Source organism: Quadrisphaera setariae, from assembly GCF_008041935.1.
Classification (GTDB): Bacteria; Actinomycetota; Actinomycetes; order Actinomycetales; family Quadrisphaeraceae; genus Quadrisphaera; species Quadrisphaera setariae.
In genome coordinates, this window is the sequence record NZ_VKAC01000001.1 from 1 (window position 1) to 111,227 (window position 111,227).

A 111,227-nucleotide genomic window follows, 5' to 3' on the forward strand; every position below is an offset into this window, starting at 1 on the left:
CCGTGTGAGTGCTCACAATCCCAGTGGCCGCCGGCGTCCGCGCTGGACCGATGTGCGCGCGACGAGGAGCACCCCGCACCCATGAGCACCACCCCCAGCAGCACCCCGAGCAGCGGGACCGCCAGGTCCGACCGGGGCACCCACCGCCGCCTGCGCGAGGAGGTGGCCGCGCTGCACGGGCACCTCGTCCGCTACCAGCTGGTGACCTGGACCGCCGGCAACGTCTCGGCCCGCGTGCCCGGTGAGGACCTGTTCGTCATCAAGGCCTCCGGGGTCGACTACGAGTCCCTCGACTGGCGCGGCGTGGTGGTGTGCGACCTCGACGGCAACCTCGTCGACGGCGAGCACGCCCCCAGCTCCGACACCGCGGCGCACGCCTTCGTCTACCGCTCCCGCTCCGACGTCGGCGGCCAGGTCCACACCCACAGCCCCTACGCCACGGCGTGGGCGGCCCGGGGCGAGTCCATCCCCTGCGTGCTCACCGCCATGGCTGACGAGTTCGGCGGCCCGATCCCCGTGGGTCCGTTCGCGATCATCGGCGACGACTCCATCGGCCGCGGCGTGGTGGCCACCCTGGCGGAGTCGCGCAGTCCCGCGGTCCTCATGCAGAACCACGGCGTCTTCACCATCGGGAAGGACGCCCGCTCGGCGGTCAAGGCCGCCGTGATGACCGAGGACGTCGCCCGCACCGTCCACCTGTCCCGCCAGCACGGCGAGCCGCTGCCCATCCCCCAGGACGCGGTCGACCGGCTCTTCAACCGCTACCAGAACGTCTACGGCCAGCGCTGACCGCGACGACGCGGACCCAGAACCCGCAGCGCCACCCCCACCCCGGAAGGCTGAGCACACCCATGTCCCGTACGTCACCCCTGCTCGACCCGTTCTCCACCCGCGAGGTCTGGTTCCTCACGGGCAGCCAGGACCTCTACGGCGAGGAGACCCTCGCCCAGGTGGCCGAGCAGAGCCAGCGCGTCGCCGCGCTGCTCGACGGCGCCGACGCGGTCCCCGTCCGCGTGGTGTGGAAGCCCGTGGTGAAGAGCTCCGACGCCATCCGCCGCGTCATGCTCGAGGCCAGCGCCGACGACTCGGTGGCCGGCGTCATCACCTGGATGCACACGTTCAGCCCGGCCCGGATGTGGATCGCCGGCCTGTCGGTGCTGTCCAAGCCGCTGCTGCACCTGCACACCCAGGCCGACCCGGCCCTGCCGTGGGCGACCATCGACATGGACTTCATGAACCTCAACCAGGCCGCCCACGGCGACCGGGAGTTCGGGTACGTCCTGTCGCGCCTGCGCTCGTCGCGCACCACGGTGGCCGGCTACGCCGGTGACGCGGGCGTGCAGCAGCGCGTGGGGGAGTGGGCCCGCGCCGCCGTGGCCGCGTCCGTGGCGCGCTCGCTCAAGCTGGTCCGCTTCGGCGACACCATGCGCAACGTCGCCGTGACCGAGGGCGACAAGGTCGAGGCCCAGATCCGCTGGGGCGTCGACGTCGAGGCGCTGGGCGTCAACGCCCTCGCCGACGTCGTCCTGCAGGTCTCCGACGCCGAGGCCGACGCCGTGGTGGCCGAGTACGCCGACCGCTACGAGGTGGCCCCCGAGCTGCTCCCCGGCGCCGAGCGCGCCGAGTCGCTGCACTACGGCGCCAAGATCGAGGTGGCGCTGCGCCGCGTGCTCGAGGCCAACGGCGCCGAGGCGTTCACCACCAACTTCGAGGACCTCGGCACCCTGCGCCAGCTGCCGGGCCTGGCCGTGCAGCGCCTCCTGGGAGACGGTTACGGCTTCGCCGGCGAGGGCGACTGGAAGACCGCCGCCCTCACGCGCGTCCTCAAGGCGGCCGGCGCCGGCCTGCCCGGCGGCACGGCGTTCATGGAGGACTACACCTACGACCTGGCCCCTGGGCAGCCGCAGCGGATCCTCGGGGCCCACATGCTCGAGGTCTGCCCGACCATCACCACCTCCACGCCGCGCATCGAGGTGCACCCCCTCGGCATCGGGGACCGCGAGGACCCGGTCCGCATGGTCCACACCGCCGACCCGGGCGACGCCGTCATCGTCGGCTGGTGCGACCTGGGCGAGCGCTTCCGCCTCGTGGCCAACGAGGTGCGCGTGGTGACCCCGCCGCAGGACCTGCCCAACCTGCCCGTGGCCCGCGCCGTCTGGGAGCCGCTGCCCGACTGGCGCACCTCCACCGAGTGCTGGCTCGAGGCCGGCGGTCCCCACCACACCGTCATGACCACCCAGTTCGGCCTCGAGGTCCTGGAGGACCTCGCCGACGTCGTGGGCACCGAGCTCGCGGTCGTCGGCGCCGGCACCACGACGCGCTCCTTCAAGCGCGAGCTGCGCTGGGAGAGCGCCTACCGCGTCCTGCAGCGCGGCGTCTGACGCTCGGGCGTCCGCAGCGCGCCGCCGCCACCCGCCGACCCGGGTGGCGGCGGCGAGGTGCGGACGACCTCCGCCAGGTGCCAGCGCGGCGCCGACCGTAGGGTGATCCGGTGGCTGTCGCGGTGACCCTGTCGACGGCGTCGGTGTACCCCCAGGGGGTCGCCGACGCGTTCGAGATGGCGGCCCGCGTCGGCTACGACGGGGTCGAGGTCATGGTGTGGACCGACCCGGTCAGCCAGGACGAGGACGCCATCGCCGAGCTGTCCGACCACTTCGGGGTGCCGGTGACGTCCGTGCACGCGCCGACGCTGCTGCTCACGCAGCGGGTGTGGGGCAAGGAGCCGTGGCCGAAGGTCGAGCGGGCGGCGCGGATGGCCAAGCGGCTGGGGGCGCGCACCGTGGTGGTGCACCCGCCGTTCCGCTGGCAGAAGGACTACGCCACCGGCTTCGAGGCCGGGGTCCGGCGCATCGCGCAGGCCGAGGGCGTCACCCTCGCCGTCGAGAACATGTACCCCTGGCGCGCCGGCGGGCGCGAGTTCGCCGCGTACCTGCCCGGGTGGGACCCCTGCGAGCTCGACTACGACGCGCTGCTGCTGGACGTCTCCCACGCCGCCACCTCCGGGCTCAGCTGCCTGGAGCTGGCGGAGCGCATGGGCGACCGCCTCAAGCACCTGCACCTCACCGACGGCAACGGCTCCCCCAAGGACGAGCACCTCCTGCCCGGCCAGGGCTCGCAGCCGGTGGCCGAGCTGCTCGCGCACCTGGCAGCGCGGGACTGGCAGGGCGACGCCTGCGTGGAGGTCACCACCCGCCGCAGCCGCGGCCCGGACGAGCGCCGCGCCGCGCTGGCGGCGGCGCTGGCGTTCGCCCGCGAGCACCTCCGGGTGGGCCCGCAGGGCTGACCGGCCCCGGCTGCGCGCCGGCCCGACCCGGCGGCCCGCTAGCGTGCAGGAGTGGCGGATCGCACGCTAGTGGTCTGGGACGACGCCCTCGCGGCGCACGACTTCGGCCCCGGCCACCCCATGGCGCCGCTGCGCCTCGAGCTCACCGCGCGCCTGGCGCGCGAGCTGGGCCTGCTCGAGGCGCCCGGTGTGCGGGTCACGGGCGCCCGCGTGGCGCCCGACGAGCTCATCACCACGGTCCACGACCCCCGCTACGTGGCGGCCGTCCGCCGCGTCTCGGCGGACCCCCGCCTGGTCGACTTCGCGCACGGCCTGGGCACCGACGACGACCCGGTCTTCGCGGGCATGCACGAGACGTCGGCGCGCGTGGTGGCCGCCACCGTCGACTGCGTCGACGCCGTCTGGTCCGGCGAGGCCGAGCACGCGGTGAACGTCAGCGGCGGCATGCACCACGCCATGCCCGACCGCGCCAGCGGCTTCTGCATCTACAACGACGTCGCGGTGGGCATCAACCGCCTCCTCGAGCGCGGAGCGCGCCGCGTGGCGTACGTCGACCTCGACGTCCACCACGGCGACGGCGTCGAGGCCGCCTTCTGGGACGACCCGCGCGTCATGACCGTCTCGCTGCACGAGTCGGGCCGCACGCTCTTCCCGGGCACGGGGTGGCCCGAGGAGACCGGCGGGCCGGGCGCCGAGGGCAGCGCCGTGAACGTCGCCCTGCCGGCGGGCACCGCCGACGCGGGGTGGCTGCGCGCGGTGCACGCCGTGGTGCACCCGCTCGTGCGCGCCTTCCGCCCCGACGTGCTGGTCACCCAGCACGGGGCCGACGCCCACGCGCAGGACCCGCTGGCCAACCTCGCCGTCAGCGTGGACGCGCAGCGCGCCGCTGCGCGGTCCCTGCACGACCTCGCCCACGAGGTCTGCGGGGGGCGGTGGGTGGCCACGGGCGGTGGCGGGTACGACGTCGTCGACGTCGTCCCGCGGGTCTGGGCCCACCTGCTGGGCATCGCCGCCCACGCGCCCGTCCCGCCCGCGACGCCGGTGCCCCCGGGGTGGCGCGACTTCGTCACGGCGCAGGGCTGGGACGCGCCGGAGGCCATGACCGACGGCGCGCAGGCCTGGTTCTCGCCCTGGGAGGCCGGTGCGGACCCCTCCGACCCGCTCGACAGGGCGGTCCTCGCGACCCGGCGCGCCGTCTTCCCCAACCACGGCCTCGACCCCTGGTTCGACTGAGCCGCCGGGCGTCCGCCGCCCAGCGCGGCGCGGCGGAGTCCGACACGCCGCGCGCCACCCACCTGCCCGGTGGATCTCCCGCGGCGGGCGCGGACCCGTAGCACGATGCCCGGGCAGCGGTCTGCCCCGGCGCGCCGACGCTGCCACCAGGGTGTCTCACACGCTTGTAACTTCCGCAACGACTTCCCCAGAAGTCACACGTGCCACTACTGTGAGTTGCATCAGGTCCCTGGAGCTCAGGGTCCAGGGACGACCGGGAGGAACCATGGCGATGGACCGCGACTTCAGCGGTGTGCGCTTCCTCACCGTGGCCGAGGTCGCCACGATGATGCGCGTGTCGAAGATGACGGTGTACCGCCTGGTGCACTCCGGTGAGATGCCCGCCGTGCGCGTGGGCCGCTCCTTCCGGGTGCCGGAGACGGCCGTCGACCAGTACCTCTCGCACTCCTTCGTGGAGACCGAGGCGATGTGACCTCCCCCTGAGCGTTCCGGGCGCACCGCGCGCAGTCGGTACGCTGGGGAGCAGGAGCATCCGCCGGCAGCGCACGCCGCTGCCCCGATCGATCTGAGGCACCGATGGGTTCGGTCATCAAGAAGCGCCGCAAGCGCATGGCGAAGAAGAAGCACCGCAAGCTGCTGCGCAAGACGCGCCACCAGCGCCGCAACAAGAAGTAGGCGCACCTGCTGCAGACCCGCACCGCCTCGCGCGGTGCGGGTCTCGTGCTGTCCGGGGGGCCGTTCGGGTGGTGGGGCGGTGGGTCCCTCGGGCGGAGGGGGTGCCCGGTAGCCTCGCCGCGTGGAGCAGGGGCTGGGTGGGCGCGCGGACGAGCGCGTGGTGCTCTACGGCCGGCGCGGCTGCCACCTGTGCGACGTGGCGCGCGAGCAGGTCGCGCGGGCCTGCGCCGTCGCGGGCGCCACCTGGCGGGAGGTCGACGTCGACGACGACGCCGAGCTGGTGGCGCGCTACAGCGACCTCGTGCCCGTGGTGACGGTGGACGGGCGGCACCACGCCCACTGGCGCGTCAGCGAGGAGGAGCTGCTGGCCGCCCTGGTCCCCCGCTGACGGCCGTCAGGGCGGCCCTCAGGGGCCGACGGCCCGCCGGCGCTGCGCGGGCGGCGCGCGCGGACTTTGTTCTGCCCTTCACAAGTGCCTAGTCTGGGCTGCCCGCGCCACCCGCGCCGGGCGCGGCCGAGGCCTGACCCGCAGGTCCCCGGTGACGCCAGCTGACTGCCAGCAGGAGCCCTGCAGCACCGTGACAGACCCGCACGCCACCCCGCCGCTGCGCGCCCAGCGCGACGGCGCCAGGGGCGTCCCCGACGCCACCGTGGCCCGGCTCCCGGTGTACCTGCGCGTCCTCACCGGCCTCGGTGAGCGCGGCGTCGCCACCGTCTCCAGCGAGGAGCTGGCGCTGGCGGCCGGCGTCGGCTCGGCCACGCTCCGCAAGGACCTCTCCCACCTCGGCAGCTACGGCGTGCGCGGGGTCGGCTACGAGGTCGCGCGGCTCGTGCAGCACGTGGGCCGCTGCCTCGGCCTGGCCGAGGAGTGGCGCGTCGTCATCGTGGGCATCGGCAGCCTCGGCCGGGCGCTGGCCAACTACAGCGGCTTCGCCCCGCTCGGCACGCGCGTGGTCGCCCTGCTCGACAGCGACCCCGCGGTGGTCGGCGAGCGCGTCGCCGGGCTGGAGGTGCTGCCGTCGGCGCGCACCGCCGAGGTGGTGGGCGAGCTGGGCGTGCGGATCGCCGTCCTGGCGGTGCCGGCGAGCGCCGCGCAGGCCGCCTGCGACGCCGTGGTGGCGGCGGGCATCACCAGCGTGCTGTCCTTCGCGCCCGTGGAGCTGCAGGTGCCCGCGGGGGTGGAGCTCCGCAGCGTCGACCTGTCCACCGAGCTGGGCATCCTGGCCTTCCGCGAGCGCCGCCGGGCGGCTGCCGCTGGCGAGCTGTCGCCGGGCCTGGTCGCTGCGGAGGAGCGCGTCACCACGAGCGCGGGGGCCACGCGATGAGCCTGCTGTTCGTGGGGATGTCGCACCGCACCGCCCCCATCGCCCTGCTGGAGCGCGCCGCGCTCGACGCCGACGCGGCCCGCGAGCTGGCCCGCGACCTGTGCGGCGGCGCCGTCCAGGAGGCCGCGGTGCTGGCCACCTGCAACCGCGTCGAGGTCTACGCGGTGGTGCCCGCCTTCCACCTCGGCGTCCAGGACCTGTCGGCGGCGCTCGCGCAGCGGGCGGGAGTCCCCCTGGGCGACCTGGCGGAGTCGCTGCTGTTCGCCTACGGCGAGCGCGCGGTCGAGCACCTGTTCTCGGTCTCCGCCGGCCTGGACTCCATGGCGCTGGGCGAGTCCCAGGTGCTCGGCCAGGTGCGCGCGTCGCTGCGCCGCGGCCAGGAGGACGGCACCGTCGGCAGGGTGCTCGACCAGCTGGTGCAGCGCGCCCTGCGCGTCGGCAAGCGCGTCCACAGCGAGACCGGGCTCGACCGCGCCGGCCGGTCGCTCGTGGAGGCCGCCCTCGAGGGCGCCGACGCGGTGGTCGGTCCCCTGGAGCAGGCGCGGGCCCTCGTCGTCGGTGCCGGCTCGATGAGCGCCCTGGCCGCCACCACGCTCCAGCGCCTGGGCGTCGGGTCGATCGCGGTGGCCAACCGCACCGCCGCGCGCGCCGAGCGCCTCGCCGCCGCCGTGGGCGGCACGTGGCTGCCCCTGGACGACCCCGCGGCCCTGCGCGCCGCCCTCGCCGAGGCCGACGTCGTGGTGTCCTGCACCGGCGCCGTCGGCACCGTGCTGGACGCCGCCGACGTCCAGGCGGCGCGGGCGCAGCGGCGCTCCGGCGCCGACGGCCTCGCCGCGCCGCAGCTCCTCGTCGACCTGGCCCTGCCCCACGACGTCGACCCGGCCGCCGGGGAGCTGCCGGGTGTCGAGCTGGTGGGGCTGGACGCCCTGCGCCGCCGTCTGGCGACCACCCCCGAGGACGACGAGGCGCTGGCCGGCGTGGCGGGCAGCGTCAGGTCCGCGCGCGCCGTGGTCGCCGAGGAGGTGGCCGGCTACCTCGCCGAGCAGCGCGCGGCCGCGGTGGCGCCGACGGTGGCCGCGCTGCGCTCCCTGGCCCGCGACGTGGTGGAGGCCGAGGTCTCCCGGCTGCGGGGGCGCCTGGGCGCCGACGCCGACCCGCGCGTGGTGGCCGAGGCCGAGCTGGCCGTCCACCGCGTCACCGAGAAGCTCCTCCACACGCCGACCGTGCGGGTCAAGGCCCTCGCGGCCGACGGCGCTGACGGCGCCGGCTACGCCGCGGTCCTGCGCGAGCTGTTCGACCTCGACGGCCCCGCCAGCGGCCTCGCCGGGCTGGGCGGTCTGGGTGCCGGCCCTGTCGCGCCGACGGTGTCCACCGCCGGCAGCGCCTCGACGGGCGGCGGCAGCGTGGCCGAGGTGCTGCGGGCCGTCGCCGCGCCGGCCACCGGGTCCGTCCCCGTGGTCGCCACCGAGGAGGGTGCGGCGTGAGCGGGGGGCCCGTGGCCGGTGAGCGCGCCCTGCGCCTCGGCACGCGTCGCAGCGCCCTGGCGCGCACCCAGTCCGAGCACGTCGCGCAGGCCCTGCGCGAGCGCACCGGCCGGGCGGTGGAGCTGGTCGAGGTCACCACCGAGGGCGACGTCTCCCGCGCCCCCCTGTCGAGCCTGGGCGGCACCGGCGTCTTCGCGACGGCGCTGCGCGAGGCGCTGCTCGCCGGGCGCGTGGACCTCGCCGTCCACTCCCTCAAGGACCTGCCGACCGCGCCCGCCCAGGGTCTGGTGGTGGCCGCCGTGCCGCCCCGCGAGGACCCCCGGGACGTGCTGGTCGCCTCCGGCGGCCGTCGCCTGGCGGACCTGCCCGCCGGTGCCCGCGTGGGCACCGGGTCGCCGCGCCGCGCCGCGCAGCTGCGCGCGCTGCGCCCCGACCTGGAGGTGGTGGACGTGCGCGGCAACGTCGACACCCGCCTGCGGATGGTCTCCGAGGGCCCGCTCGACGCCGTGGTCCTCGCCCGCGCGGGCCTGCTGCGCCTGGGCCGCGCCGACGAGGTCACCGAGGTGCTCGACACCGACCAGCTGCTGCCCGCCCCCGGGCAGGGAGCGCTGGCCGTGGAGTGCCGCGCCGACGACGAGGACGTGCGCGCCGCCTGCGCGCTCCTGGACGACGCCGCCAGCCGCGCCGCCACCACCGCCGAGCGCGCGCTCCTGGCCGCCCTGGAGGCCGGCTGCGCCGCCCCTGTCGGTGCCCTCGCCGTCGCCGACGACGACGGCGGGCTGCACCTGACGGGCCTGGTCGCCGCGCTGGACGGCTCGGCCACCGCCGCCCGCACCGGCGCCGGCACCGGCGCGGACGCCGCCGACCTCGGCCGCCGCGTGGCGGCCGAGCTGCTGGCCTCCGGCTCGCCGGCCCTGGCACCCCTGAGCCGCTCGTCCGTCCCGACGACCGCCGCGACCGATGGGCCGACCGGGCCGACCGGTGAGCACGCCCCGCAGACGCCTCAGGCAGCCCGCCTGACGACACCCCCCGACCCCGACCACCCCGACACCCCGCGCACCAGCAGCGCAGCACCGCAGCCAGCCTCGAACACTCACGACACGGCGGCCGACGCGCCGCCGGAGAGGGTGCACCCGTGACCCCGCCCACCTCCGCCCCGACGCTCACCGCCGCTGCGCCGCAGGCAGCGACCGACGCCGGCGCCACCACCGCTCCCAGCACCCCCGCGCCCGCGAGCGCTCCCAGCAGCACGGCCGGCAGCGGGGCGAGCGCCCAGGCCGTCCCCGCGCCCGTGCCGGCGGTCGCCTTCGTCGGTGCCGGCCCCGGTGACCCGGGCCTGCTCACCCTGAGGGCCGCCGAGCTCCTCGCCGCCGCCGACGTCGTCGTCGTCGACCGCGGAGCGGACGCCGAGACCACCGGGGCGCCCGAGGGCGCTGCGCTGGCCGCGGTGGCCCGCCACTGCGCCGACGGCGTCGAGGTCGTGGAGACCGCCTCGCCGGAGGGCAGCGCCCCCCTGACCGGGGCCGCCCGCGCCAAGCTGTCGCTGTCCGCGGCCCGCGCCGGCCGTGCGGTCGTGCGCCTGTTCAGCGGCGACGCCGCCAGCTCCCCGCAGCTGGCCGACGAGCTCGCCGCCGTCCGCCGCGCCGGCGTGGCCGTGGAGGTGGTGCCCGGCGTGTCCGTGGCCACCGCCGTGCCGCTGTACGCCGGCATCGCCACCGCCACCTCCCGCGCCAGCGACGTGCACGTGCTCGACGCCGCGCTCGGCGAGGCCGCGGTCGACGCCGTCAGCGGCGTCCCCGGCACGGTGGTCGTCACCGGTTCCATCGACGACGTCGTGGCGGCCGCCAAGGCCCTGCTGGCCTCCGGCCGCAGCGGGTCTGCGGAGGTCGTCGTGACCTCCGGCGGCACCACGACGGCCCAGCGCACGGTCTCCGCGACCCTCGCGACGCTGCCCGACGTGCTGGCCGCCGAGGGCGACCACCTGCCCCAGCCGCTCGTGGCCGTCCTCGGTCCCGGCGTCGCCAAGCGCGACAAGCTGGCGTGGTTCGAGTCCCGGCCGCTGTTCGGGTGGCGCGTGCTCGTGCCCCGCACGCAGGCGCAGTCGTCGACCACGGTCGAGCGCCTGGCCGCCGTCGGCGCGGTCAGCGAGGTGGTCCCCACCATCGCCGTGGAGCCGCCGCGCAGCCCCCACCAGATGGAGAAGGCCGTCCGCGGCCTGGTCACCGGCCGTTACGAGTGGGTCGGCTTCACCTCCGTCAACGCGGTCCGCGCCGTGAAGGACAAGTTCGCCGAGTACGGCCTGGACGCGCGGGCGTTCTCGGGCCTCAAGGTCGCGGCCGTGGGCGGCGTCACCGCCGCCGAGCTGCGCGCCTGGGGCATCGAGCCCGACCTCGTGCCCGAGGGGGAGCAGTCCGCCGCCGGGCTGCTCGCCGAGTGGCCGCCGTTCGACGAGGTGCTGGACCCCATCGACAGGGTCTTCCTGCCGCGCGCGGACATCGCCACGGACACCCTCGTCGAGGGCCTGCAGCAGATCGGCTGGCAGGTCGACGACGTGACCGCCTACCGCACCGTCCGGGCGGCCCCGCCGCCGGCGCCGGTGCGCGACGCCATCAAGACGGGCGCCTTCGACGCGGTCGTCTTCACCTCCTCCTCGACGGTGCGCAACCTCGTCGGCATCGCCGGCAAGCCGCACCCGAGCACGGTGGTGGCCTGCATCGGCCCTGCGACGTGCGCGACGGCCACCGAGCTGGGGCTGCGCGTCGACGTGCAGGCCGAGCACGCCAGCACGGCGTCGCTCGTCGACGCCCTCGCGGCCTACGGCGCGCAGCTGCGCGCCCAGGCCGAGGAGGCCGGCGAGCCGGTGCTGCGCCCGAGCGAGCGCCGGGCCGGCGCCCGGCGCCGTCGCTGACGAGCTGAGGAGAGTCCTCCGTGCCCTTCCCCGCTGAGCGGCCGCGGCGCCTGCGCGCCACCCCGGCGCTGCGGTCGCTCAGCGCCCAGGAGCACCTGGCGCCGCAGCGCCTGGTGCTGCCGGTGTTCGTCAAGGAGGGGCTGCGCGAACCCTCGCCGATGCAGTCGATGCCGGGCGTGGTGCAGCACACGATGACCTCGCTGGTGGACGCGGCGCAGGAGGCCGTGGCCGCTGGCGTCGGCGGGATCATGGTCTTCGGCGTCCCGGCCGTGCGCGACGCGCGCGGCTCGGGAGCCGACGACCCCGAGGGCGTCCTCAACACCGCCCTGCGCGTGCTCGACGAGGCCGTCGGCTCCGACTGCGTGGTCATGGCCGACCTGTGCCTGGACGAGTTCACCGACCACGGCCACTGCGGCGTCCTGGACGACGCGGGTCGGGTCGACAACGACGCGACGCTGGAGCGCTACGCCTCCATGGCGCTGGCGCAGGCCGAGGCCGGGGCCTCCCTGCTGGGCCTGTCCGGGATGATGGACGGCCAGACCGGGGTGGTGCGCTCCGCGCTGGACGCGGTCGGGCGGTCCGACGTCGTCCTGCTGGCCTACGCCGCCAAGTACGCGTCGGCGTTCTACGGGCCGTTCCGGGAGGCCGTCGAGTCGACCCTGCAGGGGGACCGCCGGGCGTACCAGATGGACCCGGGCAACCGCCGTGAGGCGCTGCGCGAGGTGCGCCTCGACGTCGCCGAGGGTGCGGACGTCGTCATGGTCAAGCCCGCACTGCCCTACCTCGACGTGCTCAGCGACGTCGCAGCCGCCGTGGACGTCCCGGTGTGGGCCTACCAGGTCTCCGGTGAGTACGCGATGGTCGAGGCCGCGGCGGCCGCCGGCATGATCGATCGCCAGCGCGCCATCCTCGAGTCGCTGGTGTCCGTCCAGCGGGCGGGGGCCACCGCCACCCTGACCTACTGGGCCACGGAGGTCGCAGACCTGCTCCGTCGGGGCTGACGAGGGTTGAGCGGGTCGGGCTCAGCTCTGGTTTGGGCCGCCCCCGTGCGGGGTAATCACCGGGTGGCACCGCAGAGGGTGCCCGCGGGCCGCGGCAGCGGGCCGCGTCCCGTGATCTCGTGATCCGGTGAGGAGGATCCCCGTGACCGTCATGCAGTTCGACCCCTTCGGCGACCCCTTCCGCCAGCTCGACCGCATGGCCCAGCAGCTGGTCAGCGGCGCCCGCACGCCGATGCGCATGCCGATGGACGTCTGGAAGGACGAGAGCGGCTACCACGTCGAGCTCGACCTGCCGGGCGTCGACCCGAGCAGCGTCGACGTGACCACCGAGCGCAACGTCATCACCGTCCGCGCCGAGCGCTCCACGCGCGCGGCGGGCTCCCGCGAGGTGCTCATCGCCGAGCGTCCGCACGGCTCGTTCGTCCGGCAGCTGCAGATCGGCGACGGCCTCGACGCGGGCGGCGTCAGCGCCGACTACCGCGACGGCGTGCTGCACCTGCTGGTGCCGGTCGCGCCCTCGGCCCAGCCGCGGCGCGTCGAAGTCTCGCGCAGCACCCGCCCGGACCACCACGAGGTGGTCGAGGGCAGCGGCGAGCAGCGCGAGGCCGTCGGTTCCGCGTGACGTTCCGCTGACGGGCTGGCTCGCCAGCCCGTCGCGCGAGGTGGGCGGCCCCGCTACCGCTGGTCCGGCACGGACGGTGCGGTCAGGCGTAGTCGGGGCCGCCACTCACGCCGAAGAACTGCTCCAGCGTGGGGGTCCCCGCGGCGACCATCGCCGCGACCAGCTCCGCCCCCACCCAGCGGAAGTGCCACGGCTCGGGGTTGTACCCGGTGACCGCCTGGTCGGTCTCCGTGTAGCGCAGGAGCCACCCGTGCTCACCGGCGTGCTCCGCGAGCCACAACCCCTCGTCGGTCTGGCCGAACCGGGGGCTCAGCGTCGCCCGGCCGTCCGCGGAGGAGAAGTCCACGGCGAGCCCGGTCTGGTGCTCGCTGTGGCCGGCGCGGGCGCTGTACCTGTCCGCTCCGGCCTGCCCGTTGCGGGCGACGGAACGGCGGTGCACCTGCTCCTGGTAGTCGAAGGTGCGGAAGCCGCTGACCAGCGTGAGCGCCACGCCGTCGTCCCTGCTGTGCGCGAGCAGCGCCTCGAGGTCGGGCGCTGCCGCGGCGCTCACCAGCTCACCCGCCACGCGCACCACCTGGGCGGGCTCGTAGTCCGAGGGCACGATGGGGTGCTGCTTGTTGACCACCACCCAGGGGCTGGCGGCCTCCGAGGTGGAGTGCGCCGACCTGTCGAAGGTCGCTGCGGTGGTGGCGGAGGTGGGCGACGGATCGGCGCCCGCGGTGGAGGGCGCAGGGCCGACGGGGGTGGGCGGTGCCTGTGCGGAGACGAGCGCCTCCGGCGGTGCGGCCGTCACGGGAGCACCCCTGCTCCAGCGGCCGCTGACCCCGGAGGAGGCCGCGAAGGCGCCCACCACCCAGGCCGCCCCCACCACCAGGGCTCCCCGGCGCGTGACGGAGGAAGGGGTGCGGTGCCGACTCACGAGCTGGCCCTTTCCGAGACGTGCTGGGCGACGGCCCGGTGCTGGGGCGGTCCGCCCGAGCCTAGGTGAGGTGCGGCCGCGGTGTGACCGCGCGTGACGGAACGCTACGTCGCCGTCACAGCCCGAGGTCACAGCCCGAGGTCGTCAGCGATGGCCTCGACCACGGCCTCGGAGAAGGCGTCGGCGGGGTCGAAGGTGTTCGCCAGCTGCCCGAAGAGCTCGCTGCTCACGAGGCCCAGCAGTGCGGTCCAGGCGCGAGCGCCGGCCACGACCACCTCGGGGGCCAGCCCCCGCAGGCGCTCGCCGCCCGCGGCGACCACCCGCCCGGCGTGCTCCTCGAGCAGCGGCGTCACGGGGCGGACGCGCAGCGCCCCGGCCCCGTCGTGGGAGCTCGTCGCACCCGGTGCCTCCGCACCGCTCGCGCGACCCGCAGCGGCGTCCGCGAGCACGGCCAGCAGCGCCAGGGGTGCGCGCGAGCCCGCCGCCGTGGTCCGTTCGTCACCGCGGTAGCCGGGCACCGGTGAGCCGTGCACCAGGGCGTACTCGTGGGGGTGGGCCAGGGCCCAGCCCCGCACGGCGCGGCAGCCGGAGGCGAACCGGTCCCGGGGCGTCCGGCCGGGTGCCGGGGCGCAGGCGCTCTCGACGGCGTCGGCGCAGCTGTCGTAGGCCTCGATGATGAGCGCCGTCAGCAGCTCGTCGCGGGTGGCGACGTAGCGGTAGACCGCCGAGGACGCCATGCCCAGTTCGCGGGCCACGGCGCGCACGGACAGCGCCGCCGCGCCGGACTCGGCCAGCTGGCGGCGCGCGGCACTGAGGATCTCCGCCGTCAGCTCTCGGCGAGCGCGCTCGCGGGCGGTGAGGGTGGCGTTCACCCCTCCTTCCTACCAGGCGTAGGAGCAGCGCTCACAAAAGAGAGCACTGCTCTTGCTTTCGTCGAGATGAGGGAGCATGCTCGAGCCATGTCGAGAAGAGCAGTGCTCTCTGGTGCGTCCGGTGCTCGTGAGGGCGGGGCCGGAGCGTCGGCCCGGTACCTGGCGCCGGGGTGGTTCACCGCCCGGGTCTTCAACCCCGCAGTCGCCCTCCTGACCCGCCGGGGCCTGCCGCTGGCGGGCTCGCGGGTGCTGGCGGTGCGCGGGCGCAGCTCGGGGGAGTGGCGCACGACGCCCGTCAACCCCCTGGAGGTGGGCGGCGTGCGCCACCTCGTGGCGCCCCGCGGCACCACCCAGTGGGTGCGCAACCTGCGCGCCGCGGAGCAGGGGGAGCTGCGCGTCGGCCGCCGCAGTGAGGCCTTCCGCGCCGTGGAGCTGCCCGATGCCGACAAGGTCCCCGTCCTGCGCGAGTACCTGCGCCGGTGGGCGTGGGAGGTGGGTGCCTTCTTCGACGGCGTCGGTGCTGGGGCGAGCGACGAGGAGCTGCTGGCCGCCGCCCCGAAGCACCCCGTCTTCCGCATCGAGCCGCTCCGCTGACGTCCGTCGTCGTCCTCCGGCTCGACCCCCACCTCCGCGCCACCGCCCCCCACCATCAAGCGCCTGCGTGCCACGTTCGACAGCTCGACGCGTCGGGGCGCTGGGCCCCCTGGGTGCGCGAGTGGCGGCGGGTGGTCGAGGGGCGGCGCCGCCCGCGGGGGCGAGGTGCCCTGGGGTGCTGGTCCCCGGTGGGGCCGCTGAGTCCCCGCGTCCGGACGCTCCACCCGGGACGCGGCGTCCCCACTGGGACTGGGCGTCCCGGCGTCAGCGCCGGTGCCGGGGTCTTGGTGGGCAGGCCGTGAGCTGCCTCTCGTGCGCTGGTGTGGCGCGCAGGTGCGCGATCGTGCGGGAGGGGGACGATCATGCAGAAGACCCGCACCCGGGAGGCCGGGATGCGGGTCTTCTGCATGATCGCCGGCGCGTCGGCCGGCGAGGGCTGGGACTCAGGCCTGCTTGATGGCCGAGATGTCCAGCGTGATCTTGATCTTCTCGCTGACGAGCACGCCGCCGGTCTCGAGGGCGGCGTTCCAGGTCAGCCCGAAGTCCTTGCGGTTGATCTCGGCCTCGGCGGAGAAGCCGGCGCGGGAGTTGCCGAACGGGTCGGTGGCGACGCCCTCGGCGGTCACCTCGAGCTGCACGGGCTTGGTCACGCCGTGCAGGGTGAGCTCGCCGTCCACGACGAAGCCGTCACCGGAGACCTGCACCGCGGTGGAGCGGTAGGTCATGGTGGGGAACTGCTCGACGTCGAAGAAGTCGGCGCTCTTGAGGTGGCCGTCGCGGTCGGCGGAGCGGGTGTCGACGCTGGCGACCTGGATGGTGGCCTCGACCGAGATGAGGGAGGCGTCGTCAGCGAGCACCACGGTGCCGGCGACGTCGGAGAAGCGGCCGCGCACCTTGGTGACCATCGCGTGGCGAGCGGTGAAGCCGACCTCGGAGTGCGACGGGTCGACGGTGTAGGTGCCAGCGACGAGACCGGCGGGCAGGGTGGTGGTCATGGAGTCCTCCAGGTGTGTCGACGAGCGGATCAGGCGCCGCGGAGGTGCGCTGCGCCTCCACTGTGACGCATAATGGTTCAACATTCAACTTTGTTCCCGTCGTGTCCACACCCGGAGGTGGCCCGCGTGCCCCAGACCACTGAGACCACCGCCGAGACGAGTGCCCGGACCCGCTGGCTGGACGCCGACGAGCAGCGCACCTGGCGCACCTACCTCGAGGCCACCCAGCTGCTGACCCGGCGCCTCAACCAGGAGCTGGACGAGTCCTCCCACGACCTGTCCCTGGCCGACTACGAGCTGCTCGTGCGGCTGTCGGAGTCGCCGGAGAGGTCGCTGCGCATGTCGGACCTCGCCGACGACCTCGTCCACTCCCGCAGCCGCCTCACGCACGCCATCTCCCGGCTGCAGGACCGCGGGCTCGTCGAGCGGCGCGCCTGCCCGGAGGACCGCCGCGGCGTGCTGGCCGTCATGACGCCCGCGGGCTCCGCCGCCCTCGAGGCGGCCGCGCCGCTGCACGTCACCGGGGTGCGCGAGCACCTCTTCGACCAGCTCACCGCCGAGGACGTCGAGGCGCTCGGCCGCATCTGCACGAAGCTGGCCGAGCACCTGCGCTGACCCGGTGGGGGCCGGCCGGTCCCTCAGCCGAGGGTCGTGCCGAACGCCAGCCCCAGCAGGTAGGTCACGGCCGCGGCGCCCAGGCCGATGGCCAGCTGCCGCAGCCCCCGCGGCAGCAGCGGCCCCCCGCTGAGCACCCCGACCACCGCGCCCGTGGACAGCAGCGCCAACGACACGAGCACCAGCGCGGTGGCCAGCGCGGCCACCTCCTCCAGCCCGACCAGGAAGGGCAGCACCGGCACCAGCGCGCCGCTGGCGAAGAACACGAACGAGGAGCCCGCGGCGGCCCAGGCGCTGCCGACGACGTCGTCGCCGTCATCCTCCGGGGGCACCCCCAGGCCGGGCGACGGGGACAGGGGCCGCGCCGCGGCAGCCCGCCCGTGCCCCGGCTGGCCGCCCTGCAGCGCGGCGAGCTGCTCGGCGGCGTGCCGCTCGGCCTCGGCCTCGGCCATCCCCCGGGCCCGGTAGACCAGCGCCAGCTCGTTGGCGTCGACGTCGAGCGCGCCCACCACCGACGGCGAGTGCGGTGCCGGCGCGGAGGCGGCGATGAGCTCGCGCTGGGAGCGCACCGAGACGTACTCGCCAGCGGCCATCGACAGCGCGCCCGCGAGCAGCCCCGAGATCCCCGTCAGCAGGATGGCCTGCGTGCCCGTGCCGGCGCCGGCCACGCCCAGCACGAGCGCGAGGTTGGACACCAGCCCGTCGTTGGCGCCGAAGACCGCGGCCCTGAAGGTGCCCGACACCCGGGCGCGCCCGCGCGCCGCCAGGCCGCGCACCACCTCGCCGTGCACCTGCTCGTCGGCGGCCATCGCGGCGGTGGCGTGCGGCTCGCTGCCGTAGCTGGACCGCGCCTCCGCCTGCTGCGCCAGGGCCAGCACGAACACGGACCCGAAGCGCTGCGCCAGCAGCGCCAGCAGCCGCAGCCCGGTGCTGGGGCGACCGGGGCGCGGGGGTGCGCCCGTGGCCTGCTCGATGAGCGCCGCCCAGTGCGCGGCGTGGCGGCCCTCAGCCTCCGCCAGGGCCAGCAGCACCTCGCGCTCCTCGCCGCCGCGCCGCTGCGCGAGGCGCCGGTAGACGGTGGCCTCGTACTGCTCGTCGGCGAGCAGCCGTCGCCACCGCCGGATGTCGCGCGAGGAGGTCGAGCGGGGGGTGCCGGGCACGGCGCTCATGATGGTCGCCCCGGCGCACGACCGCCCGAGGGCGGCCCAGGGGGACGGGCCGCGGCTCAGGGGCCGGGGTCGAGGACGAGGAACCGTCCCGTGGCGGCGTACCAGCCCGCGTCCAGCAGCAGGCCCGCGCCGAGCAGCGCGAGCGCCGCGGTGACCAGGTGGTGCACGGCCGGGCGCACCCGGTCCCACCAGCGGGCGAACAGCGCCGCCGCCCGCTCGTGGCCGCCGCGGGCCACGGCCACGAGCAGCAGCACCAGCGGCGCCTGGCTCACCACCGACCACACGAGGTGCGCCGCCACCACCCCCACCAGCGGCTCACCGCGACCGGCGAGGACCACGAGCCCGACGAAGGACGGGTCGAGCACCGCACCGGCGGTGAAGACGACGGCGGCGCCCGTCAGGCCCGCCCCTCCCGCCAGGCGCGCCCCCGACCGCCGTCCCGCGTCCGCGGCGGCCTCCTCGCGGACCGCGTCGGCACCCCGCCGCAGCCGACGCGCGGCCCACCCGAGCGCCAGCGCGCCGGCGAGCGCCTCGAGCGCGGCGGTGACCGGCCCGCCCGGCAGGGCGCCCGCCCAGTCGACGCCGGCCAGGGAGGCGCCGGCGGTCACCGACAGCACCACGCCCAGCCCGGCGGTGAGCACGAGCACCAGGGCGCCGAAGGCCAGCACCGCGCGGGGGCGCGCGCCGGCGGCGAGCGCCGCGACGGCCAGCAGCGCCCCGGTGGGGTCCAGACCGGCCACGCCCAGGCCGGCGGCCGCGAGCAGCAGGCCCGCCGCTCCCTCCAGCGCGCCGTCGGTCACACCCGCACGCTAGGCCCGCTCGTCGTCGCGGGGGTGCGCGGGGAGGATGGTCTGGTGACCTCCACCAGCCCGACCAGCCCCGCCCCGGGCTCCACGCCCGCTCCCGCCTCCCAGGCGCTGTTCGAGCGCGCGAGCGCCGTGCTGCCGGGAGGCGTCAACTCCCCGGTGCGGGCGTTCCGCGCGGTGGGCGGCACCCCGCGCTTCACCGCGTCGGCCGAGGGCCCGTGGCTCACCGACGCCGACGGCGTGCGCCGCGTGGACCTCATCGGCTCGTGGGGCCCCATGATCCTGGGCCACGGCCACCCCGGCGTCCGCGAGGCGGTGGTGGCCGCAGCGGCCAAGGGCTTCAGCTTCGGCACGCCCAGCGAGGGCGAGGTGCTGCTCGCCGAGGAGCTCGTAGCGCGCGTGGAGCCGCTGGAGAAGGTGCGCCTGGTCAGCTCCGGCACCGAGGCCACGATGAGCGCGATCCGCCTGGCCCGCGGCTTCACCGGCCGGCCCGTCGTGGTGAAGTTCGCCGGCTGCTACCACGGCCACGTCGACGCGCTGCTGGCCTCGGCCGGCTCCGGCCTGGCCACCTTCGCCCTGCCCGACACCCCCGGCGTCACCCCGGAGAGCGCCGCGGAGACGCTCGTGCTGCCCTTCAACGACGTCCCCGCGCTGGAGCAGGCCTTCGCCGCCCACGGAGACCGGATCGCGTGCGTCATCACCGAGGCCGCCGCGGGCAACATGGGCGTGGTGCCCCCCGCGCCGGGGTGGACCGCGGCGCTGCTGCGGGAGACCCGCCGCGCCGGCGCCCTGCTCATCAGCGACGAGGTGATGACCGGGTTCCGCCTCTCCCGCGCCGGCTGGTTCGGGCTGGAGGGCCGCCAGACCGCGGACCTCGGTGACGGCGCGGGGGAGCAGGCCCTGGCGCCGGACCTGTTCACCTTCGGCAAGGTCATGGGGGGCGGCTTCCCGGTGGCGGCCTTCGGCGGCCGCGCCGACGTCATGGCCCACCTGGCCCCGGCCGGTCCCGTCTACCAGGCGGGCACGCTCTCGGGGAACCCCGTGGCCTCCGCCGCGGGCCTCGCCACGCTCCAGCGCTGCACCGAGGAGGTCTACGCCCGCGTCGACGCCGTCGCCGCCACCCTCCGCGAGGCGGCCTCCGCGGCGCTCGCGGCCGAGGGCGTCCCCCACACCCTGGGGGTCGCGGGCAGCATGTTCAGCGTCTTCTTCACCGACACCCGAGTGGTCGACTACGACACCGCCCGCACCCAGGACGCCGGCGCCTTCGCCGCGTTCTTCCACGCCATGCTCGACGCCGGGGTGCACCTGCCGCCGTCCTGCTACGAGTCGTGGTTCTGCTCGGCGGCGCACGACGACGAGGCGGTCGGCGTCGTCCTCGACGCCCTCCCGGGGGCCGCCCGGGCTGCGGCCGCGGCGCAGCGGGGGTAGGCAGGACCCCACCCGGACGGCTCAAGCAGCGGGCCGCGTCGGCCGATCGAGGGAGAGCGCCGGTGCGGCGCAACACCGTGGAAACGGAAGACGTGCAGGATCCGTGCATGACGGCGATCACCGCTGTTGGCGGCTCTGCTGAAGGGGTCCCCTCGTGATGCTCGACGCGCTCAGCGCTCCCCTGCTCACCGCGCAGACCGCCGAGCTCGACGCCGCGGCCCGCGTGGTCTACCGGCTCGAGCAGACGTTCCGGTACACCTACGACGCGCCCGTCACGGACCTGCGGCAGCGCCTCGTGGTGCTGCCCCCGGCGGTGCACGGCGACGTCCACCGCCGCCTGGCAACCCTGAGCGTCACCGGCCTGGAGGACGGCGGCGTCCGGCGCAGCGACCGCCGCGACGCCTTCGGCAACACCGTCACCCGCGTCCGGGCCGACCGCGTGGCCGAGGGCGTCGAGTTCCGGCTGGCCGCCGTGCTGGAGCGCGTGGCGCCCTCCGCCCCCCACGCGGCGCACGCGACCGCCCCGCGCACGGCCCTGCGGGACCCGCGCCTGCTGGCGCCGACGCACCTCACCCGACCCGACGAGGCCGTCGTCGAGCTGGCCGAGTCGCTGCGCCGCCCCGAGAACCCCCTGGAGACCGCCGAGCGCGTCTGCTCCGCCGTGCACGCCCGGTTCCGCTACGAGTTCGGGACGACGACGACGCGCACCACCGCCGCACAGGCCCTCGCCGGAGGCGTCGGCGTCTGCCAGGACTACGCGCACGTGATGATCGCGGTGATGCGCCACCTGGGCATCCCCACCCGCTACGTGTCGGGGCACCTCATCGGGCAGGGCGGGACCCACGCGTGGGTCGACGTCGTCGTCCCCGGGCTCGTGGAGGGGCGTCCCGGCGCCGTGGCGGTGGCCTTCGACCCGTGCAACGACAAGCGGGCCGGTGGAGGCCACCTCACCGTCGCCGTCGGCCGCGACTACGCCGACGTGGCCCCCACCTCGGGCAGCTACAGCGGCGAGGGCGTGCGCGGCACCCTGAGCTCCACGCGCGACCTGGGCGTCGTCAGCATCCAGCCCTGAGGCGCTGGGCGGGGGTGACCCGTCCAGCCGGGGGCGCCGGGGGTCGGGTCGCCGCGCGGCGCGTGTGATGTCGCGCGCAGGCGTCCGGCGCGCGGCCCCGGCACCCAGGTGCGGGTGGGATGCTGTCGGCATGGCCCTGACCGCCGTCCACCTGCTGCGCCACGGGGAGGTCCACAACCCCGGGCGCGTGCTCTACGGCCGGCTCCCGGGCTACCGCCTCTCCGAGCGGGGCCAGGCCATGGCCGCGCTCGTGGCGAAGACCCTCGCCGAGGAGGGCGCCGACGTGGTCGAGGTGGTCGCGTCCCCGCTGCAGCGGGCCCAGGAGACCGCCGCACCCGTCGCCGAGGCCTTCGGCGTGCCCGTGGGCGCCGACGAGCGGCTCATCGAGGCCGCCAACCACTTCGAGGGCCTCACCTTCGGAGTCGGGGACGGCGCCCTCACCCGCCCTCGCCACTGGTGGGTGCTGCGCAACCCCCTGCGCCCCTCCTGGGGCGAGCCGTACGCCGAGCAGGCCGAGCGGGTGCTCGCCGTGGCCCGCGAGGCCGCCGCGCGCAACGCCGGTCACGAGACCGTGCTCGTCGCCCACCAGCTGCCCATCTACTCCGCCCGCCGCCGCGCCGAGGGCCGCCGCCTCTGGCACGACCCGCGCAAGCGCGAGTGCACCCTGGCCAGCCTGACCACCTTGCGCTTCGACGGCACGGCGCTGGTGGGGGTGGACTACCGCGAGCCCGCCGCCTCGCTGCTGCCCGGCGCCGTCGACACGGCGGGTGCCGCGTGAGCGGCCTCCCCGGCCGGCAGGGGCCCTCGCGCCGCGCGCTGCTGGCGGGCGCCCTCGCCCTGCCGGCCGCCGCGGCCCTCGCCGCCTGCCAGGGGCTCGGGCAGACCAGCGGTGACACCGGCAACCAGCAGGGCTACGTCTCCGGCAACGGCGACCTGACCATCCTGCCGGTGGCGGACCGCGGCCAGCCGGTGGTCCTGTCGGGGACGACGACGACGGGCGACACCGCTGACGTCGCCGCGTGGCGCGGGCAGGTCGTGGTGATCAACGTCTGGTACGCCGCCTGCGCCCCGTGCCGGGCGGAGGCACCCCACCTGGCGAAGGTCGCGGGCGACAACCCCGACGTGCGCTTCCTCGGTCTCAACACGCGCGACGGGCAGGCGCAGGCCCAGAACTTCGAGCGCGAGTTCGCCATCCCGTACCCGAGCATCCTCGACAAGGGCTCGGGGCAGGGGCTGCTCGCGCTGCGCGGGACCATCCCGCCGACCGCCGTGCCCTCCACGGTCGTCCTCGACACCGAGGGGCGGCCCGCGGCGTGCGTCGTGGGCAAGGTCGAGGAGAGCGTGCTGCGCGGAGTCATCGACGACGTGCGCAGCGGGCGGGCCGACAGCGGCGACGCGGGCGCTGGGACCAGCGCGTGAGCGCCGCAGAGCTCTTCCAGGGCGTCGCCGGGAGCGGCCCGCTGCTGCTCGCTGCGCTCGTCGCCGCGGTGGCCGGCCTGGTGAGCTTCGCCTCGCCGTGCGTCCTGCCGCTGGTGCCCGGCTACCTCGGCTACGTGACGGGGCTGACCGGTGTCGACCTCGAGCGCCAGCGCCGCGGACGGCTGCTGCTCGGTGCGGTGCTGTTCGTGCTGGGGTTCTCGGCGGTCTTCGTGGCTGCCGGCGCGGCCTTCGGGGCCCTCGGTGCCTTCCTCGTCGGGCACCAGCTCGAGCTGACCCGGTGGATGGGCGTCGTCGTCGTGCTCATGGGGCTGGCGTTCCTCGGCGTGGTGCCGGGGCTGCGCGGGGAGGCCAAGGTGCGCTGGCGACCGGCGGCCGGGCTCGTCGGTGCACCGCTGCTCGGCGCGACGTTCGGGTTGGGCTGGACGCCGTGCATCGGCCCGACGCTCGGCGTGGTGCTCACGCTCGCGACCAACTCCGGCACCGCCTCGCGGGGTGTGCTCCTGACGATCGCCTACTGCCTGGGGCTCGGTCTGCCGTTCGTGCTCGTCGCCCTCGGCCTCGGACGCTCGGCCCGTGCGCTCGACTGGCTGCGCCAGCGGCGGCTCGTCATCGCGCGGACCGGTGGCGTGGCCCTCGTCGTGGTCGGGGTGCTGCTCGTCAGCGGCCTGTGGGGCCAGTGGGTCGGCGCGCTGCAGGGCAGCCTCGCCAGCTGGGAGACCCCGGTCTGATGGTGGGAGCACACGCATGACGACCGTCGAGGAGCGGCGCACCGACGCCGAGCCGCCGGCCCCCGAGGGCCGGCCCGTCGGGCTCGGCCTGGTCGGGTGGGTCCGCTGGACGTGGCGCCAGCTGACGAGCATGCGCACGGCGCTGCTGCTGCTGATGCTGCTCGCCGTCCTCGCGGTGCCCGGCTCCCTGTTCCCGCAGCGCAACATCGACCAGGTCGCGGTCGCCCAGTACTACCAGGACCACCCCGACCTCGCGCCGTGGCTCAACCGCGTCAGCCTCTTCGACGTCTACTCCTCGCCGTGGTTCTCCGCCGTCTACCTGCTGCTGTTCATCAGCCTGGTCGGCTGCGTGCTGCCGCGCACCAAGGTGCACCTGGCCAACCTGCGCCAGGCGCCGCCGCGCACCCCGGCCCGCCTGTCACGGCTTCCCGAGCACCGCGCCGTCCCGGTGGACGCCGCTCCGGGCGACGTGCTGCGCGTGGCCCAGGAGGTGCTGCGCGCGCGTCGCTACCGCACGGCGGACTTCTCCGACGACCGCCGCGGCCCGTCGCTGGCCGGGCAGCGCGGAGAGCTGCGGGAGACCGGCAACCTGCTCTTCCACCTGGCCCTCGTCGGAGTGCTCATCGCCATCGCCGTCGGCGGGCTGTGGGGCTACCGCGCGCAGGTGATCGTCGAGCAGGGCGACGCCTACGCCAACTCGCAGGCCGCCTACGACAGCTGGGACCCGGGCGCCCTGGTCGACGGGAACTCCCTGCCGCCGTTCGCCTTCACCCTCGACGCGTTGCACGTGGCCTTCGACAGGGACTCCACCGGCAACCAGTTCGGCGCGCCGCGCAGCTTCTCCGCCGACGTCACCGTGACCGACGCCCCGGGAGACCCGGCGCGCAAGGAGCAGATCAAGGTCAACGAGCCGCTGCGGGCGGGCGGTGCGTCGGTCTACCTGGCGGGCAACGGCTACGCCCCGGTGATCACGGTGCGCGACGCCGCGGGGAACGTCGTCTTCGACCAGGGCACCCCCTTCCTCGTTCAGGACGCCAACTACACGTCCACCGGCGTGGTGAAGATCCCCGCCGCAGGGACCTACGGCGACCTGGGGCTGCAGGGCCTCTTCCTGCCGACGGCCTCGCCGAACTCGGACGGGGTGCCGGTCTCGACCTTCCCCGACCTCGAGAACCCCGAGCTGCTGCTCTTCGCCTACACGGGGGACCTCGGCATCAACGACGGCGTGCCGCAGAACGTGTACGAGCTCGACACCTCGCGCATGCAGCGCGTCACCAGCCCCGACGGGCAGCCGCTGCGCTTCGCCATGAAGCCCGGGGAGACCTACCAGCTGCCGAACGGCCTCGGGTCGGTGACGTTCGACCGCGTCGAGCGCTACGCCGGCTTCACCGTCCGGCACGACCCGGCCCGCGCCGCCGCGCTCGTCTTCTCCCTGCTGGCCATCGTCGGCCTCACCGCGTCGCTCTTCGTGCCGCGTCGCCGGTTGTGGGTCCGCGCGGCGTCGGCCAGCGGTGGGACGCTGCTCGAGGTCGGCGCGCTGGCCCGCAGCGAGGACCACGGCCTGGCCACCGAGGCCGACGCCGTGCTCGCCGCCGTGCTCGCGCGGCTGCCCGCCGCGCCGTCGGGAGGCGCCTCTCCGGACGACACCGCCACAGACACCGACAAGACCCAGCCACCCCCGCGACAGGAGGAGCCGTGAGCGTCGACGAGTCGCTGGCCTCGGCCAGCAACGCCCTCGTCTACTCGGCCATGGCCGTGTACACCCTGGCCCTCGGCGCCAGCGCCATGGACCTCGCCGCCCTCGGCGAGCGTGCCAGCGCGCGGATGCGCAAGAAGCAGCAGGGCAAGGGCCAGCAGCTGAGCGCCAGGAGCGCCGGCGGTGTGGGGACCGCGACCGTGGTCCGCACCTCGGCCTCCGAGGAGCCGGTCTCGCTCGCCGAGGACGGCGCGCCCCGCAAGGCCGCGGGCATCGCCACCTCGCTGACCGTGCTGGCGCTGCTGCTGCACGTCGGCGGGGTGGTCACGCGCGGGCTCTCGGCGCACCGGGCGCCCTGGGGCAACATGTACGAGTTCTCGGTGACGGGCACCTCCGTCGTCGTCCTCGTCTACCTGCTGGTCCTGACGCGGCGCGACGTGCGCTGGCTGTCCACCTTCGTGCTGGCGCCGGTGCTGCTGAGCCTGGGCCTCGCCGTCGCCGTCCTCTACACCGACTCCGCGCCGCTGGTGCCGGCGCTGCAGAGCTACTGGCTGATCATCCACGTGTCGGTGGCGTTCGTGAGCTCGGCGCTGTTCGTGCTGGCGTTCTCCACCACCGTGCTCCAGCTGGTGCAGGAGCGCCGCGAGGCGCAGCGGGCCGCCGGCAGCACCCCCGGCGCCGGCCGCTTCATGGAGGCCCTGCCCACCGCGGCGGACCTGGAGAAGCTGTCCTACCGGCTCATCGCCATCTCGTTCCCGCTGTGGGCGTTCACGCTGGTGGCCGGCGCCATCTGGGCCGAGGTCGCCTGGGGCCGGTACTGGAACTGGGACCCCAAGGAGGTGTGGACCTTCATCATCTGGGTGGTCTACGCCGCCTACCTCCACGCCCGCGCGACGGGTGGCTGGAACGGGCGCCGCGCGGCGTACCTGTCGATGGCCGGCTTCGCCTGCCTGATGATCAACTACGGCGTGGTCAACGTCTTCTTCCCCGGCAACCACTCCTACGCCGGGATCGGCTGACCGCCCCTGGCGCAGGAGCCGCCAGCGTGAGCGAAGAGCCCCGGGACCCAGCAGGGTCCCGGGGCTCTTCGCGTGAGGAGGGCTCGGTGGGGAGCAGGGGCTCAGACGTCGCCGCGGTGCTTGCGGTCGAGCGAGCGCAGGAAGTCCTCGTCGTCGTCGGGTCCCTTGGGGGCGGCGCCACGAGGGGCGCTGACCGGCGGGGCCGGGCGGTCCCCGTGGGTGCGGCCGGCGAGCAGCCAGGCCAGCGGCCCCACGACGGGGAGGAGGACGATGACCGCCACCCACACCGCCACGGGCAGCCCGCGCACCTGGGCCCCGGTGGTGCGCAGGCAGTCGACCAGCGCGTAGATCCCCAGCACGAGAGCCACGAGGGCGACCAGCATCGGCACCTGACGATGGTAAGCACGTCGTCCACCTACGCTCGTGCTGTGTCTCCCTTCATCCGCTACGCGCTCATGCGGATCCTGCTGTTCTTCCTCGTGGCCCTCCTGGGGTACGCCGCGGGCATGCGGGAGCTGCTGCTCGTGGTCTTCGCCCTCGTGGTCTCCGCGCTGCTGTCCTACCTCGTGCTCGGTGGTCCCCGCCGCGCGCTGGTGGAGCGGCTGGAGCAGCGCACCGCCCAGCGCCGCGAGAAGGTCGCCGCTCGTGACGCCGAGCGGCAGCGCTCGGGGCGCGTCTCCGCTGCTGAGCGCGACGCGGCCGCCGAGGACGCCGACGACGACGCCCAGCGCGAGTCCCTCTGACGCCGGCGCGGCGTTCACCGGCGCCGCGCCGGCGTCAGAGCAGCGGCGTGAGCGCCAGACCGAGGCCCAGCAGCAGCGCGTAGACCAGCTCCAGCCGGCCGGTGGCGCCCAGCACGGGCACCAGGGCGCGTCCGGCGGCGCCGCGCAGCACCGTCCGGGCGGCTCCGACGGCCAGCGGGACTGTGACGAGCGCCACCAGCGCCAGCGGAGCCCGCGGCGCTGTGAGCGCCGGCACGGCGAGGAGCGCGTAGGGCACCACGAGCAGCGCGGCGTACAGGGTGCGCGTGCGCGGCTCGCCCAGGCGCACCGCGAGGGTGCGCTTGCCGGCCACCGCGTCGGTGGGCACGTCGCGCAGGTTGTTGGCCACGAGGATCGCGCAGGCCAGCGACCCGACGGCCACGGCCCCGGCCCAGCTGGCCGCGCTCAGCGAGCCGGTCTGCGTGTAGGTGGTGCCCAGGGTGGCCACCAGCCCGAAGAAGAGGAAGACGAACACCTCGCCGAGCCCCGCGTAGCCGTAGGGGCGCGGCCCCCCGGTGTAGGTCCAGGCGGCGACGACGGCGAGGGCGCCGACCACCAGCAGCCACCACGCCCCCGACAGGGCGACGAGCGCCACGCCCGCGACCCCCGCGAGGGCGAAGGAGAGCAGCGCTGCCCGCAGCACGGCCTTCGGGGCGGCGACCCCGGACGCGGTGAGCCGCAGCGGCCCCACGCGGTCCTTGTCGGTGCCGCGGACGCCGTCGGAGTAGTCGTTGGAGTAGTTGACGCCCACCTGCAGCGCGAGGGCCACGAGCGCGGCCAGCAGGGCTCGCACGGGATGCGCGGAGCCGACCAGTGCTGCGGCTCCGGTGCCGACCAGCACGGGCGCCAGCGCTGCGGGGAGGGTCCTCGGACGCGCACCGGCCACCCACTGACCCGCGCTCGCCACCTGAGGACTGTAGGTGCCCGACCGCCCCTGACCGCGGTCGGGGTGGACGCCCTCGGCGGTGACCATCACGCGAGTCGGCGCCACTACCGGGCCAGGGGTCGGCGTGCCACGGGGGTCAGGGACGGCGGGCTCGCCAGCAGGTGGTCGTGTACGGCACGGGGATGCGCTCCAGACCGGCGGTCTCGGGGTGGGTGGCGAGCAGGTCGCGCACGCCGTCCAGCACCCGCTGCCGCTCCTCGGGTGCCGCGGTGAGCACGTAGCTGCGGCTGGCGGCGAGCCCCACGACGTCCTCCGGGGAGAGCTCGTGCGTCCATCGACCGGTGGTGTGCTGCTCGGCGTCGACCAGCGGCGCGCCGATCTGCGGGTCGGCGGCGCGCGCTGCCATGTGGGGGGCTGGGGCGAGCAGGTCGCCGAGGGCGGCCACCCAGGGCACGGTCTCGTCCCGCCGGTTCCACAGCAGCCCCAGCCGGCCGCCCGGGGCGAGCGCCCGGCCCACCTCGGCGCTGGCGGGCGCGGGGTCCACCCAGTGCCACGCCTGTCCCAGCACCACGAGGTCGACGGCGGCGTCAGGGAGGGGCAGATGCTCCGCGGTGCCCACGAAGGTGGGGACGCCGGGGACGTCCACGTGCAGCTGCGCGAGCATCTGCGGGTCGGGGTCGACCGCCACCACCTCCAGCCCGCGTTCGACGAGCCGGACCGTCAGCGCCCCGGCGCCCGCGCCGACGTCGGCGGCGCGCAGCCTGCGCTCCCCGAACCCGCCGGCGAGGCCGTCGAGCAGGAAGTCCAGCGCCTCGGCCGGGTAGGTGGGGCGGACCGCGGCGTACCCGGCCGCAGCCGCCCCGAAGGAGCGGGCGCGCTCGGGGAGGGGGGCGTCGTCGTCGTGAGGGTTCTGGGTGCTCACCCCTCCAGCCTGCCCCGCCGCGTGAGGCGGGTGCGAGTCACCCCTGCCCCCTCGTGGGGGACCGGTCAGGCGAGGCGGCCGGCCACGAGGAGGTGGGAGCCTGCGCCCAGCAAGGACGGTTCGCGCTCGGTGGTGGCCAGCAGGGCGAGCAGTCGCTCACCGGCCACAGGATCGTCCAGCACCGCGTCGACGTCGGGAGCCCAGGCCGCCAGTCCCTCCACGGCCACGGGACCGTCCACCGAGAAGCCGGCATCCGCCACCTCGGCGGCCAGGTCCTCCGGCCGGTGCAGGTAGGCGGCGGTGAACCAGTCGCGGCGGTGCTCGACGTGGCGGTGCTCCCCGGTCGCCACGTCGTGCAAGACCTCCTCGGCCACGAAGTCGTCGCGCAGGCGCGCCCGGTGCACCGCATCGGAGGCGGAGCCCCACCGGCTGATCGCCGCCGCCACCACCAGGCCGCCGGGGCGCAGCACGCGACGGGCCTCGCGCAGCGCCAGCAGCCTGTCGGGTCGGGCTGTCAGGTGGTAGAGCGGACCCAGCAGCAGCACGGCGTCGGCACAGCGGTCGGTCAGCGGCAGTGACCTCGCGTCGGCCGCGGTGACCGACGCCAGTGGCGAGGCGGCTGCCGCGCTCGCGTCCCGCGCCTGCCGCAGGTGCCTTGGCACCGGGTCGAGCAGGTGCACCTCGTACCCCTGCTCGGCCAGCGGTACCGCGTAGGCCCCGGCGGCGCCCCCGACGTCGACGACGACGGCGGGTGCCGGCGGAAGCCACTGCTGCAGCAGTCTGCGCGTGCGCAACCCCTCGAGGCGTCCCTGGCCGCGCGTCAGCCGTCCTGCCTCGTCGTAGCTCTCGTAGTGCTCGACCACGTGCGGCAGGGGGTCAGCAGGAGCCGTGGGCTCGTCCATCTCGCAACGCTAGGGCTGCACCCCGGAGGGTGTCATCGCCCTTCTTCTCCTGGACGACCGACGGTCAGTCACGGGACCTGCCCTTCCACGGCCGCGTGCTCATCCGGGACGAGGTCACCGACGACGCTCTGGTGAACGCGTTCGCCGCGATCCTGCGCGATCGCGGCGTCGAGCCCCCCGGCGCCGGTGGCGGTCTTCCTCGTGGCGGCGTGACGGAGCTCGTCGACGACGCCGTCCGCGCGGGTCGCCCGGACGCCGGGGCGCTGGCCTCGGTGGCGACCCAGGTGGCCCGCCGCAGCGTCGGGCTAGGAGCAGAGACGCCGTGACCCCGCGCTGTGCGCGCGGTCACGGAAGGGACGTCTTCAGCCACGACGCCGCGCTGAGGTGAGTGATCGCGACAGGGTCTGGCGCTCAGGTGCTCGATCGCCGTGGTGAGGGGGCCCGAGGTGGCGCGCAGGTGCTTGACCGTGGGGGAGGGGGAGGAGTCAGGACGGGGTGGCGAGCAGGCGGACGGCGAGGGCGGCGGCAGCCCGGCGGTCGGGCTTGCCGATGCCCCGCACCGGCACCGCTTCCACGACCAGCAGGTCGCGCGGCGCCGAGGCCGCCCCGAGGCGCTCGCGGACGGCGCCGCGCACGGCGTCCAGCGAGGGGACCGCGCTGCCGGCGGCGGGCACCACCAGCGCCACCACCCGCTGCCCCCACTCCGGGTCGGGCACGCCCACCACCAGCACGTCGGCGACGCCGGGCAGCTCGGCGACCACCCGCTCCACGGCCAGCGGCGCGACCTTGCGGCCCCCCGTCACGACGACGTCGTCGAGGCGGCCCAGCACCGACAGGCGCCCCGCCGCGTCGACGCGGCCGAGGTCGCTGGTCGCGTACCAGCGCCGCTCGTCGCGCTCCACGAACGCCTCGGCGGTCAGGTCCGGGCGGCCGCGGTAGCCGGTGGCGAGCACGGGACCGCTCAGCAGGACGCGGCCCTCGTCGTCGTCCTCATCACCCTGCCCGGTGGCCTCCAGGGCGACGGCGACGCCGTCGAGCGCCACCCCGTCGTAGACGCAGCCGCCGGAGGTCTCCGTGGACCCGTAGGTGCGCACCACGCGCACCCCCGCCCGCTCCGCGCGGGCGAGCAGGGGAGCGGGAGCCGCAGCGCCGCCCAGCAGCACGGCGTCCAGGCGCGCCAGCGCGTCCGCCGCCTCCGGCACCTCGAGGGCGCGGGCCAGCTGCGTCGGCACCAGGGAGGCGAAGTGCGGCGCGTCCGTGCCGTCCTCGAGGGCCGCGACAGCGCCGGGCAGCGCGGACGGGTCACCGGGCGGAGCGACGACGGGCCGCGTGCCCGCCACCGCGCTGCGCACGAGCACCTGCCAGGCGGCCACGTGCTCCAGCGGCAGCGCCAGCAGCCACCGGCCGTGGCCGCCCAGCCGCGCCGCGGTGGCGCGGGCGGAGGTCACCAGGGCGTCGGCGGACAGCTCCACGGCCTTCGCCTCGCCGGTGGAGCCGGATGTCGCCAGCACCAGCGCGGTCCCCTGCGCCAGCGTCAGGTCGGTGCGGGCTGCGGCCCGCAGGCGGTCTGCGGCGGCAGAGTCGGCGGGCAGCGGCAGCAGCGCCGGGCCTGCACCCTCGAGGGCGGCTCGCAGCGCGTCGAGCAGCTCCCGCACCCGGTGGGCCTGCTCCGCCGGGGGCACGACCACCTCGCGCAGGTCCCGACCGTCCACGCGCCCACCGTAGGACGCCGTCGCGGGGGAGCCAGGATGGAGGCGTGGCCGCAGCACTGGACGACGCCGCGGCCGCCAGCGCCGAGCACCCCCGCGACCGCCGCGCCAGCGGCACCGCCCTGGCCCTGGGGGCCAGCGCTTCGGGACAGACGGGGGCGGCCGTGGGTGCCCTGGCCTTCGCCGACCTGGGCGTGCCGGGGGTCGTCGCGGTGCGCCAGGTGGTGGCCGCCCTGGCCCTCAACACCGTGGTCCGCTGGTCACCGCGGTCGCTGGACCGGCGGACCTGGGTGCTGGTGGCCTCCCTGGCCGCGGTGATGGGGCTGATGAACCTCACCATCTACCTGGCTGTCGACAGGATCGGCCTGGGACTGGCGGTCACCGTCGAGTTCCTCGGGCCGCTGGCCGTGGCCGTCGGCACCTCGCGGCGCGTCGTCGACGTCCTGGCCGCCGTCGCCGCAGCGGTCGGTGTGCTCGTGCTCGTCGCGCCCGGTCCCTCCAGCGACGTGGCGGGGATCCTCCTGGCGCTGGCGGCCGCAGCCGCGTGGGCCACGTACATCCTGCTCAGCCGGGCCTTGGGCGCCCGCCTGCCGGGCCTGCAGGGCGCGGCGGCCGCCGCGACGGTGCTGGCGGTGGCGTGGGCGCTGCCCGTGCTCGTCGTCGTCCTGCTGGCCCGCCCGCCGTGGCAGGCGCTCGCCCTGGCCGCCGTCTGCGGGGTGATGTCCTCGGCGCTGCCCTACCCGGCCGACATGGCCGCGCTCCGGCGCCTGCCCGCCTCCACGTACTCGACCCTGCTCAGCGTCAACCCGGTGTGGGCGTTCCTCGCGGGCGTGGTGCTCCTCGGCGAGCGCGTGAGCGCCCACGAGGTGGTGGGAGGGGCGCTGGTGGTGCTCGCCAACGCCGTCATCACGGCGCTGCCGGGGCGCCGGCCGGGCACGAGCCCCGCCGGAGCCCCGCTGGCGGGACCGTCAGCCAGACCCTCAGGCGGGGACGACGACGGCGGCGCGCGAGCCTGACAGCGAGGCCACCACGTCGGTGAGCACGCGCTCGGAGTCTGCGTGGGGCACCTGGCAGGTGCCGGCGGCCTCGTGGCCCCCGCCGCCGTGGCGCAGGGCCACCGCGCCGATGTCGGCGGTGGAGGTCCGGTCCAGGATCGAGCGGCCCATCGCCAGCACGGTGTTCTGCTGGCCGCGGCCCCACATGACGTGCACCGACACCCGCGCGGCAGGGAACAGCGCGTAGACCAGGAAGCGGTTGCCGGCGTGGATGACGTCCTCGCCGCGCAGGTCCACCACCACGACGTCCTCGTGCAGGGTGCTCACCCGCAGCAGCTGCGCCGCGAACTGCTCCGCCTGCGCCTCGTACAGCGCCACCCGCTCGGCGACGTCCGGCAGCGCCAGGACCTCCTCCGCGGAGGCGTGCTCGATGCACGAGTCGATCATCTGCATCATGAGCTCGTAGTTGGAGATGCGGAACTCCCGGAACCGGCCCAGGCCCGTGCGGGAGTCCATGAGGAAGTTCAGCAGCGCCCAGCCGGTGGGGCGGAGCACCTCCTCCAGGGAGTACTGCGCCGAGTCCGCCTGGTCCACAGCGGTCATGAGCGAGGCCGGCACCTGCGGGAACGCCTCCGCGCCCCCGAAGTGGTCGAAGACCACGCGCGCCGCCGACGGCGCGTGCTCCACGATGACGTGGGCCGCCGCGCCCGGAGCCGGGGTGCCGTTGCGCAGCGCCTCGCTGTGGTGGTGGTCGAAGACCGCGTGGGCGCGCGGGTCGTACGGGAGGTTGGTGAGCAGGTCGCGGCCGGTGATCTCCACGGCGCCGTCCTGCACGTCCTTGGGGTGGACGAACGTGATCTCGTCGATGAGGTCGAGGTGCTTCAGCAGGACGGCGCAGACCAGCCCGTCGAAGTCGGAGCGCGTGACGAGGCGGTGGCGGGCGACGTGCGGCATGCAGTCGGTGTCGGCACGCGGGGGCCGGACCATGAGCCCCCGGGTGTCGTCGCCGCAGGAGGCGCATGAGGTCTGCGTGCCCGCGGGAGCGAAGGGTATGGAGTGCGTGTGGCGGACAGGCGGGGGAGCGCCGGGCAGGGACCCGGGTGGTGGGGCCGGGGCGGCCCCTCGTGGAGCGAGCAGCACGGAGGGCCGCCGGTCCGCAGCGCGCTGACCCTGAGGCTGGCGCTCGCGGTGTTCGGCGTGCTCCTGTGGGGAGGCGCCTCGCTGTGGGTCGCCGTCGCCCGCGGTCCCGCGTGGCTCCTCTACCTCACGGCCTTCGTGGCGGTCGGCTTCGTCGTCGACCTCGTGGTGGTCGCCCGCCGCAAGCGCCGCGGTGAGCCGGGCTGAGGCGTCAAGCCGGGACCGGGGCGACCATGGAGGGGTGAGCCAGCGCAAGCCGCCCGGCGTCAGCCGGGAGACCTGGGTGGACCGGCAGGTCCGTGAGGCGGTCGAGCGCGGCGCCTTCGACGGGCTGTCGGCGGCCGGCAAGCCCCTCGACGACGCCGTCCTCGGCCAGACCGCGGGGGAGTGGGCGGTGGAGTGGGCCCGCCGCGAGGGCGCCGACATGACCGCCGCGCTGCCCCCGGCGCTGGCCCTGCGCCGCGAGCGCGAGGAGCTGGTGGAGGCCGTCCCCGGCAAGACCACCGAGGACGCCGTCCGCGCTGCGGTGGAGCAGTTCAACGAGCGCCTGGACGCCGCCTACCGCCGCCCGCAGGAGGTGCCGCCGGTGGCGCTGGCGTTCGTGGACCTCGACCGGCAGCTGGCGCGCTGGCGGGAGGCCCACCCGCTGGGTGCGGTCGAGCCGGAGGAGCACCTCGTGGAGGAGCCTGCCGCCCGTCGGCCGTGGTGGGCCCGCGGCCGCCCGCGCCGCCGTCGTCGTCCTGAGGGTCGCTGACCAGCCCGTCGGCGCAGCAACGGGCATCATCGAGGGCGTGAGCGCCCGGGTCACCCTGTCCGACGTCGCCGCGCGCGCCGGCGTCTCCCGGGCCACCGCGTCCCTCGTCCTGCGGGGTGAGGGGCGCGTCTCGGGCGCCACGCGCGAGCGCGTCCACGCCGCCATGGCCGAGCTCGGCTACGTGTACGACCGGGTGGCCGCGGCGATGCGCTCCCAGCACGCGCCGGTGGTGGGCGTGGTGGTCAGCGACATCACCAACCCGTTCTTCGCGCAGGCCCTCGTGGGCGTGCAGGCGGCGCTGCGCGAGGAGGGGTACCTGCCCCTGCTCGCGAACGCCGCCCACGACCTGGCGCAGCAGGCCGAGCTGCTGGGGCTGCTGCGCGAGCACCGCGTGGCCGGCCTGGTGCTGGCACCGGTGGCGGGCACGCCGGCGTCCCTGGTGGACGAGCTGCGCGACTGGCGCCTCGAGCACGTGCTGCTCACCCAGCCCGTCGACGGGGCCAGCACGTGGACGGTCGCCCCCGACGACAGGCTCGGGGGCCGGCTGGCCGCCGAGCACCTGCTCCAGGCCCACGGCTGTCGGCGGCTGCTGCTGGTGGGGGCCTCCCGCGACGTCGCCAGCGCCCGGCTGCGCGAGGCCGGCGTGCACGACGCCGTGGCGGGCGTGCCCGGGGCGGAGGTCGTGGGGGCGCTGGGTTGGCTCCAGGAGGACCCGACCGGGCTGCTCCTCGGTCGCGACGCGGTGGCGGGACCGCTGTCCCGCGCCGCCGAGGGCCGTGCCCCCGACGGCGCCGTCTGCTTCAGCGACGTCCACGCGACGGGTCTGCTGCGGGCGCTGCGGGAGGCGGGCCGGGCCGGCGCGCTGCCGGTGACCGGCTACGACGACATCCCCGCGGCCGCGCTGTACGAGCCGCCGCTCACCACCGTCTCCACGCACGGCGAGCAGCTGGGCCGCACCGCCGCGGAGGGGCTGGTGCGACGGCTGCGGGAGCCGTCCGCCGGCGCGGCTCCGCTGGAGCTCGCGGTGCCACCGCGGCTGGTCGTCCGCCAGTCGTGCGGATGCGCGTGACACGCGGTGGTGGATCGATCTAGCATCGCTGGCGCACCACCCGGCGTCACCCCAGCCACACCCCCCGGCCCCGCACACCCACGTCACTCCCGGAGCACTCCGTGACCCTCACGGCCCCCGCCACCGGCGCGCAGCGCGCCGCCTCCCGCCTCGCCACCCCCTGGTGGCGCGAGGCGGTCGTCTACCAGGTCTACATCCGCTCCTTCGCCGACGGCGACGGTGACGGCACCGGAGACGTCACCGGCCTGCGGGCGCGTCTGCCCCACCTGGCCTCCCTCGGCGTCGATGCGATCTGGATCAACCCCTGGTACCCCTCGCCCCTGGCCGACTCCGGCTACGACGTGGCCGACTACCGCGCCGTCGAGCCGCTGTTCGGAGACCTGGAGCAGGCCACCGCGATGATCGCCGAGGCGCACGGCCTCGGGCTGCGCGTCATCCTCGACGTCGTCCCGAACCACCTCTCCGACGAGCACGCGTGGTTCCAGGCGGCCCTCGCCAGCGCCCCCGGCTCCCCCGAGCGGGCGCGCTTCATCTTCCGCGACGGACGCGGCGAGACCGGCGAGCTGCCCCCCAACGACTGGACCAGCCACTTCGGCGGGCCCGCGTGGACGCGCGTGGTGGAGGCCGTCGGTGACGACGCCCACCCGGCCGGGCAGCCCGGCCAGTGGTACCTGCACCTGTTCAACACCAAGCAGCCCGACGTCGACTGGACCAGCGAGGACGTCCGCGCGGAGTACGACGACGTCCTGCGGTTCTGGTTCGACCGCGGCGTCGACGGGTTCCGCATCGACGTGGCCCACGGCCTCACCAAGCACGCCGACCTGCCCGACACCGGGGTGCTCGAGAACCCCCACCGACCCTTCGGCGCGGGCGACCACCCCTTCCTCGACCGCGACGACGTCCACGAGGTGTACCGCCGCTGGCGCGCCATCGCCGACTCCTACGACGACCCGAGGGTCTTCGTGGCCGAGGCGTGGACCGGCGACCCGGTGCGCCTGGGCCTGTACCTGCGCCCCGACGAGCTGCACACCGCGTTCAACTTCGACTTCCTCGTCTCGGCGTGGCGCGAGCCGGAGCTGCGCGACGTCATCGACAGGACGCTCGCCGCGCACCGCGCCGTCGGCGCCCCGCCCACCTGGGTGCTGAGCAACCACGACGTCTACCGCGAGGTCTCCCGCTACGCCCGCGAGCAGGACCGCCCGCAGCTGGGCGGCGAGGAGGACTTCGCCGGCCGCCCGGCCGACCTCGAGCTGGGCCTGCGCCGCGCCCGCGCGGCCGCGCTGCTCATGCTGGCGCTGCCCGGTGGCGCGTACGTCTACCAGGGCGCCGAGCTGGGCCTTCCCGAGGTCGAGGACCTGCCCGAGGAGTCCCTGCAGGACCCGGTGTGGTTCCAGTCCGGCGGCGAGCGCCGCGGTCGCGACGGCTGCCGCGTGCCGCTGCCGTGGTCGGGCGCCGAGGCGCCCTTCGGGTTCAGCGAGCGCGCCGACGGCGCGGCGCCCACCGGCGCGCCGTGGCTGCCGCAGCCCGCGTCCTTCGCGGGGCTGACCGCGGCCGACCAGGACGGTGACCCGACCTCGACGCTCGAGCTCTACCGCTCGGCGCTGTCGCTGCGGCGCTCGCTGGAGGCCCTCGGCGACGGTGCGATGGCGTGGGTCGAGAGCGCTGACGGGTCCCTCGACGGCGTGCTCGCCTTCACCCGCGACCCCGGCTTCGCCTGCTGGGTGAACCTGTCCGAGCGGCCGGTGACCCTGCCGTGCGGCGCCGAGGTGCTGCTGGCCAGCGACGACCTGGAGGACGCCGCCGACGGCGGCCTCCTGCTGCCCGTCGACACCGCCGTCTGGGTGCGCCGCTGACCCACCCCTGCCCCTGACCGTGATCATGGGCGGTCGGCCACCCGGGTGGCCGACCGCCCATGATCACGAGAGGGGTCAGGCGGGGGCGGTCACGCCGTCGGCGTTGACCATCCACGGGGTGCCCCAGCGGTCCTTGCACTGGCCGAACCACGCGCCCCACGGTGCCTTCGCCAGCGGCACGTCCTCGTGCCCCGTGGCGGCCAGGGCCCGGTACCAGCCCAGGAGCGTGTCGCCGTCGTCGCCGGTGAGCGCCACCGCGAAGCCCTTGACCTCGTCGAAGGGCATCGAGGTGGGGGTGTCGGAGCCCATGAGCACCATGCCGTTGGGCAGGTCCAGCTGGCCGTGCATGACCCAGCCGTCCTCCTCGCCGCCCATCGGCATGCCGCCCTCGGTGAAGGTCATCAGCGAGAGCTTCCCGCCCAGGACCGAGGCGTAGAACTCCATCGCCTCCCGGGCCGTGCCGCGGAAGTTGAGGTACGGGTTGAGCGTGTAGGACACATCTGCCTCCAGGTGCGGTGCGTGACGGCTGACGCCGCCGGACGCACCCCAGACCGTGGACCGCGCCCGGACTCATCGCAAGGCTCACCGTCGGCGCGGGGCGGTCGGGCCGTGTCGTTGTCACACGGACGTCACCGGGGGTGCCTACCGTGGTGGGCGTGTGCAGGCTCCTCGGTTTCGCCGCCCCTTCTCCGCGCTCCCTGGTGGAGGCGCTCGGCAGCGCCCAGGTGGCGGCCTTCCGCTCGATGGCCCGCCTCCACGACGACGGCTGGGGCGCGGCCTGGCTCGACGACGACGCCCTGCGCACCCGGCGGAGCCCGCGCGGCGGCTACGGGGACCCCGCGCTGGAGCAGCTCACGGACGGCCTGCGCGCGCGAGCGGGGCTGCTGCACCTGCGCCTGGCCAGCTCCGGCATGCCGGTGCAGCCCGAGAACACGCACCCCTTCGTGGGGCGCGTCGAGGGTCTGGGGGACGTCGCCCTGGCCCACAACGGTGCCGTGAAGCCCGCCGTGCGCCTGGAGGAGCTGCTCGAGCCGGCGTCGCGGGCGGCGCTCGTCGGCGCCACCGACAGCGAGCGGTACGCGGCGCTCGTGCGCGAGCGCGCCGCCGCCACCGGGGACCTCGCGCAGGGCGCCGCCGCCGCGGCCGCGCAGCTGGCTCCCCTCTTCCCCTCCTCCAGCCTCAACGCCGTGCTGGTCTCCCCGCGCGAGCTCGTGGTGGTGCACGTCAGCGCCGGCGCCCGCATCCCCCACGAGGACTTCGACGCGAGCGGTCTCGCCGAGGAGGAGCTGCCCATCGGGCACCGCACCGGCTACTACCAGCTGTGGCGCCGCCGCGCCGAGGACGGCGCCGTCGTGGTCTCCTCCTCCGGCCTGCGCGTGGACGGCTGGGAGCCGCTCCCCGCCGACGTCGTCCTCCGGGTCGACCTGCGCACGCTCGAGGAGCAGCTGCTGCCGGTGCCCGTCACCCGCGGTGCGGACGCGTCGGTGGCCCCCGCTGCGCCGACGGTGCTCCCCGGAGCCCGCCACGAGTCGCCGCACGGCGCTGTTCGCGCCATGGTCTGAGGTGTGAGCACCCACGACGACGACGGCGGCACCGGCCAGGTGCAGCCCTCCGCGAACCCGGAGACCCTCTCGGCCATCGCCGACCGCAGCAACGGCACGGCCCGCGCCACCGGCGCCTCGGTGCCGCCGCCGGTGATGGACCAGCGCGGCGAGGGCAGCGCGGACGGCACGGCCGCCGGCGACCCGCTGGCCGGTGTGACGATCAGCGCCGAGGACGCCGAGCAGGCGGTCCCGGGGGACACCGGGCCGGAGCACCCCGGTGCCCGCCCGCACTCGTCCTACGACACCCCGGGCGGTGCCCGGTGAGCGAGCAGCCCGGGGCGGACCTGCCGGGCGCCCCCGACCACGAGCTCGAGGTCCTCGAGGACGACGAGACGGTCCCGCCGCGCCCCGAGGAGGAGCTCGCGGACGCGCTGCGCGCCGAGCCGTCGGACCCCGCCGACCCCCGCTGACCCGCCTCCGGCTCGACACGACCCGGAACGCGCAGGAGGCCCGCACCCCCGACGGGGGTGCGGGCCTCCTGCGCTGCGCCCCCGGGGGTCAGCGGTGGGCGTCCAGCGGGACGCGCCGGTCGGCGTGCCTGCCGAGGTGGTCGGCGTCACCGGTGACGGGCTCGACGGGCGCGGCGTGCTTGCCGTGGTGCGCGGCGTCGTCGTCCTGAGCGGTCCGGTCACCACCGGCGCTGCCCAGAGGGGCGGTGCCGAGCTGGGCCGTCGCGGTCTCGCCCTCGGCGGGCGCCGGGGCGGCGGCCGGACCGTTGGTGGTCCGCAGCGCGGTCTCCTTGAAGAAGAGCACGAACAGCAGCGACAGGAGGGCGAACGGGGCCGCCGTGAGGAAGATGTCGGCGATGCCGTCGCCGTAGGCGGCCTGCACGAGGGTGCGGACCGGCTGCGGGATCTGGGACAGCACCGGCACGCCACCGCTGCCGGCGGCGCCGAGCTGCGAGGGGTCGACGCCCGCCTCGGTGAGGCTGGACGTCAGGTACCCGGTCACGCGGTGGCCGAGCACCGCTCCCAGCACCGAGACGCCGATGGAGCCGCCGAGGGACCGGGTGAAGGCCACGAAGGAGCTGGCCGTTCCCATGTCCTGCGGCGCCGTGACGTTCTGCACCGCGAGCACGAGGTTCTGCATCATCATGCCGACGCCCAGGCCCACCAGCGCCATGTAGACGGCGACCACCCAGTAGTCGGTGTCCCAGGCGATGGTGCCCATGAGGCCGAGCCCCGCGGTGAGCAGCACGCCGCCGGTGACGATCCAGCGCTTCCAGCGGCCGGTGCGGGAGACCAGCTGCCCGATGACGGTGGAGGACAGGAACAGGCCGGCGATCATCGGCAGGGTGCGCAGGCCGGCGACCGTGGGCGAGTCGCCGCGGGCCAGCTGGAAGTACTGCGCCAGGAAGATCGTGGCGCCGAACATCGCGACGCCCACGAAGAGGCTGGCGACGGAGGCGAGCACGGTGGTCGAGGAGCGGAAGAGGTGCAGCGGGATGATCGCGTCCTTGACGCGGCGCTCCACGAGCACCAGCGCGACCAGCAGTGCGATGCCGCCGCCCACCAGGGCGAACGTCTGCCACGACACCCAGTCGAAGTTCTTGCCCGCCAGCGAGACCCAGATGAGCAGCGACGAGACGCCGGCCGCGAGCAGCGTGGCGCCCCAGTAGTCGATGTGCACCTCGCGCTTCACCACGGGCAGGTCGAGGGTCTTCTGGATGACGAAGAACGCCGCGACGGCGAAGGGGACGCCCACGAAGAACGTGTAGTGCCACGACAGGTGCTCGGTGATGACGCCGCCGATGAGGGGACCGCCGACGGTGGCCAGGGCGAACGTGGCGCCGAGGTAGCCGGAGTACCGGCCGCGCTCGCGCGGCGCGATCATCGTGGCCAGGACGATCTGCGCGAGCGCGGTGAGGCCGCCGGCGCCGAGGCCCTGGCCGACGCGGGCGGCGATGAGCATCGGGACGTTGACGGAGAGCCCGGCCACCACCGACGCGATGACGAAGATGACCAGCGAGCTCTGGACGAGCACCTTCTTGGAGAAGATGTCGGCGAGCTTGCCCCAGATGGGCGTGGACACGGTGGTGGCGAGCAGTGCCGCCACGACCACCCAGGTGTAGCCGGACTCGCCGCCGCCGAGCGCCGGCAGGATCACCGGGAGGGCGTTGGAGACGACGGTCGAGCTGAGGATGGCCACGAACATGCCCAGCAGGAGGCCCGAGAGCGCCTCGAGGATCTGCCGGTGGGTCATGTGGACCTGGGCGTCGCCACCGGCCGGTGCCGTCGGCGGGGATGCTGCTGCGGTGCTCGGGCGTGCTGCGGTGGTGGTCATGCGGTCCTCGCGGTGGTGGCGGTGGGGCGTGCGGTCTCGGGGTGGTGCTGCGGCGCTGCGCTGAGGTCGGCGGTGAGGCGGCCGATCAGCGCGGTGATCTCGGCCAGCTCGGCGTCGTCCCAGTCGACGAGGCGCTCGACGAGGCGGTCGACCATGCGGTGGCGCTCGTCGCGCAGCAGCGCCCTCCCGGCGTCCGTGACGGACAGCCGCTGCGAGCGGCCGTCGTCGGCGTCGGGGGTGGACTCCACCAGGCCGTCGCGCCGCAGGTGGGAGACCTGACGGCTGACGGTCGACAGGTCCAGGCCCATGAGCTCGGCGACCTCCGAGACGCGCACCGGCCCCGCCGCGGCGACCGCGGCGAGCGCGGACACCGGGGCGAGCCGCGTGTGGCCGACCACGGCGCGCTTGGAGCGCGCCAGCGCCGGGAAGGTGGCGATGAGCGCGGCGCAGGCGTGGGGACTGGCCACGGGACCTCCTCAAAGAAGTTTGCTGAAGCAACTGTATGTGTAGTGCTTGCAGCAGGCAACTTCATTCCCAGCAGAGTGGGGAACATGCGCCCAGGTCCACCACAGATCCAACGGGGTTCCGCATGTGCGGCTGGTGGGCGGCCCTCTGTCCGCATCTGCGGATACATTGGTCGGGTGCTCTACTCCGTCCGCGAGGCCGCCGCGCTCCTCGGCGTCAGCGACGACACGGTGCGCCGCTGGATCGAGTCCGGAGCGCTCACCGCGCGCTCAGGTCCGGCCGGCCGGGCCTCGGTGGACGGCGCGGAGCTGGCCGCCTTCGCCCGCGACCACGCCGGCCCCACCCCGGCCGACCCCTCGGGCGTCGCCAGGTCGGCCCGCAACCGCTTCGTGGGGCTCGTGACCTCCGTGGTCGCGGACGGCGTCATGGCCCAGGTCGAGATGCAGTGCGGGCCGCACCGCGTCACCTCGCTCATGAGCGCCGACGCCGCTCGCGAGCTGCACCTCGAGCCCGGTCGCACGGCCGTGGCGGTGGTCAAGGCGACCACCGTCATCGTCGAGACCCCCGGCGGCACCTCGTGAGGCGCGCCCAGCTCCTGGCCGCGGCCGTCGCGGGCGGCGCCGCCCTCCTGCTCGCCGGCTGCGCCTCCGGCACGCCGACCGGCTCGGCGTCGAGCACGACGACGAGCGCGGGGGCGGCGTCGTCCTCAGCACCCACGGGGACGCTCACCGTGTTCGCCGCCGCCTCGCTGAAGGGCACGTTCACCGAGATCGGGACGCAGTTCGAGGCGGAGCACCCCGGCGTGACGGTGGCGTTCAGCTTCGCCGGGTCGTCGGACCTCGTCACGCAGGTCCAGAACGGCGCCCCGGCAGACGTCTTCGCCTCCGCCGACCAGGCGAACATGACCAGGGTCGTCGACGCCGGCCTCACGGCGCAGCCGCCGGTGGCCTTCGCCACCAACGTGCTCACCATCGTCACGCCGCCGGGCAACCCGAAGGGCGTCGCCTCGTTCGCGGACCTCGCCGAGCCCGGCACCGCCGTGGTGGTCTGCGCCCCGCAGGTCCCGTGCGGCGCGGCCGCCGAGCGGGTCGAGAGGGCCACGGGGGTCGCGCTCGCGCCGGTGAGCGAGGAGAGCTCCGTCACCGACGTGCTCACCAAGGTCGAGTCCGGAGAGGCCGACGCCGGGCTCGTCTACGCCACCGACGCCCGCGGCGCGCAGGGGAAGGTCACGGACGTGCCCTTCCCCGAGAGCAGCGGTGTCGTCAACACCTACCCGGTCGCCCCGCTCACCGGCGCCGCCCAGCCGGAGCTGGCCGCGGAGTTCGCCCAGTACGTGGTCGGTGCGCAGGGGCGGGCCGTCCTGCGGGCCGCTGGGTTCGGGGCGCCCTGAGCCAGACCCGGCCGCGGCTCCGGCCCGGGGGCCGACCCCGGGCGCGGGTGGGTCTTCCGACCTGGGCGTTCGCCCCCGCGGCCCTCGGAGCGGCGTTCGTGGTGCTGCCGCTCGTCGCCGTCGTCACCAAGGTCGACTGGGCGGCCTTCCCGGCCCTGGTCACCTCCGAGGCGTCGCTGGCGGCGCTGCGGCTGTCCCTGCTGACGGCCACCTGCAGCACCGCCGTGTGCCTCCTCCTGGGCGTGCCCGTGGCGCTGGTGCTGGCGCGGTGCTCCTTCCCGGGGCTGCGGCTGCTGCGGTCCCTCGTGCTCGTCCCGCTGGTGCTGCCGCCCGTGGTCGGCGGCATCGCCCTGCTCTACACCTTCGGCCGGCAGGGACTGCTGGGCTCGTCGCTGGAGGTGCTCGGGCTGCGGATCGCGTTCTCCACGGCGGCGGTGGTCATCGCGCAGTCGTTCGTGGCGATGCCCTTCCTCGTGCTGTCGCTGGAGGGCGCCCTGCGGGCACGGGGGACCGGGTACGAGCAGGTGGCCGCGACGCTCGGCGCCTCCCCGTCCGCCGTGCTGGGCCGCGTCACGCTGCCACTGGTGCTGCCGGGTCTGGCGTCGGGGACGGTGCTCTCCTTTGCGCGCTCGCTGGGGGAGTTCGGCGCCACGCTGACCTTCGCCGGCAGCCTGCAGGGCGTCACCCGCACCCTGCCCCTGGAGGTCTACCTGCAGCGCGAGAGCGACGCACGCGCCGCCGTCGCGCTCTCCCTCGTGCTCGTCGTGGTGGCGGTGGTCGTCATCGTCGTGGCGCGCGGCCGCCGGGACGGGGGGCTGTGAGCGCCCCGGCCGCGGGGGCCGGCGGCGGGCTGCTGGTCGACGCCGTCGTCGCGGACCGCCGCGTCAGCGCACGGGTGCGCGTCCCCCCCGGCGAGGTGGTGGCGCTCCTGGGAGCCAACGGAGCCGGCAAGTCGACGCTGCTCGGCGTGGCCGCGGGCCTGCTGCGCCCCGACCGGGGGCGCGTGGAGCTGGACGGCCGGGTGCTGCTGTCGGTCGGTACGTCCGGTCCCGACGACACCTCCGCTGCAGCAGGCGCTCCCGGCGGGCCCGTCGACGTGCCACCCCACCGGCGGGGCGTCGCGCTGCTCGCCCAGGAGGCCCTGCTCTTCCCCCACCTGTCGGTGCTCGACAACGTCGCCTTCGGGCCCCGGGCCGCCGGAGCGGGCCGCCGCGCCGCCCGCCAGAGCGCACAGCGCTGGCTCGAGCGCGTCGACGTCGCGCACCTCGCCGACCGGCGTCCCGGCCAGCTGAGCGGCGGGCAGGCCCAGCGGGTGGCCGTGGCCCGGGCTCTCGCCGCTCAGCCCCGCGCGCTGCTGCTCGACGAGCCGATGGCGGCCCTGGACGTCGCCGCCGCGCCGGAGGTGCGGCAGCTGCTGCGCCGCGTGCTGTCAGCCCCTCCGACGGGTTCGGCGCCGCCGGTGCTCCTCGTGACCCACGACCCCCTCGACGCGCTCGCCCTCGCCGACCGCGCCGTGGTGCTGGACGCGGGCCGCGTGGTGGAGGAGGGGCCGGTCCGCGAGGTGCTCGCCCAGCCGCGCAGCGCCTTCGCCGCCCGCCTGGCGGGGCTGGACCTCCTCGCGGGCACGGCTGCCTCCGGCGGTCTGCTCACCGCGGCCGGGCACCCGGTCGCGGGTGTGCTCGACCCCGGGTGCCGTCCCGGCGAGCCCGCGGTGGCCGTGTTCTCGCCCGCCGCCGTGGCCGTGCACCGGGACCACCCCGCGCCGGGGGCCTCGAGCCCTCGCAACGCGCTGGCCGTGACGGTGACGGCCGTCGAGCCCCGCGGCGCGCTCGTGCGGGTGCGCGCCCGTCTGGAGGCGGGCGCGGCGGAAGCCCTCGAGGCGGGCCCGGTCCTCGCCGCCGACGTCACCGCCGCGTCCGCGGCCGACCTCGACCTCGTGCCGGGTGCGCGGGTGTGGTTCGCGGTGAAGGCGGCCGAGGTGGCCGTGCACGCGGCCCGTCGCTGACTCCGCTGACCGGTCAGGGGAGCGGCTCGCCGGCCCAGGCGTCGTCGAGGGGCCGGTAGCCGAGCACCCGCTGCGTGGTGGAGACGTCGGCCTTGCGGTAGCGCCCCGCCGATGTGCCGTTGACCACCACGAAGCCCGCCCCGTGTCCCACGGGCCCACCGTCGACCTCGCGCAGGTCCGACTCCACCGAGGCGCGCAGCAGCTCGGCGGCGTCGCGCACCGACAGCCACGCCGCCAGCTCGCGCGGGGTCGTCCCCGGCCACGGTGGGCGCTGCTCGTTGAAGTACCCGATCCGCAGGGCCACCACGGAGGTGCCGCTCGTGGCCGCCACCCACGAGCCCACCAGCTCGGCCCAGCCCTTGGTGGCGCCGTAGAGGTTCGCCGGTCGCGGCGGGTCCTCGCTGCGGACCTGGTGCTCGGCGACGGGCGCCGAGACCGCCTGCAGGCTGCTGCACACCACGAGCCGCCCCACTCCGGCGGCCACGGCCGCTGCGGCGACGGCGTGCGTCCCGATGACGTTGGCGGGCAGCAGCTGCTCCCACGTCGCCGCGGGATCGGGCACGCCGGCCAGGTGGATGACGGCGTCAGCGCCCTCGAAGGCCGCGGCGCACGCGGCCTCGTCGGTGACGTCCAGCGCCTCCACGGCCAGCCCGCTGCCGGGCAGCTGGCCGGCGCGCAGGTCCGTCAGCCGCAGCCGCCAGCCGGCGGGCAGCAGGGGAGCCGCCGACCTCCCGATGCGACCGGCGGCACCGGTGACGACGACGAGGGGAGCACCGCTGGCGGAAGGCACGTGCCGACGCTACCGACGGCCGCACACTGGGCGGCGTGGTGAGCACCCCCGCCCAGATCCACCAGCCCCGGGCGCGCCGGAGGCGCAGCGGGCGCGTCCACCCCGCGTGGGGCGTGGCGGCCGTCGCCTTCGTGGCGCTGGTCGGGGCCGCGGGGTTCCGGGCGGCCCCCGGCGTGCTCATGGTCCCGCTGCACGACGAGCTGGGCTGGTCCACCTCGCTGGTGTCGCTGGCCGTCAGCGTCAACCTCGTGCTCTTCGGGCTCACCGCACCCTTCGCTGCGGCGCTCATGGAGCGCTTCGGCATGCGCCGGGTCGTCGCGTGCGCGCTGCTGCTCATCGCGACCGGTGCCGCCCTGTCTTCGCGGGCGCAGGCCGCCTGGCAGCTGCTGCCCACGTGGGGCCTGCTCATCGGGCTGGGCACCGGGTCGATGGCGCTGGTGTTCGCGGCCACCGTGGCCGACCGGTGGTTCGTGCGGCGCCGGGGCCTCGTCATCGGGGTGCTCACCGCCGGCAGCGCCACCGGCCAGCTCTCCCTGCTGCCCGTCGTCGCCGTCACCTCCGACGCGCTGGGGTGGCGGACCGCCCTGCTCGTGGTGGCGGGCGCTGCGCTCGCCGTCGTCCCCCTGGTCCTGGCGCTCCTGCGCGACCGTCCGCTCGACCTCGGAGTGCTGCCCTACGGCGCCGAGCCGCGGCCGGACGAGGGGGCCGAGGCCTCCTCGCCGCTGGAGGCGGCCTCTCCCCGCGTCGCCCCGGCGCAGGCGCCCGCGGCCCGGGGAGGGGCGGCCGGCCGCGCTCTGGCGGCCCTGCGCACGGCGAGCCGGCGCCCGGCCTTCTGGGGCCTGGCGGGTGCCTTCGCCATCTGCGGCGCCACCACCAACGGGCTGGTGGGCGTGCACTTCGTGCCCTCAGCGCACGACCACGGCATGGCGACGACCACCGCCGCCGGGCTCCTCGCCGTCGTCGGGATCTTCGACATCGCCGGGACCATCGCGTCGGGCTACCTCACCGACCGGGTGGACCCGCGGCTGCTCCTGCTCGCCTACTACGCCTTCCGCGGCGTGGGGCTGCTCGTGCTCCCGTCGCTGCTCGGGCCGTCGGTGCACCCCAGCATGCTGCTGTTCGTCGTGGTGTACGGGTTCGACTGGGTGGCCACCGTGCCCCCGACGGCCGTCCTCTGCCGGGAGCTGTTCGGCTCCGCCGGCACCGTGGTCTTCGGGTGGGTGTTCGCCTCCCACCAGGTCGGTGCTGCGGTCGCCGCGGGCGCGGCAGGGGTGCTGCGCGAGCAGACCGGCACCTACACCGCGGCGTGGCTGGGCGGTGCGGCCCTGTGCGCCGTCGCCGCCGTCCTGTCCGTGTCCCTGCGGCGCGCCCCGCGCCAGGAGGCGCCCGCTCCGACGTCGCCCTGACCCCCGGACTCCTCGCAGCCGAGCACCCGCTTGCGGTCCAGGTGGCGTGACAACCGCAGCCGAGCGTCCGCTTGCGGTTCTGCTCCCCTCCAGACCGCAGCCGGGTCTCCGGCTGCGGTCCGGGGAACGGCCTCAGCAGCAGCGGGCGCCGGGGCTCGCCGCCTTCGCGTCGGTGCGCTCCCGCTCGAACTGGCGCCGGCTCACCGGGGTGTGCCCGTGCTCGCGGCAGTGCTCGAGGTAGGCGTCCCAGCGGGCGGTGCCGCCGATCTCCCGCAGGTACCAGCGCACCCCCGCCACGACGTCCGCCAGGCGCGACCTCACCGGTGGTCGCCGTGCGACCCGCCGGAGACCCGGCCGCCGGCCGCGGCGTGCACGCGCACGGCCTCCTTCTCCTCCGGGGTGGGGAGCATCCCCGCGGGCTCCACCAGCTGCGAGCGCTCGAACGGCACCTCCGTGGTGGGCAGCTGCCCGGCCCTCAGCGCTCGCACCACCACCACGGCCGCGTTGGCGGCCACCACGACCACCAGCAGCGCGAACAGCGACTGCAGCACGCCGTTGGTGGTGGAGTTGGTGACCACCTGCTGCATCTGCGCGGCGTCCTTGGCGGGCGCCAGCACCTCTCCGGCGGCGAGGGCGTCGCGGTACTTCGAGGCCTGCGCGAAGTAGCCGATGGCCGGGTTGGAGGAGAAGACCTTCTGCCAGCTGGCCGTCATCGTGACGACGAGGTCCCACGCCAGGGGCACGCCCGTCACCCACGCGTACCTCGCCTTGCCGTGCTTGATGAGCAGCGTGGTGCACAGCGTCAGCGCGATCGCCGCGAGCAGCTGGTTGGCGATGCCGAACAGCGGGAACAGCTGGTTGATGCCGCCGAGCGGGTCGGTGACGCCGGTGTAGAGGAAGTAGCCCCAGGCCCCCACGACGACGGCGCTGGCGGTGTACGTGCCGGTGCGCCAGGTCAGGTCGCCGAACTTCGGCCACACGTTGCCGATCGTGTCCTGCAGCATGAAGCGGCCCACGCGGGTGCCGGCGTCGACGGCGGTGAGGATGAACAGCGCCTCGAACATGATCGCGAAGTGGTACCAGAACGCCTGCATGTTCCCGCCGAACGCCTCGTGGAAGATCTGCGAGATGCCCATCGCCAGCGTCGGCGCACCGCCGGTGCGGGAGATGATGCTCGGCTCCTGGATGGCCGCGGCCGCCGCTGCCAGGGCGTCGGGCGAGGTGGCGAAGCCCAGGCCGCTCACGTACGCGGCCGCCGTCTCCGGGGTGCCGCCCGTGGCGCCGGCCGGAGCGTTCATCGCGTAGTAGAGGCCCTGGTCGATCACCGAGGCCGCGATGAGCGCGCTGATGGCCACGAAGCTCTCCATGAGCATGCCGCCGTAGCCGATGAACCTGACCTGCCGCTCCTTGGCCACCATCTTGGGCGTGGTGCCCGAGGAGATCAGGGCGTGGAAGCCCGACAGCGCGCCGCAGGCGATGGTGATGAAGACGAACGGGAACAGCGACCCGGCGAACACCGGCCCGTTCCCCTCGCGGGCGAAGCTGGTGACCGCGTCGTTCTCGAGCACCGGGCGGGCCAGCAGCAGCGCTGCCGCCAGCAGCACGATCACGCCGACCTTCATGAAGGTGGACAGGTAGTCGCGAGGCGTCAGCAGCAGCCACACCGGGAGCACCGAGGCGACGAAGCCGTAGACGACCAGCGCGATGACCAGCGTCTCCTTGGACAGGGTCAGCGACTCCGCCAGCCCCAGCTGGTCCACGTACCCGCCACCGATGATGGCGGCCAGCAGCAGGACGACGCCGATGGCGGTGGTCTCCAGCACCCGCCCGGGGCGCAGGTAGCGCAGGTACACGCCCATGAACAGGGCGATCGGCACGGTCAGGGCGATGGAGAAGACGCCCCACGGCGACTCGGCGAGGGCGTTCACCACGATGAGCGCCAGCACCGCCAAGATGATGATCATGATGGCGAAGACGGCGACCAGCGCCGCGATCCCGCCGACCACGCCGATCTCCTCGCGCACCATCTGGCCGAGGCTCTTGCCGTTGCGCCGCATGGAGAAGAACAGGACGACGAGGTCCTGCACGGCCCCCGCGAAGATCACGCCGACGACGATCCAGATGGTCCCCGGCAGGTAGCCCATCTGCGCCGCGAGCACCGGCCCGACCAGCGGTCCGGCGCCGGCGATGGCGGCGAAGTGGTGCCCGAACAGCACCCGTCGGTCGGTCACCTCGTAGTCGGTGCCGTTCTCGAGCCGCTCGGCGGGCGTGGCCCGGCGGTCGTCGGCGCGCAGCACCCGGTAGGTGATGAACCGGGAGTAGAAGCGGTACGCGATGGCGTAGGAGCACAGCGCCGCGAAGAGGATCCAGAGCGCGCTGACCGACTCCCCGCGCGCGATCGCCAGGACCGTCCAGCAGGCCGCGCCGACCAGCGAGACCGCCGTCCACAGCACCACCTGCCCGGTCCTGGAGCGGGGTGGTGCGGTCTGGGGCTGCTCGACCTCGTCCGGCTCGGACGTCGTCGTCGCGGTCGCCATGGTCGGCTCCTCGCTCTCGGCTGTGAGATCGCTGAGGAGGTTACGTCGGTCTCGCGGGGGACGCCTTCCCGGGGTGGGTCAGCGGTAGGCCAGCAGGCTGATCGCCACGTAGTGCGCCGGCCAGGCCAGCAGCGTCAGGGTGTGGAACACCTCGTGGAAGCCGAAGGTCCGCGGCCAGGGGTTCGGCCGCTTGAGGCCGTAGACGACCCCGCCCACCGTGTAGAGGGCGCCGCCCACCAGCACGAGCGTGAAGACCGCGACGCCGCCGTGGTCGAGCAGCACCGGCAGCGCGGGCAGCAGGGCCCATCCGAGCACCAGGGAGATGCTCGTGTGCAGCGCCCGGGGGCACCGGGGCCACAGCCAGCGGAAGGCCACCGCCAGCAGGGCCGCCGTCCACACCGTCGCGAGCACCCCGACCCGCCACCCACCGGTGAGGCCCAGCAGCGCCACCGGCGTCATGGACCCGGCGATGACCAGCGGGATGTTGCCGTGGTCGGCGCGCATCAGCCACAGCCGCGCGCGGTCCGACCAGCGGAAGCGGTGGTAGACGGCGCTGGTGGCGAACAGCAGCGTGCTCGTGCCCGCGAAGATCGCCACGGCCGTGGTGGCGGCGGCGCCGTTCGCCAGGCACACGAGCACGATCCCGGCAGCCAGCACCAGGGGAGCGGCGCCGGCGTGGAGCCACCCCCGCATGAGGGGCTTGAGCACGGGCGCCAGCGAGGCGGGGGAGGGCACGGTGACCCGCGAGGGGACCGGGTGGGACGCGCTCATGCGGGGCACCTCCGGAAGGCCGAGGGTCGGGACACCGTCATCCCGGTCCGGTCTACCACGTCCACCTGGCAGCTGACAGGGGCCGACCGGCAGCGGAGGTCATGCGCACAGCAGCCAGACGGCCGCGGCGTGGACGGGCCACGCCACCACCGTGAGGGCGTGGAACACCTCGTGGTGGCCGAACCACCGCGGCGACGGCTCCGGCCAGCGCGTCGCGTACACCGCGCCGCCGGCGGTGAACAGCACCCCGCCGACGACGACGAGCACGGCGACCACCGGCTGGCCGTGGGCCGCCACGGCCGGCAGGGAGGGGACCACCGCCCACCCGAGGGCCACCGTCCCCGCCGTGTGCAGCGGTCGCGGGCAGCTGGGCCACAGCCAGCGGGCGGCCGCAGCCAGCAGCGCGGCCGCCCAGACCGCGACCAGCAGCAGGCTGCCGTCGCGCCCGGGCAGGCCCACCACGAGCAGCGGGGTGGCGCAGGCCGCCACGGCCAGCGGGATGTTGCCGTGGTCGAGGCGCTGCACGCGCAGCAGCGCCTCCGGCGACCAGCTCAGGCGGTGGTAGAGCGCGCTCGTGGCGAACAGCACCGCGCTGACGGTCAGGTAGACCGCCACCGCTCCCGTCTGCGCAGGGGTGCCTGCGCGCGGGAGCAGCACCGCTCCGCTGGCCAGCACCACCGGTACGAGCCCGGCGTGCAACCACCCCCGCAGCAGCGGCTTCTCGGGTCGGCTCTCGACGGCGACGTCCGCCGTCGACGCCGGGGCGCGTCGCGGCCGCTGGTGCGGCAGCTCGGCGAGCGCGTCGGCGCTGACGGTGGGGGCGGGGAGGGCGGGCGTGGTCGCGCTCACAGGCCGCCGTTCTACCGGTCGCAGCGCTCCCACCGGCGACGCCGAGGTGGACGGCCGGTGACGCGGGCGCGAGAGGTCGGTGCCTCGGCCTCAGGCTCGGCGGGACGCCAGCAGCCCGTCGAGCAGGGCCTCGCGGATCGCCGGGCGCGAGCCGAAGACGAGCAGGAACAGCGCCTCGCGCACGGTCCGCTCCGCGAGGGAGGGGGCGATGACGGCGCTGCTGCCGGTCGCCAGCGCCAGCGCCGCCGCGGCCCGCCACGCCAGGTCGACGGCGGCTGCCCGTGCCCCCGGCAGGTCGTCGGGCCCGGCGGCGTCCAGCCGCACCCGCACGGCCCCCAGCTCCTCCGCCAGCGCCGCGCTCCGCTCGGCGTGGCGGTCGTCGGTGCGCATCGCCCGGACGCAGCGCTGGACCAGCCCCAGGGCGAGGGAGCCGTTGGGGCGCAGCCCCGCCGCGTCACCGGCGAGGAGGGCGGCGTGCTGCCCGCGCGCCACGAGCCGGTCCGCGCCCACGCGGAAGCCGTCGAGGTGCAGCTCCACGGTGCGGCTGGCCCGCACGGCGGCCAGCGGCAGCAGCTCGCCCCGCAGGCCCACCGCCTGGCCGCCGCGGCGCACCTCACCCAGGTCGAGCAGCAGGAAGAGCACCTCCTCGCCGTCCCGCGCGGTGAGGAGCACGGCGTCGAGCAGGCCCCAGCCCGTCACCCAGGGCACCTCGCCGTCGAGCACCCAGCCGTCGCCGTGCACGTCGTCGCCGCTGACCGGGCGCGCCACGACGGCGGCGGGCCCGGGGCGCAGCGCCGCCTGCAGCGCGATGCCGGCGTGCGCCCGCCCGGTGCGCAGGTCGTCGAGCTGCGCCGCCCACCGCTCGTCGCCACCGTCGGCGACGGCCGCCCCGAGCCACCGTGCGACGCCCACCTGCTGGATCCACACGAAGGCGGTGGCCAGGTCACCGGCGGCCAGCTCCTCGACCACGGCCAGCGCGTCCTCGCCGTCGGCCCGGCGCAGGCCCGCCGCGGCGAGCGCGTCGAGGTGGGAGCGCGGCACTGCGCCGGCCGCCTCGACGTCGGCCGCCTGGGGGGCGAGGAGCTCCTCGGCGAGAGCGCGCGCACGCTCCCGGACTCCTCGGTCGGGCACGGCGGCACCCTCCTCAGAAGTAGTAGGGGAACGGCGACCAGTCGGGCTCGCGGCGCTGCAGGAACGAGTCGCGCCCCTCCACGGCCTCGTCGGTCATGTACGCCAGCCGCGTCGCCTCCCCCGCGAAGACCTGCTGGCCCATGAGCCCGTCGTCCACGAGGTTGAAGGCGAACTTGAGCATCCGCTGCGCGGTCGGGCTCTTGCCGCACACCTCGGCGGCGACGCGCAGCGCCTCGCGCTCGAGGTCGGCGTGGTCGGCCACGACGTTCACCGCGCCCATGTCGGCCATGTCCTGCGCCGAGTACTCCCGCCCCAGGAAGAAGATCTCCCGCGCCCGCTTCTGGCCGACCATGCGCGCCAGGTACGCGGAGCCGTACCCGGCGTCGAAGCTGCCGACGTCGGCGTCGGTCTGCTTGAACCGGGCGTGCTCCCGGCTGGCGACGGTGAGGTCGCACACCACGTGCAGGCTGTGCCCGCCGCCGGCGGCCCACCCCGGCACGACGGCGACGACGACCTTCGGCATGGTCCGGATCAGGCGCTGCACCTCGAGGACGTGCAGCCGCCCGCCCTCGGCCGCTGTGCGCCGGGCGTCGACGCCCGCCGCGGTCTCGTCGGGTGCGTCACCGGCCGCGTACTGGTAGCCGGAGCGGCCGCGGATGCGCTGGTCGCCGCCGGAGCAGAACGAGTGCCCGCCGTCCTTGGGGCTCGGGCCGTTGCCGGTGAGCAGCACGCAGCCGACGTCGGGGGAGCGGCGGGCGTGGTCGAGGGTGCGGTACAGCTCGTCGACGGTGTGCGGGCGGAACGCGTTGCGCACGTGCGGCCTGTCGAAGGCGATCCGCACGGTGCCGCCGGCCGCTCCCGGCAGCACGCACCGGTGGTAGGTGGTGTCGGTGAGCCCCTCGAAGCCGGGGACGACCGCCCAGGCCTCGGCGTCGAAGGTGTCCGAGACCTCGGGCAGCGCGCTCACCAGGTCACCCTAGGCAGGCGCCGTCCTGCTCCGGCCCTCGGTCACCGGCTGGCGCCGCCGACGCTCAGCCAGACGAGCCCCGCCCCGGCGAACCACAGCGCGGGGACGGCGAGCAGGGCCTCATGCGCTCGCCCCGCCGGCGGCCAGCCACATCAGAGCCCCGCCGCCGAACCACAGCACGGGCACGCTGAGCGCCGCGGCGAGCGCGGTCCACCACGCCCGCCGCCGCCTGACCGACCGGACCACGGCCCACGCGCCGAGGCCCAGCACGCCCACCCAGGGGCCCACCGTCGCCACGGCAGCGCCGCCGAAGATCCCGAACAGGGCGCAGGTCTGCTCGGTGCAGCTGCTCACACCCATGACCAGACCGGCCACGGCCACCGTCGACACCAGCGCGAGCACGACGGCCAGGAGGAGCAGCCCGGTCGTCGCCACGAGGTCCGGGGTCGAGCGAGGAGGGCTGGTGGTGCTGGGAGGTGGCCCCGGCGGCGCCGAGCTGCTGGTCATGGCCGGTGAGCGTAGGGCGCTGGGTGCGGCCGGTCGGGGTCCCGCGCCGGGCCCGGCGCGTGTGGCAGCGTCTGCCCATGGCGCAGTTCAAGGTCTACGGCCGCGACACCTTCCTGCGCGGCGTGCGCAGCGAGCTGTCCGACGTCCTCCACGCCGCCGCGGTCGACGTGCTGCAGCTGCCGCCCAGCAAGCGCTTCCACCGCTTCTTCCCCATGACCGCTGACGACTTCCCCACCCCCGACGGCCGCACCGAGCGCTACCTCGTCGTCGAGGTGCTCATGTTCGAGGGCCGCGAGGTGGACACCAAGAAGGCCTTCTACGCCCGCCTCTACCGCGACGTCGGCGCCCTCGGCGTCGAGCCGGCGGACCTCGAGGTCACCCTCATCGAGACGCCCCGCCACGACTGGGCCATCCGGGGCCTGCCGGGCGACGAGCTGGCGCTGCCGTACCGCGTCGACGTCTGAGCCTCCCGACGACCACGAGGACGACGACGCGCGCGGGGGCGCCTCAGCGCCCCGGCCGCCTCCGCCGTCGTCGTCCTCCTCGACCCAGTGCGGCACCGATGAGCGGCGCCAGCAGCAGCATCACCAGCAGGCGGAGCACCTGGACGGCCAGCACCAGCGTGGTGTCGCCACCGCTGTCCGCCGAGGTCGCCACCACCGCGTAGAGCCCGCCCGGCGTGGTGGCCAGGTACGCGTCCAGCGTGGACGCACCGGCCAGGCGGAGCAGCGGGACGCCCACCGCGGCCGTCGCCCCGATGACCAGGACGATGAGGGCCAGCGCCGCCGGCAGCACCCGCCCGACGGTCTTCAGGTTGGAGCGCGTGAACGACAGGCCCACCTGCAGCCCGATCAGCGCGAAGGCCACCTGCAGCACCGGGCCGGGCACCGTCGCGCCCTGCGTGAGCCCGGTCGCCGAGACCGCGGCGGCCACCACCATGGGTCCGAGCAGCGGCGCGGCCGGAAGCTTCGCCAGGCGCGCCAGCCAGATCCCCACCGCCGCGACGACCGCGGTGAAGAGCACGTCGACCCACCACGGCGCCGCGCTCGCGGTGAGCCCACCGCCCGACCCGCTCCCAGCGCCACCCGGTGGTGCCCCGCTCGAGCCGCCGCCCAGCAGCACCGCTACCACCGGCATCGCCAGCAGGATGAGCAGCACCCGCAGGTACTGCACCACCGCCACCACCCGCTGGTCGGCGCCCAGCTCCCCGGCGATGGCGGTCAGCCCCGACGCGCCTCCGGCGACCATGGCGAAGGAGCCGGTGGCGGCGTCGACGTCGCGCCGGAGCCCCAGCAGCAGGCCCGCCAGCACGCTGACCAGCAGCGTCGCGACCACGGCCGCCAGCACCGGTGCCCAGGAGCCGGCCAGCTCGGCCAGGGTGGCGGGCTGCAGCAGCGCCCCCGACAGCACGCCCAGCACCGCCTGCGCGCCCTTGGAGACCGGCGTGGCCAGCTCCAGGCGCTCCCCGCGGCGCCACCGCGTCCGCGGCCAGCCGGTCAGCGCCACGACCAGCCCGGCGAGCACAGCGGCGAACAGGGCCGCGGACGGCACGCCCAGCCGCGTCATCCCCGCCGCGAGCGCGGCGGTCGCCGCGGCGACCACCAGCCACGCCACGTCTCCAGGCTAGGTCCGCCGCTGCGCCCCGCCCCGACCACCGGCACCCGGCGTGCCTCGCGTCGAGCGCAGCGACGGGCCCGAGATGGCCGAGAGGGCGGCGAGCGCTGATCCTGGGGAGGTGTCCAGCACCCCGAGCACCTCGTCCGGTGGGGCGCTGCCCCGCCTCGAAGGCCGCACCGTCGTCGTCTCCGGCGCCAGCTCCGGCATCGGCGCCGCCGCGGCGCGCCGCTTCGCCGCCGCCGGAGCGACGGTCGTCCCGCTGGGGCGCGACCCGCAGCGCACCGGCGCGCTCGCCGCCGAGCTGGGTGTCGAGCCCGTCCTGGCCGACTTCACGCGCCTCGACGACGTGCGCCGCGCCGCCTCCGAGGTGCTCGAGCGCTGCGAGCGCATCGACGTCCTGGCCAACAACGCCGGGGGCACGTTCCCGCAGCGCACCACCACGGTCGACGGCCACGAGAAGACCTTCCAGGTCAACCACCTGGCGACGTTCCTGCTCACCGCGCTGCTGCGGGAGCGCCTCGAGGCGACGCCCGGCGCCCGCGTCATCACCACCTCGAGCCGCGCGAACTCCTTCGGCCGCGTCGACCTCGACGACCTCGACAGCACGGCCGGCGCGTACCGCAGCTTCAAGGTCTACGGCACCACCAAGCTCGAGAACGTCCTCTTCACGCGTGAGCTGTCGCGCCGGATCGGTGGCACCGCGACGGCGTCGTGCTTCCACCCGGGCGTGGTCGGCACGGCGTTCGGCGCCGACTCGCCCCTGTTCCGGGTGCTCTACAGCCCGCCCCTGAGCCGCGTGCTCACCATCACCGCCGAGGAGGGGGCCGCGCCGCTGCTCGCGCTGGCCACCCGCCCCGACCCGGAGACCGTCGACGGTGCCTACCTCGACAGGTTCGCCCCCGGCCGTCCGAACCGGCAGGCCGACGACGTCGCGCTGGCGCGCGGCCTGTGGGAGCGGTCGGCGGCGATGGTCGGCGTCCCCGCCTGACAGTGAGGATGCAGGCGAGCCCCGGGCGTGGTCTCGACGTGCTGAGAGCGGTCGTCTTCGACCTGGACGCCACCCTCGTCGACCACGTCGGTGCCGCCACCGCGGGGCTGCGCGCCTGGCTGTCCGTTCGCGCGGTGGCGTCGACGCCCGAGCTGGAGGCCCGCTGGTTCGCGCTGGAGGCGGAGCACTTCAACCGCTGGCGCGACGGCGAGATCAGCCACGACGAGCAGCGCCGCGAGCGCCTTCGCGCGTTCCTGCCGCTGGTGGGATCACCGGTGGGCACCCCGGACGAGCTCGACGCCGAGTACGCGGGCTTCCTGGCCTCGTTGCGGCGCCACTGGCGCGCCTTCGACGACGTCCCGGCGGTGCTCGGCGCGCTGCGCGGCGGGGGACTGCTCACCGCCGTCCTCACGAACGGGGTGGAGGCGCTGCAGCGCGAGAAGCTGGAGCACCTCGGGCTCGTCGACGCGGTCGGACCGCTGTTCGCCGCCGACGCCCTGGGGGTGGCCAAGCCCCGGCCGGGAGCCTTCACCGCCGTGTGCGAGCGGCTCGGTCTGGAGCCGGGCCAGGTGCTCTACGTCGGCGACGACCACGAGGTGGACGTTCTGGGCGCTCGGGCCGCTGGCCTGCAGGCGGTGCTCGTCGACAGGACGGGCTCGGCGCCCCCGGCGGAGAGGTGCGCGGTCGCCTCGCTCAGCGAGGTGCTGGAGCTGCCCGAGGTCCGCGCAGCGCTGCGCTGAGCCGCCGAGGGCCCCTGCAGAGGCCGCCCGGCGCCGGCCAGGACCGCTCAGGCCGTGGCGATCCGCACGGCGGCGTCGAGCAGCGCGAACCCCGCGGCGCCGGCCGCGACGGCGACCGCGGCCGTGGCCCATCCCGCTGCGCGCTCACCGCGGCGCAGGCACACGAGCAGGACGACGACGGCCAGCGCCGCGAACGCCCATCCCGCGCTGGCCTGCCACGGGAAGAGCACCACCGTCCGGCCGCCGTCGGCCAGGGGAACCGCCGCCAGCAGGCCGGTGGCAGCGCCGCGCAGCACCCCCGTCTCGGTGGCGCGCACCAGCGCGGCCACCCCGACGAGGGCACCGCTGAGGAGGCCCGCGGCCGCCCACAGCACCACCGACGACCACGCGTGCGGGGTGCCGCTGACGAAGGCCGCCCACGCGTAGTACCCGGCCACCAGGCCCTGGGTGGTCGCCAGGCCCGTCACCAGCGCCAGGGCGAGAGAGGACCCGGTGGAGCCCCCGCGTCGCGGCACGGCCGCCAGCACCGCCGCGGTGAGCGCCGCCGGGAGGAGCACCCACGCCGTCACCGAGTTGGCCAGCGGCCCCCACGCCGTGGGAAGGACGCCCTGGGCGGCCTCGGTGGCCGCTCCCAGCATCACCGCGGCAGCCGTGGCGGCGGTCACCGCGGCCACCGCGGGTGCCGTGCTCTCCGAGCTGTGGCGCTGCTGCCGCTGCTGACGGGACTGCCGGGACTGCCGGTGGGGTGGACGCCCCGCGAGCGCCTGACGCCAGGAGGGGGCGGCGGGGGCTGCGGCGCTCATGCGTCGAGCCTGCAGCGCGTCCACCGCCGGCGTCGTCAGCCCGCGGCAGCGACGCCCGGGCCACCGCGTCAGCCCCCGGGATGATCTGAGAGCGTGGCGCGGTGGCTGGGAGGACTGCTGGTGGGGGGCCCGGCGGGCTCGGCGGGCTGGGCCGGGGGGGCGGTGCGGCCGGTGCGGCGCCGCCCCTGGAGGAGCTGCTGGCCGGCGCGGCGGTGGTGGCGCTGCCGCTGCGCGTGAGGTTCCGCGGCATCGAGGTCCGGGAGGCCCTGCTGCTGCGGGGCCCCGCCGGCTGGGGCGAGTTCGCCCCCTTCGCCGAGTACGACGACGCCACCTCCGCCGCGTGGCTGGCCGCGGGGGTCGAGGCCGCCTGGGCCGGCTGGCCGGAGCCGCTGCGCCAGCGGGTCACCGTCAACGCCACCGTCCCCGCCGTCCCCGCAGAGCAGGTGCCGGAGGTGCTCGCCCGCTTCCCCGGCTGCACCACCGCCAAGGTGAAGGTCGCCGAGCGGGGGCAGTCGCTGGCCGACGACCTCGCCCGGGTGGCGGCCGTCCGCGAGGCGCTGGCCGCACGCACCGGCGACGGAGCTCGCGTGCGCGTGCGGGTGGACGCCAACGGCGGCTGGAGCGTCGAGGACGCCGCCGCGGCGCTCACCGCCCTCACCGCGGGCCGGGGGCAGGGGCCGCTGCAGTACGCCGAGCAGCCCTGTGCGTCCGTCGCCGAGCTGGTCGCGCTGCGCGCACGGCTCGCTGCCGCGGGCGTCGCCGTCCCGATCGCCGCGGACGAGAGCATCCGGCGCGCCTCCGACCCCCTGGCGGTGGTGCGCGCGGGCGCCGCCGACGTCGCCGTCCTCAAGGTGCCGCCGATGGGCGGGGTCCGAGCGGTGCTGGCCCTCGCCGAGCAGTTGCGCGCCGAGGGCCTGCGCCGCACCGGGACGCCGGTGCCGGTGGTGCTGTCCAGCGCCCTGGACACCGCCGTCGGCCTGTCGGCGGGACTGGCCGCGGCGGCCGCGCTCCCGCTCGTCAGCGGCGAAGAGCAGCTGGCCAGCGGGCTGGGCACCGGGTCGCTGTTCGCCGTCGACGTCGCCGAGCCGCGGGAGCTGGCGGGCGGAGCGCTGCCCGTCGGCCCGGTCGAGCCCGACCCGGAGCTGCTCCAGCGGCACGCGGCGCCGCCGGAGCGACGTGACTGGTGGCTGAGGCGGCTGCGGCGCTGCCACGCGCTGCTGTGAGACCCGCCCCTGGCGATGATGGGTCGGTGCAGACCTCCGTCCAGCCGTCGACGCTGCTGGCGCGCACCGTCGTCGTCGCCCTCGCGAGGGCCGGGGTGCGCGAGGTGGTGCTGTGCCCCGGGTCGCGGTCGGCACCGCTGGCCTACGCCCTGCACGACGCGGACGCCGCCGGGCTGCTGCGCCTGCACGTCCGCCACGACGAGCGGGCCGCGGCGTTCACCGCGCTCGGCGCGGGCCGCGCCACCGGCGTGCCCGCCGCGGTGGTCACGACGTCGGGCACGGCCGTCGCCAACCTCCACCCCGCCGTCCTCGAGGCGGCCGAGGCCGGCGTGCCGCTCGTGGTGCTCTCCGCCGACCGCCCGCACGCCGTGCGCGGCACCTGGGCCAACCAGACCACCGCGCTGCAGGCCGGGCTGTTCGGCGCTGCTGCCCGGCACGCCCTCGACCTGCCCGTCCCACGGGCCCACGAGCCGCTCGCCAGGGCCCGCGCCACGTGGGCCGCGGGCGTCGCCGACCTCGTCGCTGCGGCGCTCGGGCAGCGCGGCACCCGGCCCGGCCCGGTCCACGGCGACCTCGCCTTCGCCGACCCGCTCGTGCCCGACGTCCCCTGGACCCCGCCCTCCCTTCTCGCACTTTCCGCAGAAAGTGCGAGAAGGGCCCCTTCCCAAGGCGCACTCGCCGCGGAAAGTGCGGGAAAGGAGGTCGCCGGGGGGCCCGAGCGCACGGTGGTCGTCGCGGGCGACGGACCCGCGCCCCTCGGGGCTCTGGCCCGCCGGCTCGCGGAGCGCCGCGGCTGGCCGCTGCTCGCCGAGCCCAGCTCCGGCGCCCGCGGCGGCCCGAACGCCGTCGCGGCCTACCGGCTGCTGCTCGACCAGCCCGCCCTCGGCGCTGCGGTGGAGCGCGTGGTCGCCGTCGGCAGGCCCACGCTCAGCCGGCCCGTGAGCGCGCTGCTGGCCCGCGCGGACGTCGACCTGGTCCACCTGGTCACCCACGTGGACGACCCCGGCCCCGCCCGCCCGCACCACCGCGTCCTGGTCAGCTCCGCCCGGCAGGGAGAGCAGGACCACGACCACGCCCGTGCGGGCGGGGACTGGCTGCGCCGCTGGCAGCGCGCCGGTGCCGCCGCCCAGGCCGTCACGGACGCCGTCCTCGACGACGAGGCCCGCGCCGGTCGCCTCACCGGACCGCTCCTCGCCCGCGAGGTGGCGGCCGCGGTCACAGGGACGGGAGCCCAGGACCTCCTCGTCGCCGCGGCGTCCAACGCCGTCCGCGACCTCGACCTCGCGGCCGCCCCGTGGGCCGACCCGGTCGCCGCTCCCCGGGTGCTGGCGGCCCGGGGCCTGTCGGGCATCGACGGGACCCTCTCGACCGCCACCGGCGCCGCGCTCGCGGCCGGGTCGCCCACCACGGTGCTCGTGGGCGACCTCGCCGTCCTGCACGACGCGAACGGCCTGCTCCTGCCGCCGGGCGAGCCCGAGCCGGACCTGCGCGTCGTCGTCCTCGACGACGACGGCGGCGGCATCTTCAGCGGCCTCGAGCACGGCGACCCCGAGCGCTCCGACCGGGCACGGGTCTTCGAACGCCTCTTCGGCACGCCCCACGGCCGCGACCTGGTGGCGATCGCCGCGGCGCTCGGCGTCCCGGCGCGCCGCGTGACCGACCTGGCCGACCTGCGCTCAGCGCTGGCGGCGCCGGTGCGGGGCCGCGAGGTGCTCGTGGTCCCCGCCGACCGCTCGGACCTGCGCGCGCTGCACGCCCGCATCCGCTCACGGGTCTCCGGCGCGGTGGCCGGCCTCGGCTCCGGCTCCTGACCGGCCCGACCCGCGAGGCTCGTCGGCCTGGTCTGACCGGGTCAGGCGCCGCCGAGCGCGTCGCGCACCGGCACGAGCTTGGCGTCGGACTCGGCCAGCTCGGCCATCGGGTCCGACCCCGCCACCACCCCGCACCCGGCGAACAGGCGCACGCGGCGGGCGTCGTCGGGGTCGATGCGGGCGCACCGCAGCGCCAGCCCGACCTCACCGTCGCCGCTGCCGTCCACCCAGCCGACGGGCCCGGCGTACCGGTCGCGGTCCATGCCCTCCAGCTCGGCGATGAGCGCCGCCGCCGCGGAGGTGGGGGTCCCGCAGACCGCGGCCGTGGGGTGCAGCGCCGCCGCCAGCTCGAGCACGCCGGGCGCACCGCCGGGGCGGGCGTCGTCCAGGACGCCGGTGACGTCGGAGGCGAGGTGCATGACGTTGGGCAGGTGCAGCACGAAGGGGGCGTCCGGCGCGGTCGTCGTCCGGCAGTGGGGCGCGAGGGCCGACACCACCGAGCGCACGGCGTACTCGTGCTCCTCCAGGTCCTTGCCGGAGCGCGCCAACGACCCCGCCAGGGAGGCGTCGCGCTCCTCGTCGCCGGTGCGGCGGATGGTCCCGGCCAGCACGCGCGAGTGCACGAGCCCGCGCTCGCGGCGGACCAGCAGCTCCGGCGTCGCCCCGACGAGCCCGTCCACGGAGAACGACCAGCACGACGGGTAGGCCTCGGCCAGGCGCGCGAGCAGCCAGCGCGGGTCGACCTCGTGCTCCGCCTCGGCGACGAGGTCGCGGGCGAGCACCACCTTCTCCAGCTCGCCGGCCTGGATGCGGGCGACGGCGCGGGCGACGGCGGTGGCCCAGCGCGGTCCGCACAGCGCGCCGTCGGCGTACCGCACGGCACCGGGCCCGCTCACCGGCTCCACCGGGTCCCCGGCGGCCACGGCGGTCTGCGCGACGGAGCCCACGGCCCCGACGGGAGCGTCGACGGGCTCGGCGGTGGTCACCCAGACGACGTCGCCGCGCCGGCCCACGAGGACCTCGGGGACGACGAGCACGCCGCCGCCCGCCGAGGCGGCGTCGAACGAGAGCGACGTGAACGCCACCGGGCCGGTCCCGGGCAGGTGGACGTCGTCGACGACGGGGGCTCCGAGCACGAGGTCGCGCCAGGCAGCGGCGGCGGTGGCGAAGCGGTGCTCACCGCCGGCCTCGACGCGGGCGGCCTCGCCCCAGCCGACCAGCCCCTCCTCGCGGCGCACCCACGCCAGCGGGCTGGACGAGGGGGAGCGGCGGGTGAGGACGTCGAGCAGGGGACCCGGGTCGGAGACCCGCGTCGTGCGCCAGCGCAGCCTGGCGCGCACAGCGCCCGGCGAGCCCGGCTCGAGCGAGCGGGGCTGGGGCGGACGGCTCGAACGGCCGACGGTCGTGGTCATCACCTTCCAGGCTAGGCGCCCGTCGCGCGTGCGCAGCCGCAGCGGTCCCGCGGAGTGACGACCACCACCACGCCGGTCCAGCCGACCGGCCCAGTCGTGCGGTCAGCCGCGCAGGGAGTCCTGCACGGCGTCGGCGCCGCTCGTGCCGGCGGGCAGCACCACGAACTGCCGCAGCACGAGGTCGCCGCCGGTCACCGGACCCCGCGGGCCGGGCACCGAGTCGACGCTGATGCCGGTCTCGGGGACGCCCAGCAGCTTGTAGCCGTCGAGCAGCCGGGTGGTCGTGTTCCAGAAGCCGCCCGTGCCGCCCCACGCGCCGAGGAACTCGGCGGCGGTCCCGGCGTCCTCGGTGACCACGGTGGCGGCGATGCCGCTGGTCTCCGCCGCCGCGAGCGCCGTCGCCTCCACGGGGCCCGCCACGGGGGCGACGGTGACCCGGGCCTCCCGGCCGGAGTCGAGGGCCCACTCGTGGCCGAGCTCGTGCTCGTGCGGGGGCAGCAGCGCCTCCACGCCGGCGTCGCCGAGCACCTCGACGGCCACCTGGCTCAGCTCCTCCCAGCGGGCGGAGTGCACCAGCAGCAGGTTGAGGCGGTTGCAGACGCCGAGCCTGTCCACCCCGGCGCGCAGCAGCGACCGGAACCGGTCCAGGTCAGCGGCGACGTCGGCGTACATGACCCCGCCGCCGTCGGCGTGGGCCAGCACGCGCGTCCCCGCGGACGCGCCCAGGCGCGAGAGGTGCCGGGTGGTCTCCCCGGAGCCGCGCACGATGACCAGGGGCACCAGGTCGGGCTGGGCCACGAGCGCCTCGGCGGCGTCGTGCCCGGGCTCGCGGACCAGCTCCACCGCGCCGTCGGGCAGGCCGGCTGCGGCCAGCGCCGGGGTGAGCACCTCGTCGACGAGCACGGCGGAGGTGCCCAGCGCCGCCGAGCCGGTGCGCAGGACGGCGGCGCTGCGCGCGCGCAGCACCTGGCCCGCCACGTCCAGCGTGACCGCGGGACGCGCCTCGTACGTGGCACCGATGACGCCCACGGGCACCCGGCGCTCCCACACGGCGCCCTCACCGCCCGGCAGGTCGCGCACGAACGCCATCCGGGGCTGGGCGGGCAGCGCGGCGATCTCGCGCAGCTGCTGCGCCGCGGACTCCAGGCGCGCCGGGTCGAGGCGGAGCCTGTCGAGCAGCCCGGCGCTCATCCCGCGGTCCTGCGCCGCGGCGACGTCGCGGGCGTTGGCGGCCAGGACGGCGCCAGCGGCCCCGGCCACCCGGTCGGCGGCGGCGGCGAGGGCCTCGCTCACCCGGGCGTCCGGAGCGGTGCGCAGCGCGACGGACGCGGCGTGCGCGCGACGGGCAGCGGCCCGGACGGCCTCGGTGGCGCTGGTCTGGGTGGTGGCGTCGCCGGAGGTGCTGCTCACGGCCGCAGAGCCTACGGGGGGATCACGGCGCGAGGTGTGCGCGCAGGTGGGGGACCATGGAGGGGTGACCCGCGCCGACCTCGCCAAGGCCCCCCACGAGGTGGCCGCCATGTTCGACGGCGTCGCCAGCCGCTACGACCTCACCAACACCGTGCTGAGCCTGCGCCAGGACCGGTCCTGGCGCCGCGCCGTGGTGAAGGCCCTCGACCTGCGCCCCGGCGAGAAGGTCCTCGACCTCGCCGCCGGCACCGGGACCTCCACCGAGCCGTTCGCCGCCCTCGGCGCCCGCCCCGTGGCCTGCGACTTCTCCCGCGGCATGCTCGCCGTCGGCGCCCGCCGCCGCCCCGACCTGTCGTTCGTGGCCGGTGACGCCACCCGGCTGCCCTTCGCCGACGCCTCCTTCGACGCGGTGACCATCAGCTTCGGGCTGCGCAACGTCGTGGAGCCGCAGGCCGCGCTCGCGGAGATGCTCCGCGTCACCCGTCCGGGTGGCCGCCTCGTGGTCTGCGAGTTCTCCCACCCCACGTGGGCGCCGTTCCGCACCGTCTACACCGAGTACCTCATGCGCGCGCTGCCGGCCATCGCCCGCCGCACCGCCAGCAACCCCGACGCGTACGTCTACCTCGCCGAGTCGATCCGCGCCTGGCCCGACCAGGCCGGCCTGTCCCGCTGGGTGCAGGACGCCGGCTGGACCGGTGTGGCCTGGAAGGACCTCACCGGCGGGATCGTCGCGCTGCACCGCGCCACCCGCCCGTGACCGCCGCCAGCACGGGGACGACCACGGGGACCACCACGGGGACGACGGCCGACGTCGTCGTCGTCGGCGCCGGTCCGGCGGGAGCGTCCGCCGCGGCGCACCTCGCGGCGGCCGGGCTCGACGTCGTCGTCCTGGAGAGGTCCGCCTTCCCGCGCGACAAGGTCTGCGGCGACGGCCTCACCCCGCGGGCCGTGCGCGAGCTGGCCCACCTCGGCATCAGCGACGACGAGCAGGACGGCTGGGCGCGCACCCGGGGCCTGCGGCTCGTGGGCGGCGGCCGCAGCTACGACATCCCCTGGCCCGAGCTGGCCTCCTTCCCCGACCACGGCCTCGTGCGGACCAGGAACGACTTCGACGAGGTGCTCGCCCGCCACGCGGAGCGCCGCGGCGCGCGCCTGCTGGAGCGGACCACCGCCACCGCGCCCGTCCTCGACGAGCGGACCGGGCTGGTCGCCGGTGTCCGCGCGAAGCCGGTCGACGAGCGGGGACGCGCCACGGGCCCCGAGGTGCTGCACCGCGCCCGGGTGGTGCTCGCCGCGGACGGCGTCTCCAGCCGCACCGCGGTGGCCCTCGGCCTGGAGCGGCGCCCCGACCGGCCCCTGGGCGTGGCGGCGCGCGCCTACTACCGCACCCCGCGCAGCCACGAGCCGTGGATGGAGAGCTGGCTGGAGCTGTGGTCCGGCGAGCCGCGCCGGTCGCCGCTGCTGCCCGGCTACGGCTGGATCTTCGGGCTCGGCGACGGACGCGCCAACGTGGGCCTGGGCGTCATCGACGCCTCCCAGCCGGTCGACCTCAAGGCCGTGCTGAAGCAGTGGCTGGCCACCACGCCGGCGGAGTGGACCCTCGACGACGAGCACCTCGAGGGGCCGGTCCGCAGCGCGGCGCTGCCGATGGGGTTCAACCGCACGCCCCACGCGAAGGACGGCGTGCTGCTCCTGGGTGACGCGGGCGGCATGGTCAACCCCTTCAACGGCGAGGGCATCGAGTACGCCCTGCACTCCGGGAGGCTGGCCGCCGAGGTGGTCGCCGACGCCCTCGACGCCGACCGCGTGCTCGGCGCCCGGGGCAGGGACCGCGCCCTGCAGGCCTACCCCGCCGCGCTGCGCGAGGAGCTGGGCGGCTACTTCGCCCTCGGCAGGGCGTTCGCGAAGCTCATCGCCCACCCGCCGGTGCTGTCGGCCGCGGTCAGGCTGGGCCTTCCGCGCCGCGCGGTCATGCACCTCGTGGTCAAGCTGCTCGCCAACCTCGCCGAGCCGACCGGCGGTGATGCGGCCGACCGCGTGGTGACCGCGCTGTCGCGCCTGGCTCCCGCGGGGAGGTGACCTAGGCTGTGACCGTGGTCAGGGGAGCGGTCTTTCCTGCGCCCCCGGAGCCTCCGCTCGCCCGGGCGCGCGGCGCTGCCGCCGTCCCCGACGTCGACGAGGCGCTCACCGCGCACGTCCTCGCCGGGCTCGACGTGGTCGAAGGGCGCCTGCGCGACGCCGTGCGGCACACCGACAGGCTGGCCGACGCCACCTCCCGCCACCTCGTCGAGGCCGGCGGCAAGCGGGTGCGCCCGATGCTCACGCTGCTGTCCTCCCACCTGGGAGACCCCGACGCCCCCGGCGTCGTGCCGGCCGCCGTCGTGGTCGAGCTGGTGCACCTGGCGAGCCTCTACCACGACGACGTCATGGACGACGCTCCGCTGCGCCGCGGGGCTCCGGCCGCGCAGGCCAAGTGGGGCAACGACGTCGCCATCCTCACCGGGGACCTCCTCTTCGCCCGCGCCTCGCGGCTCGTGGCCGACCTCGGGCCCGACGCCGTGCGCCAGCAGGCGGAGACGTTCGAGCGGCTCTGCCTGGGTCAGATGCACGAGACCGTCGGGCCCCGCCCCGACGAGGACCCGGTCGCCCACCACATCCAGGTCCTGTCCGACAAGACCGGGTCGCTCATCGCCCTCGCCGGTCGCTTCGGCGCGCAGCTGTCCGGCGCCGGACCGGAGGTCGTCGAGGTGATGCGCCTGTACGGCGAGCGCGTGGGCGTGGCCTTCCAGCTCGCCGACGACGTGCTCGACCTGTCCCGCTCCCTCGAGGACGCCGTCGCCGCCACCGGCAAGGCCGCCGGCACCGACCTGCGCGAGGGCGTCCCCACGCTGCCGGTGCTGCTGGCCCGCCGGGCCTCGGCCGCGGGCAGCGCCGAGGCCGCCGCCCTGGTGGACCTGCTCGACGCCGACCTGTCCAGCGACGAGGCGCTCGCCCGCGCCGTCGACGCGCTCGCGGCGTCCCCGTACGCGGCCGCCGCGCAGGAGACCGCGCGCGACTGGTCGGCCTCCGCGGTGGAGGCCCTCGAGGTGCTCCCCGAGGGACCGGTGCGCGAGGCGCTCACCTCCTTCGCGCGCAGCACCACCGAGCGCGACCGCTGACTGACCGGCGCCCCCACGGGTAGGGGCGCCACGTGGCAGCACCTCCGGCCCGACAGGCCCCGCCCACGCTCGTCGACGCCAACCGCGTCTGGGTCGACTCCTGGCTCCGCCACCAGGTGGGGCTGCACCTGGAGGGACCGGCGCTGGCGCGCCTGGGCGCCCACGGCGAGGTCTGCGTGGAGGTGGGCACCGGGAGACGCGGCCTCGGCGCGCGGGTGGCCGTCGACAGGTTCGGCGCACGGCGCGTGACGGCCGTCGACCTCCACCCCGCCTCGGTGGACGCCACCCGGCGCCGCACCCGCGACCTGGCCGCCCGTCCCGGGGTCCGCGTGGACGTGCTGGTGGCCGACGCCGAGGCGCTGCCCCTGCCCGACGCCAGCGCGGACCTGCTGGTCTCCTTCCACGCCCTCCACCACGCCGACGACTGGCGCGCCGTGCTCGCCGAGGCCGCTCGCGTCGTCAGGCCCGGTGGTCAGCTGGCGCTCACGGAGATGACCTCGCGCATCGTCGACGCGCCCTGGCTGCGCGCCGTCTCGCACCACCCCGACGGCCGCTTCAGCTCCACCGAGCTGCTCGACGCCGTCACCGCGGCGGGCTTCGAGGTGGCACCGGAGCGGACCCGTCGCTGGTCCGGCGACCGCGTGGTGCAGGCCGTCGCGGTCCGCACCACGGCCTGATGAGGGCCACCGGGCCCCTCCTGAGGGCCGCGCTCGCCCTCCTGGGCCGCCGGGCCGGGGCCGCGTACGCCGCGGCCGGGCTCGCCACCGCCGTCAACACCGTCCCCGACGTGCTGCGCCAGCTGGCGGTGTGGACCAGCCCCAGCCAGAGCGCGGCGGTCGTCGTCGACGTCATCGGGTTCCTCACCGGTCTGGTCGCGCAGGTGTGGGTGGTGGGCGCGCTGGCGGCGCTGCCCGACGGGGGCCCGTGGCGGGCAGCGGGGGCTCTCCGCCGGGGGGTGCGCCTCGCGGTCGCTTCGGTCCGGCGAGCGCCGGGCGCGGTGCTCGCCGGAGTGGTCGTCGGGGGAGCGGTCTCGGCGCTGGTGACCCTGCCCGCCTCGGTGGCGGCGCTCGGCTGGCGCTCGGTGCTGGGGCCCCTGGGAGACCCGCCGGTGGGCGCGTTCGCCGTGGCCGCGGTCAGCGACGTGGTCGCGAGCGCGCTGACGCTGCCGTACCTGGCCCTCGTCGTCGTCCTCGTGGCCCGAGCCGGAGGCCCCCGGCGTGCGTAGCGATCTGCGGCCGGGGAAGGGGAGCGCCATGAGCGAACGGCACGGCGAGCGCGCCTGGTGGACCCAGCGCCGCACCATCGGGGCGCTGTCGGTGTGGCTGGGCACCGTGGCGCTGTTCGCGCCGCGCGCGATGACGCGGCTGCTGGGGGTGCGCCCGGACGCCACGCGCTCCGACGGGGCGCTGCCGCTGCTCGTCAGGCTCGTCGCCGCCCGCAACATCGCCATGGGTGCGGCCCTGCTGGTCAGCCCGCCGCCGCAGGCGCGCCGGACCAGCGAGGTGACCCTCCTCCTGACCGGTCTGGACGCCGCCGCGGTGCTCACCGCCCGGCGCACGGGAGACGTCGCCGGGCGCAGCGCGGCGCTGTCGCTGCTCGTGCTGGCGCTGACGTGCGTCGGCGTCGTCCAGTGGCACCGCGAGCCCTGATCGGCCGGGCTGGCCGTCACCGGGCGCGGCCTGGAAGGGTGAGCGCGTGACCTCGTCGTCCTCGTCGTCCTCGTCGTCCTCGCCGTCCACGTCGGCTCCCGCGCAGCAGGCGCCCTGGTTCGCCTCGACCGTCGTCTACCAGGTCTACCCGCGCAGCTTCGCCGACTCGAACGGCGACGGCATCGGGGACCTGCCCGGCGCCACCTCCAAGCTCGACCACCTCGCGGACCTCGGCGTCGGCGTGGTGTGGCTGAGCCCGGTGTACGCCTCCCCGCAGGACGACAACGGCTACGACATCAGCGACTACCAGGCGGTCGACCCCTCCTTCGGCACCCTCGCCGACATGGACGCGCTCATCGCCGCCGCGCACGAGCGCGGCATCAAGGTGGTCATGGACCTCGTGGTCAACCACACCAGCGACGAGCACGCCTGGTTCACCGAGAGCCGCGCCTCGAAGGACTCCCCCAAGCGCGACTGGTACGTCTGGCGACCGCCGCGCGAGGGCTTCGCGGCCGGTGACCCGGGCGCGGAGCCCACCAACTGGCGCTCGGCCTTCTCCGGGTCCACGTGGGAGCTCGACGAGACCACCGGCGAGTACTACCTGCACCTGTTCAGCCGCAAGCAGCCCGACCTCAACTGGGAGAACCCCGAGGTCCGCGCGGCGGTCGCCGAGATGATGCGCTGGTGGCTGGACCGCGGGGTCGACGGCTTCCGCATGGACGTCATCAACTTCATCTCCAAGCGCTACGAGGCTGACGGCTCCCTGCCCGACGGCCCGGCCTGGCCCGACGGCGGCCTCTGGGGCGACGGCGGCCCGTTCTTCATGACCGGCCCGCGCCTGCACGAGTACCTCGCCGAGCTGCGCCGCGAGGTCTTCGGCGGCCGCGACGGGGAGTTCCTCACCGTCGGGGAGATGCCGGGCATCACCGTCGACGACGCCGTCGAGCTCACGGACGCGGCCACCGGCGTGGTCGACATGGTCTTCCAGTTCGAGCACGTCAACCTCGACCACGGCACCGGCGGCAAGTGGGACCCGCAGCCCTTCTCCCTGCTCGACCTCAAGGCGAGCTTCGGCCGCTGGCAGGCCGGCATGGCCGAGCGCGGCTGGAACAGCCTCTACTGGGACAACCACGACCAGCCGCGCATCGTCTCCCGCTGGGGCGACGACGGCCGCTGGTGGCGCGAGAGCGCCACGGCGCTGGCCACGCTGCTGCACCTGCACCGGGGGACGCCCTACGTCTACCAGGGCGAGGAGATCGGCATGACCAACCTGCCGTTCACCTCACCGGAGGACTACTCCGACATCGAGGCCGTCAACCACCTGCGCGAGGTGACGAGCGAGGGTGCTGGCGGCGTCGACAGCGCCGAGGTGCAGCGCCTCGTGGCGTCCATGGCGAAGCTCAACCGCGACAACGCCCGCTCTGGGGTGCAGTGGGACTCCAGCCCGAACGGCGGCTTCACCACCGGCACGCCCTGGTACCGGGTGCACGAGAACGCGGCGTGGCTGAACGTCGAGGCGCAGCGGGACGACCCGACCTCGGTGCTCGCCCACTACCGGGCGCTGGTCGCCCTGCGGAAGGCCGAGCCGTGCGTCGCCACCGGCGACTTCACCATGCTCGCTGCCACCCACCCGCACGTGTACGCGTTCACCCGCGCCACGCCGTCCACCGAGCTGCTCGTGGTGGTGGCGGTCAGCGGTGAGGAGCAGCCGCTCGACGCGGTGGCCGCCGACCTGGGGGAGCACGCCGCCGCGTGGGACACCGCCGAGCTGGTGCTCGGCAACTGGCACGACGCGCAGGACGACGGCGAGGGTGCCGCGCGGTCGGGGCTCGCGCCGCTGCGCCCGTGGGAGGCCCGCGTCCTGCGCCGCCGCCTCACCGCCTGACGTCGTCGCCCTCCTCACTCCCTCCGCACTTTCCGCGGCAAGTGCGCCACCTGCGGCCCGGGAGCCGCACTTGCCGCGGAAAGTGCGAGAAGGGGAGGGGTCAGGCGCGGCCGGAGCGGCCGCGGGCGCGCACCAGCAGCACGCCCATCGCCGCGCCGGCGGCACCGGCGGCGATGGTCCAGCCCCACGTCGCACCGGAGATGCCCGACCCGTCGTCGTCCTGCGCCGAGGCGGGTTCCGTGCTGGGGCTCGCCGCCGCCTCGGTCGCCGAGGGTGAGGGAGCCGAGGAGGACGACGACGGCGAGGGCGCGCTCGAGCTGGCCGTCGGGCTCGCGCCGACGCCGCCCTCGGCGACGAAGGCCACCCGCCCCTCGATGGGGTGGCCGTCGCTGGACGTCACGCGCCAGTCGACCGTGTAGCTGCCGGCGGGCCGGTCGGGTGCGAGGCCCTGCACGACGTCGTTCCCCACCACGGTGGGGGAGCCGGTGGTCACCACGCGCCCGTCGGGAGCGGTGACCACCACCTGGGCGCCCAGCTCCAGCGGCGCCTCGCTGAACCCCAGCGAGACGGACTCCGGGGCGCTGGTCACGGTCGTGCCGTCACCGGGGACGCTCGAGACCAGCGAGTCGTGCGCCAGGGCCGCCGGCGCCACCAGCAGCGACGAGCAGGTCAGCGCGGCGGCGGCGCCGAGCACGGCGAGGCCCCGGGCGGGGGAGGGGAAGGACACGGGTGCTCCAGACGGTGCGGCGGGTGTCGCCTCCAGGCTAAGCGGCCGGTTCGTGATCATGGTCTTCCGCCACCCCCGGGTGGCGGAAGACCATGATCACCGTGAGTGCGGGCTACTTCCCGGTGCGTCGCACCTGGACCGTGCTCGGGCGCGGCGTGCGCTTCGAGGCGTCCGTGTACGGGAACGCCGACGCCGGCGCGTCGACCCGGGCGGTGTCGGTCTCGCCGGGGTGCTGCACGTTGACGAACACCGACCCGTCGGCGGCGTCGATCCACGGGCCGCAGGTCTCCGCGCCCGTGGGCACCGCGAGGAACTGCGAGACGCGGCCGCGGTCAGCGCCCGTCAGCGGCACGAAGTGCAGGGCGTCGTTGAGCTTCAGCGTGCTCGGCGCGCCGTCCGTGGAGATCCACAGGCCGGGCTGGTCCTTGTCGAAGGCCACGTTGTCCGGGCACGAGATCGGCGACACCTTCTCTGCCGGGAAGCCCGAGAAGTACGTCGAGGGGTCCTCCGGGTCGCCGCAGACCAGCAGCAGCGACCAGTCGAAGCGCGTGCCGGTCGCGTCGCCGCCGGCCTCCCGCAGCTCGATGACGTGCCCGTCCTTGTTCTTCGCGCGCGGGTTGGCCGGCGCGGGCGACGTGCGGTCGGTGTTGTTGGTGCACGCGACGTAGACGTACCCGGTGCGGGGGTCCGGCTCGACGTCCTCGGGGCGGTCCATCGGCGTGGCTCCGACCTTCGCGGCGGCGTCGCGGGTGAACACGAGCACCTCCTCGTGGCTCATCCCCGGGACGGCGGACTTCCCGTCCTTCGTCAGCGGGATCCACGTGCCCGTGCCGTCGCGGTCGGTGGCGGGGTCGCCGTCGGCCTCGAACTTCGCCACGTAGAGGTCCCCGGCGTCGAGGAGCTCGCTGCGGCCGCCCTTCCCGCCCTTGCCGACGCGCTCGCGGCTGACGAACTTGTACAGGTGCTGGCCGCGGCTGTCGTCGCCCATGTACGCGACGACGTTGCCCTTCGTCGCCACGAGCGTCGTGGCGCCCTCGTGCTTGAACCGGCCCAGGGCGGTGTGCTTGACGGGGGTGGAGCGCGGGTCGCGCGGGTCCACCTCGACGATCCAGCCGAACCTGTTGATCTCGTGGGGCTCGCGCGCGGTGTCGAAGCGGGCGTCGGCCTTGTGCCAGTAGCGGCCCTCGCTCGGCTTCCCGTCCTTGACCAGCGAGTACGTCTTCTGGTTGCGCTGGTCGCCCTGCGGGTGCCCGCGGAAGTACTGGTCGAAGTTCTCCTCGCCGGACAGCACCGTGCCCCACGGCGTCGTGCCGCCGGCGCAGTTGTTGAGGGTGCCGATGACCGTGCGGCCGCCCGGGTCCTTCGCGGTCTTCACGAGGTCGGTGCCGGCCACGGGGCCGCGCAGCTCGAAGCGGGTGGACAGGCCGGTGAAGCGGCGGCCGTACTTCGAGGGCTCCACCTCCCAGAAGCCGTCCTTCCCGCGGCGCAGCTGCACCACGGACAGGCCGTGGGCGGCGATGGAGGTGCGCAGCTGCTCGACGGTGAGGGCGGCCTCGGTGGTGAAGCCTGGCACCATGAGGTTCTCGTTGGTGTACTCGTGGTTGGACACCAGCAGCGCCTTGTGCCGCCCCTGCGGGAGGATCGCGAGGTAGTCGCAGTTGTAGCCGAACTGCTTCTCCTGGGCCTCGGCGCTCTGGCGGTCCAGGTCGAAGGGCGGGGCGCCCTGCACCACCGGGTCGCCCCAGCTGATGAGGGGCTTCCACGCGTACCCGGCGGGCACGGTGAGCTGGTCGGTGGTGCTGGGGACCGGGGCGATCGGCGCGAACGCGAGCCCCTTCGGGCCCACGGCGCCCGCACCCCGGCCGGGCGCCCCTGGCTTCCCCGGCGTCGCGGGGGTCGCCTCGGCGGGCTGCACGGTCAGAGCGCCGGTGCCCGCGGCGGCGGCCACGGCGCCCAGCCCCAGCAGGAGGTTGCGCCGCGACAGCGACGCCTCCACGACGCTCGCGAAGGACGGCGAGGCCGACGCGCTGCGCTCGTCCGTCAGGCAGGCGTCACCGCACTTGAAGTGGCAGGTGGCGGCAGAGCGGGTGCCCCGGGTGTGGCCCGCCATGGGCAGCAGGGCGCGGGTGGGGGACAGCGACATCACAGGCTCCTCGAAGGGTCGTGTGCTTCGCGGCTGACGCTGCGGGGCCCACGAGGAGCGGCGGTGTCAGGAGGGTGGAGCCGAGGTGAACTGTCCGGCTCCTCCGGGTTTCGTCACGGCGGCGTTGCGCAACCCCGCACTCCGGGTCGACCGGGCTGCCCGCAGCATGTCGGCGGTCAGCAGCACCAGCGCCACCCACACCAGGGCGAAGCCCGCCCACCGCGACGCCGGCATCGCCTCGTGGAACACCGCCACGCCGAGCACCAGCTGCATCACCGGCGTGACGTACTGCAGCAGGCCCGTCGTGGTGAGCGGCACGCGCGCGGCTCCCGCGGCGAACAGCAGCAGCGGCACCGCCGTCACCACCCCCGCCGAGGCGAGCAGCAGCGCGTGCCAGGGCGCGTCCACCGCGAACGTCCCGCTGCCGCGCGCTTCCAGGACGACGAGCGCCACCAGCGCCAGGGGCGCCAGCAAGAGCGTCTCGGCCGACAGGCTGGTCAGCGCCGACAGGCCCCGCCCGCCGGGTCCGGTCCCGCCCACCTGCTTCTTCACCAGCCCGTAGGTGCCGAAGCTCAGCGCCAGCACCAGCGAGATCCACGGCGGGCGCCCGTAGTCGACGGTGATGACGACGACGGCGAGCACCCCCACCCCCACCGCCGCCCACTGCAGCGGGCGCAGGCGCTCGCGCAGCAGCAGCACCGCGAGCGCCACCGTGATGATCGGGTTGATGAAGTAGCCCAGCGAGGCCTCGACCACGTGCGCGGTCTGCGTCGCGTAGATGTAGACGCCCCAGTTGACGGCGATGACCACCGCGGCGACCGCCAGCAGGCCCACCGTCCGGCCCGAGCGGACCAGCGCCACCACGGGACGCCACCGGCGCAGCAGCGTCAGCAGCAGCACGCAGAGCACCGCCGTCCACAGCACCCGGTGGACGAGCACCTCCACCGAGCCGGCGGGCGCCAGCAGCGGGAAGTACAGCGGGAAGAGCCCCCACAGCAGGTAGGCGGAGAGGCCGAGCAGCGTGCCCTTCCCCTGCTCGGACCTCAGCTGGGAGCTCTGCCCGTCCCCCTGCTCGACTCCGTGGGCGTCCTCGGGTGCCTGCCGGCTCACTCCACCGACCAGGTGTCGCCGCCGCGCAGCAGCCCCTCCAGGTCGGCGTCGGAGGCGCGCCACGCGCTGTCACCGCCGCTGGCCTCGCGGGCGGCGTCGAGCTGCGCGCGCACCTCGTCGTCGTAGGTGGGCCGGTCGTGGGCTCGGAACACGCCCACCGGCACGTGCGCCATCGTCGGCTCGTCCAGGCGGGAGAGCGCGAACGCCAGCGACGGGTCGGCGGTCTCGGCGTCGTGGACGACCACCTCGCGCCCGCTGGCGCGCGCCTCGTCCAGGCCGACCACCTCCACGCCGAACCCCGACGCGGAGCGCACCACGGCCTTCTGGGAGCCCTCGGCGCCGAAGACGACCTCCCGGCCGTGCTCGAGCTTCACCAGGCGGGCGACCGACTCGTCCCTGTCCTTGAGGACGTCGAAGGCGCCGTCGTTGAAGATCGGGCAGTTCTGGTAGATCTCCACCAGCGACGTGCCGCGGTGCTCGGCGGCCGCGCGCAGCACCTGCGTCAGGTGCTTGCGGTCGGAGTCGAGGGTGCGCGCGACGAAGCTCGCCTCGGCGCCCAGCGCCAGCGACACCGGGTTGAACGGCGCGTCCAGCGAGCCCGACGGGGTCGACTTGGTGACCTTGCCGACCTCGGAGGTGGGGGAGTACTGCCCCTTGGTGAGCCCGTAGATCCGGTTGTTGAAGAGCAGGATCGTCATGTTGACGTTGCGGCGCATCGCGTGGATGAGGTGGTTCCCGCCGATGCTCAGCGCGTCGCCGTCGCCGGTGATGACGAACACCGACAGGTCGGGCCGGGTGGCCACCAGACCGGTGGCGATGGCGGGGGCGCGCCCGTGGATCGAGTGCATCCCGTACGTGTCGAGGTAGTACGGGAACCGGGAGGAGCACCCGATGCCCGAGACGAAGACGACGTTCTCCTTGCGCAGCCCCAGCTCCGGCAGGAAGCCCTGGACGGCGGCCAGCACGGCGTAGTCGCCGCAGCCGGGGCACCAGCGCACCTCGGAGCTGGAGGTGAAGTCCTTCTTGCCCAGGCGCACCCCCTCGGGAAGAGCAGGGACACCGGCTGTGCCCGAGCTGCCCGACCTGACGGTCGGCAGGCCGAGCGGGACGGACAGGGGGGTGGTGGTCATCGAGCGTCCCTCCGGGGGGTCTCGCGCACGCGGCCGGCCACGACGTCCTCGATGGCCTCGACGATCTCGGTGGAGGTGAACGGCAGTCCGCGCACCTGGTTGCAGCTGATGACGTCGACGAGGTAGCGGCCGCGCAGCAGCAGCGCCAGCTGCCCGAGGTTCATCTCGGGCACCAGCACGTGCTCGTGGGCCAGCAGCACCTCGCCGAGGTTGGCGGGCAGGGGGTTGAGGTGGCGCAGGTGCGCCTGGGCCACCCGCAGCCCGCGGCGGCGGGCCTCGCGGACGGCGGCGGTGATGGGCCCGCGGGTGGAGCCCCAGCCGAGCACGAGGAGGTCCCCGTCGTGGTGCTCTCCACCGCCCGGGCCCCCGTGGTCGACGACGACGTCGGGCACCTCGATGCCCTTCACCTTCGCCCGGCGCAGCCTGACCATGCGGTCGTGGTTGGCGGGGTCGTAGGAGATCTCCCCGGTGACGTCGGCCTTCTCCAGGCCGCCGACGCGGTGCTCCAGCCCCGCGGTGCCGGGGACGGCCCACGGGCGGGCGAGGGTGTCGGGGTCGCGCAGGAACGGCCGGAACTGCGGCGTCACGCCGTCGGCGGCCGTGGAGTTGGGGTCGGTGGAGAAGTCGGGGTCCACCGCGTGCACGTCGTGCGCGGTGGGCACCTTCCACGGCTCGGAGCCGTTGGCGAGGTAGCCGTCGGACAGCAGCAGCACGGGCGTGCGGTAGCGCACGGCGATCCGCACCGCGTCCACCGCGGCGTCGAAGCAGTCCGCCGGGGTGGAGGGCGCCACCACCGGCACCGGCGACTCGCCGTTGCGCCCGTACATCGCCTGCAGCAGGTCGGACTGCTCGGTCTTCGTCGGCAGGCCCGTGGAGGGGCCGCCGCGCTGGACGTCGACGACGACGAGCGGCAGCTCCAGGGCCACCGCCAGGCCGATCGTCTCGCTCTTGAGCGCCAGGCCCGGGCCGCTCGTCGTCGTCACCCCGAGGGAGCCGCCGAAGGAGGCGCCCAGCGCCATGCCCACCGCGGCGATCTCGTCCTCGGCCTGCAGCGTGGTCACGCCGAACCGCTTGAGGCCGGACAGCACGTGGAGGATGTCCGAGGCCGGGGTGATCGGGTAGGAGCCCAGCGCCAGGGGCAGGCCCGCGCGGTGCGCCGCGGCCACCAGGCCGTGGGCGAGCGCCGTGTTGCCGGTGATGTTGCGGTAGGTGCCCTTCTCGGCCGGCGCCGGAGGCACGGTGAAGCGCACCGGGAACGCCTCGGTGGTCTCCCCGTAGGCCCACCCGGCGCGGAAGGCGCGCAGGTTGGCCTCGAGCACCGCGGCCCGCCTGCCGAACTTCGCCTGCAGGAACCGCTCGGTCTGCTCCGTCGGCCGCTCGTACAGCCAGCTCAGCAGACCGAGGGCGAACATGTTCTTGCTGCGCTCGGCGTCCTTGCGGCTCAGGCCGAGGTCCTTGAGGGCCTCCACCGTCATCGACTGCATGGGCAGGGCGTGCACCCGGTAGCCCTCGAGGCTGCCGTCCTCCAGGGGGGAGGTTCCGTAGCCGACCTTGGCGAGGTTGCGGACGGTGAAGTCGTCGGTGTCGACGATGAGCGTGCCGCCGGGCCTGACGTCGTGGACGTTGGCGCGCAGGGCGGCGGGGTTCATCGCCACGAGCACGTCGGGCGCGTCGCCGGGGGTGGTGACGTCGTGGTCGGCGAAGTGCAGCTGGAAGCTCGAGACGCCGGGCAGCGTGCCGGCGGGGGCGCGGATCTCCGCGGGGAAGTTGGGCAGCGTGGCGAGGTCGTTGCCCAGCGAGGCGGTCTCGGCGGTGAACCGGTCGCCGGTGAGCTGCATGCCGTCCCCGGAGTCCCCGGCGAAGCGGATGACGACCCGGTCGAGCACCTCCACGCGCTTGCCCGTCCCCGAGCCCGGCGGGGGCGTCGGAGGAGTCGGCGGGGCGGGCGTCTCCCGTGCGGGGTCGGATCCGGTGCTCACGTGCATCGATGCTACGGCCGCGCGCCGGGCGCGCCCTGTCCTGGGAAGGTCCTGTGAGGCGTCCCACGAGCGGCCCAGCGCGGGAACGCGCTGCAGCGGTCCGGCGTTGCAAGGTGGTGGAAGGTAAAGGAAGGGTCAAGGACCCGGTGCGAGAGAGGACCCCATGGCCCACGGGCACTTCAACGGCGTCAAGACCGCGGTGCTGTTCGGCCTGCTCGGCGGCGTCGTGCTGCTGGCCAGCTTCCTGCTCTTCGGCGGGAACTCCCAGGCCCTGACCATCGGGCTGGTCATCGCGCTCGCCGTCAACGGCATCGCCTACTGGACCTCCGGCTCCGTCGCGGTCCGCGCCATGCGCGCGCGTCCCGTCACCGAGGCCGAGCAGCCGGCCATGCACCGGATCGTCCGAGAGCTGTCCGCCCGCGCGGGCCAGCCGATGCCGCAGCTGTACGTCTCCCCGACGTCCGCTCCCAACGCCTTCGCGACCGGCCGCAACCCCAAGAACGCCAAGGTCTGCGCCACCCAGGGCATCCTCGACATCCTCGACGAGCGCGAGCTGCGCGGCGTGCTGGGCCACGAGCTCATGCACGTCTACAACCGCGACATCCTGACCAGCTCGATCGCCGCGGCGATGGCCTCGGTCATCACCTACCTCGCCTACATGGCGATGTTCTTCGGCGGCAGCCGCGAGGACGGCGAGCGCGCCAACCCGATCGCCGCGATGCTGATCCTCTTCCTCGGTCCGCTCGCGGCCGGCGTGGTGCAGATGGCCATCAGCCGCACCCGCGAGTTCGACGCCGACGAGGACGGCGCCCAGCTCACCGGAGACCCGCTCGCGCTGGCCTCCGCACTGCGCAAGCTCGAGATGGGCACCCAGGCCCGTCCGCTCGCGCCGGAGCGCCAGGTGCAGAACAGCGCGCACCTGTTCATCGCCAACCCCTTCAGGGCGCAGGACGTCGCCAAGCTCTTCAGCACCCACCCCCCGATGGCGGAGCGCATCGCCCGCCTGGAGGAGATGGCGTACGGCTACCGGGCCCGCTGAGACCCGCTGAGCCCCCCTCGTCCGGGGGGTCTCGGTGCACGCCGCGCCGGGGCTCCCGGACGGCGCGCCGGAGGTGCTCCCGCCCTGGTGGAGTGCCGGTGAAACGGCCACGCGAGACCCCCTCCTGTGGGACTCTCGAGCAGTGATCGAGGCCCTCGCGCTGAGCAAGCGCCACGGCAGCCGCCTCGCCGTCGACGACCTCTCCTTCACCGCGCCGGACGGAGCCGTCACCGGTCTCCTGGGGCCCGCGGGAGCGGGCAAGACCACCGCCCTCCGGCTGGCCGTGGGGCTCGACCGCGGTGCCGGGACGGTCCTCGTCGACGGCCTGCCCTTCGCGGCGCACCGCCGTCCGTCGCAGGCCGTGGGCGTCGCGCTCGACGCGCGCGCCCTGCACCCCGGACGCACCGCCGTGGGGCACCTGCGGGCGCTCGCAGCGGGCGCTGGCGTGCCCCGGCGGCGCGTGGCGGAGGTGCTGGAGCGGGTCGGCCTCGTCGGCGCCGAGCGGCAGCGCCCGGCGGCGATGCGCCGCGGTGCGGCGGTCCGGCTGGCGGTGGCGGGCGCCCTCCTGGGGCGCCCCCGCACCCTGCTGCTCGACGACCTCACCACCCACCTCGACGACGACGCGCGCGCGTGGCTGCGCCAGCTGGTCCGGGAGCACGCCGAGGCTGGGGGCTGCGTGCTGCTCGCGGCCGGGCGAGCCGCCGACGTCGTCGACTGCGCCGACCGCCTCGTGGTGCTGCGGCGCGGCCGCCTCGCCGCCAGCGGACCGGTCGCCGACCTGCTGGCCCACGCGGGCAGCGCCGTCCTCGTGCGCGCCAGCGACCCCGGCCGCCTGGCCGGCGCCGTCCTGCGCTGGGGCGGCTCGGTCGACCCGCTGCCCGACGGCGCCCTCGTGGTGACCGGCCTGGACATGGCGGCCGTCGGGGAGGTGGCGCGCGCTGAGGGGGTCGCCCTCCACGAGCTCACCGCGCGCCTCGCCGACCTCGACTCCTCCCTGCAGTCCCTGGAGCTGCCCGAGACGGCGCTGGTGTCCGGCGCCCCGCAGCCCTCGGGGGTGGGCGCGTGAGCCCGCTCGCGGCACTCGTGGCGGCGCTCAGGCTCGAGGCGGTCCGGCTGGTCACGGTGCGCTCCACGGCTGTGGTGCTCGCCCTCGCCGCTGTCGTCGGCGGTGCGGGCGCAGCGGCTCTCTGCGCCCTCGCCCAGCGGGCCGACCTCGGGCGCGGGGGCCTCCTGGAGGCGCTCACGGGCGGCAGCGCCTCGGGCCTGTCCGCCGTCGGCGTGGTCGCGGCCCTGGCCGGCGCGCTCGTCGCCTCCGGTGACCTGCGGCACGGCGCGGAGCGGACGGCCCTCCTGGTCGTCCCGCGGCGCGGTGCGCTGCTGGCGGCGCGGGCGGTCGTGGTGGCTGGCTGGTCCTGCGTCCTGGCGCTGGCCGCGCTGGTGGCCGCCGGGGCCGTGGTGGCGCTCTGGCCGGGCCAGGAGCTCGTGGCGCAGGCGCCCCGGGCCGCCGTCCTGGCGCTGCCCCTGCTCGGCTGGGGCGCGGTCGTGGTGCTGCACGGCGTGGCGGGCCTCGCGCTGGCCACCCTCCTGCGCAGCGCTGTCGCCGCGGTGGCCGCCGTGATCGCCTGGCCCCTCGTGGTGGAACCCGTGCTGGGGCTCGCGGTGCCGTCCTCCGGCTGGGGCGACCTGCTCGACCAGCTGCTGCCCGCGGCGGCCGTGTCCCGCCTCGTCGCGATGCCGCCGGTGGCGGCAGGGCCGGAGTGGGCCGTCGGCACGGCCGTGGCGGGCGTGGCGCTGGCCGCCGCCGTCGCGGCGCTGGTGCTGGCGGTCGCCGTGCGCGCCGCGCGCCGCGACGCCTGAGGGCCCCAGGCGTCCTCGGGAGCCGCCAGGCCCGCCCGCGGGGCCTCAGCGGTAGTTGACGAACTGCAGGGCGACGTCGAGGTCTGCCGCCTTGAGCAGCGCGATGACGGCCTGGAGGTCGTCGCGGCTCTTGGCCGACACCCGCAGCTCGTCGCCGGTGACCTGCGTCTTGACGCCCTTGGGGCCCTCGTCGCGGACGATCTTGCCGATCTTCTTGGCGTCCTCCTGGCTCAGCCCCTCCTTGAGGGAGGCGTCGAGCCGGTACTCCTTGCCCGACACCCGGGGCTCACCGGCGTCGAGGGCCTTCAGCGACACGCCGCGCTTGATGAGCTTCGTCTGCAGCACGTCCAGCACCGCCTTGACGCGCTCCTCGCTGTTGGCGCTCATGGCGATGACCTCGGTGCCGCTCCACTCCACGGACGCCCCGGTGCCCTTGAAGTCGTACCGCTGGGCGATCTCCTTGGCGGCCTGGTTCAGGGCGTTGTCGACCTCCTGGCGGTCGAGCTTGCTGACGACGTCGAACGACGACTCGCTGGCCACGGGGGTGCCTCCTGGGGGGCTGGTGAGGGCTGGTCGGTGCTGGTCCTCGCACTCGGGGGCGCGCCCCGCGAAGGGGATGCGCCGCACCCGGCGGAGGACTTGCTATCGTAGGCAGCCGCGGCAGGTTGCCCGAGCGGCCAATGGGAGCTGACTGTAAATCAGCCGGCAATGCCTTCGCAGGTTCGAATCCTGCACCTGCCACGCGAGTCCGCGGGTCCTGCGCGGTCCTCCTCCGGAGGCCGTGTAGGCTCGCGGTCGCCGGCCCCGATAGCTCAGTCGGCAGAGCGTCTCCATGGTAAGGAGAAGGTCTAGGGTTCGATTCCCTATCGGGGCTCCACGGCTGGTCAGCGGCGCGAGCCGCTGACCAGCTCCCCAGGCGGGGTAGCTCAGTTGGCGAGAGCGCACGACTCATAATCGTGAGGTCGAGGGTTCGAGTCCCTCTCCCGCTACGCGCTGCACGTCGTCCCCCGGGAGCCGGCTGGTCAAGACCAGTCCTGGCGCCGCGTAGACTGCTGCGCCGAACCCGTGCCGCCGCACCCGATGCGGACGGCTTGTGCAGATGTGAGAGGACGGCCTGCCGTGGCCAGCAAGTCGACCGACGTCCGGCCGAAGATCACGCTCGCGTGCACCGAGTGCAAGGAGCGGAACTACATCACCAAGAAGAACCGGCGCAACGACCCGGACCGCCTGGAGATGAAGAAGTTCTGCCCGCGCGACGGCCGCCACACCACCCACCGCGAGACCCGCTGACCCTCGTCAGCGGCGCCGCTGTGCCGAACCCCGCCGACCAGGTCGGCCGCACGTGGCCGTCCGGAGACACCCTCGAGGTGTCCCGGGCGGCCATCGCTGCGTTCGCCGAGGCCACCGGAGCCACCCACCCCGCCCACGTCGACGTCGACGCGGCGCGCGAGCTCGGGTACACGGACGTCGTCGCCCCGCCGACCTTCCTCGTGGGTCTGGCGCAGGCGAGCGACGCGCGCTTCGTGGACGACCCCGCCTCCGGCGTCGACTTCTCCCGCGTCGTCCACGGCGAGCAGCGCTTCACCCACCACCGCCCCGTGGTCGCGGGTGACCGCCTCGTGGCGGCCCTCACCGTCGAGTCCGTGCGCCGCATGGCCGGCAACGACCTCGTGACCACGCGCAACGAGATCACCACCGAGGACGGTGTCCCGGTGTGCACCGCCACGTCGATGCTCGTGGTCCGCGGCGAGTGAGGGGAGCCACGCGCTCATGACCACCCTGACGACCTCCCAGGTGTCCGTCGGTGACGCCGTGGGTTCCACGACCGTCCACCTCACCCGCGCCGACCTCGTGCGCTACGCGGACGCCAGCGGCGACCAGAACCCCATCCACCAGTCCGACGAGGTGGCGCGCTCCGTGGGGCTGCCGGGGGTCATCGCCCACGGCATGCTCACCATGGGCGCCGCCGTCCGCGTCGTCGTCGACTGGTGCGGCGACCCCGGTGCCGTCGTGGACTACGGCACCCGCTTCACCGGCCAGGTCCCCGTCGACGCCGAGAGCGGCGCTGACCTCGAGGTCAGTGCCGTCGTCGGCGCTGTCGACGCCGAGGCCGGCACGGTCCGCGTCGACCTGACCGCCACGTGCGGCGGCACCCGCGTGCTCGGTCGAGCGCGCGCCGTCGTGCGCCTGCCCGCCTGAGCCCCCGCCCGAGCCGCGGCCCTCACCGGGGCGGGCTCGCGCTCGTCGTCCCGACGACCAGCTCCACGGGCAGGTGCACGGGCTGCGGGACCCCTCCCGCGAGGAGGGTCGCCACCATCCGTCCGGCCTCTCGACCACGGTCCGCCGCCGGCTGGCGCACCGTGGTCAGCCGGTCCTCGCCCAGCCACGGCGTCTCCACGCCGTCGTAGCCCGTGACGGACAGCTCCTGCGGGACCCGCAGCCCCAGGGCCCGGGCGGCCTGGACCACGCCGACGGCCAGCAGGTCTGACTGCGCGACGACGGCGGTCGGGCGCCGCGGGGCCGGCAGCAGCGCGCCGGCGCCGTCGCAGAGGAGGGCCCGCGCCGCGGCCTCGCCCTCCTCTCGCGAGTTGGTGGCCGTCTCCCAGGTGCGCAGCGCGGGGGCGTCCTCGCCGCGCAGGACGTCCTCGGTGCCCGCCAGGCGCTCCCAGGCGTCGTTGTAGCCGCGGGTGCTGCGGCGGGCGCCCTCGAGCCACCCCCGCCGGCGGTGGGGGCCCCACGGCAGGGCCACGACACCCACCGCCGCGTGCCCGAGCCCAGCCAGGTGCTGCGCCACCTGTCGCGCCGCTCCGCGGTTGTCGAGGTCGACCAGGTGCACGCCGTCCCGGTAGGGGCCCTCGACGCCCACCACGGGCACGCGCCGGCGCAGCAGGAGGTCCAGGGCGGGGTCGTCGTCGCCGCCGCAGGTCGCGAAGACGACGGCGTCCAGGGGGGCCTGCTCGACCACGGCGAGGCGTGAGGGGTCGTCCTCGACGCCGCCGATGAGCAGCAGGCCGGCGCCGAGCGCCCCGACCTCGTCGGCGAGGGCGTCGAGCTGCACGACCGCCAGCGGGTCGGCGAAGGCGTAGCCCAGCCGGTCTCCCACGACGACGCCGACCACGCGGGAGCGCCCGCGCCGCAGCGAGCGCGCCAGCGGGTCCGGGCCGGCGTAGCCGAGCTCGGCGGCCGCGGCGAGCACGCGCTCTCGCGTCCCGGGCACCACGCGGGCGTCCCCCGAGAAGGCGAGCGAGGCCGTCGAGGTGGACACGCCGGCGCGGGCCGCCACCTGCTTGAGGGTGGGGCGCGCCCGACGACCGCTGCCGCGCTCCGCCGCGCCCGCCCCGTCGACCGAGCCCGCGTCGCCTTGACCCGCCTCCCGCACGGGTGCGAGCCTAGTCGTCGAATCGATTCGATCGTGGGCGGGGCGCGACTGCGCCGGCCCCTCCAGCGCTGGAGCTCCCCCCGTGTCCACCACCCCCTCGGCCGCCGGCGTCGGCGCTGGGCCCACCCGCCGCAGCGCACCGTCGCAGCAGGTCCGCGCCGCGCGCACGGCCGTCTTCGTCGTCTTCGCCCTCAACGGCATCGCCTTCGCCACCTGGGCGTCGCGGCTGCCGACCACCCGTGACGACCTCGGGCTGTCCCAGGCCCAGCTCGGCCTGCTCCTGCTCTGCATCGCCGTCGGCTCGGTCACCGCGCTGCCCACCGCGGGACCCCTGGCCGCCCGCATCGGCACCACCCGCCTCGTGCGGCTCGCCACGGTCCTCGGGCTGGGCGGGCTGGCGTGGGCCTCGTTCTCCGCGTCCGCCCTGCACTCGGTGCCGCTGACCGTGGTGGGCATGGTCTTCATGGGCGTCGGGATCGGCGCGTGGGACGTCGGCATGAACCTCGAGGGCGCCCTGGTCGAGCAGCACCTCGGCCGCGCGATCATGCCGGCCTTCCACGCCGGCTTCAGCGGGGGCACGGTGCTGTCGGCAGGGCTCGGCGCCCTCATGGCCTGGGGCGACGTGCCGGTCTGGGTGCACGCGGCCGGCGTCGCGGTGGTCTCCCTGGCCCTGCTGTGGTGGTCCAGCGGCCGCTTCCTGCCCGAAGGCGGGCGCGCTCCTGGAGCCGCCGGCGCCGGGGCCGCCTCTCCCGCCGCGCAGGGCGCCACCGCTGACCCGGCTGCCACCGCCGGGGTCGCGCCGGCGCGGCTGAGCGCGCTGGGCGCCTGGCGCGAGCCGCGCACGCTGCTCATCGGCGTCCTCGTGCTCTCCGCCGCCTTCACCGAGGGCACGGCCAACGACTGGATGGCCATCGCCCTCGTGGACGGCTACGGCGCGTCCGCCGCGGTCGGTGCCGTCGGCTTCGCCGTCTTCCTCTCCGCGATGACCGCGGCCCGCCTCGGCGGGCAGTGGGCCCTGGACCGCTGGGGGCGCGTGCCCGTCCTGCGCGCCACCACCGGGCTCGGGGCCGTCGGCGCGCTGCTGGTGGTCTTCGGCGAGTGGCTGCCGCTCGCGCTGGTCGGTGCCGTCCTGTGGGGAGCGGGAGCCGCGCTCGGTTTCCCGGTGGGCATCAGCGCCGCCGCCGACGACCCGCAGCGCGCCGCCGTGCGCGTCAGCGTGGTCACGACCATCGGCTACACCGCGTTCCTCGCGGGCCCGCCCCTGCTCGGCTTCCTCGGCGAGCACGTGGGCGTCCTCGACTCGCTGCTCGTCGTGGCCCTCGTGGCCGTGCCCTCGCTCCTGGTCAGCCGCGTGGCCCGACCGGCGGCGGGCTCTCCTGGCGAGCGCCGCGACGCCGCCGGGAGCACCGCCTAGCCTGCTGCCGTGACCTCCACCGCCGACGGGCAGGGCTCCGCGCCGGGCCCCGTCCGCCTCGCCGACCTCACCACCCTGCGCGTCGGGGGACCCGCGGCCCGCACGGTGGTCGCGACCACGCGCCAGCAGGTCGTGGACGCCGTCAGCGCCGCCGACGCCGCGGGGGAGCCCCTGCTCGTCGTCGGCGGCGGCTCCAACCTCGTCGTCGGGGACGACGGCTTCGACGGCACCGTCGTCGTCGTGCGCACGAAGGGCGTCGAGCTGGAGTCGGGGGACTGGTGCGGCGGGGCGTTCCTCCACGTCGACGCCGGGGAGGACTGGGACGGCCTCGTCGCCCGCGCCGTCGCGAACGGCTGGTCGGGGGTCGAGTGCCTGTCGGGCATCCCGGGCACCGTCGGCGCGACACCGGTGCAGAACGTCGGGGCCTACGGCCAGCAGCTGTCCGACGTCCTCGCGAGCGTCCAGACCTGGGACCGGCGCGACGGTCGGCTGCGCACCATCCCCGCCTCGAACTGCCGCCTGCGCTACCGCGACTCGCTCTTCAAGGACGAGCCCGGCCGCTACGTGATCCTCGACGTCGTCCTGCAGCTGCCCGTGAACGACCTCGCCGCGCCCGTGAGGTACGCCGAGCTGGCCGACCAGCTCGGCACCGGGCCGGGGGAGCGGCGCCCGCTCGCCGAGGTCCGCGAGGCCGTCCTGGCCCTGCGCCGGCGCAAGGGCATGGTGCTCGACGAGGCCGACCACGACACCTGGTCCACCGGGTCGTTCTTCACCAACCCCCTGCTCGCGCCGGAGCAGGCCGCGGCGCTGCCGGAGGGCGCGCCCCGCCACCCCGACGCCGCCAGCGGGCTGGTGAAGACCTCCGCCGCCTGGCTCGTGGAGCGCGCGGGCTTCGGCCGCGGCTGCGGGCCCGACGGCGCGGTGCCGTCGTCGTGGCCCGCGACGCTGTCCACCAAGCACACCCTGGCCGTCACCAACCGCGGCGGCGCCAGCGCCGCCGACGTGCTCGCCGTGGCCCGCGCCGTCCGCGACGGCGTCCGCGAGCGCTTCGGCGTGGAGCTGGCCCCGGAGCCCGAGCTCGTCGGCTGCAGCCTCTGACGCCCGGCGCCGTGGCTGACGGGCCGGACGGGCCGGACGGGCCGGACGGGCCGGGCGGGGTGGCGGAGCGCTCGCCGGGGCGCCCCTGGAGGCGCGTCGCGCCGGCCCTCCTGGCGTGCGCCTGGGGCGGCAACCACTTCACGCCGCTGCTCCTGCTGTACCGCCAGGTGGAGGGCTACTCCGCCGTCGTCGTCGACCTGTTCTTCGGCTTCTACGTGGTGGGCCTGGTGCCGGGCTTCCTCCTGGCCGGGCCGCTGTCCGACCTGGTCGGACGCAAGCGGCCCACGGTGGTGGCGGTGGTCCTGGGGATGGCGGCCAGCGCGGTGCTGGCCGTGGGGTCCGGCGGCGTGGTGCTCATGTGCGCGGGTCGCTTCCTCGCGGGGCTCAGCGTCGCCGCCGCGATGGTGGTCGGCACCTCCTGGGTCAAGGAGCTCTCCACGACGCCGTTCGAGGACGACGTCGAGCCGGGCCTGCGCGCCCGGCGGGCCGCGCTCACGCTCACCGCGGGGTTCGGCGTCGGGGCGGGGGTCTCCGGGGCGCTGGCGCAGTGGGGGCCGGTGCCCACCGTGCTGCCGTACGCGGTGCAGTCGCTGCTGGCGCTGGTGTCGCTGGTCCCGCTGCTGACGGCGCCGGAGACCCGGCCGCTGCTCGCGCGCACGGGCCTGCGCCGGCCCTCGGCGGCGGAGCTCCTGGCGGACCTGCGCGTCCCGCGGCGCGCCCGGCGCCGCTTCCTCGGCGTGGTGCTGCCGGCGGCGCCGTGGGTCTTCGGTGCGGCGGCGCTCGCCTACGCCGTGACCCCGGCCCTCATCACCGGCCGGACGGGCGGGCTGGCGGTCGCGACCGCGGCGCTGCTGTGCGTGGTGGGCCTGGCCGCCGGTGCGCTCGTGCAGCCGTGGGTGCCGCGGCTCGCCGCGCTGACCGGGGGGCGTCAGCTCCTCGTGGGGCTGGGGGCGGCGCTGGTCGGGACGGTCCTGTGCGCGCGCGTGGCGTCCTCGCCGTCGGTGCCCCTCGCGCTGCTCGCCTCCGCCGTGCTGGGCGTGGCGTACGGCGTCGTCCTGGTGGCGGGACTGGTGGAGGTACAGGCGGTGGCCACCGCCCGGGACCTCGGCGCGATGACCGGCTGGTACTACAGCGCCACCTACCTGGGCTTCCTGCTGCCCGAGGCGCTGTCACTGGCCGCGCCGCTCGCGCCGCCGGCGGTGCTCCTGCTGGCGGTCGCCGTCCTGGTGGCCGCCTGCGGAGCCGTGGTGGCGGTGGGCCTGCGCGTCCGGGACGGCACCGGGTGAGAGCGCTGAGGGGCGCTGACCGGGATCCGGTCAGCGCCCCTCAGCAGCGCCCTCAGCGCACCGTGCGCGGAGCCCAGGCGTCAGCGGGCCTCGCCGAGCACGCGCTGGATGCGGCTGACGCCCTCGACGAGGTCGTCGTCGCCCAGGGCGTAGGACAGCCGCAGGTAGCCCGAGGGGCCGAACGCCTCACCGGGCACGACCGCCACCTCGGCCTCCTCGAGCAGCAGGGTGGCGAGCTCGGCGCTCGTCGTCGGGACGCGGCCGCGGATCGTGCGGCCCAGCAGCGCCTTGACCGAGGGGTAGGCGTAGAAGGCGCCCCGCGGCGTGGGGCACTCGACGCCGTCGATCGCCGAGAGCATCTCCACCATCGTCCGGCGGCGGCGGTCGAACGCCTCGCGCATGTGCGCCACGGCGTCGAGGGAACCCTCCAGCGCCGCGACCGCCGCGCGCTGGGAGACGTCGGCGACGTTGCTGGTCAGGTGGCTCTGGAGGTTGGTCCCCGCCTTCACGACGTCGCGGGGGCCGATGAGCCACCCCACGCGCCAGCCGGTCATCGCGTACGTCTTCGCCACGCCGTTGAGCACGAGCGTGGTGTCGGCGAGCTCCGGCACCACCACGGGCAGGGACGGCGCGGTCGCCCCGTCGTAGAGCAGGTGCTCGTAGATCTCGTCGGTGACCACCCACACGCCGTGCTCGAGCGCCCACTCGCCGATGGCGCGGACCTGGGCCTCGTCGTAGACCGCGCCGGTCGGGTTGGACGGCGAGCAGAACAGCAGGACCTTGGTGCGGGGCGTGCGCGCGGCCTCGAGCTGCTCCACGGTGACCAGGTAGCCCTGGTCCTCCCCGGCGAAGACCTCCACCGGCACCCCGCCCGCCAGGCGGACGGCCTCGGGGTAGGTGGTCCAGTAGGGCGCCGGGAGGATGACCTCGTCGCCGGGGTCGCACAGCGCGGCGAACGCGGTGTACACGGCCTGCTTGCCGCCGTTCGTCACGAGCACCTGCTCCGGGGTGACCTCGTAGCCGGAGTCGCGCAGGGTCTTCGCGACCACGGCGGCCTTCATCTCCGGCAGGCCGCCGGCGGGCGTGTAGCGGTGGTTCCTCGGGTCGCGGCACGCCGCGGCGGCCACCTCGACGACGTCTGCCGGGGTGGGGAAGTCGGGCTCACCCGCGCCGAAGCCGATGACGGGCCGGCCCTGCGCCTTGAGCGCCTTGGCCTTGGCGTCCACGGCGAGCGTGGCCGACTCCGCGATGGCGGCGAGGCGGGCGGAGACGCGGCGCTGGGCACCGGTCGGCTGGGCTGGCTGGGTGGCGGAGGCGGCGCTCACAGCAGCGATCCTCTCGCAGGAGTCCGCGCCCGGTCACACCCACCCTCGACGAAAGGTATGCTTGCGGGCCGGTGGTCGTGTGCTGCCTGCGTCCGGACGCTCAGAGAGCCCCGGGTGCAGCGCGGTGGGCCACCAGAGGGTAGTGGCGCAATTGGTAGCGCACCGGTCTCCAAAACCGGCGGTTGCGGGTTCGAGTCCCGCCTGCCCTGCGACGAGGGTCGACCAGACCGACACCAGCAGGACCAGCCAGCAGCACGACCACAGCGGAGCGCCGGCGCACGCCGGCCGAGGAGGTGCGACCGACGTGACGGACACCCAGCCGGGCAGCGCCTCCGGGGCGACCGCGGCGGCGAGCCGACGCGGAGGGCCCTTCGCCCGCCTGCTCGTGTTCCTGCGCGAGGTGGTCGCAGAGCTCAAGAAGGTGGTCTACCCCACCCGCGACGAGCTCGTGACCTACACCTCCGTCGTGCTGGTGTTCGTCGCGGTCGTCATGACGTACGTGTCCCTGCTGGACCTCGGCTTCGGGCGCCTGGTGCTCTGGGTGCTCGGCGGCAGCTGAGCCGCTCACCGCGTCGCGCCCCGGCACCAGCAGCACCCGCAGACAGGAAGCAGGCCCACCCATCGTGTCCCAGCAGTCCTACGACTCCCGCGAGACCTTCGACGCCGACGCCGACGAGACCCTCGAGGTGGACGACGCTGCTGCCCAGGGGCAGGAGCAGGGCGACGCGGAGGAGCCGGCCGTCGAGGTCGTCGCCGACGAGGCGGACCAGGACGAGCCCGCCGTGTCCGACGAGGGCGACGCCGGTGATCCCGCCCCCTCCGACGAGGACGAGGACGACGTCGACCCGGTCGAGGAGTTCAAGGCGCAGCTGCGCCGCGCTCCCGGTGACTGGTTCGTCATCCACTCCTACGCGGGCTACGAGAACCGCGTGAAGAGCAACCTCGAGAACCGCATCGGCAGCCTCAACATGGAGGACTACATCTTCCAGGTCGAGGTGCCGATGGAGGAGGTCCGCGAGATCAAGAACGGCCAGCCGAAGCTCGTGCGCCGCGTGCGCATCCCGGGCTACGTGCTGGTGCGGATGGACCTCACCAACGAGTCCTGGGGCGCGGTGCGCCACACCCCGGGGGTCACCGGCTTCGTGGGCAACACCCACCAGCCGGTGCCGCTGAGCACCGACGAGGTGTTCTCGATGCTGGCGCCGGCGCTGCAGCCGAAGGAGAGCGCCAAGGCCACGGCGAAGTCGACCACGGTCACCGAGGTCGACTTCGAGGTGGGCGAGTCGGTCACCGTCATGGAGGGTCCCTTCGAGACGATGCCCGCCACGATCTCCGAGATCAACACCGACCGGCGCACGCTGCAGGTGCTGGTCTCCATCTTCGGCCGGGAGACGCCGGTCGAGCTGTCCTTCGGCCAGGTCGCCAAGATCTGACCGGTCGCTGCCAGGCCGCCACGGCCTGGGGCCCTCCAGCACCACGACGTCCCACGTCCACGAGGTAGAGAAGAGCCATGCCCCCCAAGAAGCGGGTCTCCGGACTCATCAAGCTCCAGATCAACGCCGGCGCGGCCACGCCGGCCCCGCCGATCGGCCCCGCGCTGGGCCAGCACGGCGTCAACATCATGGAGTTCTGCAAGGCCTACAACGCCGCGACGGAGTCGCAGCGCGGCAACGTGGTGCCGGTCGAGATCACGGTGTACGAGGACCGCTCGTTCACCTTCATCCTCAAGACCCCGCCGGCCGCGGAGCTCATCAAGAAGGCGGCTGGCGTCGCCAAGGGCTCCCCCACCCCGCACACCACCAAGGTCGCGTCGCTGACCTCCGACCAGGTGCGCGCCATCGCCGAGCAGAAGCTCCAGGACCTCAACGCCAACGACGTCGACGCCGCGATGAAGATCATCGCTGGCACCGCCCGCTCGATGGGCATCACCGTCCAGGGCTGAGCCCGCTCGCACCACCGCTGCGCACCGCCACCACGGCAGGCGCAGCGCCCCCGCAGTCGTGGGAGGCCCGGGAGCGAACCGGGCCGCCTGACCACAGAGAGAAGAGCACCGTGAAGCACAGCAAGGCCTACCGCGCCGCCGCCGAGAAGATCGACCGCGAGGCCCTCTACAGCCCGCTCGACGCCGTGAAGCTGGCCAAGGACACCTCGGTCACCAAGTACGACGCCACCGTCGAGGTGGCCTTCCGCCTGGGCGTCGACCCGCGCAAGGCCGACCAGATGGTCCGCGGCACCGTCAACCTCCCGCACGGCACCGGCAAGACCGCCCGCGTGCTGGTCTTCGCCGTGGGGCCCCGCGCCGCCGCCGCTGAGGCCGCGGGCGCGGACATCGTCGGCGGTGACGAGCTGATCGAGCGCGTCGCCGGCGGTTTCCTCGACTTCGACGCCGCCGTGGCGACGCCCGACCTCATGGGCAAGGTCGGCCGCCTGGGCCGCGTGCTCGGCCCGCGCGGCCTCATGCCCAACCCGAAGACCGGCACGGTGACGATGGACGTCGCCAAGGCCGTGACGGAGATCAAGGGCGGGAAGATCGAGTTCCGCGTCGACAAGCACTCGAACCTGCACTTCATCATCGGCAAGACCTCCTTCTCCGAGGCCTCGCTGGTGGAGAACTACGCGGCAGCGCTCGACGAGGTGCTCCGCCTCAAGCCGGCCGCCTCCAAGGGCCGCTACATCTCGAAGGCGACCATCGCGACGACGATGGGCCCGGGCATCCCGGTGGACCCGGCGCGCACCCGCAACCTGCTCGAGGACGGCGCGGTCGCCACGGCCTGACCTCCTCCCTCGACGGCCCCTGACCCGGCACCTGCCGGGTCAGGGGCCGTCGTCGTCGGACGGTCGGTGACGGCCGCTCCCGAGCGCTGGGCTGCTCGCGGCGGTCAGACCCACCGGGTCGGACGTGTAGACTGAGTGCACCCAAGACCGCCGGTCGGTGCCACCTGCCCCGCAGGAAGCATCCGAAGGTCCTGCAGCAGCGGGCGTCCAGCGCAGGTGAGCGAGATCCAGAGGCACTCCGCCAGCGCGTCAGCGCCCGGCCCGGAAGCCTCCTGCGAGCCCCGTGCGCCTGGCGCCGGGGCTCTCGTCGTCTGCGGGCCGGGCACGACCGGCGGCCGGGCAGCACCTCCAGCACACCGGGGGAGCGGCCCGCCGTTCGACTGACACGCACCCCCGGAAGGAGGATCGTGCCCACCGCTGAGAAGGAAGCAGCCGTCGCAGAGCTCACCGAGCTCTTCCGCGAGGCGAACGCCGGCGTGCTCACCGAGTACCGCGGCCTGACCGTCGCGCAGCTCAAGGAGCTGCGCCGCGCGATCGGCGACAACGGCAGCTACAACGTCGTCAAGAACACCCTCACCGCGATCGCCGCGAAGAACGCCGGCGTCGACGCGTTCGAGGGCCAGCTGTCCGGCCCCACGGCCATCGCGTTCATCACCGGTGACCCGGTGGAGGCCGCCAAGGGCCTGCGCGCGTTCGCCAAGACGAACCCGCAGCTGGTCATCAAGTCCGGGTTCCTCGAGGGCAAGCCGCTGTCCGCGGCTGACGTGGCGGCGCTGGCCGACCTCGAGCCCCGCGAGGTCCTGCTGGCCAAGATGGCCGGCGCGCTCAAGGGCTCCCTCAACCGCGCCGCGTACGTCTTCAACGCGCCGCTGTCGAAGGCCGCCCGCACCGTCGACGCCCTGCGCGCCAAGGTCGAGGCCGGCTCGCCGGCCGAGGCCGCTGCGCCGGCCGCCGACGAGGCCGCTCCCGCGGCCGACGAGGCCTGAGGGCTCGCGCCCTCGCCCCTGCACCACCGCGGCCGCGACACCGCGCGCCGCTGCTGACACTGACTGGTACTGAAAGAGGAGAGCCACCATGGCCAAGCTGTCCGCTGACGAGCTGCTCGACGCCTTCAAGGAGATGACCCTCATCGAGCTCTCGGACTTCGTGAAGAAGTTCGAGGAGGTCTTCGAGGTCACCGCCGCTGCTCCCGTCGCCGTCGCCGCCGCTGGTGGCGCCGCTGGTGGCGCTGCCGCCGAGGAGGTCGAGGAGCAGTCCGAGTTCGACGTCATCCTCGAGGCCGCCGGTGACAAGAAGATCCAGGTCATCAAGGAGGTGCGCGCCCTCACGAGCCTCGGCCTGAAGGAGGCCAAGGACCTCGTGGACGGCGCCCCCAAGCCCGTCCTGGAGAAGGTCGCCAAGGACGCCGCCGAGAAGGCCAAGGCCCAGCTCGAGGGCGCTGGCGCCACCGTCTCCGTCAAGTGAGACCGGTCCGGGCCGCCGTCCTCGGCGAGCCCGGACCACCAGCACCACCCAGCGCAGCGGCGCCGGCTCCTCGGAGCCGGCGCCGCTGCCGCGTTCCGGCCGTGACCGCAGGCCCGAGCAGCGGCTCCGCCGGACCGGTGGAGGTCGCTCGGTGCGGCTGGGGCGCGCCTGCTTGACGCGCGCGGACGGCGAGGGCACCATCGTCGTCGCCGGGGTCAGCGCGCAGCGCGGGCGACGGGTGGACCGACGACGGGGTCGGGGAGCGCGCTGCGCGTCAGGCCGTCAGTGACGGCGACTGGACTTGTGCGGGGCGGGAGAGTACGGTATCCCCTTGCGCACACTCCTGCATGCCCTGATTCCGGTGGAAACCGGATAGGGGTTCGCTGGCATGCGCCCGCACCGTCCGCAGGCCCGTGGAAGGACTCCTCTTGGTCGCCTCGCGCACCTCGCTCCGCCCCAGCTCCAACGGTTCCACCTCGACCGCCCGCCGTGTGTCGTTCGCGAAGATCCGCGAGCCGCTCGACGTCCCCGACCTCCTGGCCCTGCAGACCGAGAGCTTCGACTGGCTCCTCGGCAACGAGCGCTGGCGCGAGCGCGTCGCCGCCGCCTCCAAGGAGGGGGAGGTGCCCAGCACCTCCGGCCTGGAGGACATCTTCGAGGAGATCTCCCCGATCGAGGACTTCTCGGGGTCCATGTCGCTGAGCTTCCGCGACCACCGCTTCGAGCCGCCCAAGTACTCCCTCGAGGAGTGCAAGGAGCGCGACATGACGTTCGCCGCTCCGCTGTTCGTGACCGCCGAGTTCATGAACGCCACTACGGGCGAGATCAAGAGCCAGACCGTCTTCATGGGCGACTTCCCGCTCATGACCCCGCGCGGCACCTTCGTCATCAACGGCACCGAGCGCGTCGTCGTGTCCCAGCTCGTGCGCTCACCGGGCGTCTACTTCGAGCACACCATCGACAAGGCGTCCGACAAGGACGTCTACTCCGCGAAGGTCATCCCCAGCCGCGGCGCGTGGCTCGAGTTCGAGGTCGACAAGCGCGACATGGTGGGCGTCCGCGTCGACCGCAAGCGCAAGCAGTCCGTCACGGTCCTCCTCAAGGCGCTCGGCTGGACCGACGCGCAGATCCTCGAGGAGTTCGGCCAGTTCGAGTCCATGCGGGCCACGCTCGAGAAGGACAACACCACCGGCCAGGACGACGCGCTGCTGGACATCTACCGGAAGCTGCGTCCGGGCGAGCCGCCGACGAAGGAGGCCGCCCAGACCCTCCTCGACAACCTGTACTTCAACCCGAAGCGGTACGACCTGGCGAAGGTCGGTCGCTACAAGCTGAACCGCAAGCTCGGGCTCGAGGAGCCCCTGACCGCGGGGACGCTGCGCGTCGAGGACGTCGTGGCCACCATCCGCTTCCTGGTCACGCTGCACGCCGGCCAGAAGACGATGAAGGGCACCCGCGGGGGCGCCGAGGCCGACATCCGCGTCGAGGTCGACGACATCGACCACTTCGGCAACCGTCGCCTGCGCGCCGTCGGCGAGCTCATCCAGAACCAGGTCCGCACGGGCCTGAGCCGCATGGAGCGCGTCGTGCGCGAGCGCATGACCACGCAGGACGTCGAGGCCATCACGCCGCAGACGCTCATCAACATCCGTCCCGTCGTGGCCTCCATCAAGGAGTTCTTCGGGACGAGCCAGCTGAGCCAGTTCATGGACCAGACCAACCCGCTGGCGGGCCTGACCCACAAGCGCCGCCTGTCGGCGCTGGGCCCGGGCGGCCTGAGCCGCGACCGCGCCGGCATGGACGTCCGTGACGTCCACCCGTCGCACTACGGCCGCATGTGCCCGATCGAGACCCCTGAGGGCCCGAACATCGGCCTGATCGGGTCCCTGTCGAGCTACGGGCGCATCAACCCGTTCGGCTTCGTGGAGACGCCGTACCGCCGCGTCGTCGACGGCGTCGTCAGCGACGAGGTGCACTACCTCACCGCCGACGAGGAGGACGAGCACGTCATCGCCCAGGCGAACGCCCCGCTGGGGGAGCGCCAGGAGTTCACCGAGGCGCGCGTCCTGGTGCGCGCCAAGGGCGGCGAGGCCGAGTTCGTCCCGGCCGCCGAGGTCGACTACATGGACGTCTCGCCGCGCCAGATGGTGTCCGTCGCGACCGCGATGATCCCCTTCCTGGAGCACGACGACGCCAACCGCGCGCTCATGGGCTCCAACATGCAGCGCCAGGCCGTGCCGCTGGTCCGCGCCGAGGCGCCGCTGGTCGGCACCGGCATGGAGCTGCACGCCGCCGTCGACGCCGGTGACGTCATCGTGGCCGAGAAGCCCGGTGCCGTGACCTCGGTCAGCGCCGACATGGTGACCGTCGCCAACGACGACGGCACGACGTCGACCTACCGGCTGGCGAAGTTCCGCCGCTCCAACCAGGGCACCTCCTACAACCAGCGCGTGCTGGCGGTCGAGGGGACCCACGTCGAGCGCGGGACCGTCCTGGCGGACGGCCCGTCCACCGACCAGGGCGAGCTGGCGCTGGGCCGCAACCTCCTCGTCGCGTTCATGCCCTGGGAGGGCCACAACTACGAGGACGCGATCATCCTCTCCCAGCGGATCGTCCAGGACGACGTCCTGAGCTCGATCCACATCGAGGAGCACGAGGTCGACGCCCGCGACACCAAGCTGGGCCCCGAGGAGATCACCCGGGACATCCCCAACGTCGCGGAGGACGTCCTCGCCGACCTCGACGAGCGCGGCATCATCCGCATCGGCGCCGAGGTCGTGCCCGGCGACATCCTCGTCGGCAAGGTCACGCCCAAGGGCGAGACCGAGCTCACCCCCGAGGAGCGCCTCCTGCGCGCCATCTTCGGCGAGAAGGCCCGTGAGGTGCGCGACACCTCGCTGAAGGTCCCCCACGGCGAGTCCGGCACCGTCATCGGCGTCAAGGTCTTCGACCGCGAGGACGGCGACGAGCTGCCCCCGGGCGTGAACCAGCTGGTCCGCGTCTACGTGGCCCAGAAGCGCAAGATCACCGACGGTGACAAGCTCGCCGGCCGCCACGGCAACAAGGGCGTCATCTCGAAGATCCTGCCGGTCGAGGACATGCCGTTCCTCGAGGACGGCACCCCCGTCGACATCGTGCTCAACCCGCTGGGCGTGCCCGGCCGCATGAACGTCGGTCAGGTCCTCGAGCTGCACCTGGGCTGGATCGCCAAGCAGGGCTGGAAGATCGAGGGGAACCCCGAGTGGGCCGCTCGCATCCCGGAGGTCGCCCGCGAGGTGGCCCCGAACACCCCGGTCGCCTCCCCGGTCTTCGACGGCGTCTCCGAGAACGAGATCACCGGTCTGCTGGGCTGCACGACGCTGACCCGCGACGGTGAGCGCCTGGTCGACGAGTCGGGCAAGGCCCGGATGTTCGACGGCCGCTCCGGGGAGCCGTTCCCGTACCCGGTCTCGGTGGGCTACATGTACATCCTCAAGCTCCACCACCTGGTCGACGACAAGATCCACGCCCGCTCGACCGGCCCCTACTCCATGATCACGCAGCAGCCCCTGGGTGGTAAGGCCCAGTTCGGCGGCCAGCGGTTCGGCGAGATGGAGGTGTGGGCGCTGGAGGCGTACGGCGCCGCCTACGCCCTGCAGGAGCTGCTCACCATCAAGTCCGACGACGTCCTGGGCCGCGTGAAGGTCTACGAGGCCGTGGTCAAGGGCGAGAACATCCCCGAGCCGGGCATCCCCGAGTCCTTCAAGGTGCTCATCAAGGAGATGCAGTCGCTCTGCCTGAACGTGGAGATCCTCTCCAGCGACGGCACGAGCATCGAGATGCGGGAGACCGACGACGACGTCTTCCGCGCTGCGGAGGAGCTCGGCATCGACCTGAGCCGCCGCGAGCCGTCCAGCGTCGAGGAGGTCTGACCTCCCGCCGGCGCGGCCCCCGCTGGGGGGCCGCGCCGGCGCCTCCCTCTCCCAGCACCCCAGCTCTGCTCCCCCGGGGGGAGCGCCCCTGAGCACCACCGAGAGGACATCCGTGCTCGACGTCAACTTCTTCGACGAGATCCGCATCGGCCTGGCCACCGCCGACTCGATCCGCACCTGGAGCCACGGCGAGGTCAAGAAGCCGGAGACCATCAACTACCGCACGCTCAAGCCGGAGAAGGACGGGCTCTTCTGCGAGAAGATCTTCGGTCCCACCCGGGACTGGGAGTGCTACTGCGGCAAGTACAAGCGCGTCCGGTTCAAGGGCATCATCTGCGAGCGCTGCGGCGTCGAGGTCACCCGCGCCAAGGTGCGCCGCGAGCGGATGGGCCACATCGAGCTCGCCGCCCCCGTGACCCACATCTGGTACTTCAAGGGCGTCCCGAGCCGGCTCGGGTACCTCCTCGACCTCGCCCCGAAGGACCTCGAGAAGGTCATCTACTTCGCGGCCTACATGATCACCTGGGTGGACGACGAGTCGCGCTCTCGCGACCTGCCGTCGCTGCAGGCGCAGATGGACGTCGAGAAGAAGCAGGTCGCCGACCGTCGTGACAGCGACGTCGAAGCGCGTGCGCAGAAGCTCGAGGCCGACCTCGCCGAGCTGGAGGCCGAGGGCGCCAAGGGCGACGTGCGCCGCCGCCTGCGTGAGTCGGCCGAGCGCGAGATGAACGCGATCCGCCGCCGCGCCGACGCCGAGATCGAGCGCCTCACCCAGGTCTGGGACCGCTTCGCCAAGCTCAAGGTCGCCGACCTCGAGGGCGACGAGGTGCTCTACCGCGAGCTGCGCGACCGCTACGGCCTCTACTTCGAGGGCGGGATGGGCGCTGCGGCCATCCAGAAGCGACTGGCCTCCTTCGACCTCGAGGCCGAGGCGGAGTCGCTGCGCGAGACCATCGCCACCGGCAAGGGGCAGCGCAAGACCCGCGCGCTCAAGCGCCTCAAGGTGGTCTCGGCGTTCCTGACGACCACCAACTCCCCGCTCGGCATGGTGCTGGACGCGGTCCCGGTCATCCCGCCGGACCTGCGCCCGATGGTCCAGCTGGACGGTGGCCGCTTCGCGACCTCCGACCTCAACGACCTGTACCGCCGCGTCATCAACCGGAACAACCGCCTCAAGCGGCTCCTCGACCTCGGCGCGCCCGAGATCATCGTCAACAACGAGAAGCGGATGCTGCAGGAGGCCGTCGACGCGCTGTTCGACAACGGCCGCCGCGGCCGCCCGGTCACCGGGCCGGGCAACCGTCCGCTGAAGTCGCTGTCCGACATGCTCAAGGGCAAGCAGGGCCGGTTCCGCCAGAACCTGCTCGGCAAGCGCGTCGACTACTCGGGTCGCTCGGTCATCGTCGTCGGGCCCCAGCTCAAGCTGCACCAGTGCGGCCTGCCCAAGCCGATGGCGCTGGAGCTCTTCAAGCCCTTCGTCATGAAGCGGCTCGTCGACCTCAACCACGCGCAGAACATCAAGTCGGCCAAGCGCATGGTCGAGCGCGCGCGCCCCGTCGTGTGGGACGTCCTCGAAGAGGTCATCACCGAGCACCCGGTGCTGCTGAACCGCGCGCCCACGCTGCACCGCCTCGGCATCCAGGCCTTCGAGCCCCAGCTGGTCGAGGGCAAGGCGATCCACCTGCACCCGCTGGTCTGCGGCGCGTTCAACGCCGACTTCGACGGCGACCAGATGGCCGTGCACCTGCCGCTGAGCGCAGAGGCGCAGGCCGAGGCCCGCGTGCTCATGCTCTCCAGCAACAACATCCTCAAGCCGGCGGACGGCCGTCCGGTGACGATGCCCACCCAGGACATGGTCATCGGCCTGTTCCACCTCACCTCGGTGGTCGAGGGCGGCACCGGGGAGGGGCGCACCTTCGGCTCGGTCTCCGAGGCGATCATGGCGTTCGACGCCAAGACCCTGGACCTGGGCGCCAAGGTCCGCATCCGCCTCCAGGGCGTCGTGCCCCCGGCCGGTGCGCCGGTGCCGGAGGGGTGGACGCAGGGCGACCCGCTCGTCCTGGAGACCACGCTCGGCCGCACGCTGTTCAACGAGGCCCTGCCGACGGACTACCGGTTCGTCGACGCCGTGGTGGACAAGAAGCAGCTGTCGGCGATCGTCAACGACCTCGCTGAGCGCTACCCCAAGGTGCAGGTGGCCGCGACGCTGGACGCGCTGAAGTCGGCCGGCTTCCACTGGGCGACCCGGTCAGGCACGACCATCGCCATCTCCGACCTGGTCTCGCCGGACAACAAGCAGGCGATCCTGGAGGAGCACGAGGCCCGCGCCGAGAAGGTGCAGCAGCAGTACGAGGCCGGCCTGATCACCAACGACGAGCGGCGCCAGGAGCTCATCGAGATCTGGACCGTCGGCACCAACCGCGTCGCCGAGGACCTCGAGTCCTCCATCGACCCGAAGAACACCATCTTCCGGATGGTCACCTCGGGCGCGCGAGGCAACTGGATGCAGATGCGCCAGATCGGTGGCATGAAGGGCCTCGTGGCGAACCCGCGCGGCGAGATCATCCCGCGCCCGGTGAAGTCGTCCTTCCGCGAGGGCCTGTCCGTGCTGGAGTTCTTCATCTCCACCCACGGCGCCCGCAAGGGCCTGGCGGACACCGCTCTGCGGACCGCCGACTCGGGCTACCTGACCCGTCGACTGGTGGACGTGTCGCAGGACGTCATCGTCCGCGAGGACGACTGCGGCACCTCGCGCGGCCTCACGCTGCCGATCGGCACGCGGGGCCAGGACGGCGTGCTGCGCCTGCTGGACACGGTGGAGACGAGCGTCTACGCCCGCACCCTGGCCGCCGCGGTCACGGTGGACGGCGAGGTGCTGGCCGACGCCGGCGCTGACGTCGGTGACGTGCTCATCGACGCCCTGGTCGCCCGCGGCGTCGAGGAGGTGAAGATCCGCTCGGTCCTCACCTGCGAGTCCAAGGTGGGCACCTGCGCGCTCTGCTACGGCCGTTCGCTGGCCACCGGCAAGCTCGTGGACATCGGCGAGGCCGTCGGCATCATCGCCGCCCAGTCCATCGGCGAGCCCGGCACGCAGCTGACGATGCGCACCTTCCACGTGGGTGGTGTCGCCTCCGAGGGCGGTGACATCACGCACGGCCTCCCGCGCGTGCAGGAGCTCTTCGAGGCCCGGACCCCCAAGGGCCAGGCACCGATCGTGGAGGCCGTCGGCCGCGTGTCCATCGAGGACGCCGAGCGCACCCGCCGCATCACGATCACCCCGGACGACGGGTCCGAGGAGGTCTCGCACCTCGTGAGCAAGCGCGCGCGCCTGCTCGTGGCCGACGGCCAGCGCGTCGAGGTGGGCCAGCAGGTCGTGCAGGGGTCCGTCGACCCCAAGCAGGTGCTGCGCATCCTCGGTCCGCGCGCGGTGCAGAAGCACCTGGTGGACGAGGTGCAGGCCGTGTACCGCAGCCAGGGCGTGGGCATCCACGACAAGCACATCGAGGTCATCGTGCGGCAGATGCTGCGCCGCGTGACGATCATCGACTCCGGTGACGCCGAGCTGCTGCCCGGCGAGCTGGCCGAGCGCGGCCGGTTCGAGTCGGAGAACCGCCGCGTCGTGGCGGAGGGCGGCACGCCGGCCGCGGGTCGCCCCGAGCTCATGGGCATCACCAAGGCGTCCCTGGCGACGGAGTCGTGGCTGTCCGCGGCCTCGTTCCAGGAGACGACCCGCGTGCTCACCGAGGCCGCCCTGAACGGGCGCAGCGACCCGCTGCTCGGCCTCAAGGAGAACGTCATCCTGGGCAAGCTCATCCCGGCGGGCACCGGACTGGCGCGCTACCGCGACGTCAAGGTGGAGCCCACGGAGGAGGCGAAGGCCGCGATGTACGCGATCCCGAGCTACGACGACTCCGACTACGAGGGCTACTTCGGTGCGGGTTCCGGCCAGGCCGTGCCCCTCGAGGAGTACGACATCGGCGGCTACGGCCGCTGACGCACCGCCCCGGTGGCCGTGACCCCCTGCGGGGAGCGGCCACCGGTCCGGAACGCCGAGACGCCCTCGGCGGCGGGGAACACCCCCGTCGCCGGGGGCGTTTTGACTGGTGTATCGCGCACCGCGTACCCTCGACAGAAGCCCGGGTGCGCCCGGGCCTCCGTGCGCCAGGACCGTCCCGCTCGCAGGAGCGGGCTCGACGTCCGGGCAGGGTCCGGTGGGGAAGCCCGCCAGGCAGTCGGACGTGCCCGACCACGGGGGCCAGGCAGTACGAGCGGCGGTAGGACCCACAGGTCCGGCCACCGGCAGCCCGACTCTGACAGACGCACGTCACGACCCACGGAGACTCAGTGCCCACCATCCAGCAGTTGGTCCGCAAGGGCCGCCAGGACAAGGCGACGAAGACCAAGACGCCGGCCCTCAAGGGGAGCCCGCAGCGCCGCGGCGTGTGCACCCGCGTGTACACCACCACCCCGAAGAAGCCGAACTCCGCGCTGCGCAAGGTCGCCCGCGTGCGCCTGTCCAGCCAGGTCGAGGTCACCGCCTACATCCCGGGCGAGGGCCACAACCTCCAGGAGCACTCGATCGTGCTCGTCCGCGGTGGTCGTGTGAAGGACCTCCCCGGCGTCCGCTACAAGATCGTCCGCGGCGCCCTCGACACCCAGGCGGTCAAGAACCGCAAGCAGGCCCGCAGCCGCTACGGCGCGAAGAAGGGGAACTGATGCCTCGCAAGGGACCGGCCCCGAAGCGGCCGCTCGTCGTCGACCCGGTCTACGGGTCCCCGCTGGTCACCCAGCTCGTCAACAAGATCCTCGTCGACGGCAAGAAGTCCGTCGCTGAGCGCATCGTCTACGGGGCCCTCGAGGGCGCCCGCGAGAAGACCGGTGGCGACCCGGTCGTGGCGCTCAAGAAGGCCATGGACAACGTGCGCCCCGCCCTCGAGGTGAAGTCCCGCCGCGTCGGCGGTGCCACCTACCAGGTGCCGATCGAGGTCCGCGCCGGTCGCTCGACGACGCTCGCGCTGCGCTGGCTGACCAGCTACGCCCGTGCTCGTCGCGAGAAGACGATGACCGAGCGCCTCATGAACGAGATCATCGACGCCAGCAACGGTCTGGGGGCCGCGGTCAAGCGCCGCGAGGACACCCACAAGATGGCCGAGTCGAACAAGGCGTTCGCGCACTACCGCTGGTGATCATCTGTCCGCGCCGCCCACCGGGCGGCGCGGACGACCCCCACCGCTCCCTAGGGCCCCGTGCGGGCCGGACAGGCAGGACCACAGCGTGGCACTCGACGTGCTGATGGACCTCAACAAGGTCCGCAACTTCGGCATCATGGCGCACATCGACGCCGGCAAGACCACGACGACCGAGCGGATCCTCTTCTACACGGGGATCAACTACAAGATCGGCGAGGTCCACGACGGCGCCGCCACGATGGACTGGATGGAGCAGGAGCAGGAGCGGGGCATCACCATCACCTCCGCTGCCACCACCTGCTTCTGGGAGGGCACCCAGCTCAACATCATCGACACGCCCGGCCACGTCGACTTCACGGTCGAGGTCGAGCGCAACCTCCGCGTCCTCGACGGCGCTGTCGCCGTCTTCGACGGCAAGGAGGGCGTCGAGCCCCAGTCCGAGACGGTGTGGCGGCAGGCGGACAAGTACGACGTCCCGCGCATCTGCTTCGTCAACAAGATGGACAAGCTGGGCGCTGACTTCTACTTCACCGTCCAGACCATCAAGGACCGCCTCGGCGCCACGCCGCTGGTGATCCAGCTGCCGATCGGCTCCGAGAGCAGCTTCATCGGCTGCGTCGACCTCGTCTACAACCGCGCCCTCGTGTGGCGCGGCGAGACGGGCAAGGGCGAGGCCTACGACATCGAGGAGATCCCCGCGGACCTCGTCGAGAAGGCGGCGGAGTACCGCCACCAGCTCATCGAGACGGTGGCCGAGTCCGACGAGGCGCTGCTCGAGAAGTACCTCGGCGGCGAGGAGCTGACGCCTGAGGAGATCAAGGGCGCCATCCGCAAGATGACGATCTCGTCGCAGCTCTACCCGGTGCTGTGCGGCTCGGCGTTCAAGAACAAGGGCGTCCAGCCCATGCTCGACGCGGTCGTCGACTACCTGCCGACCCCGCTCGACGTCCCCAGCGTCGAGGGCCACAAGCCGAACGACGAGGAGACCGTGCTCACCCGCGCGGCGAAGTACGAGGAGCCGTTCTCGGCCCTCGCCTTCAAGATCTCCTCGCACCCGTTCTTCGGCAAGCTCACCTACATCCGCGTCTACTCGGGCCGGATCTCCTCGGGCGCCCAGGTCGTCAACTCGACCAAGGGCAAGAAGGAGCGCATCGGGAAGATCTTCCAGATGCACTCCAACAAGGAGAACCCCGTCGACGAGGCGGCCGCCGGTCACATCTACGCGGTCATCGGCCTCAAGGACACGACCACCGGCGAGACGCTCTGCGACCCGTCGGCGCCCATCGTGCTCGAGTCGATGACGTTCCCCGAGCCGGTCATCTCCGTGGCCATCGAGCCCAAGACGAAGGCCGACCAGGAGAAGCTGGGCACCGCGATCCAGAAGCTCGCCGAGGAGGACCCGACCTTCCAGGTCCAGCTCGACGAGGAGACCGGCCAGACCATCATCAAGGGCATGGGCGAGCTCCACCTCGACATCCTGGTCGACCGCATGCGCCGGGAGTTCAAGGTCGAGGCGAGCGTCGGCAAGCCCCAGGTCGCGTACCGCGAGACCATCCGCCGCACGGTGGAGAAGATCGACTACGTGCACAAGAAGCAGACCGGTGGCTCCGGCCAGTACGCGAAGGTCCAGCTCAAGTTCGAGCCCCTGGACACCTCCGACGGCCAGATGTACGAGTTCAAGAACGCCGTCACCGGCGGTCGCGTGCCCCGCGAGTACATCCCCAGCGTCGACGCCGGCATCCAGGACGCGATGCAGCTCGGCGTGGTCGCCGGCTACCCCCTGGTGGGGATCAAGGCCACCCTGCTGGACGGCGCCTACCACGAGGTCGACTCCTCGGAGATGGCGTTCAAGGTCGCTGGGTCGATGGTCCTCAAGGAGGGCGTCAAGAAGGCCGACCCGGTGCTCCTGGAGCCCGTGATGGCCGTTGAGGTGCGCACGCCCGAGGACTACATGGGCGACGTCATCGGTGACCTCAACTCCCGCCGTGGCCAGATCCAGGCCATGGAGGACATCAGCGGCGCGAAGATCGTGCGTGCGCAGGTCCCGCTGTCGGAGATGTTCGGCTACGTCGGCGACCTCCGGTCGAAGACCCAGGGCCGGGCCGTCTACACCATGACGTTCGACAGCTACGCCGAGGTCCCGCGCAACGTGGCCGAGGAGATCATCAAGAAGGCCCGCGGCGAGTGACCTGCCGCTAGCGGCAGGGCGTTCGTTAGCATCATCGACAGACAGATCTCGAGGAGGAACACCCAGTGGCCAAGGCCAAGTTCGAGCGGACCAAGCCCCACGTCAACATCGGGACGATCGGGCACATCGACCACGGCAAGACGACGCTCACCGCGGCGATCTCCAAGGTCCTGCACGACAAGTACCCGGACCTGAACCCCTTCACGCCGTTCGACCAGATCGACAAGGCGCCGGAGGAGAAGCAGCGCGGCATCACGATCTCGATCGCGCACGTCGAGTACCAGACCGAGTCGCGCCACTACGCGCACGTCGACTGCCCCGGGCACGCCGACTACATCAAGAACATGATCACCGGCGCGGCTCAGATGGACGGCGCGATCCTCGTGGTCGCCGCCACCGACGGCCCGATGCCGCAGACCAAGGAGCACGTGCTCCTGGCCCGCCAGGTCGGCGTCCCCTACATCGTGGTGGCGCTGAACAAGGCCGACATGGTCGACGACGAGGAGATCCTCGAGCTCGTCGAGATGGAGGTCCGCGAGCTGCTGTCCTCCTACGAGTTCCCGGGTGACGACCTGCCCGTCGTCCGCGTCTCGGCGCTGAAGGCGCTCGAGGGCGACGCCGAGTGGGGCGAGAAGCTCCTCGAGCTCATGGATGCGGTGGACTCGTCCATCCCGCAGCCCGAGCGCGAGGTCGACAAGCCGTTCCTCATGCCCATCGAGGACGTCTTCACGATCACCGGCCGCGGCACCGTCGTGACCGGTCGCATCGAGCGCGGCATCCTCAAGGTCAACGAGACCGTCGAGATCGTCGGCATCAAGACCGCGTCGCAGTCCACGACCGTGACCGGCATCGAGATGTTCCGCAAGCTGCTCGACGAGGGCCAGGCCGGCGAGAACGTCGGTCTGCTGCTCCGCGGCCTCAAGCGCGAGGACGTCGAGCGCGGCCAGGTCGTCTGCAAGCCGAAGTCGATCACCCCCCACACCGACTTCGAGGCGCGCGTCTACATCCTGTCCAAGGACGAGGGTGGCCGTCACAACCCGTTCTACTCGAACTACCGTCCGCAGTTCTACTTCCGGACGACCGACGTCACCGGCGTCATCACGCTGCCCGAGGGCACCGAGATGGTCATGCCGGGCGACAACACCGAGATGACCGTGGCCCTGATCCAGCCCATCGCCATGGAGGAGGGCCTGCGCTTCGCCATCCGCGAGGGTGGCCGCACCGTGGGCGCCGGCCAGGTCGTCAAGATCATCAAGTGATCTGAGCCCCGCGAGGGGCCAGGCCGCCGCGAAGGGCCCGGGAGCACTGCTCCCGGGCCCTTCGTGCTGTCCGGTACCGGGTGTTCGCCAACCATCCGACCGTGCCGAGCGGAGCTCGGCGGTCTGGCCCCGCTCGGCCCTGGCCAGCGGATTGGACCGCCGAGGGTCTCGTCTGGCAAGATGGGCGGGTCGTTCGGCGTGCGCGCCCCTCGCTCTTGGCGGGGGGCGCCCCGCTGCGGACCTCCAACGGGTCAGCACAGCGGATCGCCGGCGCTCGGGCAACCGGGCAAGACAGCAGACCTCCACAGGTGGCAGCGCGCCAGTGCGCTCGGGGAAGGGCGACACGCCCGACCTCGGGGGCCGGTGGCCGCCCCGTGGCACAGCGGGACGAGAGAGGGACGGGCCATGGCGGGACAGAAGATCCGCATCCGGCTGAAGTCGTACGACCACGAGGTCATCGACAGCTCCGCGCGCAAGATCGTCGACACGGTCAGCAACGCCGGCGCGACGGTGGTCGGCCCCGTGCCGCTGCCGACCGAGAAGAACGTGTACGTCGTCATCCGCTCGCCGCACAAGTACAAGGACAGCCGCGAGCAGTTCGAGATGCGCACGCACAAGCGTCTGATCGACATCATCGACCCGACGCCGAAGGCGGTCGACTCGCTGATGCGCCTCGACCTCCCCGCGGACGTCAACATCGAGATCAAGCTCTGAGCCTGGTCACGGAACAGACAGAGCTGCGAGGAGAACGACGATGAGCACGACCACCGACGCGCGCCGCCGCGTCGCGGGCCTGCTGGGCACCAAGCTCGGGATGACCCAGGTCTGGGACGAGGCCGGTCGCCTCGTGCCCGTGACCGTCATCCAGGCGGGCCCGTGCGTGGTGACGCAGGTGCGCACCCCCGAGACCGACGGCTACGACGCGGTCCAGATCGCCTTCGGCGCGATCGACCCCCGCAAGGTCAACAAGCCGCTGTCCGGCCACTTCGAGAAGGCCGGCACCACCCCCCGCCGCCACGTTGCCGAGCTGCGCACGCCCGACGCCGGGCAGTACTCGGCCGGCCAGGAGCTGACCGTCGAGCTGTTCAGCGCCGGCCAGCGCGTGGACGTGGGCGGAACGACCCGCGGCAAGGGCTTCGCCGGTGTCATGAAGCGCCACGGCTTCGCCGGTGTCTCGGCCAGCCACGGTGCGCACCGCAACCACCGCAAGCCGGGTTCCATCGGTGGCTGCGCCACCCCCGGCCGCGTCTTCAAGGGCCTGCGCATGGCCGGCCGCATGGGCGGCGAGCGCCAGACCACGCAGAACCTGCTCGTCCACGCCGTCGACGCCGAGCGCGGCTACGTGCTCGTCAAGGGCGCCGTCCCGGGCCCGCGCGGCGCCGTCGTCGTCCTCAAGACCGCGGCCAAGGCCGCTCAGGAGGGCTGACCACCATGACCACCACCGAGACCCTGGACACGGCCCCCGCCGACCGCACGGTCGACGTCATCGGCCCCGACGGCTCGGCCGCCGGATCCGCGACGCTGCCGGGCTCCGTCTTCGACGTCCAGACCAACGTCCCGCTGATCCACCAGGTCGTGGTGGCCCAGCTGGCTGCTGCCCGCCAGGGGACCCACGCCACCAAGACCCGCGGCGAGGTTCGCGGCGGTGGCAAGAAGCCCTACAAGCAGAAGGGCACCGGCCGCGCCCGTCAGGGCTCGACCCGCGCTCCGCAGTTCGCCGGCGGTGGCACCGTCCACGGCCCGCAGCCGCGTGACTACAGCCAGCGGACCCCCAAGAAGATGAAGGCGGCCGCTCTCCGCGGTGCCCTCTCCGACCGGGCGCGCCACGCGAGGGTCCACGTCCTCTCGGCCGTCGTGGCCGGCGAGGCCCCCAGCACCAAGAGCGCCATCGGGCTCCTCTCGGGGCTGTCCGAGCGCAAGCAGCGCCTCGTGGTGCTGCAGCGCGGTGACGAGCTGAGCTGGAAGAGCCTGCAGAACGCTGCTGGCGTCCACCTGCTCTTCGCCGACCAGCTGAACACCTACGACGTCCTCTGCTCGGACGACGTCGTCTTCACCTCCGGCGCGCTGGAGGCCTTCCTGGCCGGCGCCACCCGCAGCGAGGAGGCCGCTCGATGAGCGAGACGCCCACCCCCGCGACGAGCACGGCCAGCGTGTTCGCCGCCGTCGGCAAGGACCCGCGCGACGTGCTCGTCGCCCCGGTCGTGTCCGAGAAGAGCTACGCGCTGCTCGACCAGGGCAAGTACACGTTCCTGGTCGACCCGCGTGCCAACAAGACCGAGATCAAGGTCGCCGTCGAGAAGGTCTTCGGCGTCAAGGTGGCCTCGGTCAACACCCTCAACCGCGAGGGCAAGAAGCGCCGCACGCGCACGGGGACCGGCAAGCGCAAGGACACCAAGCGCGCCGTCGTCACCCTGCGCGAGGGCACCATCGACATCTTCGGGGGAGGGGCCTGACATGGGCATCCGCCAGTACAAGCCCACCACGCCGGGCCGTCGTGGCTCCTCGGTCGCTGACTTCGTCGAGGTCACCCGCAGCGAGCCCGAGAAGTCGCTCGTCCGCCCGCTGCCCAAGAAGGGCGGCCGCAACTCCAGCGGTCGCATCACGACCCGCCACCAGGGCGGCGGCCACAAGCGCGCCTACCGCGTGATCGACTTCCGCCGTCACGACAAGGACGGCGTGCCGGCGACGGTCGCTCACATCGAGTACGACCCCAACCGCACGGCGCGCCTGGCGCTCCTGCACTACGTGGACGGGACGAAGCGCTACATCCTGGCGCCGACCCGTCTCAAGCAGGGTGACCGCATCGAGAACGGCCCCGAGGCCGACATCAAGCCGGGCAACAACCTGCCGCTGCGCAACATCCCCGTCGGCACCGTGGTGCACGCCGTGGAGCTGCGTCCCGGTGGCGGCGCCAAGATGGCCCGCTCGGCCGGCGCCTCGATCCGCCTGGTGGCCCGCGAGGGCGGGACCGCCCAGCTGCGCATGCCGTCCGGTGAGGTCCGCACCGTCTCGGTCGAGTGCCGCGCGACGGTCGGCGAGGTCGGCAACGCCGAGCAGTCGAACATCAACTGGGGCAAGGCCGGCCGCATGCGCTGGAAGGGCAAGCGCCCGACCGTCCGCGGTGTGGCCATGAACCCGATCGACCACCCGCACGGTGGTGGTGAGGGCAAGACCTCCGGTGGTCGTCACCCGGTCAGCCCCTGGGGCCAGGCCGAGGGTCGTACCCGCCGTCCCGGCAAGGCCAGCGACCGCCAGATCGTCCGTCGGCGCACTGCCGGCAAGAAGCGCTGAGGGAGTAGCTGAGCCATGCCGCGCAGCCTGAAGAAGGGCCCCTTCGTCGACGACCACCTCGCCAAGAAGGTGGACGCCCAGAACGAGAAGGGCACGAAGAACGTCATCCGCACGTGGTCGCGCCGTTCGATGATCATCCCGGACATGCTCGGGCACACGATCGCCGTGCACGACGGCCGCAAGCACGTGCCGGTGTTCGTCACCGAGGCGATGGTCGGGCACAAGCTCGGCGAGTTCGCCCCCACCCGCACCTTCCGCGGGCACGAGAAGGACGACCGCCGGGGCCGTCGCCGCTGACGCAGGTCAGCAGGTGACGAACTCCCCGACACAGCCGAGACACGAGGCAGGACGAGACATGGAAGCCAAGGCGCAGGCGCGGTACGTCCGCGTGACGCCGCAGAAGGCGCGGCGCGTCGTGGACCTGATCCGCGGACGCCGTGCCAGCGAGGCGCTGGCGGTGCTGAGCTTCGCTCCGCAGTCGGCCAGCGAGCCGGTGCTCAAGGTCGTGCAGAGCGCGATCGCGAACGCCCGCGTCAAGGCCGACCGCGCGAGTGAGGCCTTCGACGAGCGCAGCCTGGTCATCAGCGCTGCGTACGTCGACGAGGGCGTCTCGCTGAAGCGGTTCCGCCCGCGGGCCCAGGGCCGCGCGGGCCGGATCATCAAGCGCACCAGCCACATCACCGTGGTGGTCGCCCCTGAGGCCGAGAAGGCCGTCACGGGTGCCGCGCAGACGCAGACGAGGAGGGCCCGCTGATGGGGCAGAAGGTCAACCCGAACGGGTTCCGCCTCGGCATCACCACCGACCACCGGTCGCGCTGGTTCGCCGACAGCACGCGGCCCGGGCAGCGGTACCGCGACTACGTGAAGGAGGACGTGGAGATCCGCCGGCTCATGTCGAAGGGCATGGACCGGGCCGGCATCGCCCGCGTCGAGATCGAGCGCACCCGTGACCGGGTCCGCGTCGACATCCACACCGCCCGCCCCGGCATCGTCATCGGTCGCCGCGGCGCCGAGGCCGACCGCCTGCGCGGCGAGCTGGAGAAGCTCACCGGCAAGCAGGTCCAGCTGAACATCCTCGAGGTGAAGAACCCCGAGGTCGAGGCGCAGCTGGTCGCCCAGGGCATCGCCGAGCAGCTCGCGAGCCGCGTGTCCTTCCGTCGCGCCATGCGCAAGGGCATGCAGTCCGCGCAGCGCGCCGGCGCCAAGGGCATCCGCGTCCAGTGCTCGGGCCGCCTCGGCGGCGCCGAGATGAGCCGGTCGGAGTTCTACCGCGAGGGCCGTGTGCCGCTGCACACGCTCCGCGCCTACATCGACTACGGCTTCTACGAGGCCAAGACCACCTTCGGTCGCATCGGCGTGAAGGTCTGGGTCTACAAGGGCGACCACACCCAGCGCGAGCTCGCCGCGCAGGCCGCCACCGCTCCTCGCGGTGCGCGCCCGCCGCGCGGTGACCGCCCGCAGCGCGGTGACCGCCCCCAGCGCGGGGGCCACCCGCAGCGCGGCGAGGGCCAGGCCCCCGCCGCCGCCACCACTGCTCCGGCCGAGGCCGGGGCGTCCGCACCCGGATCGGAGGGCTGACCCGTGCTGATCCCTCGGCGCCTCGCGCACCGCAAGCAGCACCACCCCACCCGCCGTGGCCAGGCCACCGGCGGTACCGCGATCACCTTCGGGGACTTCGGCATCCAGGCGCTGGAGCACGGCTACGTGACCAACCGCCAGATCGAGTCCGCTCGTATCGCCATGACCCGCCACATCAAGCGCGGCGGAAAGGTCTGGATCAACATCTACCCGGACCGCCCGCTGACCAAGAAGCCCGCTGAGACCCGCATGGGTTCCGGCAAGGGCTCACCGGAGTGGTGGATCAGCAACGTCAAGCCCGGACGCGTGATGTTCGAGCTGTCCGGCGTGCCGGAGGAGATCGCCCGCGAGGCGATGCGGCGCGCGATCCACAAGCTGCCGATGAAGTGCCGCTTCATCACCCGTGAGGGAGGGCTGTCCTGATGGCCGTCGGGTCCAAGGGCCTCGAGCCCACCGCGCTGCGCGGTTTCGAGGACGAGCGCCTCGTCGAGGAGCTGCGCAAGGCCAAGGAGGAGCTCTTCAACCTCCGCTTCCAGTCGGCCACCGGCCAGCTCGAGAACCACGGTCGGCTGCGCGCCGTCCGCCGGGACATCGCCCGGATCTACACGACGATGCGTGAGCGCGAGCTCGGCATCGGGGAGGTCGACGCCCAGTGAGTGACGCAGTGAACGAGTCCACCACCGAGGGCCAGGCGCGCGGCTACCGCAAGACCCGGCGCGGCTACGTGGTCAGCGACAAGATGACCAAGACCGTGGTCGTCGCCGTCGAGGACCGCGTCAAGCACCCCCTCTACGCCAAGGTCATCCGCCGCA

The 111,227-nt window shown here is 74.6% G+C and carries 115 protein-coding genes and 4 tRNA genes (1 of these 119 running past the window's edge); 85 read left to right on the forward strand and 34 right to left on the reverse strand.

Annotated features, from left to right (window positions below; translation table 11 throughout):
- Positions 1-81 precede the first annotated feature (81 nt).
- The 13 genes from FMM08_RS00005 to FMM08_RS00065 all read left to right on the forward strand — a co-directional run bounded on the left by FMM08_RS00005 (position 82) and on the right by FMM08_RS00065 (position 12,531).
- Positions 82-789, forward strand: a complete 708-nt coding sequence (locus FMM08_RS00005) for an L-ribulose-5-phosphate 4-epimerase (protein ID WP_147924333.1) — start codon at positions 82-84, stop codon at positions 787-789.
- Positions 790-851: 62 nt separating this feature from the next.
- Entirely contained in the window at positions 852-2,381 is a 1,530-nt protein-coding gene (gene araA, locus FMM08_RS00010) for an L-arabinose isomerase (protein WP_147924334.1), read from the forward strand.
- A gap of 110 nt (positions 2,382-2,491) precedes the next feature.
- Positions 2,492-3,283: a sugar phosphate isomerase/epimerase family protein gene (locus FMM08_RS00015; RefSeq protein WP_255471880.1), complete on the forward strand. Its 792-nt coding sequence runs from the start codon at positions 2,492-2,494 to the stop codon at positions 3,281-3,283.
- A 51-nt stretch (positions 3,284-3,334) separates the two neighbouring features.
- On the forward strand, positions 3,335-4,516 hold the full coding sequence (locus tag FMM08_RS00020; protein WP_255471881.1) for an acetoin utilization protein AcuC: 1,182 nt from the start codon (positions 3,335-3,337) through the stop codon (positions 4,514-4,516).
- Between the two features lie 265 nt (positions 4,517-4,781).
- Positions 4,782-4,988 carry a helix-turn-helix domain-containing protein gene (locus FMM08_RS00025; protein ID WP_109774631.1) on the forward strand — a complete coding sequence of 69 codons (207 nt, stop codon included), beginning with the start codon at positions 4,782-4,784 and terminating at the stop codon, positions 4,986-4,988.
- 104 nt (positions 4,989-5,092) lie between these two features.
- Complete coding sequence (locus FMM08_RS00030; RefSeq protein ID WP_003792170.1) at positions 5,093-5,191, forward strand: 30S ribosomal protein bS22; 99 nt, start codon at positions 5,093-5,095, stop codon at positions 5,189-5,191.
- Between the two features lie 121 nt (positions 5,192-5,312).
- On the forward strand, positions 5,313-5,579 hold the full coding sequence (locus FMM08_RS00035; protein WP_147924335.1) for a glutaredoxin family protein: 267 nt from the start codon (positions 5,313-5,315) through the stop codon (positions 5,577-5,579).
- Between the two features lie 217 nt (positions 5,580-5,796).
- Entirely contained in the window at positions 5,797-6,516 is a 720-nt protein-coding gene (locus FMM08_RS00040; protein WP_147924796.1) for a redox-sensing transcriptional repressor Rex, read from the forward strand.
- Positions 6,513-8,000 (forward strand): glutamyl-tRNA reductase, encoded by a 1,488-nt coding sequence (locus FMM08_RS00045; protein WP_187279438.1) that lies wholly within the window; start codon positions 6,513-6,515, stop codon positions 7,998-8,000. The genes FMM08_RS00040 and FMM08_RS00045 overlap by 4 nt, the downstream gene beginning before the upstream one ends.
- The gene (hemC, locus tag FMM08_RS00050) at positions 7,997-9,139 is read left to right on the forward strand and encodes a hydroxymethylbilane synthase (protein WP_222710235.1); all 1,143 of its coding nucleotides are present in this window, start codon (positions 7,997-7,999) and stop codon (positions 9,137-9,139) included. Before FMM08_RS00045 ends, hemC begins: the two co-directional genes overlap by 4 nt.
- Complete coding sequence (locus FMM08_RS00055; RefSeq protein WP_147924336.1) at positions 9,136-10,908, forward strand: bifunctional uroporphyrinogen-III C-methyltransferase/uroporphyrinogen-III synthase; 1,773 nt, start codon at positions 9,136-9,138, stop codon at positions 10,906-10,908. The genes hemC and FMM08_RS00055 overlap by 4 nt, the downstream gene beginning before the upstream one ends.
- Before the next feature lie 20 nt (positions 10,909-10,928).
- Positions 10,929-11,909, forward strand: a complete 981-nt coding sequence (hemB, locus tag FMM08_RS00060) for a porphobilinogen synthase (protein ID WP_147924337.1) — start codon at positions 10,929-10,931, stop codon at positions 11,907-11,909.
- 151 nt (positions 11,910-12,060) lie between these two features.
- A complete protein-coding gene (locus FMM08_RS00065) occupies positions 12,061-12,531 on the forward strand; it encodes an Hsp20/alpha crystallin family protein (RefSeq protein ID WP_147924798.1) in 471 nt (156 codons plus the stop codon).
- Between the two features lie 82 nt (positions 12,532-12,613).
- Here FMM08_RS00065 and FMM08_RS00070 read toward each other — a convergent pair whose 3' ends face one another.
- Positions 12,614-13,450 (reverse strand): M15 family metallopeptidase, encoded by an 837-nt coding sequence (locus FMM08_RS00070; RefSeq protein ID WP_147924338.1) that lies wholly within the window; start codon positions 13,448-13,450, stop codon positions 12,614-12,616.
- Positions 13,451-13,578: 128 nt separating this feature from the next.
- Positions 13,579-14,322, reverse strand: coding sequence for a TetR/AcrR family transcriptional regulator (locus FMM08_RS00075; RefSeq protein WP_147924339.1), 744 nt, complete (start codon positions 14,320-14,322; stop codon positions 13,579-13,581).
- Positions 14,323-14,409: 87 nt separating this feature from the next.
- Here FMM08_RS00075 and FMM08_RS00080 point away from each other — a divergent pair, with 87 nt between their 5' ends.
- Entirely contained in the window at positions 14,410-14,916 is a 507-nt protein-coding gene (locus tag FMM08_RS00080; RefSeq protein ID WP_147924340.1) for a nitroreductase/quinone reductase family protein, read from the forward strand.
- A 443-nt stretch (positions 14,917-15,359) separates the two neighbouring features.
- Here the strand turns inward: FMM08_RS00080 and FMM08_RS00085 are convergent, their stop codons facing one another.
- Positions 15,360-15,911 (reverse strand): YceI family protein, encoded by a 552-nt coding sequence (locus FMM08_RS00085; protein ID WP_147924341.1) that lies wholly within the window; start codon positions 15,909-15,911, stop codon positions 15,360-15,362.
- Between the two features lie 126 nt (positions 15,912-16,037).
- Between FMM08_RS00085 and FMM08_RS00090 the strand changes: the two genes are divergently transcribed.
- Positions 16,038-16,526 carry a MarR family winged helix-turn-helix transcriptional regulator gene (locus FMM08_RS00090; RefSeq protein WP_255471888.1) on the forward strand — a complete coding sequence of 163 codons (489 nt, stop codon included), beginning with the start codon at positions 16,038-16,040 and terminating at the stop codon, positions 16,524-16,526.
- 23 nt (positions 16,527-16,549) lie between these two features.
- Here FMM08_RS00090 and FMM08_RS00095 read toward each other — a convergent pair whose 3' ends face one another.
- Positions 16,550-17,695, reverse strand: coding sequence for a VIT1/CCC1 transporter family protein (locus FMM08_RS00095; RefSeq protein ID WP_147924343.1), 1,146 nt, complete (start codon positions 17,693-17,695; stop codon positions 16,550-16,552).
- A gap of 56 nt (positions 17,696-17,751) precedes the next feature.
- Positions 17,752-18,495, reverse strand: coding sequence for a hypothetical protein (locus FMM08_RS00100; RefSeq protein ID WP_147924344.1), 744 nt, complete (start codon positions 18,493-18,495; stop codon positions 17,752-17,754).
- A gap of 51 nt (positions 18,496-18,546) precedes the next feature.
- On the opposite strand from FMM08_RS00100, the gene hemL reads away from it, so the two are divergent.
- From hemL to ccsB, 7 genes are all read left to right on the forward strand, one after another.
- The gene (gene hemL / locus FMM08_RS00105) at positions 18,547-19,929 is read left to right on the forward strand and encodes a glutamate-1-semialdehyde 2,1-aminomutase (RefSeq protein WP_147924799.1); all 1,383 of its coding nucleotides are present in this window, start codon (positions 18,547-18,549) and stop codon (positions 19,927-19,929) included.
- Positions 19,930-20,086: 157 nt separating this feature from the next.
- Positions 20,087-21,001: a transglutaminase family protein gene (locus FMM08_RS00110; RefSeq protein ID WP_255471975.1), complete on the forward strand. Its 915-nt coding sequence runs from the start codon at positions 20,087-20,089 to the stop codon at positions 20,999-21,001.
- Between the two features lie 130 nt (positions 21,002-21,131).
- On the forward strand, positions 21,132-21,779 hold the full coding sequence (locus FMM08_RS00115; RefSeq protein WP_147924346.1) for a histidine phosphatase family protein: 648 nt from the start codon (positions 21,132-21,134) through the stop codon (positions 21,777-21,779).
- A complete protein-coding gene (locus tag FMM08_RS00120) occupies positions 21,776-22,420 on the forward strand; it encodes a TlpA family protein disulfide reductase (RefSeq protein WP_147924347.1) in 645 nt (214 codons plus the stop codon). The genes FMM08_RS00115 and FMM08_RS00120 overlap by 4 nt, the downstream gene beginning before the upstream one ends.
- On the forward strand, positions 22,417-23,169 hold the full coding sequence (locus FMM08_RS00125; RefSeq protein ID WP_147924348.1) for a cytochrome c biogenesis CcdA family protein: 753 nt from the start codon (positions 22,417-22,419) through the stop codon (positions 23,167-23,169). Before FMM08_RS00120 ends, FMM08_RS00125 begins: the two co-directional genes overlap by 4 nt.
- 16 nt (positions 23,170-23,185) lie before the next feature.
- The gene (gene resB / locus FMM08_RS00130; protein ID WP_147924349.1) at positions 23,186-24,868 is read left to right on the forward strand and encodes a cytochrome c biogenesis protein ResB; all 1,683 of its coding nucleotides are present in this window, start codon (positions 23,186-23,188) and stop codon (positions 24,866-24,868) included.
- On the forward strand, positions 24,865-25,884 hold the full coding sequence (ccsB, locus tag FMM08_RS00135; RefSeq protein WP_222710239.1) for a c-type cytochrome biogenesis protein CcsB: 1,020 nt from the start codon (positions 24,865-24,867) through the stop codon (positions 25,882-25,884). Before resB ends, ccsB begins: the two co-directional genes overlap by 4 nt.
- A 101-nt stretch (positions 25,885-25,985) precedes the next feature.
- Here ccsB and FMM08_RS00140 read toward each other — a convergent pair whose 3' ends face one another.
- Complete coding sequence (locus tag FMM08_RS00140) at positions 25,986-26,267, reverse strand: PLD nuclease N-terminal domain-containing protein (protein ID WP_147924801.1); 282 nt, start codon at positions 26,265-26,267, stop codon at positions 25,986-25,988.
- A 45-nt stretch (positions 26,268-26,312) separates the two neighbouring features.
- Here FMM08_RS00140 and FMM08_RS00145 point away from each other — a divergent pair, with 45 nt between their 5' ends.
- Entirely contained in the window at positions 26,313-26,627 is a 315-nt protein-coding gene (locus FMM08_RS00145) for a DUF4229 domain-containing protein (RefSeq protein ID WP_187279439.1), read from the forward strand.
- Positions 26,628-26,661: 34 nt separating this feature from the next.
- On the opposite strand, the gene FMM08_RS00150 is transcribed toward FMM08_RS00145, so the two are convergent.
- The 3 genes from FMM08_RS00150 to FMM08_RS00160 all read right to left on the reverse strand — a co-directional run bounded on the left by FMM08_RS00150 (position 26,662) and on the right by FMM08_RS00160 (position 29,355).
- Positions 26,662-27,552, reverse strand: a complete 891-nt coding sequence (locus FMM08_RS00150; protein ID WP_147924351.1) for a 1,4-dihydroxy-2-naphthoate polyprenyltransferase — start codon at positions 27,550-27,552, stop codon at positions 26,662-26,664.
- A 115-nt stretch (positions 27,553-27,667) separates the two neighbouring features.
- Positions 27,668-28,453, reverse strand: a complete 786-nt coding sequence (locus tag FMM08_RS00155) for a class I SAM-dependent methyltransferase (RefSeq protein WP_147924352.1) — start codon at positions 28,451-28,453, stop codon at positions 27,668-27,670.
- A 65-nt stretch (positions 28,454-28,518) separates the two neighbouring features.
- The gene (locus FMM08_RS00160) at positions 28,519-29,355 is read right to left on the reverse strand and encodes a class I SAM-dependent methyltransferase (protein ID WP_147924353.1); all 837 of its coding nucleotides are present in this window, start codon (positions 29,353-29,355) and stop codon (positions 28,519-28,521) included.
- Between the two features lie 29 nt (positions 29,356-29,384).
- Between FMM08_RS00160 and FMM08_RS00165 the strand changes: the two genes are divergently transcribed.
- On the forward strand, positions 29,385-29,681 hold the full coding sequence (locus tag FMM08_RS00165; protein ID WP_147924354.1) for a hypothetical protein: 297 nt from the start codon (positions 29,385-29,387) through the stop codon (positions 29,679-29,681).
- A gap of 159 nt (positions 29,682-29,840) precedes the next feature.
- Here FMM08_RS00165 and menE read toward each other — a convergent pair whose 3' ends face one another.
- Complete coding sequence (gene menE / locus FMM08_RS00170; RefSeq protein WP_255471892.1) at positions 29,841-31,067, reverse strand: o-succinylbenzoate--CoA ligase; 1,227 nt, start codon at positions 31,065-31,067, stop codon at positions 29,841-29,843.
- 44 nt (positions 31,068-31,111) lie between these two features.
- Between menE and FMM08_RS00175 the strand changes: the two genes are divergently transcribed.
- Positions 31,112-32,080 (forward strand): EamA family transporter, encoded by a 969-nt coding sequence (locus FMM08_RS00175; protein WP_222710241.1) that lies wholly within the window; start codon positions 31,112-31,114, stop codon positions 32,078-32,080.
- Here the strand turns inward: FMM08_RS00175 and FMM08_RS00180 are convergent.
- Positions 32,045-33,013: an exopolyphosphatase gene (locus FMM08_RS00180; RefSeq protein WP_147924355.1), complete on the reverse strand. Its 969-nt coding sequence runs from the start codon at positions 33,011-33,013 to the stop codon at positions 32,045-32,047. The two genes, FMM08_RS00175 and FMM08_RS00180, sit on opposite strands and share 36 nt — an antisense overlap.
- Positions 33,014-33,121: 108 nt before the next feature.
- On the opposite strand from FMM08_RS00180, the gene FMM08_RS00185 reads away from it, so the two are divergent.
- The 4 genes from FMM08_RS00185 (at position 33,122) to FMM08_RS00200 (ending at position 36,872) form a co-directional block, all read left to right on the forward strand.
- On the forward strand, positions 33,122-33,403 hold the full coding sequence (locus FMM08_RS00185) for a DUF6343 family protein (RefSeq protein WP_147924356.1): 282 nt from the start codon (positions 33,122-33,124) through the stop codon (positions 33,401-33,403).
- A 34-nt stretch (positions 33,404-33,437) separates the two neighbouring features.
- The gene (locus FMM08_RS23915) at positions 33,438-33,950 is read left to right on the forward strand and encodes a DnaJ family domain-containing protein (protein ID WP_147924357.1); all 513 of its coding nucleotides are present in this window, start codon (positions 33,438-33,440) and stop codon (positions 33,948-33,950) included.
- 37 nt (positions 33,951-33,987) lie between these two features.
- Complete coding sequence (locus FMM08_RS00195; RefSeq protein ID WP_187279440.1) at positions 33,988-35,019, forward strand: LacI family DNA-binding transcriptional regulator; 1,032 nt, start codon at positions 33,988-33,990, stop codon at positions 35,017-35,019.
- Positions 35,020-35,120: 101 nt separating this feature from the next.
- Positions 35,121-36,872, forward strand: a complete 1,752-nt coding sequence (locus FMM08_RS00200) for a glycoside hydrolase family 13 protein (RefSeq protein ID WP_147924359.1) — start codon at positions 35,121-35,123, stop codon at positions 36,870-36,872.
- Positions 36,873-36,947: 75 nt separating this feature from the next.
- On the opposite strand, the gene FMM08_RS00205 is transcribed toward FMM08_RS00200, so the two are convergent.
- A complete protein-coding gene (locus FMM08_RS00205) occupies positions 36,948-37,370 on the reverse strand; it encodes a VOC family protein (RefSeq protein WP_147924360.1) in 423 nt (140 codons plus the stop codon).
- A gap of 158 nt (positions 37,371-37,528) precedes the next feature.
- Here FMM08_RS00205 and FMM08_RS00210 point away from each other — a divergent pair, with 158 nt between their 5' ends.
- From FMM08_RS00210 to FMM08_RS22770, 3 genes are read left to right on the forward strand one after another with little or no spacing between them, the layout of a single operon-like run.
- Positions 37,529-38,434: a class II glutamine amidotransferase gene (locus tag FMM08_RS00210; RefSeq protein ID WP_147924361.1), complete on the forward strand. Its 906-nt coding sequence runs from the start codon at positions 37,529-37,531 to the stop codon at positions 38,432-38,434.
- Positions 38,435-38,437: 3 nt separating this feature from the next.
- Positions 38,438-38,740, forward strand: coding sequence for a hypothetical protein (locus FMM08_RS00215; protein ID WP_147924362.1), 303 nt, complete (start codon positions 38,438-38,440; stop codon positions 38,738-38,740).
- Complete coding sequence (locus FMM08_RS22770) at positions 38,737-38,886, forward strand: hypothetical protein (RefSeq protein ID WP_187279441.1); 150 nt, start codon at positions 38,737-38,739, stop codon at positions 38,884-38,886. The genes FMM08_RS00215 and FMM08_RS22770 overlap by 4 nt, the downstream gene beginning before the upstream one ends.
- An 88-nt stretch (positions 38,887-38,974) precedes the next feature.
- On the opposite strand, the gene FMM08_RS00220 is transcribed toward FMM08_RS22770, so the two are convergent.
- Both FMM08_RS00220 and FMM08_RS00225 read right to left on the reverse strand, forming a co-directional pair.
- The gene (locus tag FMM08_RS00220; protein WP_147924804.1) at positions 38,975-40,678 is read right to left on the reverse strand and encodes an MDR family MFS transporter; all 1,704 of its coding nucleotides are present in this window, start codon (positions 40,676-40,678) and stop codon (positions 38,975-38,977) included.
- Between the two features lie 77 nt (positions 40,679-40,755).
- Entirely contained in the window at positions 40,756-41,226 is a 471-nt protein-coding gene (locus FMM08_RS00225) for a MarR family winged helix-turn-helix transcriptional regulator (RefSeq protein ID WP_147924363.1), read from the reverse strand.
- A 174-nt stretch (positions 41,227-41,400) separates the two neighbouring features.
- Between FMM08_RS00225 and FMM08_RS00230 the strand changes: the two genes are divergently transcribed.
- Genes FMM08_RS00230 through FMM08_RS00245 form a run of 4 tightly spaced genes read left to right on the forward strand, consistent with a single transcriptional unit; the run spans position 41,401 to position 44,619 of the window.
- Positions 41,401-41,805, forward strand: coding sequence for a TOBE domain-containing protein (locus tag FMM08_RS00230; RefSeq protein ID WP_255471894.1), 405 nt, complete (start codon positions 41,401-41,403; stop codon positions 41,803-41,805).
- Positions 41,802-42,614 carry a molybdate ABC transporter substrate-binding protein gene (modA, locus tag FMM08_RS00235; RefSeq protein ID WP_187279442.1) on the forward strand — a complete coding sequence of 271 codons (813 nt, stop codon included), beginning with the start codon at positions 41,802-41,804 and terminating at the stop codon, positions 42,612-42,614. Before FMM08_RS00230 ends, modA begins: the two co-directional genes overlap by 4 nt.
- On the forward strand, positions 42,611-43,435 hold the full coding sequence (locus FMM08_RS00240) for an ABC transporter permease (RefSeq protein WP_439653540.1): 825 nt from the start codon (positions 42,611-42,613) through the stop codon (positions 43,433-43,435). The genes modA and FMM08_RS00240 overlap by 4 nt, the downstream gene beginning before the upstream one ends.
- Positions 43,432-44,619 (forward strand): sulfate/molybdate ABC transporter ATP-binding protein, encoded by a 1,188-nt coding sequence (locus FMM08_RS00245; protein ID WP_222710242.1) that lies wholly within the window; start codon positions 43,432-43,434, stop codon positions 44,617-44,619. Before FMM08_RS00240 ends, FMM08_RS00245 begins: the two co-directional genes overlap by 4 nt.
- 13 nt (positions 44,620-44,632) lie before the next feature.
- On the opposite strand, the gene FMM08_RS00250 is transcribed toward FMM08_RS00245, so the two are convergent.
- Entirely contained in the window at positions 44,633-45,409 is a 777-nt protein-coding gene (locus FMM08_RS00250; RefSeq protein ID WP_147924366.1) for an NAD-dependent epimerase/dehydratase family protein, read from the reverse strand.
- Positions 45,410-45,444: 35 nt separating this feature from the next.
- Here FMM08_RS00250 and FMM08_RS00255 point away from each other — a divergent pair, with 35 nt between their 5' ends.
- Positions 45,445-46,815 carry an MFS transporter gene (locus tag FMM08_RS00255; RefSeq protein WP_222710243.1) on the forward strand — a complete coding sequence of 457 codons (1,371 nt, stop codon included), beginning with the start codon at positions 45,445-45,447 and terminating at the stop codon, positions 46,813-46,815.
- Between the two features lie 132 nt (positions 46,816-46,947).
- Here the strand turns inward: FMM08_RS00255 and FMM08_RS00260 are convergent, their stop codons facing one another.
- From FMM08_RS00260 to FMM08_RS00290, 7 genes are all read right to left on the reverse strand, one after another.
- Positions 46,948-47,136 (reverse strand): CstA-like transporter-associated (seleno)protein, encoded by a 189-nt coding sequence (locus FMM08_RS00260; RefSeq protein ID WP_147924367.1) that lies wholly within the window; start codon positions 47,134-47,136, stop codon positions 46,948-46,950.
- Complete coding sequence (locus FMM08_RS00265; protein ID WP_147924368.1) at positions 47,133-49,352, reverse strand: carbon starvation CstA family protein; 2,220 nt, start codon at positions 49,350-49,352, stop codon at positions 47,133-47,135. The genes FMM08_RS00260 and FMM08_RS00265 overlap by 4 nt, the downstream gene beginning before the upstream one ends.
- Positions 49,353-49,430: 78 nt before the next feature.
- Positions 49,431-50,123, reverse strand: coding sequence for a PAQR family membrane homeostasis protein TrhA (gene trhA / locus FMM08_RS00270; protein WP_147924369.1), 693 nt, complete (start codon positions 50,121-50,123; stop codon positions 49,431-49,433).
- A gap of 99 nt (positions 50,124-50,222) precedes the next feature.
- The gene (trhA, locus tag FMM08_RS00275) at positions 50,223-50,972 is read right to left on the reverse strand and encodes a PAQR family membrane homeostasis protein TrhA (RefSeq protein ID WP_187279443.1); all 750 of its coding nucleotides are present in this window, start codon (positions 50,970-50,972) and stop codon (positions 50,223-50,225) included.
- 90 nt (positions 50,973-51,062) lie between these two features.
- Entirely contained in the window at positions 51,063-52,103 is a 1,041-nt protein-coding gene (locus FMM08_RS00280) for an acyl-CoA dehydrogenase family protein (protein ID WP_147924371.1), read from the reverse strand.
- A gap of 13 nt (positions 52,104-52,116) precedes the next feature.
- On the reverse strand, positions 52,117-53,070 hold the full coding sequence (locus FMM08_RS00285; RefSeq protein WP_147924372.1) for a 1,4-dihydroxy-2-naphthoyl-CoA synthase: 954 nt from the start codon (positions 53,068-53,070) through the stop codon (positions 52,117-52,119).
- Positions 53,071-53,190: 120 nt separating this feature from the next.
- Complete coding sequence (locus FMM08_RS00290) at positions 53,191-53,577, reverse strand: hypothetical protein (RefSeq protein ID WP_147924373.1); 387 nt, start codon at positions 53,575-53,577, stop codon at positions 53,191-53,193.
- Positions 53,578-53,654: 77 nt separating this feature from the next.
- On the opposite strand from FMM08_RS00290, the gene FMM08_RS00295 reads away from it, so the two are divergent.
- Positions 53,655-54,041: a tautomerase family protein gene (locus tag FMM08_RS00295; RefSeq protein ID WP_147924374.1), complete on the forward strand. Its 387-nt coding sequence runs from the start codon at positions 53,655-53,657 to the stop codon at positions 54,039-54,041.
- A 43-nt stretch (positions 54,042-54,084) separates the two neighbouring features.
- Here FMM08_RS00295 and FMM08_RS00300 read toward each other — a convergent pair whose 3' ends face one another.
- Positions 54,085-55,191, reverse strand: a complete 1,107-nt coding sequence (locus FMM08_RS00300) for an AbrB family transcriptional regulator (protein WP_255471896.1) — start codon at positions 55,189-55,191, stop codon at positions 54,085-54,087.
- Between the two features lie 121 nt (positions 55,192-55,312).
- Between FMM08_RS00300 and FMM08_RS00305 the strand changes: the two genes are divergently transcribed.
- Positions 55,313-56,182, forward strand: a complete 870-nt coding sequence (locus FMM08_RS00305; RefSeq protein ID WP_222710244.1) for an SDR family NAD(P)-dependent oxidoreductase — start codon at positions 55,313-55,315, stop codon at positions 56,180-56,182.
- A gap of 38 nt (positions 56,183-56,220) precedes the next feature.
- Complete coding sequence (locus FMM08_RS00310) at positions 56,221-56,922, forward strand: HAD family hydrolase (RefSeq protein ID WP_222710245.1); 702 nt, start codon at positions 56,221-56,223, stop codon at positions 56,920-56,922.
- A 47-nt stretch (positions 56,923-56,969) separates the two neighbouring features.
- Here FMM08_RS00310 and FMM08_RS00315 read toward each other — a convergent pair whose 3' ends face one another.
- On the reverse strand, positions 56,970-57,725 hold the full coding sequence (locus tag FMM08_RS00315) for a DUF6518 family protein (protein WP_147924376.1): 756 nt from the start codon (positions 57,723-57,725) through the stop codon (positions 56,970-56,972).
- A 146-nt stretch (positions 57,726-57,871) separates the two neighbouring features.
- Between FMM08_RS00315 and FMM08_RS00320 the strand changes: the two genes are divergently transcribed.
- A complete protein-coding gene (locus tag FMM08_RS00320; RefSeq protein ID WP_222710329.1) occupies positions 57,872-58,948 on the forward strand; it encodes an o-succinylbenzoate synthase in 1,077 nt (358 codons plus the stop codon).
- 26 nt (positions 58,949-58,974) lie between these two features.
- Entirely contained in the window at positions 58,975-60,759 is a 1,785-nt protein-coding gene (gene menD / locus FMM08_RS00325; protein ID WP_147924377.1) for a 2-succinyl-5-enolpyruvyl-6-hydroxy-3-cyclohexene-1-carboxylic-acid synthase, read from the forward strand.
- Between the two features lie 41 nt (positions 60,760-60,800).
- Here menD and FMM08_RS00330 read toward each other — a convergent pair whose 3' ends face one another.
- Both FMM08_RS00330 and FMM08_RS00335 read right to left on the reverse strand, forming a co-directional pair.
- Positions 60,801-62,171: an isochorismate synthase gene (locus FMM08_RS00330; RefSeq protein ID WP_147924378.1), complete on the reverse strand. Its 1,371-nt coding sequence runs from the start codon at positions 62,169-62,171 to the stop codon at positions 60,801-60,803.
- A 102-nt stretch (positions 62,172-62,273) separates the two neighbouring features.
- Positions 62,274-63,581: an aldehyde dehydrogenase family protein gene (locus tag FMM08_RS00335; protein ID WP_222710246.1), complete on the reverse strand. Its 1,308-nt coding sequence runs from the start codon at positions 63,579-63,581 to the stop codon at positions 62,274-62,276.
- A 64-nt stretch (positions 63,582-63,645) separates the two neighbouring features.
- Between FMM08_RS00335 and FMM08_RS00340 the strand changes: the two genes are divergently transcribed.
- Genes FMM08_RS00340 through FMM08_RS00370 form a run of 7 tightly spaced genes read left to right on the forward strand, consistent with a single transcriptional unit; the run spans position 63,646 to position 70,273 of the window.
- On the forward strand, positions 63,646-64,338 hold the full coding sequence (locus tag FMM08_RS00340) for a demethylmenaquinone methyltransferase (protein ID WP_147924380.1): 693 nt from the start codon (positions 63,646-63,648) through the stop codon (positions 64,336-64,338).
- Positions 64,335-65,660 carry a geranylgeranyl reductase family protein gene (locus tag FMM08_RS00345; RefSeq protein WP_147924381.1) on the forward strand — a complete coding sequence of 442 codons (1,326 nt, stop codon included), beginning with the start codon at positions 64,335-64,337 and terminating at the stop codon, positions 65,658-65,660. Before FMM08_RS00340 ends, FMM08_RS00345 begins: the two co-directional genes overlap by 4 nt.
- 14 nt (positions 65,661-65,674) lie before the next feature.
- The gene (locus FMM08_RS00350) at positions 65,675-66,739 is read left to right on the forward strand and encodes a polyprenyl synthetase family protein (protein WP_222710247.1); all 1,065 of its coding nucleotides are present in this window, start codon (positions 65,675-65,677) and stop codon (positions 66,737-66,739) included.
- A gap of 32 nt (positions 66,740-66,771) precedes the next feature.
- Positions 66,772-67,416, forward strand: a complete 645-nt coding sequence (locus FMM08_RS00355) for a class I SAM-dependent methyltransferase (RefSeq protein WP_147924383.1) — start codon at positions 66,772-66,774, stop codon at positions 67,414-67,416.
- Positions 67,416-67,964, forward strand: a complete 549-nt coding sequence (locus FMM08_RS00360) for a hypothetical protein (protein ID WP_147924384.1) — start codon at positions 67,416-67,418, stop codon at positions 67,962-67,964. The genes FMM08_RS00355 and FMM08_RS00360 overlap by 1 nt, the downstream gene beginning before the upstream one ends.
- Before the next feature lie 28 nt (positions 67,965-67,992).
- Positions 67,993-68,388, forward strand: coding sequence for a DUF4267 domain-containing protein (locus FMM08_RS00365; protein ID WP_147924385.1), 396 nt, complete (start codon positions 67,993-67,995; stop codon positions 68,386-68,388).
- Positions 68,389-68,434: 46 nt separating this feature from the next.
- The gene (locus FMM08_RS00370) at positions 68,435-70,273 is read left to right on the forward strand and encodes an alpha-glucosidase (RefSeq protein WP_147924386.1); all 1,839 of its coding nucleotides are present in this window, start codon (positions 68,435-68,437) and stop codon (positions 70,271-70,273) included.
- Between the two features lie 100 nt (positions 70,274-70,373).
- On the opposite strand, the gene FMM08_RS00375 is transcribed toward FMM08_RS00370, so the two are convergent.
- The 5 genes from FMM08_RS00375 to FMM08_RS00395 form a co-directional block, all read right to left on the reverse strand.
- Positions 70,374-71,000, reverse strand: coding sequence for a copper resistance CopC family protein (locus FMM08_RS00375; protein WP_187279444.1), 627 nt, complete (start codon positions 70,998-71,000; stop codon positions 70,374-70,376).
- 112 nt (positions 71,001-71,112) lie between these two features.
- The gene (locus tag FMM08_RS00380) at positions 71,113-73,143 is read right to left on the reverse strand and encodes a PhoX family protein (protein ID WP_147924388.1); all 2,031 of its coding nucleotides are present in this window, start codon (positions 73,141-73,143) and stop codon (positions 71,113-71,115) included.
- Between the two features lie 66 nt (positions 73,144-73,209).
- A complete protein-coding gene (gene rarD, locus FMM08_RS00385) occupies positions 73,210-74,190 on the reverse strand; it encodes an EamA family transporter RarD (RefSeq protein WP_147924811.1) in 981 nt (326 codons plus the stop codon).
- Between the two features lie 59 nt (positions 74,191-74,249).
- Positions 74,250-75,383, reverse strand: coding sequence for a 2-oxoacid:ferredoxin oxidoreductase subunit beta (locus FMM08_RS00390; protein ID WP_147924389.1), 1,134 nt, complete (start codon positions 75,381-75,383; stop codon positions 74,250-74,252).
- Positions 75,380-77,368, reverse strand: a complete 1,989-nt coding sequence (locus FMM08_RS00395) for a 2-oxoacid:acceptor oxidoreductase subunit alpha (protein ID WP_147924390.1) — start codon at positions 77,366-77,368, stop codon at positions 75,380-75,382. The genes FMM08_RS00390 and FMM08_RS00395 overlap by 4 nt, the downstream gene beginning before the upstream one ends.
- A 157-nt stretch (positions 77,369-77,525) precedes the next feature.
- Between FMM08_RS00395 and htpX the strand changes: the two genes are divergently transcribed.
- The 3 genes from htpX to FMM08_RS00410 all read left to right on the forward strand — a co-directional run bounded on the left by htpX (position 77,526) and on the right by FMM08_RS00410 (position 80,258).
- Positions 77,526-78,401, forward strand: coding sequence for a zinc metalloprotease HtpX (htpX, locus tag FMM08_RS00400; protein WP_147924391.1), 876 nt, complete (start codon positions 77,526-77,528; stop codon positions 78,399-78,401).
- Between the two features lie 142 nt (positions 78,402-78,543).
- Positions 78,544-79,467, forward strand: a complete 924-nt coding sequence (locus FMM08_RS00405; protein ID WP_187279445.1) for an ATP-binding cassette domain-containing protein — start codon at positions 78,544-78,546, stop codon at positions 79,465-79,467.
- Complete coding sequence (locus FMM08_RS00410; protein WP_147924393.1) at positions 79,464-80,258, forward strand: hypothetical protein; 795 nt, start codon at positions 79,464-79,466, stop codon at positions 80,256-80,258. Before FMM08_RS00405 ends, FMM08_RS00410 begins: the two co-directional genes overlap by 4 nt.
- A gap of 45 nt (positions 80,259-80,303) precedes the next feature.
- On the opposite strand, the gene FMM08_RS00415 is transcribed toward FMM08_RS00410, so the two are convergent.
- Positions 80,304-80,798 carry a YajQ family cyclic di-GMP-binding protein gene (locus FMM08_RS00415; protein WP_147924394.1) on the reverse strand — a complete coding sequence of 165 codons (495 nt, stop codon included), beginning with the start codon at positions 80,796-80,798 and terminating at the stop codon, positions 80,304-80,306.
- A 119-nt stretch (positions 80,799-80,917) separates the two neighbouring features.
- On the opposite strand from FMM08_RS00415, the gene FMM08_RS00420 reads away from it, so the two are divergent.
- The 6 genes from FMM08_RS00420 (at position 80,918) to FMM08_RS00445 (ending at position 82,457) form a co-directional block, all read left to right on the forward strand.
- A tRNA-Tyr gene (locus FMM08_RS00420) sits at positions 80,918-80,999 on the forward strand.
- A 60-nt stretch (positions 81,000-81,059) separates the two neighbouring features.
- A tRNA-Thr gene (locus tag FMM08_RS00425) sits at positions 81,060-81,135 on the forward strand.
- Positions 81,136-81,173: 38 nt separating this feature from the next.
- Positions 81,174-81,247 (forward strand) — tRNA-Met (locus tag FMM08_RS00430).
- Positions 81,248-81,377: 130 nt separating this feature from the next.
- A complete protein-coding gene (gene rpmG, locus FMM08_RS00435) occupies positions 81,378-81,548 on the forward strand; it encodes a 50S ribosomal protein L33 (protein ID WP_109773109.1) in 171 nt (56 codons plus the stop codon).
- A 20-nt stretch (positions 81,549-81,568) separates the two neighbouring features.
- Complete coding sequence (locus tag FMM08_RS00440) at positions 81,569-82,012, forward strand: FAS1-like dehydratase domain-containing protein (protein ID WP_147924396.1); 444 nt, start codon at positions 81,569-81,571, stop codon at positions 82,010-82,012.
- 16 nt (positions 82,013-82,028) lie between these two features.
- A complete protein-coding gene (locus FMM08_RS00445; protein WP_147924397.1) occupies positions 82,029-82,457 on the forward strand; it encodes a MaoC/PaaZ C-terminal domain-containing protein in 429 nt (142 codons plus the stop codon).
- A gap of 22 nt (positions 82,458-82,479) precedes the next feature.
- Here FMM08_RS00445 and FMM08_RS00450 read toward each other — a convergent pair whose 3' ends face one another.
- Entirely contained in the window at positions 82,480-83,637 is a 1,158-nt protein-coding gene (locus FMM08_RS00450) for a LacI family DNA-binding transcriptional regulator (protein WP_222710250.1), read from the reverse strand.
- Positions 83,638-83,719: 82 nt separating this feature from the next.
- Here FMM08_RS00450 and FMM08_RS00455 point away from each other — a divergent pair, with 82 nt between their 5' ends.
- Genes FMM08_RS00455 through FMM08_RS00465 form a run of 3 tightly spaced genes read left to right on the forward strand, consistent with a single transcriptional unit; the run spans position 83,720 to position 87,435 of the window.
- Positions 83,720-85,051, forward strand: a complete 1,332-nt coding sequence (locus FMM08_RS00455; RefSeq protein ID WP_147924399.1) for an MFS transporter — start codon at positions 83,720-83,722, stop codon at positions 85,049-85,051.
- Between the two features lie 9 nt (positions 85,052-85,060).
- Positions 85,061-86,149 carry a UDP-N-acetylmuramate dehydrogenase gene (locus FMM08_RS00460; protein ID WP_147924400.1) on the forward strand — a complete coding sequence of 363 codons (1,089 nt, stop codon included), beginning with the start codon at positions 85,061-85,063 and terminating at the stop codon, positions 86,147-86,149.
- Between the two features lie 11 nt (positions 86,150-86,160).
- The gene (locus FMM08_RS00465; protein WP_187279446.1) at positions 86,161-87,435 is read left to right on the forward strand and encodes an MFS transporter; all 1,275 of its coding nucleotides are present in this window, start codon (positions 86,161-86,163) and stop codon (positions 87,433-87,435) included.
- Between the two features lie 80 nt (positions 87,436-87,515).
- Here FMM08_RS00465 and FMM08_RS00470 read toward each other — a convergent pair whose 3' ends face one another.
- On the reverse strand, positions 87,516-88,760 hold the full coding sequence (locus FMM08_RS00470; protein WP_147924401.1) for a pyridoxal phosphate-dependent aminotransferase: 1,245 nt from the start codon (positions 88,758-88,760) through the stop codon (positions 87,516-87,518).
- Positions 88,761-88,896: 136 nt separating this feature from the next.
- Here FMM08_RS00470 and FMM08_RS00475 point away from each other — a divergent pair.
- The 24 genes from FMM08_RS00475 to rpsQ form a co-directional block, all read left to right on the forward strand.
- A tRNA-Trp gene (locus FMM08_RS00475) sits at positions 88,897-88,969 on the forward strand.
- A gap of 95 nt (positions 88,970-89,064) precedes the next feature.
- The gene (secE, locus tag FMM08_RS00480; RefSeq protein ID WP_147924402.1) at positions 89,065-89,319 is read left to right on the forward strand and encodes a preprotein translocase subunit SecE; all 255 of its coding nucleotides are present in this window, start codon (positions 89,065-89,067) and stop codon (positions 89,317-89,319) included.
- Between the two features lie 64 nt (positions 89,320-89,383).
- Positions 89,384-90,193, forward strand: a complete 810-nt coding sequence (nusG, locus tag FMM08_RS00485) for a transcription termination/antitermination protein NusG (RefSeq protein WP_147924403.1) — start codon at positions 89,384-89,386, stop codon at positions 90,191-90,193.
- 77 nt (positions 90,194-90,270) lie between these two features.
- Positions 90,271-90,702, forward strand: coding sequence for a 50S ribosomal protein L11 (rplK, locus tag FMM08_RS00490; protein WP_109773101.1), 432 nt, complete (start codon positions 90,271-90,273; stop codon positions 90,700-90,702).
- A 110-nt stretch (positions 90,703-90,812) separates the two neighbouring features.
- The gene (gene rplA, locus FMM08_RS00495; RefSeq protein WP_147924404.1) at positions 90,813-91,535 is read left to right on the forward strand and encodes a 50S ribosomal protein L1; all 723 of its coding nucleotides are present in this window, start codon (positions 90,813-90,815) and stop codon (positions 91,533-91,535) included.
- A 407-nt stretch (positions 91,536-91,942) separates the two neighbouring features.
- Positions 91,943-92,521, forward strand: coding sequence for a 50S ribosomal protein L10 (gene rplJ, locus FMM08_RS00500; protein ID WP_147924405.1), 579 nt, complete (start codon positions 91,943-91,945; stop codon positions 92,519-92,521).
- Positions 92,522-92,609: 88 nt separating this feature from the next.
- A complete protein-coding gene (rplL, locus tag FMM08_RS00505; RefSeq protein WP_139710069.1) occupies positions 92,610-92,999 on the forward strand; it encodes a 50S ribosomal protein L7/L12 in 390 nt (129 codons plus the stop codon).
- A gap of 428 nt (positions 93,000-93,427) precedes the next feature.
- The gene (gene rpoB / locus FMM08_RS00510; protein WP_147924812.1) at positions 93,428-96,910 is read left to right on the forward strand and encodes a DNA-directed RNA polymerase subunit beta; all 3,483 of its coding nucleotides are present in this window, start codon (positions 93,428-93,430) and stop codon (positions 96,908-96,910) included.
- A gap of 112 nt (positions 96,911-97,022) precedes the next feature.
- Entirely contained in the window at positions 97,023-100,904 is a 3,882-nt protein-coding gene (locus FMM08_RS00515) for a DNA-directed RNA polymerase subunit beta' (protein WP_147924406.1), read from the forward strand.
- 350 nt (positions 100,905-101,254) lie between these two features.
- Positions 101,255-101,626 (forward strand): 30S ribosomal protein S12, encoded by a 372-nt coding sequence (gene rpsL / locus FMM08_RS00520; RefSeq protein ID WP_109773095.1) that lies wholly within the window; start codon positions 101,255-101,257, stop codon positions 101,624-101,626.
- Complete coding sequence (rpsG, locus tag FMM08_RS00525) at positions 101,626-102,096, forward strand: 30S ribosomal protein S7 (protein ID WP_147924407.1); 471 nt, start codon at positions 101,626-101,628, stop codon at positions 102,094-102,096. The genes rpsL and rpsG overlap by 1 nt, the downstream gene beginning before the upstream one ends.
- A gap of 88 nt (positions 102,097-102,184) precedes the next feature.
- Positions 102,185-104,287, forward strand: coding sequence for an elongation factor G (gene fusA / locus FMM08_RS00530; RefSeq protein WP_147924408.1), 2,103 nt, complete (start codon positions 102,185-102,187; stop codon positions 104,285-104,287).
- Positions 104,288-104,352: 65 nt separating this feature from the next.
- Positions 104,353-105,546, forward strand: a complete 1,194-nt coding sequence (gene tuf / locus FMM08_RS00535) for an elongation factor Tu (protein WP_147924409.1) — start codon at positions 104,353-104,355, stop codon at positions 105,544-105,546.
- A gap of 405 nt (positions 105,547-105,951) precedes the next feature.
- The gene (rpsJ, locus tag FMM08_RS00540; RefSeq protein WP_109773091.1) at positions 105,952-106,260 is read left to right on the forward strand and encodes a 30S ribosomal protein S10; all 309 of its coding nucleotides are present in this window, start codon (positions 105,952-105,954) and stop codon (positions 106,258-106,260) included.
- Between the two features lie 40 nt (positions 106,261-106,300).
- A complete protein-coding gene (gene rplC, locus FMM08_RS00545; protein WP_187279447.1) occupies positions 106,301-106,972 on the forward strand; it encodes a 50S ribosomal protein L3 in 672 nt (223 codons plus the stop codon).
- A gap of 5 nt (positions 106,973-106,977) precedes the next feature.
- Complete coding sequence (gene rplD, locus FMM08_RS00550; RefSeq protein WP_147924410.1) at positions 106,978-107,661, forward strand: 50S ribosomal protein L4; 684 nt, start codon at positions 106,978-106,980, stop codon at positions 107,659-107,661.
- Positions 107,658-107,999 (forward strand): 50S ribosomal protein L23, encoded by a 342-nt coding sequence (rplW, locus tag FMM08_RS00555; protein ID WP_147924411.1) that lies wholly within the window; start codon positions 107,658-107,660, stop codon positions 107,997-107,999. The genes rplD and rplW overlap by 4 nt, the downstream gene beginning before the upstream one ends.
- 1 nt (position 108,000) lies before the next feature.
- Positions 108,001-108,837, forward strand: a complete 837-nt coding sequence (gene rplB / locus FMM08_RS00560; RefSeq protein ID WP_139710060.1) for a 50S ribosomal protein L2 — start codon at positions 108,001-108,003, stop codon at positions 108,835-108,837.
- Positions 108,838-108,852: 15 nt separating this feature from the next.
- Entirely contained in the window at positions 108,853-109,134 is a 282-nt protein-coding gene (gene rpsS, locus FMM08_RS00565) for a 30S ribosomal protein S19 (protein WP_139710058.1), read from the forward strand.
- A 58-nt stretch (positions 109,135-109,192) separates the two neighbouring features.
- Positions 109,193-109,591, forward strand: coding sequence for a 50S ribosomal protein L22 (gene rplV / locus FMM08_RS00570; RefSeq protein WP_147924412.1), 399 nt, complete (start codon positions 109,193-109,195; stop codon positions 109,589-109,591).
- Positions 109,591-110,415 (forward strand): 30S ribosomal protein S3, encoded by an 825-nt coding sequence (rpsC, locus tag FMM08_RS00575; protein ID WP_147924413.1) that lies wholly within the window; start codon positions 109,591-109,593, stop codon positions 110,413-110,415. The genes rplV and rpsC overlap by 1 nt, the downstream gene beginning before the upstream one ends.
- Positions 110,416-110,418: 3 nt before the next feature.
- Positions 110,419-110,838: a 50S ribosomal protein L16 gene (gene rplP, locus FMM08_RS00580; protein ID WP_139710052.1), complete on the forward strand. Its 420-nt coding sequence runs from the start codon at positions 110,419-110,421 to the stop codon at positions 110,836-110,838.
- Positions 110,838-111,071: a 50S ribosomal protein L29 gene (rpmC, locus tag FMM08_RS00585; RefSeq protein ID WP_109773083.1), complete on the forward strand. Its 234-nt coding sequence runs from the start codon at positions 110,838-110,840 to the stop codon at positions 111,069-111,071. The genes rplP and rpmC overlap by 1 nt, the downstream gene beginning before the upstream one ends.
- Positions 111,068-111,227, forward strand: partial view of a 30S ribosomal protein S17 gene (rpsQ, locus tag FMM08_RS00590; RefSeq protein ID WP_147924414.1) — the 5' portion only. Its footprint extends 131 nt past the window's final position; the window shows 160 of its 291 coding nt (coding positions 1-160); it begins with the start codon at positions 111,068-111,070; the stop codon falls past the right edge of the window. The genes rpmC and rpsQ overlap by 4 nt, the downstream gene beginning before the upstream one ends.

Excerpts from the sequence above, each read along its gene's own strand:
- FMM08_RS00095 (WP_147924343.1), bottom strand. The coding sequence starts at position 17,695 with ATGAGCGCCGTGCCCGGCACCCCCCGCTCGACCTCCTCGCGCGACATC.
- FMM08_RS00005 (WP_147924333.1), top strand. The coding sequence starts at position 82 with ATGAGCACCACCCCCAGCAGCACCCCGAGCAGCGGGACCGCCAGGTCC.
- trhA (WP_147924369.1), bottom strand. The coding sequence starts at position 50,123 with ATGAGCGCGTCCCACCCGGTCCCCTCGCGGGTCACCGTGCCCTCCCCC.
- rpsS (WP_139710058.1), top strand. The coding sequence starts at position 108,853 with ATGCCGCGCAGCCTGAAGAAGGGCCCCTTCGTCGACGACCACCTCGCC.
- FMM08_RS00025 (WP_109774631.1), top strand. The coding sequence starts at position 4,782 with ATGGCGATGGACCGCGACTTCAGCGGTGTGCGCTTCCTCACCGTGGCC.
- FMM08_RS00080 (WP_147924340.1), top strand. The coding sequence starts at position 14,410 with ATGTCGAGAAGAGCAGTGCTCTCTGGTGCGTCCGGTGCTCGTGAGGGC.
- FMM08_RS00045 (WP_187279438.1), top strand. The coding sequence starts at position 6,513 with ATGAGCCTGCTGTTCGTGGGGATGTCGCACCGCACCGCCCCCATCGCC.
- FMM08_RS00380 (WP_147924388.1), bottom strand. The coding sequence starts at position 73,143 with ATGTCGCTGTCCCCCACCCGCGCCCTGCTGCCCATGGCGGGCCACACC.
- rplW (WP_147924411.1), top strand. The coding sequence starts at position 107,658 with ATGAGCGAGACGCCCACCCCCGCGACGAGCACGGCCAGCGTGTTCGCC.
- resB (WP_147924349.1), top strand. The coding sequence starts at position 23,186 with ATGACGACCGTCGAGGAGCGGCGCACCGACGCCGAGCCGCCGGCCCCC.
- FMM08_RS00065 (WP_147924798.1), top strand. The coding sequence starts at position 12,061 with ATGCAGTTCGACCCCTTCGGCGACCCCTTCCGCCAGCTCGACCGCATG.
- rpsC (WP_147924413.1), top strand. The coding sequence starts at position 109,591 with ATGGGGCAGAAGGTCAACCCGAACGGGTTCCGCCTCGGCATCACCACC.
- FMM08_RS00315 (WP_147924376.1), bottom strand. The coding sequence starts at position 57,725 with ATGAGCGCCGCAGCCCCCGCCGCCCCCTCCTGGCGTCAGGCGCTCGCG.
- FMM08_RS00295 (WP_147924374.1), top strand. The coding sequence starts at position 53,655 with ATGGCGCAGTTCAAGGTCTACGGCCGCGACACCTTCCTGCGCGGCGTG.
- FMM08_RS00290 (WP_147924373.1), bottom strand. The coding sequence starts at position 53,577 with ATGACCAGCAGCTCGGCGCCGCCGGGGCCACCTCCCAGCACCACCAGC.
- htpX (WP_147924391.1), top strand. The coding sequence starts at position 77,526 with ATGGCCCACGGGCACTTCAACGGCGTCAAGACCGCGGTGCTGTTCGGC.
- rplK (WP_109773101.1), top strand. The coding sequence starts at position 90,271 with ATGCCCCCCAAGAAGCGGGTCTCCGGACTCATCAAGCTCCAGATCAAC.
- rplC (WP_187279447.1), top strand. The coding sequence starts at position 106,301 with ATGAGCACGACCACCGACGCGCGCCGCCGCGTCGCGGGCCTGCTGGGC.
- rplB (WP_139710060.1), top strand. The coding sequence starts at position 108,001 with ATGGGCATCCGCCAGTACAAGCCCACCACGCCGGGCCGTCGTGGCTCC.
- FMM08_RS00180 (WP_147924355.1), bottom strand. The coding sequence starts at position 33,013 with ATGCCGCACGTCGCCCGCCACCGCCTCGTCACGCGCTCCGACTTCGAC.
- FMM08_RS00115 (WP_147924346.1), top strand. The coding sequence starts at position 21,132 with ATGGCCCTGACCGCCGTCCACCTGCTGCGCCACGGGGAGGTCCACAAC.
- FMM08_RS00030 (WP_003792170.1), top strand. The coding sequence starts at position 5,093 with ATGGGTTCGGTCATCAAGAAGCGCCGCAAGCGCATGGCGAAGAAGAAG.
- araA (WP_147924334.1), top strand. The coding sequence starts at position 852 with ATGTCCCGTACGTCACCCCTGCTCGACCCGTTCTCCACCCGCGAGGTC.
- FMM08_RS00445 (WP_147924397.1), top strand. The coding sequence starts at position 82,029 with ATGACCACCCTGACGACCTCCCAGGTGTCCGTCGGTGACGCCGTGGGT.
- rpsG (WP_147924407.1), top strand. The coding sequence starts at position 101,626 with ATGCCTCGCAAGGGACCGGCCCCGAAGCGGCCGCTCGTCGTCGACCCG.
- FMM08_RS00360 (WP_147924384.1), top strand. The coding sequence starts at position 67,416 with ATGAGGGCCACCGGGCCCCTCCTGAGGGCCGCGCTCGCCCTCCTGGGC.
- FMM08_RS00390 (WP_147924389.1), bottom strand. The coding sequence starts at position 75,383 with ATGACCACCACCCCCCTGTCCGTCCCGCTCGGCCTGCCGACCGTCAGG.
- FMM08_RS00085 (WP_147924341.1), bottom strand. The coding sequence starts at position 15,911 with ATGACCACCACCCTGCCCGCCGGTCTCGTCGCTGGCACCTACACCGTC.
- rpsJ (WP_109773091.1), top strand. The coding sequence starts at position 105,952 with ATGGCGGGACAGAAGATCCGCATCCGGCTGAAGTCGTACGACCACGAG.
- rplV (WP_147924412.1), top strand. The coding sequence starts at position 109,193 with ATGGAAGCCAAGGCGCAGGCGCGGTACGTCCGCGTGACGCCGCAGAAG.
- FMM08_RS00395 (WP_147924390.1), bottom strand. The coding sequence starts at position 77,368 with ATGCACGTGAGCACCGGATCCGACCCCGCACGGGAGACGCCCGCCCCG.
- FMM08_RS00110 (WP_255471975.1), top strand. The coding sequence starts at position 20,087 with ATGCTCGACGCGCTCAGCGCTCCCCTGCTCACCGCGCAGACCGCCGAG.
- FMM08_RS00330 (WP_147924378.1), bottom strand. The coding sequence starts at position 62,171 with ATGACCACGACCGTCGGCCGTTCGAGCCGTCCGCCCCAGCCCCGCTCG.
- FMM08_RS00220 (WP_147924804.1), bottom strand. The coding sequence starts at position 40,678 with ATGACCCACCGGCAGATCCTCGAGGCGCTCTCGGGCCTCCTGCTGGGC.
- rplD (WP_147924410.1), top strand. The coding sequence starts at position 106,978 with ATGACCACCACCGAGACCCTGGACACGGCCCCCGCCGACCGCACGGTC.
- FMM08_RS00160 (WP_147924353.1), bottom strand. The coding sequence starts at position 29,355 with ATGGACGAGCCCACGGCTCCTGCTGACCCCCTGCCGCACGTGGTCGAG.
- FMM08_RS00365 (WP_147924385.1), top strand. The coding sequence starts at position 67,993 with ATGAGCGAACGGCACGGCGAGCGCGCCTGGTGGACCCAGCGCCGCACC.
- rpmC (WP_109773083.1), top strand. The coding sequence starts at position 110,838 with ATGGCCGTCGGGTCCAAGGGCCTCGAGCCCACCGCGCTGCGCGGTTTC.
- FMM08_RS00140 (WP_147924801.1), bottom strand. The coding sequence starts at position 26,267 with ATGCTGGTCGCCCTCGTGGCTCTCGTGCTGGGGATCTACGCGCTGGTC.
- rplL (WP_139710069.1), top strand. The coding sequence starts at position 92,610 with ATGGCCAAGCTGTCCGCTGACGAGCTGCTCGACGCCTTCAAGGAGATG.
- FMM08_RS00265 (WP_147924368.1), bottom strand. The coding sequence starts at position 49,352 with ATGGCGACCGCGACGACGACGTCCGAGCCGGACGAGGTCGAGCAGCCC.